Annotated in this window: 106 protein-coding genes, 3 pseudogenes and 1 riboswitch (2 of these 110 cut by a window edge); of the genes and pseudogenes, 38 read left to right on the top strand and 71 right to left on the bottom strand. The window is 71.8% G+C overall.

Translation table 11 applies throughout. The features are described 5' to 3' along the window. Positions 1–1,104 carry the 5' portion of an IS110 family transposase gene (locus J3R08_RS01405; RefSeq protein WP_245254647.1) on the bottom strand. Its footprint begins 120 nt before the window's first position, so the window shows 1,104 of its 1,224 coding nt (coding positions 1–1,104); the start codon lies at positions 1,102–1,104; its stop codon lies off the left edge, out of view. A gap of 1,360 nt (positions 1,105–2,464) precedes the next feature. On the opposite strand from J3R08_RS01405, the gene J3R08_RS32805 reads away from it, so the two are divergent. Continuing rightward, entirely contained in the window at positions 2,465–3,346 is an 882-nt protein-coding gene (locus J3R08_RS32805; protein ID WP_209959698.1) for a hypothetical protein, read from the top strand. 731 nt (positions 3,347–4,077) lie between these two features. After that, positions 4,078–4,668 carry an HD domain-containing protein gene (locus J3R08_RS01395; protein WP_209959696.1) on the top strand — a complete coding sequence of 197 codons (591 nt, stop codon included), beginning with the start codon at positions 4,078–4,080 and terminating at the stop codon, positions 4,666–4,668. Between the two features lie 153 nt (positions 4,669–4,821). On the opposite strand, the gene J3R08_RS01390 is transcribed toward J3R08_RS01395, so the two are convergent. The 3 genes and pseudogenes from J3R08_RS01390 to J3R08_RS01380 form a co-directional block, all read right to left on the bottom strand. Further along, a complete protein-coding gene (locus J3R08_RS01390) occupies positions 4,822–5,178 on the bottom strand; it encodes a hypothetical protein (protein ID WP_209959694.1) in 357 nt (118 codons plus the stop codon). 58 nt (positions 5,179–5,236) lie between these two features. Continuing rightward, a pseudogene (locus tag J3R08_RS01385) lies at positions 5,237–6,440 on the bottom strand (IS3 family transposase). Positions 6,441–6,668: 228 nt separating this feature from the next. Continuing rightward, entirely contained in the window at positions 6,669–7,562 is an 894-nt protein-coding gene (locus J3R08_RS01380) for an IS5 family transposase (RefSeq protein ID WP_209959692.1), read from the bottom strand. Between the two features lie 119 nt (positions 7,563–7,681). Between J3R08_RS01380 and J3R08_RS01375 the strand changes: the two are divergent. From J3R08_RS01375 to J3R08_RS01360, 4 genes and pseudogenes are all read left to right on the top strand, one after another. Further along, positions 7,682–8,761 (top strand): annotated as a pseudogene (locus tag J3R08_RS01375) (replication initiator); the annotation flags it as partial. Positions 8,762–8,847: 86 nt separating this feature from the next. Further along, positions 8,848–8,988: a helix-turn-helix domain-containing protein gene (locus tag J3R08_RS32800; RefSeq protein ID WP_348531766.1), complete on the top strand. Its 141-nt coding sequence runs from the start codon at positions 8,848–8,850 to the stop codon at positions 8,986–8,988. 11 nt (positions 8,989–8,999) lie between these two features. Beyond that, positions 9,000–10,388 carry a tyrosine-type recombinase/integrase gene (locus J3R08_RS31745; RefSeq protein WP_280841764.1) on the top strand — a complete coding sequence of 463 codons (1,389 nt, stop codon included), beginning with the start codon at positions 9,000–9,002 and terminating at the stop codon, positions 10,386–10,388. A gap of 180 nt (positions 10,389–10,568) precedes the next feature. Further along, complete coding sequence (locus tag J3R08_RS01360; protein ID WP_043327262.1) at positions 10,569–11,375, top strand: HAD family phosphatase; 807 nt, start codon at positions 10,569–10,571, stop codon at positions 11,373–11,375. A gap of 11 nt (positions 11,376–11,386) precedes the next feature. Here the strand turns inward: J3R08_RS01360 and J3R08_RS01355 are convergent, their stop codons facing one another. Beyond that, complete coding sequence (locus tag J3R08_RS01355) at positions 11,387–12,133, bottom strand: oxidoreductase (protein ID WP_043327263.1); 747 nt, start codon at positions 12,131–12,133, stop codon at positions 11,387–11,389. A gap of 222 nt (positions 12,134–12,355) precedes the next feature. Between J3R08_RS01355 and acs the strand changes: the two genes are divergently transcribed. The 5 genes from acs (at position 12,356) to J3R08_RS01330 (ending at position 21,665) form a co-directional block, all read left to right on the top strand. Further along, complete coding sequence (gene acs / locus J3R08_RS01350) at positions 12,356–14,344, top strand: acetate--CoA ligase (RefSeq protein WP_043327265.1); 1,989 nt, start codon at positions 12,356–12,358, stop codon at positions 14,342–14,344. 231 nt (positions 14,345–14,575) lie between these two features. Next, on the top strand, positions 14,576–17,359 hold the full coding sequence (locus J3R08_RS01345) for an immune inhibitor A domain-containing protein (RefSeq protein WP_231915639.1): 2,784 nt from the start codon (positions 14,576–14,578) through the stop codon (positions 17,357–17,359). A 358-nt stretch (positions 17,360–17,717) separates the two neighbouring features. Continuing rightward, positions 17,718–20,120, top strand: a complete 2,403-nt coding sequence (locus J3R08_RS01340; protein ID WP_043327268.1) for an immune inhibitor A domain-containing protein — start codon at positions 17,718–17,720, stop codon at positions 20,118–20,120. Positions 20,121–20,289: 169 nt separating this feature from the next. Continuing rightward, on the top strand, positions 20,290–20,628 hold the full coding sequence (locus J3R08_RS01335; protein WP_043327271.1) for a hypothetical protein: 339 nt from the start codon (positions 20,290–20,292) through the stop codon (positions 20,626–20,628). 104 nt (positions 20,629–20,732) lie between these two features. Next, positions 20,733–21,665 carry an alpha/beta fold hydrolase gene (locus tag J3R08_RS01330; RefSeq protein ID WP_043327273.1) on the top strand — a complete coding sequence of 311 codons (933 nt, stop codon included), beginning with the start codon at positions 20,733–20,735 and terminating at the stop codon, positions 21,663–21,665. A 1-nt stretch (position 21,666) separates the two neighbouring features. Here the strand turns inward: J3R08_RS01330 and J3R08_RS01325 are convergent, their stop codons facing one another. Together J3R08_RS01325 and J3R08_RS01320 are read right to left on the bottom strand one after the other, a co-directional pair. Then, the gene (locus J3R08_RS01325; RefSeq protein WP_209959691.1) at positions 21,667–22,032 is read right to left on the bottom strand and encodes a hypothetical protein; all 366 of its coding nucleotides are present in this window, start codon (positions 22,030–22,032) and stop codon (positions 21,667–21,669) included. After that, positions 22,029–24,914, bottom strand: coding sequence for an SseB family protein (locus J3R08_RS01320; protein ID WP_209959689.1), 2,886 nt, complete (start codon positions 24,912–24,914; stop codon positions 22,029–22,031). Before J3R08_RS01320 ends, J3R08_RS01325 begins: the two co-directional genes overlap by 4 nt. A gap of 152 nt (positions 24,915–25,066) precedes the next feature. Between J3R08_RS01320 and mycP the strand changes: the two genes are divergently transcribed. After that, positions 25,067–26,272, top strand: coding sequence for a type VII secretion-associated serine protease mycosin (mycP, locus tag J3R08_RS01315; protein WP_209959686.1), 1,206 nt, complete (start codon positions 25,067–25,069; stop codon positions 26,270–26,272). Between the two features lie 46 nt (positions 26,273–26,318). Here the strand turns inward: mycP and J3R08_RS01310 are convergent, their stop codons facing one another. Together J3R08_RS01310 and J3R08_RS01305 are read right to left on the bottom strand one after the other, a co-directional pair. Beyond that, positions 26,319–26,612: a WXG100 family type VII secretion target gene (locus J3R08_RS01310; protein WP_043327280.1), complete on the bottom strand. Its 294-nt coding sequence runs from the start codon at positions 26,610–26,612 to the stop codon at positions 26,319–26,321. A 20-nt stretch (positions 26,613–26,632) separates the two neighbouring features. Continuing rightward, positions 26,633–26,950, bottom strand: coding sequence for a WXG100 family type VII secretion target (locus tag J3R08_RS01305; protein WP_030503719.1), 318 nt, complete (start codon positions 26,948–26,950; stop codon positions 26,633–26,635). Between the two features lie 246 nt (positions 26,951–27,196). Here J3R08_RS01305 and eccE point away from each other — a divergent pair, with 246 nt between their 5' ends. From eccE to rarD, 4 genes are all read left to right on the top strand, one after another. Beyond that, entirely contained in the window at positions 27,197–28,978 is a 1,782-nt protein-coding gene (gene eccE, locus J3R08_RS01300) for a type VII secretion protein EccE (protein ID WP_280841763.1), read from the top strand. Positions 28,979–29,037: 59 nt separating this feature from the next. After that, on the top strand, positions 29,038–29,424 hold the full coding sequence (locus J3R08_RS01295; protein WP_030503717.1) for a phage holin family protein: 387 nt from the start codon (positions 29,038–29,040) through the stop codon (positions 29,422–29,424). Positions 29,425–29,521: 97 nt separating this feature from the next. After that, positions 29,522–30,010, top strand: coding sequence for a GNAT family N-acetyltransferase (locus J3R08_RS01290; protein WP_113972192.1), 489 nt, complete (start codon positions 29,522–29,524; stop codon positions 30,008–30,010). Further along, positions 30,007–30,936 (top strand): EamA family transporter RarD, encoded by a 930-nt coding sequence (gene rarD, locus J3R08_RS01285; RefSeq protein ID WP_209959682.1) that lies wholly within the window; start codon positions 30,007–30,009, stop codon positions 30,934–30,936. Before J3R08_RS01290 ends, rarD begins: the two co-directional genes overlap by 4 nt. Positions 30,937–31,020: 84 nt before the next feature. On the opposite strand, the gene J3R08_RS01280 is transcribed toward rarD, so the two are convergent. Further along, entirely contained in the window at positions 31,021–31,710 is a 690-nt protein-coding gene (locus tag J3R08_RS01280) for an anti-sigma factor (protein WP_209959680.1), read from the bottom strand. Then, positions 31,707–32,276, bottom strand: coding sequence for a sigma-70 family RNA polymerase sigma factor (locus J3R08_RS01275; RefSeq protein ID WP_036343884.1), 570 nt, complete (start codon positions 32,274–32,276; stop codon positions 31,707–31,709). The genes J3R08_RS01280 and J3R08_RS01275 overlap by 4 nt, the downstream gene beginning before the upstream one ends. Positions 32,277–32,445: 169 nt before the next feature. Between J3R08_RS01275 and J3R08_RS01270 the strand changes: the two genes are divergently transcribed. After that, positions 32,446–34,569, top strand: a complete 2,124-nt coding sequence (locus J3R08_RS01270; protein ID WP_064448436.1) for a PhoX family phosphatase — start codon at positions 32,446–32,448, stop codon at positions 34,567–34,569. A gap of 72 nt (positions 34,570–34,641) precedes the next feature. Here the strand turns inward: J3R08_RS01270 and J3R08_RS01265 are convergent, their stop codons facing one another. After that, positions 34,642–35,424, bottom strand: a complete 783-nt coding sequence (locus J3R08_RS01265) for an IclR family transcriptional regulator (protein ID WP_030503712.1) — start codon at positions 35,422–35,424, stop codon at positions 34,642–34,644. A gap of 153 nt (positions 35,425–35,577) precedes the next feature. On the opposite strand from J3R08_RS01265, the gene J3R08_RS01260 reads away from it, so the two are divergent. Further along, positions 35,578–36,768, top strand: coding sequence for an MFS transporter (locus J3R08_RS01260; RefSeq protein ID WP_064448435.1), 1,191 nt, complete (start codon positions 35,578–35,580; stop codon positions 36,766–36,768). 24 nt (positions 36,769–36,792) lie between these two features. Here J3R08_RS01260 and J3R08_RS01255 read toward each other — a convergent pair whose 3' ends face one another. The 22 genes from J3R08_RS01255 to J3R08_RS01150 form a co-directional block, all read right to left on the bottom strand. Beyond that, the gene (locus tag J3R08_RS01255; protein WP_043327297.1) at positions 36,793–37,833 is read right to left on the bottom strand and encodes a polyprenyl synthetase family protein; all 1,041 of its coding nucleotides are present in this window, start codon (positions 37,831–37,833) and stop codon (positions 36,793–36,795) included. 89 nt (positions 37,834–37,922) lie between these two features. Beyond that, positions 37,923–39,476 carry an NADH-quinone oxidoreductase subunit NuoN gene (nuoN, locus tag J3R08_RS01250; protein ID WP_043327299.1) on the bottom strand — a complete coding sequence of 518 codons (1,554 nt, stop codon included), beginning with the start codon at positions 39,474–39,476 and terminating at the stop codon, positions 37,923–37,925. Further along, positions 39,473–41,005 carry an NADH-quinone oxidoreductase subunit M gene (locus J3R08_RS01245; RefSeq protein ID WP_064448434.1) on the bottom strand — a complete coding sequence of 511 codons (1,533 nt, stop codon included), beginning with the start codon at positions 41,003–41,005 and terminating at the stop codon, positions 39,473–39,475. The genes nuoN and J3R08_RS01245 overlap by 4 nt, the downstream gene beginning before the upstream one ends. A 64-nt stretch (positions 41,006–41,069) precedes the next feature. Continuing rightward, a complete protein-coding gene (gene nuoL / locus J3R08_RS01240; protein WP_064448433.1) occupies positions 41,070–43,031 on the bottom strand; it encodes an NADH-quinone oxidoreductase subunit L in 1,962 nt (653 codons plus the stop codon). A 7-nt stretch (positions 43,032–43,038) separates the two neighbouring features. After that, complete coding sequence (gene nuoK / locus J3R08_RS01235; protein ID WP_013283611.1) at positions 43,039–43,338, bottom strand: NADH-quinone oxidoreductase subunit NuoK; 300 nt, start codon at positions 43,336–43,338, stop codon at positions 43,039–43,041. Next, the gene (locus J3R08_RS01230) at positions 43,335–44,105 is read right to left on the bottom strand and encodes an NADH-quinone oxidoreductase subunit J (protein WP_043327303.1); all 771 of its coding nucleotides are present in this window, start codon (positions 44,103–44,105) and stop codon (positions 43,335–43,337) included. The genes nuoK and J3R08_RS01230 overlap by 4 nt, the downstream gene beginning before the upstream one ends. Further along, on the bottom strand, positions 44,102–44,749 hold the full coding sequence (nuoI, locus tag J3R08_RS01225; RefSeq protein ID WP_030500778.1) for an NADH-quinone oxidoreductase subunit NuoI: 648 nt from the start codon (positions 44,747–44,749) through the stop codon (positions 44,102–44,104). The genes J3R08_RS01230 and nuoI overlap by 4 nt, the downstream gene beginning before the upstream one ends. Position 44,750: 1 nt before the next feature. Beyond that, positions 44,751–46,103, bottom strand: coding sequence for an NADH-quinone oxidoreductase subunit NuoH (nuoH, locus tag J3R08_RS01220; RefSeq protein ID WP_030500777.1), 1,353 nt, complete (start codon positions 46,101–46,103; stop codon positions 44,751–44,753). A gap of 61 nt (positions 46,104–46,164) precedes the next feature. After that, positions 46,165–48,675 carry an NADH-quinone oxidoreductase subunit G gene (locus J3R08_RS01215; protein WP_043327307.1) on the bottom strand — a complete coding sequence of 837 codons (2,511 nt, stop codon included), beginning with the start codon at positions 48,673–48,675 and terminating at the stop codon, positions 46,165–46,167. Beyond that, positions 48,675–49,991, bottom strand: coding sequence for an NADH-quinone oxidoreductase subunit NuoF (nuoF, locus tag J3R08_RS01210; RefSeq protein WP_043327309.1), 1,317 nt, complete (start codon positions 49,989–49,991; stop codon positions 48,675–48,677). The genes J3R08_RS01215 and nuoF overlap by 1 nt, the downstream gene beginning before the upstream one ends. Then, positions 49,988–51,103: an NADH-quinone oxidoreductase subunit NuoE gene (nuoE, locus tag J3R08_RS01205; RefSeq protein WP_064448432.1), complete on the bottom strand. Its 1,116-nt coding sequence runs from the start codon at positions 51,101–51,103 to the stop codon at positions 49,988–49,990. Before nuoE ends, nuoF begins: the two co-directional genes overlap by 4 nt. Continuing rightward, entirely contained in the window at positions 51,100–52,425 is a 1,326-nt protein-coding gene (locus J3R08_RS01200) for an NADH-quinone oxidoreductase subunit D (protein WP_043327313.1), read from the bottom strand. The genes nuoE and J3R08_RS01200 overlap by 4 nt, the downstream gene beginning before the upstream one ends. Then, on the bottom strand, positions 52,422–53,150 hold the full coding sequence (locus J3R08_RS01195) for an NADH-quinone oxidoreductase subunit C (RefSeq protein WP_043327315.1): 729 nt from the start codon (positions 53,148–53,150) through the stop codon (positions 52,422–52,424). Before J3R08_RS01195 ends, J3R08_RS01200 begins: the two co-directional genes overlap by 4 nt. Beyond that, entirely contained in the window at positions 53,147–53,827 is a 681-nt protein-coding gene (locus J3R08_RS01190) for an NADH-quinone oxidoreductase subunit B family protein (protein ID WP_013283602.1), read from the bottom strand. Before J3R08_RS01190 ends, J3R08_RS01195 begins: the two co-directional genes overlap by 4 nt. 11 nt (positions 53,828–53,838) lie before the next feature. Beyond that, positions 53,839–54,204, bottom strand: coding sequence for an NADH-quinone oxidoreductase subunit A (locus J3R08_RS01185; protein ID WP_013283601.1), 366 nt, complete (start codon positions 54,202–54,204; stop codon positions 53,839–53,841). Positions 54,205–54,323: 119 nt separating this feature from the next. Next, the gene (locus J3R08_RS01180; RefSeq protein WP_043330724.1) at positions 54,324–55,598 is read right to left on the bottom strand and encodes a geranylgeranyl reductase family protein; all 1,275 of its coding nucleotides are present in this window, start codon (positions 55,596–55,598) and stop codon (positions 54,324–54,326) included. A 134-nt stretch (positions 55,599–55,732) separates the two neighbouring features. Next, entirely contained in the window at positions 55,733–55,951 is a 219-nt protein-coding gene (locus tag J3R08_RS01175; RefSeq protein WP_030500769.1) for a hypothetical protein, read from the bottom strand. A gap of 76 nt (positions 55,952–56,027) precedes the next feature. Further along, positions 56,028–56,738, bottom strand: coding sequence for a demethylmenaquinone methyltransferase (locus J3R08_RS01170; RefSeq protein ID WP_064448431.1), 711 nt, complete (start codon positions 56,736–56,738; stop codon positions 56,028–56,030). A 100-nt stretch (positions 56,739–56,838) separates the two neighbouring features. Beyond that, positions 56,839–58,098 carry a cell wall anchor protein gene (locus J3R08_RS01165; protein ID WP_209959677.1) on the bottom strand — a complete coding sequence of 420 codons (1,260 nt, stop codon included), beginning with the start codon at positions 58,096–58,098 and terminating at the stop codon, positions 56,839–56,841. Positions 58,099–58,525: 427 nt separating this feature from the next. Beyond that, positions 58,526–59,716 carry a cyclic dehypoxanthinyl futalosine synthase gene (mqnC, locus tag J3R08_RS01160; RefSeq protein WP_030500766.1) on the bottom strand — a complete coding sequence of 397 codons (1,191 nt, stop codon included), beginning with the start codon at positions 59,714–59,716 and terminating at the stop codon, positions 58,526–58,528. 73 nt (positions 59,717–59,789) lie between these two features. After that, entirely contained in the window at positions 59,790–60,200 is a 411-nt protein-coding gene (locus J3R08_RS01155) for a type II toxin-antitoxin system VapC family toxin (protein ID WP_043327321.1), read from the bottom strand. Beyond that, a complete protein-coding gene (locus tag J3R08_RS01150; RefSeq protein ID WP_013283593.1) occupies positions 60,197–60,475 on the bottom strand; it encodes a type II toxin-antitoxin system Phd/YefM family antitoxin in 279 nt (92 codons plus the stop codon). The genes J3R08_RS01155 and J3R08_RS01150 overlap by 4 nt, the downstream gene beginning before the upstream one ends. Positions 60,476–60,579: 104 nt before the next feature. Here J3R08_RS01150 and J3R08_RS01145 point away from each other — a divergent pair, with 104 nt between their 5' ends. After that, positions 60,580–61,230, top strand: coding sequence for a hypothetical protein (locus tag J3R08_RS01145; protein WP_233514599.1), 651 nt, complete (start codon positions 60,580–60,582; stop codon positions 61,228–61,230). A gap of 12 nt (positions 61,231–61,242) precedes the next feature. Here the strand turns inward: J3R08_RS01145 and paaE are convergent, their stop codons facing one another. The 5 genes from paaE to paaA are packed head-to-tail and all read right to left on the bottom strand — an operon-like array spanning position 61,243 to position 64,952. Then, a complete protein-coding gene (gene paaE, locus J3R08_RS01140; RefSeq protein ID WP_209959675.1) occupies positions 61,243–62,355 on the bottom strand; it encodes a 1,2-phenylacetyl-CoA epoxidase subunit PaaE in 1,113 nt (370 codons plus the stop codon). Beyond that, positions 62,352–62,828 carry a 1,2-phenylacetyl-CoA epoxidase subunit PaaD gene (paaD, locus tag J3R08_RS01135; RefSeq protein ID WP_043327327.1) on the bottom strand — a complete coding sequence of 159 codons (477 nt, stop codon included), beginning with the start codon at positions 62,826–62,828 and terminating at the stop codon, positions 62,352–62,354. Before paaD ends, paaE begins: the two co-directional genes overlap by 4 nt. Further along, positions 62,825–63,547: a 1,2-phenylacetyl-CoA epoxidase subunit PaaC gene (gene paaC / locus J3R08_RS01130; protein ID WP_209959673.1), complete on the bottom strand. Its 723-nt coding sequence runs from the start codon at positions 63,545–63,547 to the stop codon at positions 62,825–62,827. The genes paaD and paaC overlap by 4 nt, the downstream gene beginning before the upstream one ends. Continuing rightward, the gene (gene paaB, locus J3R08_RS01125) at positions 63,544–63,888 is read right to left on the bottom strand and encodes a 1,2-phenylacetyl-CoA epoxidase subunit PaaB (RefSeq protein WP_370446776.1); all 345 of its coding nucleotides are present in this window, start codon (positions 63,886–63,888) and stop codon (positions 63,544–63,546) included. Before paaB ends, paaC begins: the two co-directional genes overlap by 4 nt. Continuing rightward, the gene (gene paaA / locus J3R08_RS01120; RefSeq protein WP_209959671.1) at positions 63,885–64,952 is read right to left on the bottom strand and encodes a 1,2-phenylacetyl-CoA epoxidase subunit PaaA; all 1,068 of its coding nucleotides are present in this window, start codon (positions 64,950–64,952) and stop codon (positions 63,885–63,887) included. The genes paaB and paaA overlap by 4 nt, the downstream gene beginning before the upstream one ends. A gap of 366 nt (positions 64,953–65,318) precedes the next feature. On the opposite strand from paaA, the gene J3R08_RS01115 reads away from it, so the two are divergent. Beyond that, positions 65,319–66,299 (top strand): hypothetical protein, encoded by a 981-nt coding sequence (locus tag J3R08_RS01115; RefSeq protein WP_064448424.1) that lies wholly within the window; start codon positions 65,319–65,321, stop codon positions 66,297–66,299. Next, a complete protein-coding gene (locus tag J3R08_RS01110) occupies positions 66,299–67,234 on the top strand; it encodes a hypothetical protein (protein WP_043327337.1) in 936 nt (311 codons plus the stop codon). The genes J3R08_RS01115 and J3R08_RS01110 overlap by 1 nt, the downstream gene beginning before the upstream one ends. A gap of 44 nt (positions 67,235–67,278) precedes the next feature. On the opposite strand, the gene J3R08_RS01105 is transcribed toward J3R08_RS01110, so the two are convergent. The 5 genes from J3R08_RS01105 to J3R08_RS01085 form a co-directional block, all read right to left on the bottom strand. Beyond that, a complete protein-coding gene (locus J3R08_RS01105; RefSeq protein ID WP_209959669.1) occupies positions 67,279–68,130 on the bottom strand; it encodes a menaquinone biosynthetic enzyme MqnA/MqnD family protein in 852 nt (283 codons plus the stop codon). A 134-nt stretch (positions 68,131–68,264) separates the two neighbouring features. Beyond that, positions 68,265–69,506 (bottom strand): MFS transporter, encoded by a 1,242-nt coding sequence (locus J3R08_RS01100; RefSeq protein WP_209959667.1) that lies wholly within the window; start codon positions 69,504–69,506, stop codon positions 68,265–68,267. 40 nt (positions 69,507–69,546) lie between these two features. Beyond that, positions 69,547–70,128, bottom strand: a complete 582-nt coding sequence (locus tag J3R08_RS01095; RefSeq protein WP_043327342.1) for a helix-turn-helix transcriptional regulator — start codon at positions 70,126–70,128, stop codon at positions 69,547–69,549. A gap of 55 nt (positions 70,129–70,183) precedes the next feature. Continuing rightward, positions 70,184–70,504, bottom strand: coding sequence for a helix-turn-helix transcriptional regulator (locus tag J3R08_RS01090; protein ID WP_043327344.1), 321 nt, complete (start codon positions 70,502–70,504; stop codon positions 70,184–70,186). After that, positions 70,501–70,854 carry a type II toxin-antitoxin system RelE/ParE family toxin gene (locus J3R08_RS01085; protein WP_043330725.1) on the bottom strand — a complete coding sequence of 118 codons (354 nt, stop codon included), beginning with the start codon at positions 70,852–70,854 and terminating at the stop codon, positions 70,501–70,503. The genes J3R08_RS01090 and J3R08_RS01085 overlap by 4 nt, the downstream gene beginning before the upstream one ends. A gap of 236 nt (positions 70,855–71,090) precedes the next feature. Between J3R08_RS01085 and J3R08_RS01080 the strand changes: the two genes are divergently transcribed. Beyond that, entirely contained in the window at positions 71,091–73,154 is a 2,064-nt protein-coding gene (locus tag J3R08_RS01080) for an AAA family ATPase (RefSeq protein WP_209959665.1), read from the top strand. A 48-nt stretch (positions 73,155–73,202) separates the two neighbouring features. Here J3R08_RS01080 and J3R08_RS01075 read toward each other — a convergent pair whose 3' ends face one another. The 4 genes from J3R08_RS01075 to J3R08_RS01060 are packed head-to-tail and all read right to left on the bottom strand — an operon-like array spanning position 73,203 to position 75,426. Continuing rightward, positions 73,203–73,802, bottom strand: a complete 600-nt coding sequence (locus J3R08_RS01075; RefSeq protein ID WP_209959662.1) for a hypothetical protein — start codon at positions 73,800–73,802, stop codon at positions 73,203–73,205. Positions 73,803–73,806: 4 nt separating this feature from the next. After that, on the bottom strand, positions 73,807–74,160 hold the full coding sequence (locus J3R08_RS01070) for a YbaB/EbfC family nucleoid-associated protein (RefSeq protein ID WP_043327350.1): 354 nt from the start codon (positions 74,158–74,160) through the stop codon (positions 73,807–73,809). Between the two features lie 9 nt (positions 74,161–74,169). Continuing rightward, positions 74,170–75,096, bottom strand: coding sequence for a WXG100 family type VII secretion target (locus J3R08_RS01065; protein ID WP_043327351.1), 927 nt, complete (start codon positions 75,094–75,096; stop codon positions 74,170–74,172). A 9-nt stretch (positions 75,097–75,105) separates the two neighbouring features. Then, entirely contained in the window at positions 75,106–75,426 is a 321-nt protein-coding gene (locus J3R08_RS01060) for a type VII secretion target (protein ID WP_043327353.1), read from the bottom strand. A 154-nt stretch (positions 75,427–75,580) separates the two neighbouring features. Between J3R08_RS01060 and J3R08_RS01055 the strand changes: the two genes are divergently transcribed. From J3R08_RS01055 to J3R08_RS01045, 3 genes are all read left to right on the top strand, one after another. Then, positions 75,581–76,468, top strand: coding sequence for an ABC transporter ATP-binding protein (locus tag J3R08_RS01055; protein ID WP_064448419.1), 888 nt, complete (start codon positions 75,581–75,583; stop codon positions 76,466–76,468). Between the two features lie 9 nt (positions 76,469–76,477). Then, positions 76,478–77,215, top strand: coding sequence for an ABC transporter permease (locus J3R08_RS01050; protein WP_209959660.1), 738 nt, complete (start codon positions 76,478–76,480; stop codon positions 77,213–77,215). Between the two features lie 94 nt (positions 77,216–77,309). Beyond that, on the top strand, positions 77,310–78,068 hold the full coding sequence (locus tag J3R08_RS01045) for a VOC family protein (protein WP_043327360.1): 759 nt from the start codon (positions 77,310–77,312) through the stop codon (positions 78,066–78,068). A 289-nt stretch (positions 78,069–78,357) separates the two neighbouring features. Here the strand turns inward: J3R08_RS01045 and J3R08_RS01040 are convergent, their stop codons facing one another. From J3R08_RS01040 to J3R08_RS01025, 4 genes and pseudogenes are all read right to left on the bottom strand, one after another. Beyond that, on the bottom strand, positions 78,358–79,137 hold the full coding sequence (locus J3R08_RS01040) for an ABC transporter ATP-binding protein (RefSeq protein ID WP_209959658.1): 780 nt from the start codon (positions 79,135–79,137) through the stop codon (positions 78,358–78,360). Next, entirely contained in the window at positions 79,134–80,303 is a 1,170-nt protein-coding gene (locus J3R08_RS01035; protein WP_043327364.1) for an iron ABC transporter permease, read from the bottom strand. The genes J3R08_RS01040 and J3R08_RS01035 overlap by 4 nt, the downstream gene beginning before the upstream one ends. 2 nt (positions 80,304–80,305) lie before the next feature. Further along, positions 80,306–81,238 (bottom strand): ABC transporter substrate-binding protein, encoded by a 933-nt coding sequence (locus tag J3R08_RS01030; RefSeq protein ID WP_043327365.1) that lies wholly within the window; start codon positions 81,236–81,238, stop codon positions 80,306–80,308. Between the two features lie 107 nt (positions 81,239–81,345). Then, positions 81,346–81,439: riboswitch (cobalamin riboswitch) on the bottom strand. 120 nt (positions 81,440–81,559) lie between these two features. Next, a pseudogene (locus J3R08_RS01025) lies at positions 81,560–82,879 on the bottom strand (M14 family metallopeptidase); the annotation flags it as partial. Between the two features lie 207 nt (positions 82,880–83,086). Here J3R08_RS01025 and J3R08_RS01020 point away from each other — a divergent pair. Further along, a complete protein-coding gene (locus tag J3R08_RS01020) occupies positions 83,087–84,427 on the top strand; it encodes a C39 family peptidase (protein ID WP_069088698.1) in 1,341 nt (446 codons plus the stop codon). Positions 84,428–84,516: 89 nt separating this feature from the next. Here J3R08_RS01020 and J3R08_RS01015 read toward each other — a convergent pair whose 3' ends face one another. The 3 genes from J3R08_RS01015 to mqnE are packed head-to-tail and all read right to left on the bottom strand — an operon-like array spanning position 84,517 to position 86,427. Next, positions 84,517–84,795 carry a DUF4229 domain-containing protein gene (locus tag J3R08_RS01015; protein ID WP_113972208.1) on the bottom strand — a complete coding sequence of 93 codons (279 nt, stop codon included), beginning with the start codon at positions 84,793–84,795 and terminating at the stop codon, positions 84,517–84,519. 26 nt (positions 84,796–84,821) lie between these two features. Further along, positions 84,822–85,250 (bottom strand): hypothetical protein, encoded by a 429-nt coding sequence (locus J3R08_RS01010; RefSeq protein WP_209959656.1) that lies wholly within the window; start codon positions 85,248–85,250, stop codon positions 84,822–84,824. Between the two features lie 7 nt (positions 85,251–85,257). Continuing rightward, entirely contained in the window at positions 85,258–86,427 is a 1,170-nt protein-coding gene (gene mqnE, locus J3R08_RS01005) for an aminofutalosine synthase MqnE (RefSeq protein WP_043327375.1), read from the bottom strand. A gap of 221 nt (positions 86,428–86,648) precedes the next feature. Here mqnE and J3R08_RS01000 point away from each other — a divergent pair, with 221 nt between their 5' ends. The 3 genes from J3R08_RS01000 (at position 86,649) to J3R08_RS00990 (ending at position 92,349) form a co-directional block, all read left to right on the top strand. After that, the gene (locus tag J3R08_RS01000; protein WP_209959654.1) at positions 86,649–88,250 is read left to right on the top strand and encodes a C40 family peptidase; all 1,602 of its coding nucleotides are present in this window, start codon (positions 86,649–86,651) and stop codon (positions 88,248–88,250) included. Between the two features lie 109 nt (positions 88,251–88,359). Further along, positions 88,360–90,318, top strand: coding sequence for a hypothetical protein (locus tag J3R08_RS00995; RefSeq protein WP_209959652.1), 1,959 nt, complete (start codon positions 88,360–88,362; stop codon positions 90,316–90,318). Between the two features lie 189 nt (positions 90,319–90,507). Beyond that, positions 90,508–92,349, top strand: coding sequence for a DEAD/DEAH box helicase (locus J3R08_RS00990; protein WP_209959649.1), 1,842 nt, complete (start codon positions 90,508–90,510; stop codon positions 92,347–92,349). A 293-nt stretch (positions 92,350–92,642) separates the two neighbouring features. Here J3R08_RS00990 and J3R08_RS00985 read toward each other — a convergent pair whose 3' ends face one another. Then, on the bottom strand, positions 92,643–92,894 hold the full coding sequence (locus tag J3R08_RS00985) for a flavin reductase (RefSeq protein WP_174536643.1): 252 nt from the start codon (positions 92,892–92,894) through the stop codon (positions 92,643–92,645). A 187-nt stretch (positions 92,895–93,081) separates the two neighbouring features. Here J3R08_RS00985 and J3R08_RS00980 point away from each other — a divergent pair, with 187 nt between their 5' ends. From J3R08_RS00980 to J3R08_RS00970, 3 genes are all read left to right on the top strand, one after another. Further along, on the top strand, positions 93,082–93,297 hold the full coding sequence (locus J3R08_RS00980) for an AlpA family transcriptional regulator (protein WP_036311366.1): 216 nt from the start codon (positions 93,082–93,084) through the stop codon (positions 93,295–93,297). A 34-nt stretch (positions 93,298–93,331) separates the two neighbouring features. Further along, the gene (locus tag J3R08_RS00975; protein ID WP_041798756.1) at positions 93,332–93,541 is read left to right on the top strand and encodes an AlpA family transcriptional regulator; all 210 of its coding nucleotides are present in this window, start codon (positions 93,332–93,334) and stop codon (positions 93,539–93,541) included. Between the two features lie 75 nt (positions 93,542–93,616). Next, the gene (locus J3R08_RS00970; protein ID WP_209959648.1) at positions 93,617–94,237 is read left to right on the top strand and encodes a putative glycolipid-binding domain-containing protein; all 621 of its coding nucleotides are present in this window, start codon (positions 93,617–93,619) and stop codon (positions 94,235–94,237) included. 16 nt (positions 94,238–94,253) lie between these two features. Here J3R08_RS00970 and J3R08_RS00965 read toward each other — a convergent pair whose 3' ends face one another. The 3 genes from J3R08_RS00965 to J3R08_RS00955 are packed head-to-tail and all read right to left on the bottom strand — an operon-like array spanning position 94,254 to position 96,702. Beyond that, entirely contained in the window at positions 94,254–95,348 is a 1,095-nt protein-coding gene (locus J3R08_RS00965) for a PLP-dependent cysteine synthase family protein (RefSeq protein ID WP_209959646.1), read from the bottom strand. Positions 95,349–95,358: 10 nt separating this feature from the next. Next, positions 95,359–96,201 carry an SDR family oxidoreductase gene (locus J3R08_RS00960; protein ID WP_166455688.1) on the bottom strand — a complete coding sequence of 281 codons (843 nt, stop codon included), beginning with the start codon at positions 96,199–96,201 and terminating at the stop codon, positions 95,359–95,361. 42 nt (positions 96,202–96,243) lie between these two features. Further along, a complete protein-coding gene (locus tag J3R08_RS00955; protein ID WP_018787850.1) occupies positions 96,244–96,702 on the bottom strand; it encodes an Lrp/AsnC family transcriptional regulator in 459 nt (152 codons plus the stop codon). A gap of 267 nt (positions 96,703–96,969) precedes the next feature. Between J3R08_RS00955 and J3R08_RS00950 the strand changes: the two genes are divergently transcribed. After that, positions 96,970–97,236 carry a BldC family transcriptional regulator gene (locus J3R08_RS00950; RefSeq protein WP_013473529.1) on the top strand — a complete coding sequence of 89 codons (267 nt, stop codon included), beginning with the start codon at positions 96,970–96,972 and terminating at the stop codon, positions 97,234–97,236. Positions 97,237–97,293: 57 nt separating this feature from the next. On the opposite strand, the gene J3R08_RS00945 is transcribed toward J3R08_RS00950, so the two are convergent. Further along, positions 97,294–97,938, bottom strand: a complete 645-nt coding sequence (locus J3R08_RS00945; protein WP_030500727.1) for a UbiX family flavin prenyltransferase — start codon at positions 97,936–97,938, stop codon at positions 97,294–97,296. Positions 97,939–98,083: 145 nt separating this feature from the next. Here J3R08_RS00945 and J3R08_RS00940 point away from each other — a divergent pair, with 145 nt between their 5' ends. Next, the gene (locus J3R08_RS00940; RefSeq protein WP_064448406.1) at positions 98,084–99,049 is read left to right on the top strand and encodes a hypothetical protein; all 966 of its coding nucleotides are present in this window, start codon (positions 98,084–98,086) and stop codon (positions 99,047–99,049) included. A 19-nt stretch (positions 99,050–99,068) separates the two neighbouring features. Here J3R08_RS00940 and mqnP read toward each other — a convergent pair whose 3' ends face one another. From mqnP to J3R08_RS00925, 3 genes are all read right to left on the bottom strand, one after another. Continuing rightward, positions 99,069–99,974: a menaquinone biosynthesis prenyltransferase MqnP gene (mqnP, locus tag J3R08_RS00935; RefSeq protein WP_069088707.1), complete on the bottom strand. Its 906-nt coding sequence runs from the start codon at positions 99,972–99,974 to the stop codon at positions 99,069–99,071. Then, positions 99,974–101,434 (bottom strand): menaquinone biosynthesis decarboxylase, encoded by a 1,461-nt coding sequence (locus J3R08_RS00930; protein ID WP_043327390.1) that lies wholly within the window; start codon positions 101,432–101,434, stop codon positions 99,974–99,976. The genes mqnP and J3R08_RS00930 overlap by 1 nt, the downstream gene beginning before the upstream one ends. 114 nt (positions 101,435–101,548) lie before the next feature. Then, positions 101,549–102,082, bottom strand: a complete 534-nt coding sequence (locus J3R08_RS00925; RefSeq protein WP_209959644.1) for a carboxymuconolactone decarboxylase family protein — start codon at positions 102,080–102,082, stop codon at positions 101,549–101,551. A gap of 63 nt (positions 102,083–102,145) precedes the next feature. Between J3R08_RS00925 and J3R08_RS00920 the strand changes: the two genes are divergently transcribed. Next, the gene (locus J3R08_RS00920; protein ID WP_043327395.1) at positions 102,146–102,616 is read left to right on the top strand and encodes a MarR family winged helix-turn-helix transcriptional regulator; all 471 of its coding nucleotides are present in this window, start codon (positions 102,146–102,148) and stop codon (positions 102,614–102,616) included. A gap of 44 nt (positions 102,617–102,660) precedes the next feature. Further along, positions 102,661–102,885 carry a hypothetical protein gene (locus tag J3R08_RS00915; RefSeq protein ID WP_043327397.1) on the top strand — a complete coding sequence of 75 codons (225 nt, stop codon included), beginning with the start codon at positions 102,661–102,663 and terminating at the stop codon, positions 102,883–102,885. Here J3R08_RS00915 and ccsB read toward each other — a convergent pair. From ccsB to hemL, 6 genes are read right to left on the bottom strand one after another with little or no spacing between them, the layout of a single operon-like run. Further along, a complete protein-coding gene (gene ccsB, locus J3R08_RS00910; protein ID WP_064448403.1) occupies positions 102,854–103,819 on the bottom strand; it encodes a c-type cytochrome biogenesis protein CcsB in 966 nt (321 codons plus the stop codon). The two genes, J3R08_RS00915 and ccsB, sit on opposite strands and share 32 nt — an antisense overlap. Further along, positions 103,819–105,438: a cytochrome c biogenesis protein ResB gene (locus J3R08_RS00905; protein ID WP_209959642.1), complete on the bottom strand. Its 1,620-nt coding sequence runs from the start codon at positions 105,436–105,438 to the stop codon at positions 103,819–103,821. The genes ccsB and J3R08_RS00905 overlap by 1 nt, the downstream gene beginning before the upstream one ends. Beyond that, a complete protein-coding gene (locus J3R08_RS00900; RefSeq protein ID WP_064448401.1) occupies positions 105,438–106,304 on the bottom strand; it encodes a cytochrome c biogenesis CcdA family protein in 867 nt (288 codons plus the stop codon). Before J3R08_RS00900 ends, J3R08_RS00905 begins: the two co-directional genes overlap by 1 nt. Further along, positions 106,304–106,879 carry a TlpA disulfide reductase family protein gene (locus J3R08_RS00895; protein WP_030500717.1) on the bottom strand — a complete coding sequence of 192 codons (576 nt, stop codon included), beginning with the start codon at positions 106,877–106,879 and terminating at the stop codon, positions 106,304–106,306. The genes J3R08_RS00900 and J3R08_RS00895 overlap by 1 nt, the downstream gene beginning before the upstream one ends. Further along, complete coding sequence (locus J3R08_RS00890; RefSeq protein WP_013283542.1) at positions 106,879–107,526, bottom strand: histidine phosphatase family protein; 648 nt, start codon at positions 107,524–107,526, stop codon at positions 106,879–106,881. The genes J3R08_RS00895 and J3R08_RS00890 overlap by 1 nt, the downstream gene beginning before the upstream one ends. A 2-nt stretch (positions 107,527–107,528) precedes the next feature. Beyond that, positions 107,529–108,866 (bottom strand): glutamate-1-semialdehyde 2,1-aminomutase, encoded by a 1,338-nt coding sequence (gene hemL / locus J3R08_RS00885; RefSeq protein WP_209959640.1) that lies wholly within the window; start codon positions 108,864–108,866, stop codon positions 107,529–107,531. A gap of 144 nt (positions 108,867–109,010) precedes the next feature. Between hemL and J3R08_RS00880 the strand changes: the two genes are divergently transcribed. Then, positions 109,011–109,343 (top strand): STAS domain-containing protein, encoded by a 333-nt coding sequence (locus tag J3R08_RS00880; protein ID WP_043327409.1) that lies wholly within the window; start codon positions 109,011–109,013, stop codon positions 109,341–109,343. A gap of 94 nt (positions 109,344–109,437) precedes the next feature. On the opposite strand, the gene J3R08_RS00875 is transcribed toward J3R08_RS00880, so the two are convergent. Together J3R08_RS00875 and J3R08_RS00870 are read right to left on the bottom strand one after the other, a co-directional pair. Beyond that, complete coding sequence (locus tag J3R08_RS00875) at positions 109,438–111,030, bottom strand: ABC transporter permease (protein ID WP_209959638.1); 1,593 nt, start codon at positions 111,028–111,030, stop codon at positions 109,438–109,440. After that, positions 111,027–111,920 (bottom strand): ABC transporter ATP-binding protein, encoded by an 894-nt coding sequence (locus J3R08_RS00870; RefSeq protein ID WP_043327413.1) that lies wholly within the window; start codon positions 111,918–111,920, stop codon positions 111,027–111,029. The genes J3R08_RS00875 and J3R08_RS00870 overlap by 4 nt, the downstream gene beginning before the upstream one ends. Before the next feature lie 53 nt (positions 111,921–111,973). Between J3R08_RS00870 and J3R08_RS00865 the strand changes: the two genes are divergently transcribed. Then, positions 111,974–112,355: the 5' portion of a GbsR/MarR family transcriptional regulator gene (locus J3R08_RS00865; protein WP_280841761.1), read on the top strand. The gene runs 131 nt beyond the window's last position; 382 of the gene's 513 nt are visible here — the first part of the coding sequence; the start codon lies at positions 111,974–111,976; its stop codon lies beyond the right edge, outside the window.

The raw sequence follows: 112,355 nt of genomic DNA, 5'->3' as shown, positions 1-112,355 counted from the left end.
CTCGGCGCGTTTGCGGTCGTAGTAGGCCCTGCTCACGGGGTCGGCTAGGGCGGCGAACGCGGCGAGGAAAAGGGCGCGTTTGAGATTCTTGTTCCCGCCTCGGGGCGGATGCTCGCCGCGGATGCTGCTGCCGGATCGTCGGGTGACGGGGGCCAGGCCGGCGTAGGCGGCCAGGTGGCCGGGGGTGGGGAACGCGGTGCCGTCACCGACTTCGAGCAGGATCCGGGCGGCGGTCCTGACACCGATGCCTGGCATCGAGGTCAGGACCGGGGCGAGAGGGTGAGCATCGAGGATCCTCTCGACCTCGCCGGCGACTTGGCCGCGCTGGCGCAGGACATCGCGGAGGCTGTCGGCAAGGCGGGGCAGGATCGTCTCCGCCGCCTGGGTGCCGGGGACGGTGACGGTCTGCTCGTCGAGGGCGGTCATGATCTGCTCGACCAGTCGTTCGCCCATGCGTGGTGCGTGGACGGCGACGATCGAGAGCAGCTTGCGGCGGCCGGCCTTGCGCAGTCCGACGGGGCCGCCGCAGCGGGACAGCAGTTCAAGGACCGCCTTGTGGTGGACCTTGGGGCCGAGGACTCGTTCCAGAGCGGGATGGATCTGCGTCAGCAAGCCACGGATCCGCTTGGACACGCGGGTGGCTTCGCCAGCGAGGTCGTCATCGAAGCCGACCAGAACTTCCAGCTCGGCCAGGGCCTCGTCGCCGACGTCGACCCGTCGCAACGTGTGGGGCAGGGTGCGAGCGGCATCAGCGATGACGTAGGCATCGCGGGCGTCGGTCTTCGCCGCACCCGGATGCAGATCAGCGATGCGCCGCATCGCCAGGCCGGGCAGGTAAGCAACCTGATGACCACACGCCCGAGCCACCGCTACCGGCAAGGCGCCGATCGAGGCCGGCTGGTCGACCACCACCAAGACCGTGCCGTGGCGGGCCAGCTTGTCGAACAGCTGCCGCAGGCGGGCCTCGGTGTTCGGCAGCGCCGCGTCGTGCAGCCGCTTTCCGCCAGGAGCTAACCCGACCGCGTGGTGACCCTCTTTGCCGACGTCCAAGCCGAGGTAGACGCCGTATCCGTCGTGCACCGCACCTGCCTCCACGTATCTCATCGTGGCCTCGGCCGCTGGTCTGAGCGTCGGACTGCCGGCAGCCACGTTACGAAGAGACCTACCCCAACACGGGTGGCCGTGTCCCTATCAGCGGTCCGCCAACGCCACCCGACCCGGCGACAACACCCACCGGATCATCGAAACGACAGGGGCAGGAAGTCATACCGGGCCGGGCAACCGAGGGTCCCCGGCTGGGGACGATCAAAAAGGTAACGGGGGGAAAGTGACCTGACCCAGCAGCGAGTGTGATCGAGTGCCGTTCCGCGTGGTCAGACGCACCGGTCGTGCCGTCGAGCATGATCGAGTCGAGCTGCGCGGTACGGCGTTCGCTGACGATCGGCTGACGCGCCGCGTCCGGCACTGCGGCCGATGCGGTGCTATCCAGGGTTACATCCTTCACCTCAACCGGCCGTCCGCCTGCGGCGCGCTCCGGCTGCACAGGTCCCGGCTCGTTGCTGTCGACAGCCCTCTGTGATCGAATCCGTGCGGCCAGCGCGACTGCGCGAAGGAGACCACGGTGGCTCAGGCACCCAGCCGTCAGAAGCTACTTGCCGGTCGCCACCTTCTTGCAGCTCTGGTCCTGGCCGTGCTCGCCTCCTGCGCGGGAAGCTCCGTGGTGGCTGGCGCATATGCCTCTTGTGATGTCGGGGTCAATGCAACAGCCAACGCCTTCGGGCTCGTAGTAGTTCTTCCGGTGCTGGTCATCGCTCATGGTGCGGCCCTCATCGGCGCATACGCGGTAACTGGACGGTGGGTGGCGACCCCGGCCCTGCGGGCTGGAATCTCAGCCCTGACCACCGTTGTCGTCGTCGTGGCTCTCTCCTGGGCGTACCTCGCGCTTGCCGGGCTGCCACTGCAAAATGCTCTGTGCCCAGCCGGAGAGCCGCCGTGGTGGCCGCACTGGCTACCGCCCACCCGCGACGTCTACCCGTAGTCGCCGGATCGCCGTGACCTGGCCGCGCTGCTGCCTCCGCGGCTGACGTCTCGCTTACAAGCTCTGTGCGCCGCGCCCGCAGGCGTTCAGCAACGGCCGTACACTCGGGGTGATTCGTCCGTCCCAGCGCTCGCCAGTGTGTGGCTATCCCGTGGCGTTGCTGTCAGCGCCGCTGTCGACCGCCGGTCAGCGGGCGGCCCTGGCCGGCCCCCGCTGAGCCTGCCGACTGGTGTCAGCTCGTGGTGATCGGCTTCGACGAGCAGCTACCGGAGGCCGTCCTCCCATATGCCGGGCAATCCGCATCGAGGCTTCCGGTGCATTCTGCCGCCTCCTAGTACTCCAGCAGGAGATCCGTTTCAGGGCTCGGTGAGGGCTCGTCGGGCGTAGTGGCTGATCTTGGCTTCGGCTTGGTGTTGGCGTCGGTAGATGGACCAGGCGATGACGTCGCCGACGCGTCGGGTGGGTTCGATGACCAGCGCGTGGAACAGCCGTCGGGTTTCGTTGACGGTGATCGGGATTAAAGCCGTTCGGGCTGGTGGTGCTGGCCGCTGCTACGGCGGCGAGGAACGCGTGTGCGGCGATGACGAGGGTGGTCCAGCGGTGCCAGGCTCGCCAGCGGCCGGTTGGCAAACTTGTCGAGCGCCCGAGATTTTCAGAGACGGTCGTAACCTTGCATCTATGGACGTCAACGGCATGCTGACCGAGTTCGTAGTACCTGGAGCGATATTGACGGGCTCCGTGGCTTTGCTGGTGAATGATACCGGCCTGGGCCATGAGGCCTTGCAAGGCGGCGCCGCCGTTCTAGGGGGCGCTGGCACCGTGGTAGGCCTTGCCTGTACAAGCTATGTCGCTGGAGTTTTATGCTCCGAACTCGGGACCGCCCTGGTAAAGAGACAAGGTGAGAGGGTCTCGGCCAAGTGCATACGGACCATGGAATTTGAGCTATCGGATACCGAATGGGCCAAGCTGAGAAACCCTCGACGCCGGGTCGGCTGGTCCGACTTTTCCTATATGCGTGCTGCCTGCCGTCGGGCTGATGGTGCCGCAAAAAGGATCGGCAGTCATGAGAACGTGCTGCGCATCCTTCGACCCTCCCTGGCGGCTTTACCGATTTCGACGCTGTCGATTGCTATCTTCATTTGGCGAAACTCGCACATTCCACTGTGGATAGGACTCCTCTTCGCAGTGGTTGGCCCCGTCTTGGCTTACATCTCCACAGTTCTTGCATTCCGTCAGAGGCTGCGCACGACTGTACGCTCGGCGATCGATCATTACGTGGCCCTACAGAAGGAGGTCGCCAATGAGTAAGATAGGCCCACCTGCCACCTGGTTGCCGGAAACGCACCGTGAGCAGCGATTCGGGATGCTCCGCGAGGAATTCGCGGAATTAACGCCGACAAAAATCGCGCACGGCCTTAAAAGACTGGCCTCAGGAATAGCGGCGGGTCAACTGCCTGCAAGCAGAACGCCCTATCGGCACATAAATGGCTTCACCAAGGTATTGCTAGCTGAGTTTCCTAAGTCGAAGGCCCGTCTAACCCTACACTATTGGCCAGCGGCGGGGGATGAACTGCACATCTCTAGGCCACACAACCATCGCTTCGGCTTCTGTTCCGTCTTACTCACAGGCCGCCAGAGGTTTATCGAGTTAGAGCAGGAGTCGACGCAAGCAGCGATCCCTAGATGGCACCTCTACGAATACCAACCCTATTTTTCAGGGCGTTTTGCGCGACTTCGACTTCGAAGATCGGTATCGCTTACACCCTTTCGGACTATTGAGCGAGCTCCTCTGAAGGGCGTTTATGCGACGCCCGCCGATGTTGTTCATCAGGCCTTGACACTCCGCGATTCCCCGTGCGCCACGCTTGTTCTTAGGGGACCACGGGAGCGGCGGACAGCAAACGTGTTCTACCGAGATTCAGACGAAATGCCACGTGCTGGCATACAGCTAGGAGGTAGAGTTGCTTTGAGGGAGCTACACCTCCCGCTGTCTCGGCTCGCGCAAGAGATATCTAACACGCAATGAGAGGAGCTCAGCGATGATATCCACGACGGAGCTGCTGTTGACTGACCGCTTTGCGAGCGCTTTTTCGTGGGCACTCCAGAAGCACAGCCATCAAGTCCGCCATAACACGAACACGCCATACATCTCCCACTTGATGACTACGGCAGCGATCGTTCTCGAGGAGGGCGGCGGCGAGGACGTCGCCGTTGCCGCCCTGCTCCATGATGTACTCGAAGACCAGCCGGTGTCTCGCGACGAACTGCGGGAAGAGTTCGGTGCAAGGATCTATAGGATTGTCGCAGATTGCACTGACGCCGACTTTTTTCAGAGAAGGGAAATGTCTTGGGCTGAACGCAAGGAACTGCAGCTGCGGCGGATGTGCGAGTACGGGGAAGATTCTCTCCTAGTCATTGCAGCCGACAAGGCCGCAAGCTTGCAGTCATTGTTGGATGACACTATTCGATTCGGCATGAACATGTTCGATGATAGCTCTGAGAGCCCGGAGGAGCTTCTCTCTAGCTACCAACAGTCACTGGCCGTGCTCCGATCCAGGATGCCAGACAGACCGGTTGTTCTCCGACTATCTCGGCTTGTCGCTGAACTTTCGTTGAAACTGCGGCGATGAGGGGCTTGTCGGCCCGGCTGATCCTGGTTGTGTCGTCAAGCATGATCGAGAGCTGCGATGCGGCATGGCATCAGCTGACGGTCCAGTGACTTGCGAGATAATGGCTCGACGTCCCAAGCCGCGGCCATCGTGCACCATTACCACTTCCAGCAGCTAGGCTCCCGCCAGACGACCGGCAGGACCAGCAAGCGGCCCCGTCCGGGATGGACGGGGCCAACATCGCACGTCGTCAGCCGCGCAGGTTCGGCGAAGGGGTCCGATCGACGCCAAGGGATGTCGGTTGCCAGACCGCTTATAGAGGGCGATACGCGTGGCGAGATCCGGGATCTTGTTGATCTGGAACGCTACGTGACCGATGACGTTAAGACCAGCGGCGGTCATGTTGATCCACTCGTTGCGCAGTCCGGGGATATTGCCGTTCTGCCCGCCGCTCTTGGGCAGCTTCGCAACCTCGGTCCAAGGTTCCATGTTTGCAGTGAGAATTTCGAGCAGCGTCAGGATCTCGTCCACGAAGACACCTCGCTGCTGACGGTTCCGGGTCCGCTGCACCGATAGGTGACAGTTTCAGTCACGCGGCCTGACTGGCCGGTGGGGTCATGGTGGGCTCGTACTCGACGGGGGTCAACCGGGACAGGGATCGTTGGCGTCGACGGCGGTGGTAGGTCCGTTCGATCTAGGTCACGATCGCGGTCCTCAACTGTTGCCGGGTCGTCCAGGTGTGGCGGTCGAGGACGTTGTTCTGCAGCAGGCCGAAGAACGACTCCATGGCAGCGTTGTCGCCAGCGGCGCCGACGCGGCCCATCGACCCGGTTACGTGGTGCTGGTTAAGGCGTGGACGAATTTCCGGCTTCGGAATTGCGACCCGCGGTCGGTGTGCAGCACGCAGCCGGCCACGTCACCACGGCGGGCTACGGCGTTGTGCAGGGCGTTGACGGCCAGCCTCGACTTCATCCGCGAGTCGATGGATTAGCCGACGATCCGGTTGGACCACACGTCCTTGATCGCGCACAGGTAGAGCTTGCCCTCACCGGTGCAGTGTTCGGTGATGTCGGCCAGCCACAACCGGTTCGGGCCGTCGGCGTGAAGTCGCGGCGCACCAGATCGTCGTGCACCGGCGGACCGACCTTGCCGCCCTTGCCCCGACGCTTGCGCTTGCTGAACGCGCTCCACCAGCCCATACCGGAGCAAGTCTTCCAGGCGGTGCGCTCGACCATCGGCTGGCCGGCAGCGCGGGGCCTCATCGGCCAGGAACCGGTAGCCGAACTCCGGGTCGTCGCGATGGGCGTCGAACAACGCGTCCGCCCGATACGCCTGCGCCAGCTCAGCGTCGGTGACACGGTGGGCAAGCCACCGGTAGTAGGGCTGACGAGCGATCTGTAGTACCCGGCACGTCCCCGCCACGGGGATCCCGTCGGCGGCCAGCTCGCTCACGAGCGGGTAGAGCCTTTTCCCGGCAGATGCGCCTGCGACAAGTAGGCCGCAGCCCGACGCAGGACCTCGTTCTCCTGCTCCAACAACCTGATCCGCTTACGCGCCTCCCGCAGCTCGGCCGACTCGGAGCTGGACGTCCCGGGCGAGACGCCGGCGTCGACGTCGGCCTGGCGCAACCACTTGAACAACGTCATCGGGTGCCTTCCGAAGTTCTTCGCGACCTGCTCAACCGTCACGCCTGGCTCGCGGTCACGAGCGACACGCACAACGTCGACACGGAACTCTCGGGGTAGGGCTTGGGCACAGCAACATCCTTCCAGCCCGCCCACAGGGCAAGCCATCTCAGACGTCACCTATCGGTGCAGCAGACCCGGGCAGCAGACCCGTTCGCTGAGTTGTAATAGCTTAGCCCTGCTTGCTACTCCACTTCGTCCAGACCCGGCTAGCCCTGGCCATCTCCCGGAGCAAGCACGGACTCCCTACCATCTACCGAGTAGGGACGATCAGAGGCAAGGAACACGGATGGATCTTGGTGACGCTGGTGGCCTAAGGCGTGTTTCATAAGCCGGTCAGAGCCACTCGCAGATGATGGTGATGGTCAGGATGGCTTGGAACCGGACGGCCAACTTGTCGTAGCGGGTGGCCACGCCGCGGTGGCGCTTGAGTCGGGCGATGCCGTTCTCGACGGCATGTCGCATCCGGTAGAGGTCTCGGTCGAACTTCGGCGGCCGCCCGCCGCGGCTGCCCTTGGCTTTGCGGTGGGCGTCCTGGTCTTTCTTGCTCGGGATGCACGCCTTGATCCCGCGCTTGCGCAGGTAGGCGCGGTTTCCGCGGCTGGTGTAGGCCTTGTCGGACAGGACGAGGTCGGGGCAGGTGCGGGGCCGGCCCACTCCGAGGCGGGTCACCTTGATACGGCGCAGGACTGGGATGAACTGAGGGCTGTCACCACGGTGCCCGGCGGTCACGACCATCGATAGGACCTTCTGTCCCTGCTCACAGGCCAGATGCGTCTTTGTGGTCAGACCGCCGCGAGATCGTCCGAGGGCGTGATCGGCGGGTTCGTCGTGCACGCCACCGGGTGGCTCTTTCTGCAGGTGGCCGTCTCTGCGTGCGCCGGCGGCGTGTTGGTGGGCGCGGCTGGTCATCGAGTCCACGCTGACCGTCCAGGTGATCCGGCCTTGCGCATCGCCGGTGGCCTGTGACGCGGCCAGGATCTTGTCCCAGGTGCCGTCGCGCTGCCAGCGACGGAACAGGCCGTAGAGCGTCTGCCAGGGTCCGTACTCGGTCGGGACGTCACGCCAGGGCGACCCGATCCGGATCCGCCACCTGATCCCATCGATGAGCTGCCGTTTCTCCCACTTCGGCGGCCGGCCCTTCGCCGACGCGGCAGGCAGCAGCGCGGCGAGCCGCTGCCACTGAGCGTCGGTGAGGTCGTGCCGCCTCGTCACCGCTAAGGTGGCCACGAGGTCTCCGGTATGACGTTCTTGCTTGGTCGCAGAACCAGATACCGGAGACCTCTTCAGTTGTCGATCACCGCCACGCCGCGACCTTCACCGGCCACCACGACTTCTGAAACACGCCTTACGTCGCGCCGTGTGAGTGCGGTACACGGCACGGCCCGCACGATGACCTCCTCGGCACCCCGGTTGACCCCGCCGGGTACGACTACCGGCGCGCAGCGTTGGATGCGATCCACTTCGCCCGGGTCCTCGACCGGTGGTGGCAGAACGTCCGCCGCGCCGCCGGCTGGAACGTCCAATACGCCGGCGCCGTCGAGCTGCAACGCCGGCTCGCCCCACACGCGCACTTCGCGATCCGGGGCACCCTGCCGCGTCGGCTGCTCAAGCAGATCGCCGCCGCCACCTACCACCAGGTCTGGTGGCCACTGTTCGACGAACCGGTCTACCGGGTCGACAAGCCGCCGGTCTGGGATGTCGACCGACAGGCATACGTCGACCCCAAAACCCGTGAGCCGCTGCCCACCTGGGGTGAAGCCCTCGACGCCCTGGAGGAGCCCGACAGCCGACCCGCCTACGTCGCCCGCCTCGGCCGCATCGACGCCCGCGGCATCGACCAGGGCACCCGCGACGCCGAACGGTCCATCCGCTATGTGACCAAGTACGTCACCAAAGACCTCACCGACCAGGCCAAGCCCCGCTCCGACCCGCAGAAGGCACACTTCGACCGCCTCCACGCCGAACTCTCGGTGCTGCCGTGCTCGCCGACGTGCGCCAACTGGCTGCTCTACGGCGTCCAGCCCGACGGCGTCAAGGCCGGCTTGACCCCGGGCCGCTGCACCGGGAAGGTGCACCAACGCTCCACCCTCGGCTTCACCGGCCGCCGCGTCCTCGTCTCCCGCCAATGGTCCGGCAAGACCCTCGCCGACCACCGCGCCGACAACCGCGCATGGGTACGCGCCATCCTCGCCGGCGGCATGGCCGACACCGACCAGCACGACCAGGCGGCCGACGACACGGACGGATCCAAGCGGTACCGGTTCGAACTCGCCCGACCCGAAGACCCCGACGTGCCACCCCTGGAACACCGACTCCTGCGCGCCATATCCGCACGCATCCGCTGGCGCACAGACCTCGACACCGCACGCCTACGAACAGCCGCGGGCACGCCGTCATCCGATCAACCTGCCGCGCTCGCGGCCTGAACCATGGGGGAAATCTTGTCCAACATCGTTCCATTCGAGCTGCGGCAGGCCTGCCCTCGGGTCGGTGAGGCCGCCTCTCCTACGCCCTGGTCCGGGCCGGGCAGATCCCCGCTGAGCGCCTGGGGCGCCGCTGGGTGGTGCCGCGCAGCCGCTTCCACGCCTGGCTGGACGGGGCGGCCGGCGGGCTCTCGGCGACCGGGACCGATTCGCCGCGCAGGGGTTGGTGACCGTGGGCTTCGTGAACAAGACGCCGGCCGGGACCTACCGGGCCAATTGGCGGGACTCGGCGAACCGACAGAAGGCCAAGACGTTCCGCACGAAGAAGGAGGCGAACGCGTACCTGGCCGAGGTGGAGGGCTCGATCAACCGGGGCACGTACGTCGACCCGCACGCGGGGCGGCTGCGGTTCGGTGAGTTCGTGACGCGGTGGCTGGCCGGGCGGTCGGTGGAGGTTCGGACGGTCGAGCGGACGGAATCGATGTTGCGGGCGCATCTGCTGCCACAGTGGGCGGACTGGCCGTTGGCGCGGATCGACTACCTGGCGGTGCAGGAGTGGGTGACCAACCTGGGCCGAACCTTGGCGCCCTCGACGACGGCGAAGCATCTCGGGATGCTGTCGATGATCATGCAGACGGCGATCCGGGCGCGGTTGATCGCGGTGAACCCGTGCGAGGGGGTGCGGATACCGCGAAATCGGGCCGGTGAGGCTCGTGCCGGCACGATCAGCCGGGAGATGTTCCTCGGCCGGCTGCTGCCGGCCGTGCCGGCCGAACACCGGGGGATCGTCTGCGCTGCCGCCGGGGCGGGACTGCGCTGGGGTGAGTGCGCGGGTCTGCCCTGGGAAGCGGTCGACCTCGACCGAGGGCTCGTGCACGTCGCCCAGGTGGCGGTGGAGACCCACGGCGGGATCGTGCTGCGGGCGTACCCGAAGACTCGGGCCGGCGTGCGCGCGGTGCCGATGCCGCGGTTCCTCGTCGACGAGCTGCGCCGGCGGCGCGGGGCCGGCTCGCCGGACGGCCGGGCGCTGGTCTTCGCCGACCGGGACGGCGGGCCGCAGCGGCGGTCGAACTTCCGGCGGCGGGTGTGGCTGCCGTCGCTGGTGCGGGCCGGTCTGCTCGGGCGCGTGACCGAGGTGGCGCCGGGCCGGTGGTTGGCGGTTTGGCCGGATCGGGACGGGCGGGAGCAGCGGTCGGAGTTCGCCACCGAGGCGGCGGCGGTGGCGCACGCGGCGGCCTCGGCGGTTGGCGGGCTGCGGTTCCACGACCTGCGGCACTCGTACATCACGTGGCTGGTGACGGAGGGGGTGCCGGTCAACGTGGTGCGGCGGGTGGTGGGCCATGAGAAGGCGTCAACGACGCTGGACCGGTACACGCACACGCCCGACGACTACGCCGATCGGGTCCGGCTGACGTTCGCTGACGATTCGCTGACTTTCCGCCCGGAGCCGCACCCGGCCGGCCCGGAGAATGCACCTTCACCTGCGCCGGAAGGGGGAGCCGCAAAGGGACGACCCCCGTCGGGGGGAGACGGGGGTCGTCTTGTGGTTCGGCTCCGGGGGGGTCGAGCCGAACCGACTCAGCGGTTACGGGGGGTGCAACCGCCGAGGCCTGCGGCGTCGGGAATGTGAACTCCCGTCGCGAGGACAAGCATGCCGCAGCCGACCCTTATACGTCGAGTGGTGTTCAGTCCACGCAAAGCTAATTTCTTGCACATCAGATGTGACCGCCGTCACTCCTGCGGGTGCTCATCCACTTCCATGACCCTGGGCGGACGCCTCCGCGCCGCTGTCGGGCTAGACTTTCGCGCCGTGGGCCGCAGCGCCGCTTTCTTCGATCTCGACAAGACCGTCATCGCCAAGTCAAGCGCACTGGCATTCGGTCGGCCGTTCTACCGGGACGGGCTGATCACTCGGCGTGACGTGGTCAAGTCGGCGTACGCGCAGTTGATGTTCCGGCTGGGCGGCACCGACGAGCAGACCATGGCCCGCACGCGGGACTACCTGGCCACGCTCTGCAAGGGCTGGCCGGTGGAACAGGTCCGCCAGATCGTCGCGGAGACGCTGCACGAACTGATCAACCCCTATGTGTACGCCGAGGCGGCCGCCCTCATCGAGGAGCACCAGGCCGCCGGCCGGGACGTGGTGCTGGTTTCCGCGTCGGGTGACGAGATGGTCCGGCCGATCGGTGAGCTGCTCGGGATCACCGACGTGATCGCCACCCGGATGGGTGTGGTGGACGGCCGCTACAGCGGTGAGGTCGAGTTCTACGCCGCCGGTCCGAGCAAGGTCGAGGCGGTCAGCGAGCTGGCTCTGGAACGCGACTACGACCTCAGCGACTCGTACGCGTACTCCGACTCGTACTCGGATCGGCCGCTGCTGGAGTGCGTGGGGCACCCGACGGTGGTCAACCCGGACCGGGCGCTGCGCAAGCTGGCGGTGGAGAACTCGTGGCCGGTGCTGGAGTTCCGGCACCCGATTCCGCTGGGCCGCCGCCTGCGTGAGCGGCCGGCCGTGCCGGTCGCGGCCGCGGCGCTCGGTGTCGGAGTCGGCGTGGCCATCGGCATCGCCTGGTACGGCCGGCACCGCCGCACCCGCGCCGCCGCGCCGACCGCCTGACACCCGCGACCTCAGGACGCGGCGAGGATCTCGTCGCCGATGAGCGTGATCTGGTCGGCGCCGACCTCGACAGCCGTCATGTAGTGCCGCAGCCAGGAGCGCAGGCCGTCGGGCGTGCCGGTGGCGAACGCGCCGGCCGCGCCCACGTACTCCGGTTCGCGCTCGCGGTGACCGACGTCGACAGCGACCAGCCCGCGGGGGTCGAACCCGGTGGAGATCAGCACCAGCCGGGCGGCGGCGCGGGCCACCACCCCGGACGGGCCGGGGAACGGGCGCAGGTTCAGCAGCTCGCCGTGTACGACGGCGGCCAGCACCAGCGGTGGCACCTTGGTGCCGCCGGCGACCAGGGCGGCCAGGCCGTCGAGGCGGGCCGCGACCACCGGGTCGGCGACCGGCCGGCCCAGCTCCTCCTCGGTCACCACGTCGCGGGCGGCGAGCACGTGCAGCCGGGCCAGCACCTGCCGGGGCGCCTTGGGCCAGAGATCGCTGAGCCCGGGCAGCGCTCCGGCCACCCGCAGCGCGCCCTGCATCACCGGGTCGGTGACGGTGCCGGCGCGTACCTCCTCGCGGTCGTGGACGCGGCCCTCCAGCGCGGCGCTGGCCACGGCGGAGCGGAGGCTGACCTCGGCGGCGACCTGGCCGCCCTGGCGGCGCAGCGCGCGGTGCCGGTGGGCCAGGTCGACCCGCTCGCGGGCCTGCTCGACGGCGGGGGCGACGTCTGCGAGCGCGAGCAGCGGGGCGAGCGGATCGGTGGTCACCCCGTCACGCTAGCGACCGCCGGGCTCCCCCCATGCCCGGGGCTGTTAATAAGGGTCCCTTCCTCTACCGGAGGCGTTAACAAGGGGCCCTTCCTTACACCTCGGCGCGAGGGGAGGGCCGCTGGGCGCGCGGTGCGGGGCCGGGCGGTCGCGACCGGGGTACGGCGGGACTAACCTTCCCCGGAGTAGGAGACGCAGGTCACGCGACGAAGGAGTCACCGCATGAGCGAGGCATTGGCCAACTTGCTGAACGAGACGCGCCAGTTCCCGCCGCCGGCTGAACTCGCCGCGAACGCCAACGTGACCGCCGAGGCGTACGAGGAGGCGGCCGGTGACCGGCTGGCCTTCTGGGCGCGTCAGGCCGGCCGGCTGGCCTGGGCCCAGCCGTGGGAGCAGGTGCTCGACTGGTCGAACGCCCCGTTCGCGAAGTGGTTCACCGGGGGCACGCTGAACGTGGCGTACAACTGCCTGGACCGGCACGTCGAGGCGGGCCTCGGCGACAAGGTGGCGATCCACTGGGAGGGCGAGCCCGGCGACACCCGCACCGTCACCTACGCCGACCTGCACCGGCTCACCTGCCAGGCGGCGAACGCGCTGACCGAGCTGGGCGTGACCGCCGGTGACCGGGTGGCGATCTACATGCCGATGATCCCGGAGGCGGCGGTGGCGATGCTCGCCTGCGCCCGGATCGGCGCCACGCACAGCGTGGTGTTCGGCGGCTTCTCCGCCGACGCGCTCACCAACCGGATCCAGGACGCCAGCGCCAAGGTGGTGATCACCGCGGACGGCGGGTACCGGCGGGGCAAGCCGTCGGCGCTCAAGCCGACCGTGGACGAGGCGGTGGCGAAGTGCCCGTCGGTGGAGCACGTGCTGGTGGTGCGGCGTACCGGTGAGGAGGTCGCCTGGTCGGGCAGGGACCACTGGTGGCACGAGACGGTGGAGACGGCGGCGCCGGAGCACGAGGCGCAGCCGTTCGACGCCGAGCACCCGCTGTTCATCCTCTACACCAGCGGCACGACCGCCCGGCCGAAGGGCATCCTGCACACCACCGGCGGCTACCTGACCCAGGCGTCGTACACCACGCACGCGGTGTTCGACCTGAAGCCGGAGTCGGACGTCTACTGGTGCACCGCGGACATCGGCTGGGTGACCGGGCACTCCTACATCGTGTACGGCCCGCTCTCCAACGGCGCCACCCAGGTCATGTACGAGGGCACGCCGGACACCCCGCACAAGGGCCGGTTCTGGGAGATCGTCGACAAGTACAAGGTGACCATCCTGTACACGGCGCCGACGCTGATCCGCACCATGATGAAGTGGGGCGAGGACATCCCGGCCGGGTACGACCTGTCGTCGCTGCGTCTGCTCGGCAGCGTCGGTGAGCCGATCAACCCGGAGGCGTGGATCTGGTACCGGCAGCACGTCGGCCGCGGTGAGCTGCCGGTGGTGGACACCTGGTGGCAGACCGAGACCGGCGCCATCATGATCTCGCCGCTGCCCGGTGTGACCGAGGCGAAGCCCGGCTCGGCGATGGGCCCGCTGCCCGGCATCGTCGCCGACGTGGTGGACGACCAGGGTGAGTCGGTGCCGAACGGCGGCGGCGGTTACCTGGTGCTGAAGGAGCCGTGGCCGTCGATGCTGCGGACGGTGTGGGGTGACGACAACCGCTTCCTGGAGACGTACTGGTCGCGGTTCGGCGCGGGCGCCAACATCGGCGACGAGTGGGTCTACTTCGCCGGTGACGGCGCGAAGAAGGACGACGACGGGCACATCTGGCTGCTCGGCCGGGTGGACGACGTGATGCTGGTGTCCGGCCACAACATCTCCACCACAGAGGTGGAGTCGGCGCTGGTCAGCCACCCGTCGGTGGCGGAGGCGGCGGTGGTCGGCGCGACCGACCCGACCACCGGGCAGGCGATCGTCGCGTTCGCCATCCCGCGCGGCACCGCGGAGACCGCCGGCGACGCGGGCGAGCAGCTCATCGCCGAGCTGCGCAACCACGTGGCGAAGACGCTCGGCCCGATCGCGAAGCCGCGGCAGATCATGCTGGTGCCGGAGCTGCCGAAGACCCGCTCCGGCAAGATCATGCGCCGGTTGCTGCGGGACGTGGCGGAGAACCGGTCGCTCGGCGACGTGACCACGCTCCAGGACTCCTCGGTGATGGAGTTGATCTCGTCGGGGATGAGCGGCGGCAAGTCCGACGAGGACTGACGACAGCCGACCAGGGGGCGGACCGCGGCGCGGTCCGCCCCCTTCGTCGTATCCGGGATCCGCGCCGGTCGATCGGGGGACCCGATCTGACCTGATCGGCCAGAGCACTTTTCCACCACTGTCGATGTCGCTTGTTGTCGGTTACGTTCAGCCGCACCGGCGGATTTCGACGAGCGTCAGTGAGACGGCCGGTTCCCCACCATTCCCTACGAACGGAGTGGCATGCTCCCCATGTCGCAGCACAGGGCACGGCGACGCTTACTCGTCGCGCTGCCCGTCATCGCGCTCGCGGCCACGTCGCTGACCGTGACGGGCAGCGCGGCGGCCCAGCCGTCCCGGTCCGCACCGGTCACGATCGGGGCGGACGAGCACTACATCAACTACGCCGAGCCCGAGGTGCAGCCGGACACCGGCGGCAAGGAGATCAAGGGCCGTGACGGCGTCTTCACCTCGCCCGCGGACGAGGCCCGCGCCTACGACCGCAAGTACGCCGGGGGCAACCCGATCGCGGCCCGTGAGCTGGCCAAGCTGGAGGCCAAGTCCATCCGGACCGGCAAGAGCCCTCGCAAGATCAAGCAGGCAAAGAGTACGCAGACCGCCAAGCTGCTGACGCTGCTCGTCGAGTTCAACGACAACGCCAACGACGACTTCACAGGCGTGATGGTCCCGAAGACGGTGTTCGAGGACCGCACCTGCGTTCCCGGCACGGTGCAGAACGGGCCGCGGCACAACACCATCCCGAACCCGGCCACGCTGCCGCACAAGGACAACAACTCGATGTGGGTGCCGGACTTCTCGCCGGCCCACTACGACAAGATGCTCTACAGCAAGAAGGGCATCACCGAGCGGGTCCGCAAGGACCTCAAGGGGCCGGACGGCAAGCCGGGCATCAGCCTCGCCGGGCGGACCATGCACAACATGTACCTGGAGATGTCCAAGGGCGCGTACACGGTGGACGGGCAGGCCACCCCGTGGATCACGGTGCCGCACTCGGAGGGCTGGTACGCCGCGTCGCGCTGTTTCCAGGACGAGAACGGCAACTGGGTCGCCGGGCGTGAGCAGTCGATGAACGGCCACCCGGACAACCCGCAGGGCGCCGGCCGCCTCGCCACCGACGCGATCGACGCGCTGGCCGCGGCCGACCCGAACTTCCCCTGGGCCGACTACGACATCGAGGACCAGAGCGACCGCGACGGCGACGGCAACTACCACGAGCCGGACGGCGTGATCGACCACCTGGTGCTGGTGCACGCCAACCAGGGCAAGTCCCGTGGCGGCGGCGACATCGGCATCTACTCGGTCTGGGCGCACTCCTCGACGGTGGCCGGCGGCTACACGATCCCCGGCACCAACCTGAAGGTGTCGAACTACATCGTGCAGCCGGAGGACGCCGGCGTCGGCGTCTTCGCCCACGAGTTCGGCCACGACCTGGGCCTGCCGGACCTCTACGACACCTCCGGCAACGCCGACTCGGACGTGGACTTCTGGGACCTGATGGCGTCCGGCTCGCACTCCGGCGAGATCTTCCAGGCGCTGCCCACCCACATGGGCCTGTGGGACAAGTGGGTGCTGGGCTGGGCCGAGCCGAAGACGTTCGGGCCGGGTGACCGGTCCAAACTGGTCAAGCTCGGGCAGACGTCGCGTACTCCGGTCGGCACCGAGGACGGCATCAAGATCGACCTGCCGGACAAGGTGATCTCACTGGCGACGCCGCACAGCGGCGGCAACATGTGGTACTCCGGCGCGGACCAGAACTGGGCCGACGTCAAGCTCAGCCGCACGGTGACCGTCCCGAACGCCGCCGACGCGAAGTTCTGGATGTGGAACAACTACGTCATCGAGGCGGACTGGGACTTCGGCTTCGTCGAGGTCTCCACCGACGGCGGCGCCACCTGGAACGAGCAGAAGGTGTACGCCGAGGGCGGCGCGCTGGTCTCCACAAACGACGGCTACGCCGACCCGAACGGCCGGATGGTCGACTTCGGCAACAAGAAGTACGGCCTGAGCGGCAGCACCGGCGGCTGGCGGCACGACTACGTCGACCTGTCGTCGTTCGCCGGGCAGACCGTGCAGGTGCGGCTGCGGTACGCCACCGACGAGGCGTTCGTCGAGCGCGGCTGGTTCGCCGACGACTTCTCGGTGACCGGCGGCGGCGCCACCACCTGGAGCGACGACGTGGAGAGCGGCGCGGCGGGCTGGACCCAGACCGGCGGCACCTTCACCGACACCAGCGGCGCGGGTTGGTACATCGACTCGGGCACGCAGGTCAAGTCGCACTACTACCTGGCCGAGTGGCGTAACTTCGACGGCTTCGACAACGGCCTGAAGTACACCTACGACACCGTCTACTCGCACGAGGCGTGGAAGGTCGACCGGATCGCGTACAACGCGCCGGGCATGCTGGTCTGGTACCGGGACACCCAGCTCGGCGACGTCAACCACGTCACCGCGCAGATGACCGCGCTGCCCAGCTACGGCGCCAAGGGCGGTCTGCTGATCGTCGACTCGCACAACGACCCGCTGCGCCGCAAGGGCACCGCGGCCGAGAAGGACCCGTCGGTGCTGAAGAACCTGCCCAGCCGGCCGCAGTCCTCCAACGCCGCGTTCGGCCTCAAGCCCACGTACCCGTTCAAGGAGTGCCTGGAGGCGGCGGACGAGCCGTACAGCGAGTACTGCACGAAGTTCGGCCCGCAGGCGCCGGTGAAGGGCTTCACCGACGCCAAGGGCTGGTACCCGGGCATCGAGATCCGTGACGGCGCCGCGTACGCGCGGGACAACGACGCATCGGTGGTCGTCCCGTCGCGGGGCAACCAGCAGTACACGACCCGGGTGGTGAACCCGGACGGCACTCCGGCGACCGACTACTACGGTTCGACGCTGGGTGGCGGGGCGATCGTGCTCGGCACCGGCAACCCGGGTGACGCGGGCGTCCAGTACGGCGTCTCGATCATCATCAAGCGGGCCGCCAAGGACAACTCGTACGCCCAGGTGTACGTGGTCCCGCCGCGTCCCTGAAACGGGCGCGGTCAAAGCGGAACCGGAATGACCGAAAAATGATCTGATCTAGCTCGATGGGGGAAGGGCCGGGAGCGTGAGCGCTCCCGGCCCTTCCGCGTAACCCATTAATCCATGCATGTCTCTGCAATCGCCGCTCCGCGCATCGTCGCTGGTCAACGGCTCGGTGACGGGCAGGTGTGTGACGGTGAAAAGCGTTCTCAACAAAAAGTTGCAACAAATCGACGCACGCGTCTTCCCACCAGTCGCAGCAGTGTCTATGTTCACCCTTGGTCCCACCAGTGGACCGTTCCACCGGCCCGTACCCCCAGTTGGGCCGGTTCCCTCACACCGGAGGTACCACGTGCGCAAAGTCGCAGTGGGTCTGCTCGGGCTTTCGCTGACCGCGACGGGGCTGGTGGCAGGCACGGCCGCCAGCGCCGCGCCGACGCCGAAGCTGCCGGCCGCCGCTCCGTCGGTGGCCGAGCCTGCGCAGGCTGAGCACGACCTGCCCAACCCGCTCGAGGAGAAGCGGCGCGCGCTGCGCCAGGAAGGCCTCAGCGAGGTCCTGTCCGGCAGGGCGAAGGCCCAGAAGATCAACGGCAGCACGGTCGTCAAGGTCGGCGAGCGGGCCGCCGCCGGTCCCGCGGCGGGCAAGGCAGCCAAGAGCACCAAGGCCGGCAAGGGTCCGACCAAGGACCAGTACGTCGAACTCTCCCGCGAGCGGACCGACAGGATCTTCGTCATCCTCGCGGAGTTCGGCGACGAGCGGCACCCGAACTACCCGGACCAGGACACCGACCCGGACACCCCGGGCCCGACCCGGTTCGACGGTCCGCTCCGCAACCAGATCCCCCAGCCCAACCGCGCGGTGGACAACTCCACGGTCTGGCAGGCGGACTACAGCGCCGACTACTACCGGCAGCTGTACTTCGGCACCAACCCGGGCGACGAGTCGCTGAAGCAGTACTACGAGGCCCAGTCCTCGGGTCGGTACAGCGTCGACGGCGAGGTCACCAACTGGGTGAAGGTGCGGTACAACGAGGCTCGCTACGGCCGCTCCGGCGGCTACCCGTGTGCCTCGAACGTCTGCACCAACACCTGGGCCCTGGTCCGCGACGCCGCCAACCAGTGGGTCGCCGACCAGAAGGCGCAGGGCCGCTCCGACGCGGAGATCGCCGCGGACGTCAAGGCGATGGACCAGTGGGACCGGTACGACTTCGACGGCGACGGCGACTTCAACGAGCCGGACGGCTACATCGACCACTTCCAGATCGTCCACGCCGGCGGCGACGAGGCCGACGGTGACCCGTACCAGGGTGAGGACGCCATCTGGAGCCACCGGTGGTACGCCTTCGCCAGCGACCAGGGCAACACCGGCCCGGAGAACTTCCCGGCCGGCGGCACCCAGATCGGCAACACCGGCGTCTGGATCGGTGACTACACGATCCAGCCGGAGAACGGTGGCCGGAGCGTCTTCTACCACGAGTACGGCCACGACCTCGGTCTGCCGGACGACTACAACGTGGTCAGCGGTGGGGACAACAACAACGAGCACTGGACCCTGATGGCCCAGAGCCGGCTCGGCGCCAAGAACGACGGCGGCATCGGCGAGCGCGGTGGCGACCTCGGCGCCTGGAACAAGCTCCAGCTCGGCTGGCTCGACTACGAGGTGATCGTGGCCGGCCAGAAGCGCACCCTGGAACTCGGGCCGCAGGAGTACAACTCCAACAAGGCCCAGGGCGCCGTGGTGGTGCTGCCGCAGCGGGAGTACACGTTCCAGAACGGCAAGCCGTTCGAGGGTACGAAGCAGTTCTTCTCGGGCAACGACGACGACCTGAACAACACGATGACGCGCACTGTCGACCTCACCGGGAAGACCAGCGCCGCGCTGTCGATGAAGGGTCGCTACAGCATCGAGGCGGACTACGACTACCTGTTCTTCGAGGCGTCCACCGACGGTGGCCAGACCTGGACCTCGCTGCCCGGTACGGCCAACGGCACCCCGCTGAAGGAGATCTCCCCCGGGCGCTACGCCCTGGACGGCTCCAGCAACGACCAGTGGGTCGACGTCAACATCCCGATGGACGCGGTCGCCGGCAAGGTCGTGCAGTTCCGGCTCCGCTACCAGACGGACGGCGGCGTGTCCGAGGGCGGCTTCTACGGTGACGCGATCACCGTGACCGCCGACGGTCAGACCCTCCTCACCGACGGCGCCGAGGCCGGTGCCAACGGCTGGACCCTCAGCGGCTTCAGCATCGTCGAGGAGACCTACACCCGTAAGTTCGACAACTACTACATCGCCGGTCACCGGTCGTACGTCTCGTACGACAAGTACCTCAAGACCGGCCCGTACTTCTTCGGCTACGCGAACACCCGCCCGGACTACGTGGACCACTACGCGTACCAGGAGGGTCTGCTGATCTCCTACTGGAACCTGCGGTTCGCGGACAACGACACGTTCGCGCACCCGGGTGAGGGTCGGAACATGATCATCGACGCGCACCCGCGGCCGATCTACAACCTGACCGGCCAGCCCTGGCGGGCCCGTGTCCAGGTCTACGACGCGCCGTTCAGCCTGAAGAAGGCCGACTCGTTCACGCTGCACATCAACAGCCAGCCGCAGTACATCCGCGGTCAGGACGCGCAGCCGCTGTTCGACGACACCAAGCAGTACTGGTACCCGGAGCTGCCGAACCACGGCGTCAAGCTCCCGGCCACCGGCACCAAGATCAAGGTCCTGGAGCAGAATGGCACCTCGCTGAAGGTCCGCTTCTCCTGATCCACTGATCGACGCGCCACGCGATGCCCGGGCGGGCTCACCGCCCGGGCATCGCCCTTTCCGGGAACCCGGCGTACCCCGCCCGCGTCCCATCCGTTCGACACCCGCCCCACGCTGCCGGCCGCCCCACGATGGCGCTGATCGACGGCGCGGCCGAGACGGAGGATCCGTGTCCGACGACCACCAGCCGGCCGCGAGCGGCGCGGGCACGCCCGCCGACCGGCCCGCGCCGCTGTCCGCCACCGAACTGCCGACGCTGCGGCGTCCCGCCGGCCCGCCGAGGAAGCCGACCGACAACCGCCCGGCCGGCGTCGTCGCCGGATGGATCACCCGGGGCGGCTCCGGACCCTGCTACGGCCTGATGGACGAGAACGGCACGGAGTACGCCGTGTACGGCCCGAACGCCGGGGAGTTGCGCAAGGGCGACTTCGTCTCACTGCGGCTCACCGCACGGGACCGCTCGGTGGACTGCGGGCCCGGCATCCCCATGCGCGTCGCCGAATCCTGACCCCGCAAGCGGTCGCCGGGCCGCATGGGTCACCTCCCGGAGAAATCCCTGATCCTGGTCACCTGCGAGCCCGATGCGCGATCGGCGGCCCTAGGCTGTGCCCCATGACCGACCAGCGCGGCGGACCCGTCGACGAGTCCTGCGTCCTGCCCGAGGGGCCGTGGACGCACCGGTTCGTCGGCGCCAACGGCAGCCGGTTCCACGTCGTCGAGGCGGGCGCCGGTCCGATGGTGCTCTTCCTCCACGGCTTCCCCGAGTACTGGTACGCCTGGCACGAGATGCTGCCGGCGGTCGCGGACGCGGGCTTCCGGGCGGTCGCCGTCGACCTGCGCGGCTACGGCGCGAGCGACAAACCACCCCGGGGGTACGACGGCTACACGCTCGCCGCCGACGTCGCCGGCCTGATCCGCGCACTGGGCGAGCGATCGGCCACGGTGGTCGGCACCGGCGCGGGCGGGCTCATCGCCTGGACCGCCGCCTCCTTCCACCCGACCCTGGTCCGGCGGCTCGTGGTGCTCGGCGCGCCGCACCCGCTGCGGCTGCGGGCCGCCATCTTCGCCGACCCGCGCGGCCAGTTCGCCTCGGCCACCGCGACGCTCAAGTTCCAGCTCCCCCGCTACGAGCACGTCCTGACCCGGGACGACGCCGCCGAGGTGGAGGAGATCCTGCGCCGGTGGGGCGGCCCACGCTGGGCGGACAGCCCCGACTTCGCCGCCTACGCCCACTGCTGCCGGGTCGCGATGCAGATCCCGCAGGCCGCGTTCTGCGCGATGGAGGGCTACCGCTGGGCGTTCCGCTCGGTGCTGCGGCTGCACGGCTACCGCTTCGTGAAGCTGATGCAGAAGCCGCTCGTCACGCCGACCCTGCAACTGCACGGCGCGCTGGACCGCGCGTCGCTGCCCCGTACCGCCCAGGGCTCCGGCCGCTACGTCAGCGCGCCGTACGAGTGGCGGCTGCTCGACGACGTGGGGCACTTCCCCCACGTGGAGGCCCGTGACCTGGTGCTCGGCGAGGTCCTGCGCTGGGCGAAGTCCTGACTCAGACCCGCTGCTCGCCCAGGTCGGCCACCTCGGTCGCGGGCGCCCAGCCCTGGTAGACACCGAAGTCGAACGCCTCCAGCCCCATCGCCTCGGCCACCGGCCAGCGCCCACCCGTGTACTCCAGCCGCAGCCAGCCCTCGTGCTCGGCCAGCACGATGAACGGCTGTCCCTGCCAGGTGCAGGTGGTCCGCACGTACGCGAGATCGTCGACCTCGGCCGCCGGCACCACCCGGACGTACCGGCCGGGGCGTACCTCGGTGAACCCCTCCTCCGGTCCGGGCTGGTAGAGGCGGATGTCGTCGCCGTCGGGGCTGGCCTGGTACTCCCGCCCCCGCCAGCGGGCCACGTAGCCGTCGCGGGTCACGCCTCGTCCGCCTTCCGCCAGACCAGCGCGTCGGTGTCCAGGACCGCGACCAGCCGCGTGGCGCCGTCCGCGCCGAGCCGCCACAGCTCGGCGCCGTGCGGCAGGCGGGCGCTGTCCACCTTGAACTCGGCGATCACGTCGCTGCTCTCCCCGGGAGCGAAGCCGTTGCCGCGGAACGGCGGCCGCTCGATCACCCAGCCCTCCATCGCCCGCATCGCGGCCTCGTTCGGCCCGCCGTAGGGGATCCGGTAGAGGCTCGGCCGGTAGGCCGGCCAGCGCAGCAGGTAGATCTCCTCGTCGTCCGGGGAGAACGGCGAACCCGGGTGGCCGAGCCCGAGCGCCCGGTACAGCTCCGCCGGGCTGTTCAGGTGCGCCAGTTCCCCGGCCCGGTGCACGAAGCCGGAGACCCGGTCGTAGCCACGCTCCAGGTAGTACGCGAGCTGGCTCGCCGCGATCGCCTTCTGCATGGTCACCGGCTGGTTCGCGGCGATGGTCGGCGCCTCCGGGCGCTGTCGTTCCGCCGGCTGCGGCGCGGCGGCCGGCTCCGGGTCGTCGCCGAGGCCCACCTCGGCCGCCCAGTTCGCGAGCGCGAGAACCTGCTCCCCCGGGTACGTCGCGCCGACCGGGCTGCCCGGGTTCACCCGGAACGACCAGGACACGTCCGGCCACTTGCGAATGAGCTGGACGAACTTGACCCGTACCGTCTCGACCGCTTCTCCGGCGTGCTCGGCGAGGCGTTCCGGGGAGGTGTAGACCGAGACGGACGTCTCGCCGTCCACCGGCTCGGTGTGCCAGACGAACCCCGGCTCACCCGGCCGGCTGCCCGCGGCCGAGTCGGGCGCGGCCGGCAGCAGCACCCGGGCCAGCAGCAGGGTGGTGAGGAAGCCGTCGGTGCTCCCGCTGCCCGCGGCGGCCAGCAACTCCTCCTCCACGTTGTTCGCCGGCACGAAGTCGGCCGGAGCGGCGGCGCTCACCGGGTCGCCGTCGATCGGCGCCGGCTCCGCCAGGGGCGCGGGCGGCGCCGAGGTGTCCGGCGTCTCGTGCGGGGTGGACAGCGCGACGGTCGGCTCACCCGGCGCGAACAGCGACGTGGTGACGGAGTCGTCGAAGGCCGCCGGTTCGGCCTCGGTGGCCGGCTGCGTGGCCGGCTCGGCGTCGGCGGCCGGCTCGAAGAGCGACACGGTGGCCTGTTCCCCGGCGGTGGCCGGCGCGAACAGGGCCGCCGTCTGCTCGGGCGGCGTCGGCGCGAACAGCGAGGTGGTCGGCTCGGCAGCCGGCGTGTGCGCCTCGAACAGGGAAACCGTGGGTTCGGCCGTCGAGGTGAACGACACCGTCGGATCGTCGAGCCGCCCGGCCCGGTCGAACGGCGCCGTCTCGGCCGGCGCAACGGTGTGGGCGGCCTCGGTGAGGTTCATCGTCTCGTCGCCGGTCGTCAGCAGCGGGTCGGCCGGGAGCGGCGCGGTCGGGTCACCGGCCCAGGGTGCCGCCGCGTGATCGGCCGGCGCGGCACGCACGGGGTCGGCGTACTGCGCGGACCAGGGCTGATCGGGCTCGGTCAGGTCGCGGGCCTCGATGACCGTGCCCTCGATGACGATGGGGGTGAAGTCCCGGCGCGGCGCGGGCGGGCTCGACACCGGCTCGGCGATCGAGGGCGACAGCGCCTCCGTCGGGTCCTCGGCAGCGTTCCAGGGCGGGGCCTCCCGGTCGGGGCCGACCGGGTCGGCCCACGTGTCCGTCGCGGGGGTGGCAGGGCCGGAGTGACGCCGGGGCAGCGTCCCGATGGCGTCCTCGGGTGGGCGGCTCGGCCGGAACGCCTGGGTCGCCTCGTCGGTCCGGAGCGCCGGAGGTGGCTCGTCCGCCTGCGCCGCGAACGCCTGGGTGGGGTCCTCCCGTACCGGCTCGTTCAGCGGACGGCGACGCGGAAACGGCTGGCCACCGGCGAACCGGGTCGGCGGGGTGGCCCGGTCGGCGGCCCGCCGTGGCGCGTCCAGCGGTGACGGGCGCCGGGCCGAGCGACCGGAGGCGGGCTCGAAGAAGGACCGCGACGGTGGCGGCGGCTCGTCGGTCGACGCGGGCTCGGCGGCGAAGGGGTCCGGCTCGTCGGGGCGGCGGCGCAGGTCGGTGAGCCAGCCGTCCAGGGCGTCCGTACCCGGTTCGTCGCCCGGGTCGGCGCGGCCCGGGCTGTCCCGGTCCGGCTCCCGGCGGCGGGGCGGCACGGTCGGCAGCCGCCGCCCCAGCACCGAACCGCCGCGTACCGGCACCGTCGGCGGCTCGTCGTCCGCAGTCCGCCGTCCGCCCCGGTCGCCCGGCACCGCCGGAGGCGGCACCGCGGGAGGCGGAACGGCTGCGGGCGGAACCGCGGGAGCCGGAACGACAGGGGGCGGGACGGCGGCCGGCGGGACGGGTACGGCGGACGGGCGGGGCGCGGAATCGGGTACGCCGTTGCGAGCGCTCCGGGCCGCGCCCTCCACCCGCTCCAGCCGGGCCCGAGCGCCCATGGTCCGCCCGGGCAGCCGGACGTCGCCCCGGGAGAGCTGAGCCACGTACCAGGCGGGCAGGTAGCCCTCGATCGGCAGCCCGGGGTTGACCGCCAGCCACCACTCCGGGTTGGGCCAGCCGTCCGCCAGTTCCGGGTAGGGCACACGGCGGGCCGTGCCGGCGTTCTCCCCCAGGCTGGCCCGCAACGCGGCGGCGGAGGTGAAGGCGAGCACGTGCGTGCGGCCGCCGGAGGTCCAGGTGCCCCATCCGCCGGCCGGGCCGCCCGCGACCGGCAGGAACAGATCGACGCGCGTCAGCACCCGAAAGTACTGCTGCTGGTCCTGGGCGCGCAGCGCGTCCCGCATCGCCACCTCGGCCTCGGTGGCCGGCTCCCATCCGGTCACGGCCACCTCTCCTTCCGCGAACAGGCCACAGGCATCGCCTACAACCTACAAGGTGGCAGCAAGATCAGGACTTCTGGCCATCGACGGTCCGCCCCGATGTCCACGAGGCGATAACATCCCGTCCCGGAGCCGACACGTTACGGAGGTCGTCGATGTATCGGCCTGTCGCGCACCCGGCCGTGGCCGCCCTGGCGACGCTCCTCGCCGTCGGGTCTCCGGTCGCCCCCGCGGCGGCTCGCGCGCCGGCCGGCTGCGCCTCGCCACCCGCCCCGGCGCGGCCGGTCGCGCAACAGCCGTGGCCGCAGCAACGGTACGCCCCGGACCGGCTCGCCCCGCTCGCCACCGGCGCCGGAGTCGTGGTCGCGGTGATCGACTCGGGCGTGGACCGGTCCCATCCGCAGCTCGCCGGGCGCGTCCTGTCCGGCGCCGACTTCCTCGACCCGGGCGGGGACGGCACCCGGGACTGCGCCGGGCACGGCACCGGTGTCGCGAGCATCGTCGCCGCCGCCCCGCAGCCCGGCGTCGCGTTCCGCGGCCTCGCGCCGGACGCGCGCATCCTCCCGGTACGGGTGAGCGAGCAGCAGGTGGTCGAGGGGCGGGAGTCGGGGCGTACCGTCGACGCGGCCGGGTTCGCCCGGGCAATCCGGTGGGCGGTGGACCACGACGCCGACGTGCTCAACCTGTCGGTCGTGCTGTACGCGGACGACCCCGACGTGCGCGCCGCCGTCGCGTACGCGCTGCGACAGGACGTGGTGGTGGTGGCCGCCGCCGGGAACCTGCACGACAACGGCGATCCCCGGCCCTACCCGGCCGCGTACGACGGCGTGCTGGGGGTGGGCGCGATCGGCCCGGACGGCACCCGCTCGGCGTTCTCCCAGACCGGCCCGTACGTCGACGTGGTCGCCCCGGGCAGCGAGGTGCTGATGGCGGCGCCCCGCCAGGGACACCACCGGGCGGAGGGCACCAGCTACGCCACTCCGTTCGTGGCCGGCACCGCGGCGCTGCTGCGTCAGTACCGGCCCCGGCTGAGCGCGGACGAGGTGGCCGCCCGGATCGTGGCCGCCGCCGACCCGGCCCCGGGACGGGAGACCGGCTACGGAGCGGGGGTGCTCAACCCGTACCGGGCGGTGACCGAGTCGGCGGGCGTGGTGGACTCCCGGCCCCGGCCGGGCGCCGCGCTGCCCGCCGACCGGCCGGATCCGGCCGCGCTGGCCCGCGAGGCTCGCCGCGGGACGGCCCGGGACCGGGCGCTGCTGACCGCCGCCGTCGTGGGCGGGACCGTGACACTCGTGGCGGCGCTCGCCCTGGTGCTGCCGCGCGGAGCACGGCGCCGCTGGCGGGCGGCCGACCCGGCCTGAACCGCCGTGCGGCCCGGATCGGCAGACCCGGGCCGCACGGGACGCTTCACTGGAACAGGTTGGTGTTGCGCTTCTCGGTGTCGAGGTAGTCGGCCGCGGAATCCTCCACCGCGAGCTTGATGTCGCGCAGCATCGCCTGCAGGTCCTGCGAGGCGGCCCGCCACCGGGACTGCCGCACCTCGTACGCCTCGCGGGCGGCGCCGTTCCAGCTCGCCACCAGCGGGGCGGCGTCGCGTTCCAACTGGCCGAGCTGGCTCTCCAGGGTGGACAGCGCCCGTTGGATGTCGGCGCCGGCCTGTTGCAGGGCGGCGAAGTTGACGACCAGCACACCGTGCTCCATGAGTTCGATCCTTCCGGTTGTCAGAGCGGCAGCTGGATGCCGCGGTTGGTGCCCGCCACCCGGCCGGCGGCCTCGGTGTCGGACAGGTCGTACTGCCGGCCGGCGGTGCGGATCGCGGTGGCGGTCTCCCGCAGCGCCCGCTGCAGGGCCGCCTGGTCCTGCGCCCACTGCTGCTTGACCTGCGCGAACGAGCGCCCTCCGGCGCCCCGCCAGGCCTGCTGCAGCACCTCCAGCTCGGCCATCAGGCCGCTGAGCATGGTCTGCAGCGACTGGTCGACCTGCTCGAACTTCGCGGCGGTCTGCTGCATCACCGCGGCTTCTGCCTGGGTCTGGGACATCCCGGACGTCACCTCGTCTCCTCGGTCGTGGCTGGTCACCCCGGTGACCACCGTGGACTCGCCGGGGGCGCCCGGGGCCGGTGGAGGGGAAGACCAGGCGGCGGCGGACACGCGACTCGACGATTTCGTCGCTGACGGTAGCCGCCCCACTCCGGTTCTGCTACCCCCTCGGGCTCCCCTGTGGACAACTCGGCCATTACGATGTGCCACGGTGACGTCACAGCGGGACCCGGGCGAGGAGGTGCGGTGGCCGCGACGACAACGACCCGGCCGGCCGCGTCCGCCCCACTGTGGACACGGCGGCCGGGCGCGCGGCAGCGGGCCGGTCAGGTCGTGGCGACACAGGTCGCGGCGGCCGTGCTGGTGGCCGCCGCCGGGCGGGGTTTCGTGGCGACCGCCGCCGCGCTGCTCACCGCCGCGCTGATGCTGCCGGCCGCGTGGATCCGGGTACGCGGCCGCTGGCTGCACGAATGGCTCGTCACCGCCGTCGCGTACCTGACCCGGCGCCGCGCCCTGCCGTCGGCCGCCGATTCGGCGGCGCTGCTGGAACTGGTCCGGCCGGGGGCGGTGGCCGGCTCCACCGAGCTGGCCGGCGGTCCGGCCGCCGTGCTGCACGACGCCGCCGGCCTGACCGCGCTGCTGGAACTCGGCGACCCGGACGACCTGCTCGGTGACCACGCGCGCCGGCTGCCCGTGCCGTCCGACCTGCTCCCGCCGAGCGGCCCGGACGCCCCAGCGGTCCGGTTGCAGCTCGTCTTCTCGTCCTCCCCCGCGCCCGTGCCGGCCGTCGCGGGCGGTCCCGCCGGGACGTCCTACCGGCAGCTCACCGACGGCCGGGTGCCGGGGCGGACGCGCGCGGTCCTGGCCGTCCAGGTGTTGCGGGCGGACGGCTGGCCGGACGAGGAGTTGCTGCGGGCGCTCTCCGGCACGCTGCGGCGGATCGTCCGCCGGCTCGGGCCGCTCACCGCCCGGCCGCTCGGCGGGGACGCGGCGCTGCGGGTGATCGCCGAGCTGGCCCATCACGAGCCCGGCGCCCCGGTCCGGGAGACGTGGCCGCTGCTCACCGTGGGCGGGCTGGCGCAGGCCACCTGGCGACTGCGCCGGTGGCCCGATCCGCGGGGCGAGGCCTCCCCGGGGCTGGTCACCCGGCTGCTCGCGGTGCCCGCCACCGCCACCACCGTCGCGCTGACGGTCGGACCCCGCACCGGGACGAATCCGGCCCCGGCCGAGCTGGCGGTGCGGGTCGCCGCCGGCAGCGCGGACGAGTTGTCGGCGGTGGATCGGACGCTTCGGCGCGTCGCCGGTGACGTCGGCGGGGAGCTGCGCCGGCTCGACGGGGAGCACCTGGCCGGGCTCGCCGCCACGCTGCCGCTCGGGGTGACCGGTGGGTCCGGGTCGCCGCCGCCCGCACTGGAACTGCCCCCGGCCACCGCCGGCCTGATGGTGGGCGCCAACCGCCACGGCGCCGCGCTCACCGTGCGCCTGTTCCGGCCCGCCCCGACACGGGTGCTGCTGATCGGCGGTGTGCCGGCCGCTCAACTGCTCGTGCTGCGGGCGCTGGCGCTGGGCGCCCGGGTGGCGGTGCAGACCGGCCGTCCCCGGGCCTGGGAGCCGTTCGTCCGCGGCGTCGGGACGCTCGGTGGCGGCGTACCGCTGCTTCCGCCGGGGCGTCCGCCCGGCGGCGCGCCCGCCTCACCGCTGTGCCCGCTGCTGGTGGTGGTCGACGTCGGCCCGGTGCCGCCGGAGGCCGGGCCGGACGCGGCCTGGCAGTCCGTGCTCGTGGTCCGCGACGAGCTGACCGCGGCCGACACGGCGACGCTGGCCCGCGCCGACCTGGCGATCCTTCAGCCACTCGACCCGGACGAGGCGGCGCTGGCCGGAGCGGCACTCGGGCTCGGCGGATCCGCCGACTGGTTGACCCGCATCCGCGACGACATGGTGGCGGTGGTCAACCGGCGGGCCCTGCGGTGGGCGCTGCTCTCACCGACGCCTGTGGAGTCGCAACTGGTCGGTCACCCGCGACGCTGAGGCGCGCGGGGGCGTCACGCTGCTTTCCCTGGTGGTACGTCCGTGGCACGATCCCGGCCATGGATTTCCTGAAGGGTCTTCTGATTCGTGTGGGCTCGACGGCAGTGGCGTTCTGGCTCGCCACGCTGCTCATCCCCGGCATCTCGCTGGACTCCGGGTCGGCCACCGAGACGGTGATCACGCTGGTTCTCGTCGCGGTGATCTTCGGAGTGGTCAACGCGGTGCTCCAGCCGATCATCAAGACCGTGGGTTGCGGCTTCTACCTGCTCACCCTCGGTTTGATCGCGCTCGTGGTGAACGGCCTGCTCTTCCTGCTCACCAGTTGGATCGCCGGTGAGGCCGGGTTGCCCTTCCACGTGGACGGGTTCTGGCCGGAGGCGGTGCTGGGCGCGCTGTTCGTCGGCATCGTCACCTGGATCCTGGGCGCCGTCCTCGACCGCGACTGACACCCCCGGTCCCGGCCGGGCGCGACGGCGACCGGCCGGGGCCACCAGGAGGGAATTGGCTGGCGAGCGGCCCCTGTGTCGGCGCTAGCGTCGGCGGGTGTTCACTGTGACCCGCGCGGACGGCTACCAGATCAGTACCGACCCGGACCGGATCGACCTGGACCGGGTGCACGCCTGGCTCGCCGGCGACGCCTACTGGGCGCGGGGGCGGGAGCGGGAGACGGTCGCGCGCTCGTTCGCCGGCTCGATCGGCTTCGGCGTCTACCGCGCCAGTGACGGGCGGCAGGTCGCTGTCGCCCGGGTGGTCACCGACCGGGCCACGTTCGCCTGGCTCTGCGACGTCTACGTCGACCCGGCCGAGCGTGGTCGCGGACTGGGCACCTGGCTGGCCGGCGCGGTCCGCGACCACCTGGCCGAGCTGGGCGTACGCCGGATCCTGCTGGCGACGCTCGACGCGCACGGGGTCTACGCGAAGCTCGGCTTCCGCCCGGTCGCGCCGGATCGGTGGATGGAGCTGGATCAGCGGGTGACGCCGGTCACCGATAAGGATCAGCAGACAGATCCACCACTTACGGTGGAGCGGTGAACCAGCTCCGGCTCGGCTACCTGTACGGCGTCGGCGCGTACCTGATCTGGGGTTTCTTCCCGATCTACCTGAAGCTGCTGCGCCCGGCCGGGCCGATGGAGATCCTCGCGCACCGGATCCTCTGGTCGGTGGCGTTCGTGGCGTTGCTGCTGGCCGCCACGCGGCACGCCGGTTTCCTGCGCAGGCTGGCCGGGCGGCCGCGGGCGCTCGCCGGCATCGGGCTCGCCGCCGCGCTGATCGCCGTCAACTGGGGCACGTACATCTACGGCGTGAACTCCGACCGGGTGGTGGAGACGGCGCTCGGGTACTTCATCAACCCGCTGGTGTCGGTGCTGTTCGGCGTCTTCCTGCTGCGCGAACGGCTGCGACCGGCGCAGTGGGCGGCGCTCGGCGTCGGCGGGCTCGCGGTGGCGGTGCTCGCCGTCGACTACGGCCGGCTGCCCTGGCTGGCGCTCACCCTGGCGTTCAGCTTCGCCGGGTACGGCCTGGTCAAGAAGCGCCTCGCGCTGCCCGCCACGGAAGGGCTGTTCGTGGAGTCGGCGGTGCTGGCGCTGCCCGCGCTGGCGTACCTGGGCTGGCTGTCGGCGCGCGGCGACTCGACGTTCGGGCACGTCTCGGCCGGGCACACCGCGCTGCTGGTGCTGGCCGGCGCCGCCACCGCGATCCCGCTGCTGCTGTTCGCCGGGGCGGCGAACCGGCTGCCGCTGTCCACTGTCGGCATGCTGCAATATCTGGCCCCGATCCTCCAGCTCGGCTGCGGCGTGCTGATCTTCCACGAGCCGATGCCCCCGGTCCGGCTGGCCGGCTTCGCGCTGGTGTGGCTGGCCCTGATGGTCTTCACCGCCGACGCCCTGCGCCACTCCCACCGCACCCGCCAGGCCACCCGCACCCCCACCCCGGCCGCCGCACCCACCCCGTCCCGTTGATCTTGCACTTACCGCCCCCGCGAAAGGGACCAATCACCCGCGCCGAGGGCCGCAACTGCAAGATCAACGGGGAGGGGACGGCGGTCAGCGGAAGTCGTAGGCCAGGACGGGGGAATTGGCGCCTCGGAGGAGTTCCAGGCGGACCAGTTCACCCTTGGTGAACCGGGTTACCCCGGAGAACCGCAGGTCGTCGCCGGGGGCGGCGAGCCAGGAGCCGATCTGCTCCGTCGCGCCGTCCGGGCCGTGCGCCACCAGCCGGAACGTGTACGCCTCCCGGTGCCCGGCCCGCCTGTCGTAGCCGCAGTGCATGGTGACCTCGGTGCCCCACGGCGTCTCGGTCAGCCCCACCTCGGCGTGCACCGGCACCGTCCCGGCCACCGGCCGCATGGAGGTCAACGCCACCTGCGGCGTGGACGGCTCGGCCGGCGGCTGGACCAGCGCCACCCCGACGCCGGCCAGCACCGCGAGCGCGGCGGCGGCGAGCGCGGTCAGCGCGTACCGGCGGCGGGAGCGGGACCGCTCGCGGCGCTTGCGCTCCCGCGCGGCGTCGAGCAGCGCGGGCACCCGCGACGCCTCCGGTCCGACCTCCAGGAACTGCTCCAGGCCGGCCGGGTCGAGCCGGCCCAGCAGGCCGGGCAGCACGGCGATCTCGGCCACCGCCTCCCGGCACTGGGCGCAGCCGGCCAGGTGCCGCTCGTAGGCGACCCGGTCCGCCGGGGCGAGGGCACCAAGCACGTACGCCCCGTCGTCGTGCGCGAACTCGCAGCGTGTCATCCGGTCACCCCCATCTCGGCCAGCGCCAACCGTAGTGAGCGCAGCGCGTAGTGGGTACGCGACTTCACCGTGCCGGGCGGTACGCCCAGCCGCGCCGCCGCCTCCGCCACCGAACGCCCCTGGTAGAAGCACTCGACGAGCACTTCCCGATGGGTCGGGCTGAGCCGGTTGAGCGCCTCAGCCACGGTCCACGCCTCCACCGCGCGCTCCGTCTCGTCGACCGTCTCGGCGGTCTCCGGCAGTTCGTCCGTGTACACCTCGCCGACCCGGGCCGAGCGCCGCCGCCAGGCGTCGATGGCCAGGTTCCGCGCCGTGGTGAACAGCCAGGCGCGTACCGAACCGCGTCGCGGGTCCAGCGACTCGGGGTGCCGCCAGGCGCGCAGCAGCGTCTCCTGCACCAGGTCCTCGGCGCGGGGCCGATCGCCGTTGACCAGCCGCAGGGCGTGCGCGTACAGCGCGTCGGCATGCTCGTCGTGCAGCGCGCGCAGCAGTTGGGCGTCGTGGTCGCTGATGGCGGTACCTCGCTTCCGGCGGCGGGGAGACCGGCGATGTGTACGCCCTTCCATACGTGCCGTGTCGCCGAACGGTTCAGCCGCAGGTCACGACGGAGCTGTTCACGTCCGGTTCAGCTGCGGGCCGACCGCCGCTCACGGCGCCCTGGCAGCGTCCGGCGGGTGAGCGCGGGCTCCCTCGCCCGTGCGCCTTCCCCCTCGTCCGATCTGGAGGCTCCACCTCATGAGCGACCGGCCTCGCCTGCTTCCGCTGCTCGGTGGCACCCGCCACGGCAGCCGCGACGCGATGACCTGTCTGTACCGGTGCGGCAACGCCTGCGACCACCCGGTGCCCAACCCGACCGACAACCCGTACTTCGGGGACGTGGTCGACACCGAGATCTCCCGGCGCGGCGTGGTCCGGGCCGGCGCGGTCGGCGCGCTGGTGCTCGGCTTCGGCGGCGCCGCGGCGGGCGCGCTGGCCGGGTCCCCGGCGGCCGCCGCCCCCGCCGCTCCGCCGGTGCCCGGCGAGGGCGGGGTGGCCGCCACCGGCGCGGGGCGTCCCGGCAGCGGCGCGCTGACGTTCAAGCCGATCCCGCCGAACAAGCTCGACACGCTCGTGGTGCCGAACGGGTACGACCACTCGGTGGTGATCCGCTGGGGTGACGAGGTCGTGCCCGGCGCGCCCGCGTTCAACCTGGGCCGGCAGACCGCCGCCGCCCAGTCCAAGCAGTTCGGCTACAACAACGACTTCGTCGGCGTGCTGCCGATCGACCGTCGGCGCGCGCTGCTCGTGGTGAACCACGAGTACACAAACGAGGACCTCATGTTCCCCGGCTTCACCAGCCAGGACGCGCTGACCGTGGAGCAGGTGCGGGTGGCGATGGCCGCGCACGGCATGTCAGTGGTCGAGCTGGAGCGGGTGGAGAACACCGGGCAGTGGCAGCCGGTCCGGCGCGGTCGGCGCGAGTACAACCGCCGGGTCACGGCGCTGGCGACGAAGTTCGAGATGACCGGCCCGGCGGCCGGGTCGGCGTGGCTGCGTACCGCCGCCGACCCGAAGGGCCGGACCGTCGTCGGCACGCTCAACAACTGTGCCGGCGGCGTCACCCCGTGGGGCACTGTGCTCTCCGGCGAGGAGAACTTCAACCAGTACTTCGTCGGCGGCGACGCGGTGGCCGAGGAGCAGAAGGCGAAGCTGACCCGCTACGGCATCCCGACCGACGTGCGCTACCCGAGCGGCAGCCGCAAGTGGGACCGGGCGGACGAGCGCTTCGACCTGGCCCGGCACCCCAACGAGGCGAACCGGTTCGGCTGGGTCGTCGAGATCGACCCGTTCGACCCGCAGTCCAAGCCGCGCAAGCACACCGCGCTGGGCCGGTTCAAGCACGAGGGCGCGAACGTCATCGTGGCGCGCGACGGCCGCGTGGTCGCGTACATGGGCGACGACGAGCGCTTCGACTACCTCTACAAGTTCGTGTCGGACAAGAAGTTCATGCCGGGCAAGTCCTCGGTGGCCCGGCGGCACAACCTGACGCTGCTGGAGTCGGGCACGCTCTACGTCGCCAGGATCGAGGGGGACAGCCCGGCCGCCGAGATCGACGGTTCCGGCAAGCTCCCGGCCGACGGCGGCTTCGGCGGCCGGGGGCGCTGGATCAAGCTGGTCAGCGGCAACCGCTCGTACGTCGACGGCATGACCGCCGCCGACGTGCTCACGTTCACCCGGCTGGCCGGGGACAAGGTCGGCGCGACGAAGATGGACCGCCCCGAGGACGTCGAGCCGAGCCTGCTCACCGGCAAGGTGTACGTGGCGCTGACGAACAACAGCGACCGCGGCAAGGCGGGCAAGGCCCCGGCTGACGAGGCGAACCCGCGCAACAGCAACCGGCACGGGCAGATCCTGGAGCTGGTCGAGGACCGCGGCGACAACACGGCCGAGACCTTCGCCTGGTCGCTGCCGATCGTCTGCGGCGACCCGGCCGACGCCTCGACGTACTTCGCCGGGTACGACAAGACCAGGGTCTCGCCGATCTCCTGCCCGGACAACGTCGCCTTCGACGCCACCGGCAACCTGTGGATCTCGACCGACGGCAACGCGCTGGGCAGCAACGACGGCCTGTTCGCCACCGCCGTGGAGGGCCCGGAGCGAGGTCACCTGAAGCAGTTCCTCACCGTGCCGCTCGGCGCGGAGACCTGCGGCCCGTTCATCACCGGTGACAACCGCTCGGTCTTCGTGGCGGTGCAGCACCCGGGCGAGGTGACCGGCGCGTCGGTGGAGAACCCGGCCTCCACCTGGCCGGACGGCGACTTCGCCAAGCCCGGCGTGGTGGTCACCTGGCGCCTCGACGGCGGCCCGGTCGGCAGCTGACCACCCCGGGAGCGGTCCGGCGCTGGTCCGCTCCGCGAGGGGCCGTCGACCCACCAGGTCGGCGGCCCTTCGTCAGTTCTCGGAGGCGATGCCGTCGGCGATCGACCTGGCGGCGGTGAGCAGCTTCGCGCGGACCACCCGGGCCGACGTCATCATCTCGCCGGCCGGCAGCGCGCACGCCAGCACCACCCGGCGCTCGATGTCCTTGTCCGGGGCGACGAGCACCGCCGCGCACGCCACGCCCTGCCGGAACTGCCCGAGTTCCAGTTGCATGCCGCGCCGGTCACCGGCGGCCAGGTCGGCCTCGAACGCCTCCACGGTGGTGAGGGTGGCGGTGGTGAACGGGCGCATGCCGTACTCGCGCAGGTAGCGGAAGCGCTGTTCGGTGGTGAGCGTGGCGAGCAGGCTCTTGCCGAGCGCGGTGGCGTGGGCGCCCTCGTCGAAGCCCGGCACCAGGTCCTCCAGGAAGGGCGAGCGCGGCCCCTCGGCGGAGGCGGTCACCGCCACCTGCCCGCCGATGAAACGGCCGAGGTAGTGGCTCCAGCCGGTGTCCGACGCCGCGCGGCGCAGCGCCTCGCCGACCGCGGGCGGCCCGCGGAACGCGGTGACCAGCTCACGGTAGCGGTCGGCCACCTCCAACCCCACGATGTACGTCCCGTCCTCGCGCCGGATCACGTAGCCCTCGTACGCGAGCGTGCGCACAAGGTGGTAGGTCGTGGCGACTGTCAACTCGCAACGCCGGGCGATCTGCTTCACGGTGAGCCCTCTCGGCGCACGGCCGACCGACTCGAGCACTCGAAGCGCGCGGGACACGCTGCGGATCAGGTCCGAGGGTTCCGCCAAGGGGTCGCGCACAACCACCTCCGCCGCCGGGGACTTACACCATATGAAAAACCGGCCGAGTGCGAAATGCCTGTTCGGATGGAGGATGCCAGATCACCGGACACAGACGGTAGGTCGACGGACACGATGAGCAGCCAAAACGTGCGGGCGTAGGGTGTGCTCGCAATGACTGAAACAGTTTCGCAAGACGCGCCCGCGTCGGCCCGGCGGGCGGTCCGGGCGGGCGCCGGCGCCACCGTCACCACGATCGTGTGCGTCCTGCCCGTCTTCCTCGTCGGCGGGCTCGCCGTGCAGCTCGGCGACGAACTCCGGTTCAGCCCGGCCGGCCTGGGCCTGGCCGTCTCGATCTACTTCGGCGTGAGCGCGCTCGCCTCGGTGCCCTCCGGGGCCCTGGTCGAGCGGTACGGCCCGGCCACCGTCGCCCGCGCCGGCATCCTGCTCTCCGCCGCCTCCCTGCTGGCCGTGGCCGGGCTGGCCCGGTCGTACCCGATGCTGGTGACGCTGCTGGCGCTCAGCGCCGCCGCCAACGCCCTCGGACAGCTCGCCAGCAACGCCGCGCTCGCCGAGCACGTGCCCGCCCACCGGCAGGGGCTCTCGTTCGGCGTGAAGCAGGCCGCCATCCCGGTCGCGACGCTGCTGGCCGGCGTGGCGGTCCCCACCGTCGCGCTCACCGCCGGCTGGCGCTGGGCCTTCGTGGTCGCCGCCGGGGCGGCGCTGGCCGCGCTGCCGGCCGTACCCCGGACCGGACGGGACCGGCACGCCCGGGCCGCCTCCGGGGGCCGCTACGGCGGCACCGCCCCGCTCGTGGTGATCGGGCTGGCCGCGACGCTGGCGGCAGCCGCGGCGAACGCGCTGGGCACGTTCCTGGTCGACTCGGCGGCGACGCGGGGTCTCTCCCCCGGCCTGGCCGGCCTGACGCTCACGCTCGGCAGCGCGGTGTGCGTGCTGGCCCGGGTGGGCGTCGGCTGGCTCGCCGACCGGCGGGCCGACGGGCACGTCGGGCTGATCGCCGGGATGCTGCTGACCGGGTCGGTCGGCCTGATCCTGCTCGCGGTGGCCGGCTCCGCGCCGCTGGTCGCGGGCGTGGTGCTCGGCTTCGGGCTCGGCTGGGCCTGGCCCGGGCTGATGAACTTCGCGGTGGTCCGGCTGCACCCGCAGGCCCCGGCCGCCGCCACCTCGATCACCCAGACCGGCGTGTACGCGGGCGGCTGCCTGGGCCCGCTCGGCCTGGGCGCGCTGGCCGGCGCGGCCGGCTACCCGGCGATGTGGCTGACGGCGGCGGCAGCGATGCTCGTGGCCGCCGTGCTGATGCTGCTCGGCGCCCGCCTGCTCCGCCGAGCCCCCGCGCTCGGCTGACCGCCCTCGCCCTGGGTGCGGGGGTCAGCTGGTGCGGTCGGCGATGTAGTCGCAGAGGGACTCCAGCGCGCGGCGCGCCGGGCTCTCGGGCAGCGGGGCCAGCCGGGCCCGCGCGTCCTCGGCGTAGCTGCGTACCGTCTCCCGGGCCCGCTTGAGCGCCGGGGACTCCCGCAGCAGGCCGAGCGCCTCGGCGTGCAGCGCGTCGTCCACCAGCGGGCCGGTGGCCAGGATCTCCCGCAGCCGTACGCTCGCCGCGTCCGCGTCGTCCGAGGCCAGCGCGTAGAGCACCGGCAGGGTGGGCACGCCCTCGCGCAGGTCGGTGCCGGGCGTCTTGCCGGACTGGATCGACTCGCTGGAGATGTCCAGCAGGTCGTCGGAGAGCTGGAACGCGACGCCGATGATCTCGCCGTACCCGGCGAGCGCCTCGATGTGCTCGGGCGACGCGCCGCCGAACATGCCGCCGAAGCGGGCCGACGTGGCGATCAGCGAACCGGTCTTCTCGGCGATCACGTGCAGGTAGTGCGCGACCGGGTCGTCGTCGCGCGGGCCGACCGTCTCGGCGATCTGGCCGTGCACCAGCCGAGCGAACGTGCGCGCCTGCAGGCGTACCGCCTCCGTGCCCAGTTCGGCGGCGATGTCCGCGGCCCGGGCGAAGAGGTAGTCGCCGACCAGGATGGCCACCGAGTTGGTCCAGCGGGAGTTGGCGCTCGGCGCGCCCCGCCGCACGGCGGCCTCGTCCATCACGTCGTCGTGGTAGAGCGTCGCCAGGTGGGTGAGTTCCATCACCACGGCGGCCGGGACGACCTGCGCGGCCTCCGGGTCGCCGAACTGGGCGCTCAGCGCCACCAGCAGCGGGCGGAACCGCTTGCCGCCGGCCTCGACCAGGTGCCGGGACGCCTCGGTCACCAGCGGGTCAGCGCTCGCCACGCTCGCCCGCAGGCTCGTCTCGACCCGGTCGAGCACGCCCAGCACCGAGGCTTCGACGCGCGGGTCCGCGAGGTGCAGGCCGAGCGCGCCGAACTGACCTGAACGCTCGCCAGCCGGATTCGCCACGTCCTCAACCATGCCACACCCGTTCGACCTGCTCGTCGAGGGGGATACGGGCCGGGGGCCGGCACGCCACGGCGTACCGGCCCCCGGTGGGATCACGTCGGTCATCTGACGAATTCGGCAGCACCGGTGGTCAGGTCGAGCAGCGGACCGGGGACCACACCCAGCGCCAGCGTGGCCACCACGCCGATGACCAGCGCCGCCGAGGTGAGCGCGCCCGGCACGGTCACCGTCGGGGTGGACTCGCCCGGCTCGGACAGCCACATCATCACCACGACCCGCAGGTACGGGAAGGCCAGCACCATGCTGGTCAGCACACCGGCGATCACCAGCCACGCCTGGTTCGCCTCCAGGGCCGGGCCGAAGACCGCGAACTTGCTGGTGAAGCCGCTGGTCAGCGGGATGCCGGCGAAGGCCAGCAGGATGAACGTGAAGATCGCCGCGAAGAAGGGCGAGCGGCGGCCCAGCCCGGCCCAGCGGGACAGGTGGGTGGCCTCCCCGTCGGCGTCGCGCACCAGCGTCACCACGGCGAACGCGGCGAGCACCGAGAAGCCGTACGCGGCCAGGTAGAACATCGTGCCGGAGAGCCCTTCGCGGCTCGGCGCCAGCACACCGACCAGCAGGTAGCCGGCGTTCGCGATGGACGAGTACGCCAGCAGCCGCTTGATGTCCGTCTGGGTGACCGCGAGCACCGCGCCGACCAGCATGGTCAGCACCGCGATCGCGCCGAGCACCGGGGTGAAGTCCCAGGACGCCCCGGCGAACGCCACGTGGAAGACGCGCAGCAGCGCGCCGAACGCGGCGACCTTGGTGCAGGCGGCCATGAAGCCGGTGACCGGGGTCGGCGCGCCCTGGTAGACGTCCGGTGTCCAGACGTGGAACGGCGCGGCGGCGGCCTTGAACAGCAGGCCGATGGCGAGCAGCGCCATGCCGGCGAAGAGCAGCACCGGGCTGGACGAGGAGTCGGTGACCGCCGCGTGCACGGTGGCGAAGTCGACGCCGGCCCCACGGCCCGGGATGCCGGAGGTGAAGCCGTAGATCAGGGCGACACCGAACAGGAAGAACGCCGAGGCGTACGCGCCGAGCATGAAGTACTTCAGCGCCGCCTCCTGGCTCAGCAGACGCCGGCGGCGGGCCAGCGCGCAGAGCAGGTAGAGCGGCAGCGAGAAGACCTCGAGCGCGATGAACATGGTCAGCAGGTCGTTCGCCGCCACGAAGATCAGCATGCCGGCGATCGCGAACGACATCAGCGGGTAGACCTCGGTGGCGCCACCGACGCCCTCGGCCTGCCGGCGGTCCTCGGCCGACTCGGCGGTGACCGCGGCGTGCGCCACGAACGCGCCGCCCCGCTCCACCGTGCGCTCGCCGACGAGCAGCAGCGCCATGACGGCCAGGACCAGGATCGCGCCCTGGAGGAACAGCGTGGGCCCGTCGACCGCGATGGCCCCGCCGATGGTGATCAGCCGGGCGTCCGCGTTCAGGATCACCATCACGATCGCCGCGAGCATCGCCACCAGGGCGAGCCCGAGCTGCACCGCGTTGCGCAGCCGACGCGGCACGAACGCCTCGACCAGGATCCCGACCAGGGCCGCGCCCAGCATGATCAGGATCGGAGCGAGCGCCGCGTAGTCGATCGACGGCAGCTTCAGTTCACTCACTTCGCGGCCTCCTGGACGCTGCCGACCTCAGGGGCGGGATCGGACTTGCCGACGTCCTGCATGGTCGCCTGGACGGCGGGGTTGATGACATCGGTGACCGGCTTCGGGTAGAAGCCGAGCAGCACGATCAGCGCGATCAGCGGCGCGACGACGACCTTCTCGCGCAGCGTGAGGTCCCGGCGCATGCCCTCGACCTCGGTCAGCGCCGGGTTCAGCGTGCCCTGCGTGGTGCGCTGCACCATCCACAGCACGTACGCCGCCGCCAGGATGATGCCGAGCGTGGCGATCACCGCGACCGGCTTGTTGACGGTGAACGTGCCGATCAGCACCAGGAACTCGGAGACGAACGGCGCCGTGCCGGGCAGCGCCAGCGAGGCCAGACCGGCGAAGAACAGCACGCCGGCCAGCACCGGCACGAGCTTGCCCGCGCCGCCGAAGTCGCTGATCAGGGCCGAGCCGCGCCGGGCGATCAGCATGCCGACCACCAGGAACAGCAGGCCGGTGGCCAGGCCGTGGTTGAGCATGTAGAGCACCGCGCCGGTGCCGGCCTGGGTGGTGAAGGCGAAGATGCCGATGCCGATGAACCCGAAGTGCGCGATCGAGGTGTACGACACCAGCCGCTTCAGGTCGTTCTGGCCGACCGCCAGCAGCGCGGCGTAGATGATGCCGATGACACCCAGCGCCAGCGCCCACGGCGCGAACCACCGCGACGCCTCCGGGAACAGCGGGAGGCAGTAGCGCAGGATGCCGAACGTTCCGACCTTGTCCAGCACGCCGACCAGCAGCGCGGCGGCACCGGCCGGGGCCGCGCCACCGGCGTCCGGCAGCCAGGTGTGGAACGGGAAGAACGGCGCCTTGATCGCGAAGGCGACGAAGAAGCCGAGGAACAGCCAGCGGGCCGTGTCGGTGGCGAACTCCGCCTGGCTCAGCGCCTGCCAGTCGAAGGTCTTCCCGCCGACCACCCAGAGGCCGATCACCGCGGCCAGCATGAACAGACCGCCGACCAGCGAGTAGAGGAAGAACTTCACCGCCGCGTACTGCCGCTGGTGGCCGCCGTAGCTGCCGATCAGGAAGTACATCGGCACCAGCATGACCTCGAAGAACACGTAGAACAGGAAGACGTCGGCGGCGGCGAAGACGCCGATCATCGTGCACTCGAGGACGAGCAGCAGCGCGAAGTAGGCGGGCACCGAGCGCTTCGACGCCTCGGCGTCGTGCCAGGACGCCAGGATCACCAGCGGCACCAGGATCGCGATCAGCATCAGCATGACCAGCGCGATGCCGTCCACCTCGAAGGTGAAGCTCACGCCCCAGTTCGGGATCCACGGGTACGACTCGCGGAACTGGAACCGGTCACCGCCGGCGGAGAAGGCGAACCACATCACCACCGAGAGCACCAGCACCAGCAGCGACCAGCCGAACGCCACCAGCTTGGCCAGGTCCGGACGGCTGCGTGGCAGCAGCGCCACCACCAGGGCGCCGACCAGCGGCGCCACGGTCAGCACCGAGAGGAACGGGAAGTTGGACATTATTCGGCCTTACCTCCGTCGTGACTGCGTGGCCCGCCGGCGGGGGCGGCCGCGTTGAGGTCGATCACGCCAGCCACCCCGCCTGCACCGCCAGGAACGCCGCGACCACGAGGAGCGCGCCGGTCAGGATCGAGGTCGCGTACGACCGCACGAAGCCGGTCTGCAGCCGCCGGAGCCGGCCCGAGCCCCCGCCCACGGCGGCGGCCAGGCCGTTGACCAGCCCGTCCACGCCCCGGTTGTCGAGGAACACCAGCGCCCGGGTGAGGAAGATGCCCGGCTTCTCGAAGACCGCCTCGTTGAAGGCGTCCGTGTAGAGGTTCCGGCGCGCGGCGGTGACCACCACGCCGGCCGGCTGCGGCTCGGTGGCCGTACCGCCCCGGAACAGGAACCAGGCCAGCCCGGCGCCCAGCACGGTGACCAGCAGCGACAGCGCGGTGAGCAGCCAGTGCGCCAGCACCGGCGCGTGCTCCCCGCTCTCGCCGCCGAGCCCGTTGGTGGCGGTGAGCCAGTCCGGCACGGAGGTGGCGAGCAGGAAGCCCGCGCCGACCGAGCCGATCGCCAGCAGGATCAGCGGGATCGTCATCAGCTTCGGCGACTCGTGCGGGTGCTCGATGTCCTCGGTCCAGCGCTTCGGGCCGTGGAACGTGAGCACGAACAGCCGCGTCATGTAGAACGCGGTGAGCCCGGCGCCGAGCAGCGCGGCCATGCCGAACAGCCAGGCCGTCCAGCCCTCCCGCTCGAACGCGGCCACGATGATCGGCTCCTTGGAGAAGTAGCCGGAGAACGGGAACATGCCGATGATGGCGAGCCAGCCCATCATGAACGTCAGCCAGGTGACCTTCATGTACTTCGACAGCCCGCCGAAGCGGCGGATGTCCACCTGGTCGTTCATGCCGTGCATGACCGAGCCGGCGCCGAGGAACATGTTGGCCTTGAAGAAGCCGTGCGCCAGCAGGTGCACGATGGCCAGCGCGTACGCGCCGCCGCCGAGCCCGACGCCGAGGAACATGTAGCCGATCTGGCTGACCGTCGACCAGGCCAGCACCCGCTTGATGTCGTCCTTGGCCGCGCCGATGATGCAGCCCATCAGCAGCGTGAGCGCGCCGACGCTGACCACCACGAGCTGGAGCGTCTCGTTGGCCGAGAAGATCGCGTTGGAGCGGGCGATCAGGTAGACGCCCGCGGTGACCATGGTGGCCGCGTGGATGAGCGCGGACACCGGGGTCGGGCCCTCCATCGCGTCCGGCAACCACGCCTGAAGCGGGAACTGGCCGGACTTGCCGGCCGCGCCGAGCAGCAGGAGCAGGCCGAGCACCAGCACGGTGGTCGAGGTCATCGAGCCGACCCCGTTGAACACCTCGTCGTACTGGGTGGTGCCGAGCATGGCGAACATGATGAAGATGCCGATGGCCAGGCCGGCGTCGCCCACCCGGTTCATCAGGAACGCCTTCTTGCCGGCGGTGGCCGCGCTCGGCCGGCCGTACCAGAAGGAGATCAGCAGGTACGACGCCAGACCGACGCCCTCCCAGCCGAAGTAGAGCATCACGTAGTTGTTGCCGAGCACCAGCAGCAACATCGCGGCGACGAACAGGTTGAAGTACGCGAAGAACAGTCGCCGGCCCGCGTCGTGCGCCATGTACTCCACGGCGTAGAGGTGGATCAGGAAACCCACCCCGGTGATCAGCAGGACGAAGACCGCGGCCAGCGGGTCGAAGAGCAGACCGAAGTCCACCCTCAGGTTGCCGACCGCCATGAAGTCCCAGAGGCTCAGCTCGACCTGCTTGTTCTCCAGGCCGCGAAGCTGGAAGAAGTAGGTGAGACCGAGCAGGAAGGCGGCGCCGATGGCGCCCACGCCGAGCCAGTGGCCCCAGCGGTCGGCCCGCTTGCCGAGCAGCAGCAGGATCGCCGCGCTGACCAGCGGGATCGCCACCAGCAGCCAGACCGAGCCCAGCATCCCGTCCGCCGTGGCGAAGGTGACGGCCTCGGCTGGCTCAGACTGGGCGATCGTCAGAATCTGTTCCACCACGAGCCCCTCAGTACTTCAGCAGGTTGGCGTCGTCGACGCTCGCCGAGCGCCGGGTACGGAAGATCGCCATGATGATCGCGAGACCGACCACGACCTCGGCCGCCGCGACCACCATCACGAAGAACGCCATGATCTGGCCGTTCAGGTCGCCGTTGATCCGGCTGAACGTGACCAGGGTCAGGTTGGCCGCGTTGAGCATCAGCTCGATGCACATGAACAGCACGATCGCGTTGCGCCGGACCAGCACGCCGACGGCGCCGATGGTGAACAGCACCGCCGCGAGGATCAGGTAGTAGTCCGGGGTCATTTGTCCGTCCCCTTCGGTGCGGTCTCCTCGGCCGTCAGCTCGCGCACCGGCAGGATCTCCGGGATGCTGCGGTCGGTCAGCCGGCCGTCGGGCAGGCGGGCCGGGGTGGCCACCGAGGAGGAGGTGGCGTAGACACCCGGGCCGGGCTTCGGGCCGGGGTAGTTGCCGGGGCGGAACCGCGCCTTCATGGTGGCGATCTGGTCCATCCGGTCCGCCTTGCGCCGCTCGACGTGCGCCAGCACCATCGCGCCCACCGCGGCGGTGATCAGCAGCGCCGAGGTCAGCTCGAAGGCGAAGACGTACTTGGTGAACAGCAGCCGGGCGATGCCCTGCACGTTGCCCTCGGCGTTCGCCTCGTCGAGCCCGGCCGCCGGCACGCCGTCGAGCGCGCGGTACAGGCCGCTGCCCACCAGGCCGGCGAAGCCGAGCCCGAGGACGACGGCGGCGACCCGCTGGCCGCGCAGCGTCTCGATGAGCGAGTCGGAGGCGTCCCGGCCGACGAGCATCAGCACGAACAGGAACAGCATCATGATCGCGCCGGTGTAGACGATGATCTGCACCATGCCGATGAACGGCCCCGCCTGGAGCACGTAGAACACGCCCAGGCAGAGCATGGTCAGCACGAGCCAGAGCGCGGAGTGCACCGCGTTGCGGGCCCACACCATGCCGACCGCCCCGAGCAGGGCCAGCGGGGCGAGGATCCAGAAGGTGACCTCCTCACCCCCGGACACCTGGCCCGCAGCGGCGAGCACCGTTGCCGAGGTCATGCCTTGCCTCCCTTGCCCGCCGCGGCGGCGGACCGCTGCTCGGCCTGCTCGGCGCCGGGGAAGGTCACGCCGGGGTGCTCCTCCACCTGGTACCGGCCGGGGCCCATCGGCGAGCGCTCGGCACCGGCCGAGGTGCCCGGGTTGGTCAGCGCGCCGACGTAGTAGTCCTTCTCGCTGTCGCCCAGCCGCATCGGGTGCGGCGGCTGCTCCATGCCTTCGAGCAGCGGCGCGAGCAGCTGCTCCTTGGTGAAGATCAGGTCCTGCCGGTTGTCCCGGGCCAGCTCGTACTCGTTGCTCATGGTGAGCGAACGGGTCGGGCAGGCCTCGATGCAGAGCCCGCAGAAGATGCACCGGGCGTAGTTGATCTGGTAGATGCTGGCGTACCGCTCACCCGGGGAGAAGCGCTGCTCCTCGGTGTTGTCGCCACCCTCCACGTAGATCGCGTCGGCCGGGCAGGCCCAGGCGCACAGCTCGCAGCCGATGCACTTCTCCAGCCCGTCCGGGTGCCGGTTGAGGATGTGCCGCCCGTGGTAGCGCGGCGCCGAGACCGGCGGCTTGAACGGGTAGTCGGTGGTGACGACCTTCTTGAACATGTGCGAGAAGGTGACACCGAAGCCCTTGAACGTTCCGGTGATCGCGCCCACGTCACACCTCCCTGGAGTCCGGGCCGGCGACGACGTTGGCCGGCTCCCGCTCGGCGAGCACGCGCTTGGTACGCGGGCTCGGCGGAACCTGAAGATCCATCGGCGGCAGCGGGAAGCTGCCGTACGGCCGGCTGTCCGCCTGCTCCTGGGGCGACGGCTTCAGCTCCTTCTTCCGGCTCGGCCAGAAGAGCGTGACCAGCAGCAGCACGCCCGCGCCGACGGCGGTGACGAGCAGCCGGTCCCGGGCCTGCCAGTCCTCGATCGAGCGCAGCCCGGCGAGCACCATGATCCAGACCAGGTTCAGCGGCAGCAGCACCTTCCAGCCGAAGCGCATGAACTGGTCGTAGCGGAGCCGGGGCAGCGTGCCGCGCAGCCAGACGAAGACGAACACCAGCAGGATGACCTTGCCGAAGAACCACAGCATCGGCCACCAGCCCTCGTTGGCGCCCGACCAGATCGTGATCGGCCACGGCGCGTGCCAGCCGCCGAGGAACAGCGTCACGGTGAACGCCGACATGGTCACCATCGCGACGTACTCGCTGAGCATGAACAGCGCGAACTTCAGCGAGCTGTACTCGGTCTGGAAGCCGGCCACCAGCTCCGACTCCGCCTCGGGCAGGTCGAACGGCGCCCGGTTGGTCTCACCGACGATGGCGATGAAGAACATGATGAAGCTGGGCAGCAGCAGGATCGCGTACCAGCCGGGCGCGGCGAGGTCGAAGCCGCCGATGCTCAGCCGGGTGCCGTCGCCCTGCGCGGCGACGATCCCGCTGGTCGACATGGTGCCGGCGGTCATGAAGACCGCGACCACGCTCAGGCCCATGGTGACCTCGTAGGACACCAACTGGGCGGCGGAGCGCAGACCACCGAGCAGCGGGTAGGTGGAGCCGCTGGCCCAGCCGCCGAGCACGATGCCGTACACGGCCAGCGAGGAGAAGGCCAGCACCACCAGCACCGCCACCGACACGTCGGTGACCTGCAGCGGCGTGCGGTGCCCGAAGATGCTCACCATCGGCCCGAACGGGATCACCGACAGCGCGGTGACCGCGCAGACCACGGAGATCACCGGGGCGAAGAAGTAGACCACCTTGTCGGCCTTGCGCGGGAGGATGTCCTCCTTGAAGGCCAGCTTCACGCCGTCGGCGAGCGTCTGGAGCAGACCGAACGGTCCGGCCTGGTTGGGGCCGGGCCGCACCGCCATCCGGCCCACGACCCGGCGCTCGAACCAGACGCCCAGCAGCGTGGCCGCCACGGCGACGACGAACGCGAAGAGGATCTTGCCGAGGACCAGCCACCACGGGTCCTTGCCGAAGTCGGCAAGCGTCGGGTCCTGCGCCGCGAGGTAGAGATTCACTGCACCGACCTTTCGTTCGCGACCGCGAGGCGTACTCGCTCCGCTCGTTGCCTGCGCGCGCTCACTGTGCACTCCCGGTGTTCAGCAGCGGGCCCGGCCGGTCCGCGGCGTCCGCCGCGACCCGCCCCGCCGGGACGGCCGAACCGCCGGCGGCGCCGACGGAGACCTTCACCAGCGAACCGGACGTCGCGCCGAGGCTGCGCCGCACGGTGGAGCCGGGCGAGTTGGTCGGCAGCCAGACGACGCCGTCCGGCATCTCGGTGATCGCCGCCGGCAGCGTGACCGCGCCACGGTCGGTGCCGACGGTGACCGCGTCGCCGTCGGCCACGCCGAGGGACTCGGCGGTGCCCTTGCCCAGCCGGACCACCGGCGGGCGGGCGGTGCCGGCGAGGTGCTCGTCGCCGTCGGTGAGGCTGCCCAGGTCGATGAGCTGGTGCCAGGTGGACAGCACGGCCTCGCCCGCGCCCGGCTGCCGGACGGCGGCCGGCTCGACCGAGGGCGCCGACGGCCGCTCGACCCGGGTACGCGGCAGCGTGCCAAGCTCGCGGCGGATGCTCGGCACGTCGCCGGTGCCCAGCCGCACGTCGAGCTGCGCGGCGATCGCGTCCAGGATCCGGGCGTCGGTCATCGCGCCGGTGTCCAGCACCTTCTCGAACGTGCGCAGCCGGCCCTCCCAGTCCAGGAAGCTGCCGGCCTTCTCGACCACCGGCGCGACCGGCAGGACCACGTCGGCCCGGCGCGACACAGCGCTCATCCGCAGTTCCAGGCTGACCAGGAACGGCACCGCGTCCAGGGCCTTCTCGGCCAGGCGCGGGTCGGCCAGGTCGGCCGGGTCGACACCGGCCACCACCAGGGCACCGAGCTGACCGTTCGCGGCGGCGGTGAGGATGCCGTCGGTGTCGCGGCCGGCCTGGCTCGGGATCACCCCGGCCGGGATGTCCCACGCCTCGCCGAGCTCCGCGCGGGCGGCCGGCTCGGTGACCACACGGCCGCCGGGGAGCAGGTTGGGCAGGCAGCCCGCGTCGACAGCGCCGCGGTCACCCGCGCGCCGCGGCACCCAGACCAGCCGGGCACCGGTACGCCGGGCGACGTCCGCCGCCGCCGACAGCCCGCCCGGCACCTCGGCCAGCCGCTCGCCGACGATCAGGATCGCGCCGGGCTTACCCAGCGCCTCCGCCACGGTGGCGTGCTCGGCCAGCACGCCGGCCTCCTCGCCCGGCACCACCCGGGCGAGCTTCGCCCCGAGCTTCTCCAGGCCGCGCGTCGCGAACGGCGCGATCGCGTACACCGTGAGCTTCTTCTTCAGGTACGCCTTGCGCAGCCGCAGGAAGAGGATCGGGCACTCCTCCTCCGGCTCCAGGCCGACCAGCACCACGGCGGGCGCGTTCTCCACGTCCGTGTAGGTCACGTCGGTGACCCCGGCGACGCTGCTGGCCAGGAAGTCGGCCTCCTCGCGGGAGACCGGGCGGGCCCGGAAGTCGATGTCGTTCGTGTGCAGTGCGATCCGGGCGAACTTCGCGTACGCGTAGGCGTCCTCGACGGTGAGCCGGCCGCCGGTCAGCACCGCCGTGCCGGTCGCGCCGTCACGGGCCTCGCGCAGCCCCTCGGCGGCCCGGGTCAGCGCCTCGCTCCAGGACGCCTCGCGCAGCTCACCGGTCTTCTCGTCGCGCACCATCGGGGTGCTGATCCGGTCGAACGCGCGGGTGTACTGGAAGCCCCAGCGGCCCTTGTCGCAGTTCCACTCCTCGTTCACCGCCGGGTCGTCGCCGGCCAGCCGGCGCAGCACCTTGCCGCGCCGCCAGTCGGTGCGCTGGGCGCAACCGGCCGAGCAGTGCTCGCAGACGCTCGGCGTGGAGACCAGGTCGAACGGGCGGGCCCGGAACCGGTACTGCGCGCCGGTCAGCGCGCCCACCGGGCAGATCTGCACGGTGTTGCCGGAGAAGTACGAGTTGAACGGGACGTCCCCCTCGTCGCCCTCCTCGCCGTACTCCTCGTCCCGGTAGATGTTGATCTCCTCGTGCGAGGAGCGGCCCATCAGGTCGATGAACTTGTCCCCGGCGATCTCCTCGGAGAACCGGGTGCACCGCTGGCAGAGCACGCAGCGCTCGCGGTCGAGCAGCACCTGGGTGCTGATCGGCAGCGGCTTCGGGTACTCCCGCTTGTGCTCGTGGAACCGCGAGTCCGTCCGGCCGGTGGACATCGCCTGGTTCTGCAGCGGGCACTCGCCGCCCTTGTCACACATCGGGCAGTCCAGGGGGTGGTTGAGGAGCAGCAGCTCCATCACCCCCTCCTGGGCCTTCTTGGCGACCGGGGAGGTGAGCTGGGTCCGCACCACCATGCCGTCTGCGACGGTCTGGGTGCAGGAGGCGACCGGCTTGCGCTGGCCCTCCACCTCCACCAGGCACTGCCGGCAGGCGCCGGCCGGGGCCAGCAGCGGGTGGTCGCAGAAGCGGGGGATCTCGGTGCCCAGCTGCTCGGCGACCCGGATCAGCAGCGCCCCCTTGGGGGCGGTGACCTCGACGCCGTCGATGGTCAGCGTGACGGTCTCGGTCTGCTTGGCTACGTCGGTCATCAGTGCGCCCCTACCAGGGTCTTCTCCGACAGCTTCGGAGCGGTACGTCCCTCGATGTAGTCGAGGTAGTCCTGCTTGAAGTACTTCAGCGACGAGGTGACCGAGCTGGTCGCGCCGTCACCCAGACCGCAGAACGAGCGGCCGAGGATGTTGTCGCAGGTGTCGAGCAGGGTGTCCAGGTCCTCGTGGGTGCCCTGGCCGGACAGGATGCGCCGGTAGACCCGGACCATCCAGTAGTTGCCCTCCCGGCACGGGGTGCACTTGCCGCACGACTCGTGGTGGTAGAACTCCAGCCACCGGTAGGTCGCGTACACCGGGCAGTCCTGGTCGGAGAAGATCTGCGTGGCGGTGGTGCCCAGGATCGAGCCGGCCCCCGCCACCCCCTCGAAGTCCAGCGGCACGTCCAGGTGCTCGGCGGTCAGCAGCGGCGTCGACGAGCCACCCGGGGTCCAGAACTTCAGGTTGTGCCCCGGCTTCATCCCGCCGGCCAGCTCGATCAGCTCGCGCAGCGTGATGCCCATCGAGCACTCGTACTGGCCCGGGTTCGCGATCCGGCCGGACAGCGAGTAGATCATCGGGCCGGACGACTTCTCCGTGCCCATCGTCTTCCACCAGTCCGCGCCACCGAGCACGATGTACGGCACGCTGGCGATGGTGCCGACGTTGTTGACCACGGTCGGGCTGGCGTACAGGCCGTGGGTCGCCGGGAACGGCGGGCGCAGCCGGGGCTGGCCGCGGAAGCCCTCCAGCGAGTCCAGCAGCGCGGTCTCCTCACCGCAGATGTACGCCCCGGCGCCGGAGTGCACCACCAGGTCCAGGTCGAACCCGGAGCCGAGGATGTTCCGGCCGAGGTAGCCCTTGGCGTACGCCTCGGCGACCGCGCTGCGCAGCCGCCGCGCGGCGTGCACGGCCTCACCCCGGATGTAGATGTACGCCCGGTTGGCCCGGATCGCGTACGAGGCGATGATGACGCCCTCGACCAGCGAGTGCGGGTCGTAGGTCATCAGCGGCAGGTCCTTGCAGGTGCCCGGCTCGCCCTCGTCGGCGTTCACCACCAGGTAGTGCGGCTTGCCGTCGCCCTGCGGGATGAAGCCCCACTTCAGGCCGGTCGGGAAGCCCGCGCCGCCACGGCCGCGCAGCCCGGAGTCCTTGACCAGCTGGATCAGGTCGTCCGGGTGCGCCTTGAGCGCCTTGCGCAGGGCGGCGTAGCCGTCCAGGTTCTCGTAGGTGCCGATCCGCCAGGCGTCCGGCGACAGCCAGCGCTTGGTGAGCACCGGCGTGAGCTTGGCCAGCGTCTCCGGCCGAGGCGTGGTCACTTGCGGACCCCCGATCCGTTGGCGTCCGCCGGGTCGGCGCCGTCCGCGCCCGTACCGGCCTCCGCTTCCTTGAGGTTGCGCTCCTGCGCGCCGGCCGCGTCGCCGGCGGGCTTGCCGTCGCCGGCCGGCGGGTTCGCCGCCGTGCCGGCCGCCTCCGCCGCCTGCGCGTCGCGCGGCACCGGCGGCGGGCCGTCCACCGGGATCTTGGTGCCCGGCGCGTCCGGTACGGCGGTGGCCGCGTCCGGCTGCCGGGTCTCGGCGGTACGCACCTGCGGCGACTTGGCGTCCGGCGCCTTCACGTCCGGCGCGGTGCTGCCGGTGGCCGCCTCCGGCAAGGCCTGCTCGGCGGCCTTGGCCGGCTCGGGCGCGGGGGCCGGCTTCGCGGCCTCGGCCTTCGCCTTCGCCTCGGCGGCGGCCCGGTCGGCCTCGGCCTTGCTGCGGATCGGGGTCTTCGGGTCGAAGCCCGGCACCGAGACGCCGTGCTGCTCGGCCAGGCGCAGGCCGCGCAGGCTGGGCTCGCCCGGCCCGCCGTCGGCCACCGCGCCGTCGCGCTCGTCGGCGAAACCGGCGAGCTGGACCGCCATCTCCTTGAGCGTGCACAGGCGCGCGCCCCGGGTCGGCATCGGCCGGCCGCCGGCCCGCAGCTCCTCGACCACGTCGAGCGCGCCCTGCGGCTCCACGTTGTCGAAGAAGTCGTAGTTCACGGTCATGACCGGGCCGTAGTCGCACGCCGCCAGGCACTCGGCGTGCTCCAGGGTGATCTTCCCGTCGGCGGTGGTCTCCTCGTGCCCGACGCCGAGGTGCTCGGCCAGGGCGTCGTAGACCTTCTGCCCGCCGAGCACGTCGCACATGGTGTTGGTGCAGACGCTGACCAGGTATTCACCGGTGGGCTTGCGCTTGTACATGGTGTAGAAGGTGGCGACGGCGCCGACCTGGGCCTTGTTCAGCCCGAGCACCTCGGCGCAGAACTCGACACCGGCCGGGGAGACGTACCCCTCCTCGGACTGGACCAGGTGCAGCAGCGGCAGCAGCGCCGAGCGGGACCGGTCGGCCGGGTACCGGGCGATGATCTCCCGCGCCCGGAGCCGGGTCTCTTCAGTGAACGTGCTCATCGGTCACAACCACCCATCACGGGGTCCAGCGAGGCGCCGCCGGCGATCACGTCGGCGATCAGGCCGCCCTCGGCCATCGCCGGGAGGGCCTGGAGGTTGACGAAGCTCGGCTCCCGGTAGTGCACCCGGTAGGGCCGGGTGCCGCCGTCGGACACCGCGTGCACGCCGAGTTCGCCACGGGGCGACTCGACGGCGACGTACACCTGGCCCGGCGGGACCCGGAAGCCCTCGGTGACGAGCTTGAAGTGGTGGATCAGCGACTCCATCGACTGACCCATGATCTTCGCGACGTGCTCCAGGGAGTTGCCCATGCCGTCGACGCCGATGGCGAGCTGCGCCGGCCAGGCGATCTTCTTGTCGGAGACCATCACCGGGCCCGGCTTCAAGCGGTCCAGCGCCTGCTCGACGAGCTTCAGCGACTCCCGGATCTCCGCGACCCGGACCAGGTAGCGGCCCCACACGTCACCGTCGGTGTGGGTCGGCACGTCGAACTCGTACGTCTCGTAGCCGCAGTACGGCATGGTCTTGCGCAGGTCCCAGGCGAGGCCGGCGGAGCGCAGCACCGGGCCGGTGACGCCGAGCGCCATGCAGCCGGTCACGTCGAGGACCGCCACGTTCTGCGTCCGCTCCAGCCAGATCGGCTGACCGGAGAGCAGGTTCTCGTATTCCTTGAGCCGCTTCGGCATCAGCTGGAGGAAGTCGCGGATCTTGCGGATCGCGTCGTCCGGCACGTCCTGCGCCACGCCGCCCGGCCGCACGTACGCGTGGTTCATCCGCAGGCCGGTGATGGTCTCGAAGATGTCGAGGACGTACTCCCGCTCGCGGAAGCCGTACAGCATCATGTTGATCGCGCCCAGCTCCATGGCGGTGGTCGCCAGCCAGACCAGGTGCGACGAGATCCGGTTGAGCTCCATCATCAGCACGCGGATGGTGTTCGCGCGCTCGGTGATGTCGTCGGTGATCCCGAGCAGCTTCTCCACCGCGAGCGCGTACGCCGTCTCGTTGAACAGCGGGGAGAGGTAGTCCATCCGGGTCACGAACGTCGAGCCCTGGACCCAGTTGCGGTACTCCAGGTTCTTCTCGATGCCGGTGTGCAGGTAGCCGACGACCGAGCGGGCCTCGCGGACCGTCTCGCCCTCCAGCTCCAGGACCAGCCGGAGCACGCCGTGGGTGGACGGGTGCTGCGGGCCCATGTTGACGACGATCCGCTCGTCGTTGATCGGGTCCGTGCCGGAGACGACCTCGTCCCAGTCCCCGCCGGTGACGGTGAAGACCTTGCCCTCGGTGGTCTCGCGCTCGGTCGCGTAGTTAGACGTGGTCACTGGTACGACCTCCTACGGTCCGGCGGCGGGATTTCCGCACCCTTGTACTCGACCGGTACGCCGCCGAGCGGGTAGTCCTTGCGCTGCGGGTGACCCTCCCAGTCGTCCGGCATGAGGATCCGGGTCAGGGCGGGGTGGCCGTCGAAGACGACGCCGAACATGTCGTACGTCTCCCGCTCCTGCCAGTCGGCGGTCGGGTAGACGGCGGTGACGCTCGGTACGTGCGGCTGCTCGGCGGAGACCGCCACCTCCAGCCGGACGATGCGGCGGTAGGTCATCGAGGTCAGCTGGTAGACCACGTGCAGGCGCCGTTCCGCGCCCAGGTAGTCCACGCCGGACAGCGACGAGAGCAGCTCGAAGCGCAGCGACAGGTCGTCGCGCATCACCTGGCAGACCTCGGCGATGCGCTCCGGGCGTACGTGCAGCGTCAGTTCGCCCCGGTCGACCACGACCTTCTCGATCGCGTCGTTGAAGTCCGGGTACGCCTCCTCCAGCGCGTCCCGCACCTCGTCGAAGTAGCTCCCGTACGGGCGGGTCGCCTCCTCGATCGGCTTGCGCTGGCGGACCAGCCCGCCGTAGCCGGAGACGTCACCGGTGCCCTGGTTGCCGAACATCCCCCGGCCGGCCGGGCTGGCCGGCGGGTACTCGGCCGGAGCGGTGGAGCTGGCGCCGACCGGGGTGGTCGGCACCGGCACCCCGCCGTCGTTGGTCTTGTCGTTGCTCATTTCGGGCCCCTATGCGACGCCTGAAGGTGGTTCTGCGCCTTCATCCAGTTCTCGATCCGCAGCTGCTCCTCGCGCCCCTCGCGGACGGCCTTCGTCCACTCGGCACGGCGGGCCTTGTCGCTGCGGTACGACGAGGGCATCGAGCCGTACGGCACGACCGGCACGTCACCGCGCGCCTGGCGGGCCTCCAGCATCTTGCGGCCGTTCGGGCCCAGCGGCTCGTGCATGATCTTCTCGCGCAGCTTGAGCACGGCGTCGATGAGCATCTCCGGCCGGGGCGGGCAGCCGGGCAGGTACATGTCGACCGGGACGACGTGGTCGACGCCCTGCACGATGGCGTAGTTGTTGAACATGCCGCCGCTGCTGGCGCAGACGCCCATCGAGATGACCCAGCGGGGCTCGGCCATCTGGTCGTAGATCTGGCGCAGCACCGGGGCCATCTTCTGGCTCACCCGGCCGGCCACGATCATCAGGTCCGCCTGGCGGGGCGAGGCCCGGAAGACCTCCATGCCCCAGCGGCCCATGTCGTAGTGCGGGCCGCCCGCCGCCATCATCTCGATGGCGCAGCAGGCCAGACCGAACGTCGCGCCCCAGACCGAGGTCTTCCGCGTCCAGTTGACCAGCTTCTCGACGCTGGTGAGCAGGACGCCGGAGGGGAGTTTCTCCTCGATGCCCATCTGCTACCTCCTCAGTCCCAGTCCAGGCCGCCGCGACGCCAGACATAGGCGTAGGCGACGAAGACCGCGACGATGAACAGGACCATCTCCACGAAGCCGAAGATCGGCAGAGCGTCGAAGGAGACCGCCCAGGGGTAGAGGAAGATGATCTCGATGTCGAAGACGATGAAGAGCATCGCCGTCAGGTAGAACTTGATCGGGAACCGGCCGCCGCCGACCGGCTGCGGGCTCGGCTCGATGCCACACTCGTACGCCTCGAGCTTGGCCTTGTTCAGACGCCGCGGGCCGGCGAGTCGGGCAGCGGCCACGGAGAACAGCGCGAACGCCGCAGCGAGGGCGAACAGCCCGATGATGGGTGCGTAAGGAGAGAGCGTCATCGTTGTCCCCTGCTCGTCCTTCCCTGACCTCGGTGGTTGGCCAAAATCACACTATTCACGTCCCTGAGACCTCGGTCGTCGGGGGGTCGATCTCTGTCCGGCTCGTGGTCGGTCGTCTTCTACACGGCCGGGGCCACCTTCGTCATCGCGTTGATGACCCGGTCCATCGCGTCCCCGCCGCGCGGGTCGGTCAGGTTGGCCAGCAGCTTGAGCACGAAGCGCATGAGCATCGGGTGCGGCATGCCGTGCTTGGTCGCCATCCGCATGATCTCGGGGCGGCCGATGAGCTTCACGAACACGCCGCCGAGCCGGTAGTAGCCGCCGAAGCGGGCCTTCAGCTCCTGCGGGTACGCCATCAGGGCCCGCTCCCGTTCCGCGCCGGCCGGGCGGGCCAGCGCCTGCACCATGACCTCCGCGGCCATCTCGCCGGACTCCATCGCGTACGCGATGCCCTCGCCGTTGAACGGGTTGACCATGCCGCCGGAGTCGCCGACCAGCAGGACCCCGCGGGTGTAGTGCGGGACCCGGTTGAAGCCCATCGGCAGCGCGGCCCCGAGGGTGGGACCCTCCGCGTTGGACTCGTCGGTCATCCCCCACTCCTCGGGGGTGTTCGCGAGCCAGTCGGTGAGCAGCTTGCGGTAGTTCGTCTTGCCGAACGCCGAGGACGAGTTCAGCACGCCGAGGCCGACGTTCACCCGGCCGTCACCGAGGCCGAAGATCCAGCCGTAGCCGGGCAGCAGCGCGTCGCTACCCTTGGCCCGCAGCTCCAGCCACGACTCCAGGTAGTCGTCGTCGTGCTTGGCGGGCGAGCGGTAGTAGCGGCGCACCGCCACGCCGATCGGGCGGTCCTCCCGCTTGGCCAGCCCGAGGGCGAGCGGGAAGCGGCCGGAGACGCCGTCGGCGGCGACCACGAGCGGCGCGTGGAAGGTGGCGGGCTCCTTGTCCGGGCCGACCTCGGCCTGCACGCCGATCACCCGGTCGTCGGCACCGAGCACCGGGCCGAGGACGTTGACGCTGGTGCGCAGCTTCGCCCCGGCGGCGACGGCCCGCTGCGCGAGCAGGTCGTCGAAGTCGAGCCGGGTCCGCACGAGGCCGTAGTTGGGGAAGCTCGCCAGGTCGGGCCAGTCCAGCTCCAGGCGCACCCCGCCGCCGATCACCCGCAGGCCCTTGTTGTGCAGCCAGCCGGCCTCGGGCGAGGTGTCCACGCCCATCCGGATGAGCTGGCGCACGGCCCGGGGCGTGAGCCCGTCGCCGCAGACCTTCTCCCGGGGAAACTCCGTCTTCTCCAGCAGCAGCACGCGTACGCCGTGCCGCGCCAGGTGGTACGCCGTGGCCGATCCTCCGGGACCGGCGCCCACGACGATGACGTCGGCGTCGTTCTCCACCGCGGTCATCCGCGCCTCCTCCCGCATGCTCGTGAAATGCTTCACAAGCCCATCCGGATGGAGTCTATGACCGCTGTTACACCAGGACGCGTTGAGGGGGGCCTAACTTCGCGGAAACGGGCCGGTAGGCGGGCCGAAACCGGTCAGGGGCGAGCCGGCGCGGCCGGTCCGAGCCCGGCGTCGAGCCGGATCGCCTCGGGCAGGTGGTCACGCAACGCGCCACCTGCCGCACGGTCGAGCGCCGCCAGCACCTCGGCGACGACCTGCCGGACATCAGCGGGATCCGCGCCGGCCAACTCGCGGAGCTGGGCGATCAGCTCGGCGGCGTCGTCGTCGGTGGCGGCCTGGTCTGGTCCCGTCATGCAGGCGAGCCTACGGGGACAAAGTAGACCAGAACCGGATATTCACGAAATGACCGGCTAACGCCTGGTCGGCCGGTCAGTTTCGGACGGCCCGGTGCAGGGCCACCACGCCCCCGGTCAGGTTGCGCCACGCCACCCGGCCCCAGCCTGCCGCGCCGATCCGCGCGGCCAGCGCCGGCTGGTCCGGCCAGGCCCGGATCGACTCCGCCAGATAGACGTAGGCGTCGGGGTTGCTGGACACCGCGCGCGCCACGGCCGGCAACGACCGCATCAGGTACGACAGGTAGACGGTGCGGAACGCCGGGTTGACCGGGGTGCTGAACTCGCAGACCACCAGCCGCCCGCCCGGCCGGGTCACCCGGGCCAGCTCGCGCAACGCCGCGTCGGTGTCGTTGACGTTGCGCAACGCGAAGGAGATGGTCACCGCGTCGAAGCTGGCGTCGGCGAACGGCAGCCGGAGCGCGTCCCCGGCCAGCAGCGGCACCGACGGGCGGGTGCGCTTGCCCGCGTACAGCATGCCCAGCGACAGGTCGGCGCCGACCGCGTACGCCCCGGAATGGGCCAGCTCCTCGGTCGAGACGCCGGTGCCGGCGCCCACGTCGAGCACCCGCTCGCCCGGCGCCAACCCGAGCGCCGCCCGGGTGGCCCGCCGCCAGGACCGGTCCTGCCCGAAGGAGAGCACGGTGTTGGTCAGGTCGTAGCGGGCCGCGACACCGTCGAACATCGCGGCTACCTCGTGCGGCTGCTTGTCCAGGCTGGCGCGCTGGCCCTGCGGGGTACGGCTCACCCCTCCACTCTGCCAGCCGCGCCCCTTCCGCCCCGCCCCGGGTACGCGAGAGGGCGGGGTGGTCGCCCACCCCGCCCTCTCCGTGTCCACGGTGACGGTGTCAGTCCTCGGTGCGCTCCTCGCCCGGCGTGACGAGCACCACCTTGCGGCGCCGGGACAGCATCATCAGCGCCACACCGGCGGCGACCACCGCAGCGCCGATCCCGCCGATCAGGCCGACCTGCATACCGGTCACCGGCAGGCCACCGCCGCCGGTGCCGCCACCCGCGCCACCACCGGAGGTCGGCGTCGGCACCGCGGTCACGCTGCCGGTCGGGGTCGGCTGGGCGGTCGGCGTCGAGGTCGGCTCAGCGCTCGGCGTCGGGCTCGGGGTCGACTGCGGGCTCTGGTCGACGAAGACGTCGAACTGGGCGGTGTTGTCGCCGTCGTCGGCCTCGGAGAACGCGCGACGCTGCGCCGAGGTGGCGGCCTTCGGCTGCTCCTCCGGCGTGCCGGAGGCCGCCTCCAGCCCGGCGGCCCAGACGAAGCCCGGCCGGAGCAGCTTCTCGGTCACGTCCGCGCCGACCTTCACCTGCACGTCGGCGGTGTAGTACTGGCCGGGCTTGAGCACCGCGCCCAGGTCCTCGCAGTACGCGTTGGCGAAGCCGCCCAGGTTCTGCTCGACGCAGCCCTCGGGCAGCTCGGCGAAGGTGACACCGGCCGGCAGCGTGATGCCGTACGCGACGCCCGTGGCGTTCTCGCTTCCGTCGTTGAACACGGCCCAGTCCAGCGGCGCGGTCTGGCCCGGCCGGACCGGGCGCAGGTTCGCCTCACCGGCGTCGTCGCCGTCGACGACCACGTCGGCGTACACGTCCTGGACCCAGGTGGTGAGGTCGTAGCCGGGGTCGGTGACGGTGATGTCGTGCTCGACCGTGTCCAGCACGCCGGCGCCGTTGGCCGCGCTGATCGACACCGTCAGCGTGCCCGCCCCGCCCTTGCCGCCGGTGGAGAACAGCGGGATGCCGAAGTCCTCGGTGGTCCCGGCGGGCACGTCGCCCAGCAGGCAGGAGAAGGCGGTGCCGCGGATGTCGCAGCCCTTCGGCGCCAGCACGCCGACCTTGCCGGGCTTGAGGTCCTTCGTCTCGACGGTGACCCGGACGCCCTTCGCGTCGACGGTCCCGGCGGCGTTGTTCACCTGGAACTTGAACGGCTTGGCCTTGGCTTCGCTGACGCCCTTGGCGAGCTGGTAGCTGAGCGGGATGAGCTGGAGGTCGGCCTTGTCGGCGGCGTACGCCGGGCCGGCGACCGCGCCGAGGCCGGCGGTGGAGAGCAGGGCCACCACGCCGGCGCGCGCCAGCGTGGACCGGTAGCGGAAGGTCATGGTTCCCCCGGGGGTAGGGACGTGCCGATCAACGCACGGAACGAAGGGACGGTACCGGAGCGACGCATCGCCGCGCCAGCGTCGTACGGTGGGAATTCCCATCGATTCGACAGACGGCAGGGGCGGGATGGTCACCCATCCCGCCCCTGCCGCGGTGCGTTATGTGAACGGCCCTCATGGGCCGATGGAGGACGACGGTCCCGACGGACGCCGCCAGCGTAATGGCGTCGCCGGCTTGCCGGGCGGTGCTCACCCGGGTCGCCGCCGACCTGTTACCTGCCTGCTCGCGGCCCGGATCGGTGGTGTCGCGCGGGCAGGCTAGCCGCCGGTGATCACGCAGGTGAAGACCCCTGGCGGAAGCTTCACCGGAAACGGGCGGAGCTCCGGCCGCACGACGGGAGCCGACCGGCCGAACGGGGGAACGAGGTCAGTTGACCTCGACCAGCGGCAGCGACTTCCCGGCCCCGCCGCCGGGCAGAGCGATTGACGAGAAGTGCGAGACCACGCGGTCGTCGCTCGGGTCGTCGGCGGGCGTGTGGTGCACCGCGAGCCGGTTGTAGAGCGTGTCCCGCTGGGCGGGGATCCGGTCGGCCGACCGGATCATGCCGATCAGCTCGTGCAGGTTGGAGCGGTGCCGGGCCCCGGCGGAGGAGATGACGTTCTCCTCCAACATGATCGAGCCGAGGTCGTCCACGCCCATGTGCAGCGCGAGCTGCCCGACGTCCTTACCGGTGGTCAGCCAGGACGCCTGCAGGTGCGGCACCGTCTCGAAGAACAGCCGGGCCACCGCGACCAGCCGCAGGTATTCCAGCGTGGTCGCCTGGGTGCGGCCCTTCAGGTGGTTGTTCTCCGGCTGGTACGTCCACGGGATGAAGGCCCGGAAGCCGCCGGTGCGGTCCTGCACGTCGCGGATCATCCGCAGGTGCTCGATGCGCTCGGCGTTGGTCTCGCCGGTGCCCATCATCATGGTGGCGGTCGACTCCAGGCCCTGCCGGTGGGCCAGCTCCATGACCTCCAGCCAGCGGGCGCCGGACTCCTTCAGCGGCGCGATCGCCTTGCGCGGCCGGTCCGGCAGCATCTCGGCGCCGGCGCCGGCGATCGAGTCCAGGCCGGCGGCCTTGATCCGGGCGATGGCCTCGTCCAGGCTCACGCCGGAGACCTTCGCCATGTGCAGGATCTCGCTCGGGCCGATCGAGTGGATCGCGAGCTGCGGGTACGCCTTCTTGACCGAGGAGAACAGCTCCTCGTAGTACTCCACGCCGTAGTCCGGGTGGTGGCCGCCCTGGAGCATGACCTGGGTGGCGCCCAACTCGACCGCCTCGCCGCAGCGGCGCAGGATCTCCTCGGTCGGGTGGGTCCAGCCCTCCTTGTGCTTGGGGGCCCGGTAGAACGCGCAGAACTTGCACGCCGTCACGCAGACGTTCGTGTAGTTGATGTTGCGGTCGATCAGGTACGTGACGATGTTGTCCGGGTAGCGGCGCCGCCGTACCGCGTCGGCCGCCTCGCCCAGCGCGTGGAAGGGCGCGTCGGTGTAGAGCAGCAGCGCCTCCTCGGGCGTGATGCGCCCGCCGTCCGCGCCGCGTTGCAGGATGTCGTCGATCTCCCGGTTCGCCGTCACACTCCCGAGCGTACGTCGCGGGCCCGACGGCGGGAAACGCCACTCCTCACCCGGTGACGAGAGACCCACCCGGTCAGGGCATCCCCGGACTGGCCACCGGCAGCCCGATCGCCCTGGCCGCCTCCAGCAGCCGCTTGTCGTACGTGACGAACGCGACGAACTCGGCCGCCGCCTGCCGGGCCAGGACCTCGGCGGTGGCGAGGTGGACGGCGTCCAGGCTGCGCAGCATCGGCTCCGGATACGCGCCCGCCGTCGCACGGACCGTGGCGTCGATCTCGACCCGGTAGAGACGTCCCAGCACCGAGGGGACACCCACCAGCGCCTGTGGAGCGGCACGACGCAACGCCCGCGGCACCTCCACCTCGACGAGAGCCGACGACACCAGCGCGGTGCCGGCGCGCTCGTTCAGCCAGCCGAGCAGATCCGGCGTCTCCGCCTCCCGCCGCAGCATCTTGATGACCGCCGCCGAGTCGAGGTAGATCACCAACGCTCCTCGTCGCGTGCCTCGACCAGCGCGGCCGCGGCGTCCACCGTGGGATCCCCGAGCACCGGCGGCATCGGGACCGGGCCGGTCGTGGTCGGGGCCGTGGCCCGGCCCTCGGCCACCAACCGGCCGAGAAGCGCGTCGCCGGCCAGCACCGGGACCAGGCGGGCGATCGGCTCACCCCGATCGGTCACCTCGACCGTCTCACCGGCGCGCACCCGCGCCAGCACCCGGCTGGTGTGCTGGTTCAGCTCCCGGACGGCGATCTGCTCCATCAGGCAAGTGTAGAACGTAACGTTCTACCCGTCACGGATGGTGGTCGACCCGAAGCGCCACCGCGGGAAGCGGAGCGCTGGCGTCGCCCGTCTACGCTCTCGGCGTGTCAGTCGTATCGCCCCCGCCCACCCCCGTACGCGTGGCCGGCGCCCGCTCCGCCCTCTGGTCCCTCACGATGACCGCCGTGCTCGTCGGCTTCGGCCTCGCCGTGATCGTCGTGACCGCGGCGGTCGGCCACCTCACCGTGGGACTCCCGATCGCGGTGCCGATCTCCGTCGGCCTGGTCGGCTGCCTCGCCTTCGCGGTCGGCCTGCGCCTGCTGCACCGGGGCTGGTGGCTGACCCTCCTGTCGGTGCTGCCGGCCCTGTTCGTGCTGGTGGGCGCCGTCCAGCTCGCCCCCGAGTCGGTGCTCCGGGAGCGCGGCGTCGCCCAGCAGGTGACCATCACCGACGTGCAGACGGCCGGCAAGCGGCACGAGTTCGCCCTCCAGGGCGACGCCGGCCGGCTGGACGAGCCGCTGGTCTACCGGGGCAGTTCCCCCGGCTACCGGGTGGGCCAGCGGCTGACTGTGCTCGTCGACCCGCGTGGTGAGGTGGAACTGACCGACGCGCGGGACGTGGACCCGGACGGAAAGCGGGGCATGCTCGTGTTCGGCGCGGCGGGATGGACCCTGTTCGCGCTCGTCGGCGGGTGGCGCGGCCACGTCAGCCGGGCCCGTGGCCGCGCCGCCACGGCACCGCCCGTGGTGATCTGAGCGGCGGCGCCGCTAGGCGTCGTAGTCGACGGTCAGCTCGTCGGTTACCGGACTCGACTGACAGGTCAGTACGTAACCGGCGGCCACCTCGTCCGGCTCCAGCGCGTAGTTGCGCGCCATCGTCACCTCGCCGGACGTCACCTTGGCCCGGCAGGTCGAGCACACCCCGCCCTTGCAGGCGTACGGCAGCTCGCCGCGCACCCGCAGCGCCGCGTCCAGCACCCGCTCGTCCCGGCCCATCGTGAAACTGGACGAGCGCCCGTCCAGCACGATCGTCACGTCGGTGCCCGCGCCGGGCCGCTCGACCTCACGCCGGACCGGCTCCGGCGGGGCGTCGACGTGGAACAGCTCGGTGTGCACCGCCGCGTCCGGCACGCCGCGACCGGCCAGCACCGCCTTGGCGTCCACCACCATCCCGTACGGGCCGCAGAGGAACCACTCCTCGATCTCGTCCCCCGGCACGACGGTGTCGAGCAGCCGGGTCAGCCGGTCGGCGTCGATCCGCCCCGACAGCAGCGCCGACTCGCCCATCTCCCGGGACAGCACGTGCACCAGGTGCAGCCGGGTCGGATAGCGGTCCTTCAGGTCCGCCAGCTCCTCGGCGAACATCACCGAGTTCGCCGTGCGGTTGCCGTACACCAGCGTGAACGTGCTGCGCGGCTCGGTCGCCAGCGCGGTCGCGGCCAGCCCGAGGACCGGGGTGATGCCGGAACCGGCGACCACCGCGCCGTACCGGCGGACCCGGTCCGGAGTGAACGCGGAGGTGAAGTGGCCCAGCGGCGGCAGCACCTCGACGGTGTCGCCGCCACGCAGCGCGCCGCAGGCGTACGCGGAGAACGCCCCGCCCGGCACCTCACGCACCCCGACCCGCAACCGGCCGCGCCGGGCCAGCTCGTCGGGGGTGGAGCAGATCGAGTACGACCGCCGCACCTCCCCGCCGTCGGCGTCGGCCGGACGGCGGACCGTGAGGTGCTGCCCGGCGGAGAACGCGAACGTCTCGCGCAGCTCCTCCGGCACCGCGAACGTGATCGACACCGAGTCGTCGGTGAGCCGGTCCACGGCGGCCACGGGCAGCGGGTGGAAGACCGGCCGGCGGCGAACCGGCCGCGTGATGGTGACAGTCACAGCGCCTTCAGGTGGTCGAAGGGTTCGGAACAGGAGCGGCAGCGCCACAGCGCCTTGCACGCGGTCGAGCCGAAACGGCTGATCTGAGTGGTCTCCGGCGACCCGCAGCGCGGGCAGCGTACGGCCAGCGTCAGCGGCACCACCGTGTCGTCGCCGCGCGGCGCGGGCGGGGCGATGCCGGCGGCGGCGAGCTTGGCCCGCCCGGCGTCGGAGATCCAGTCGGTGCTCCACGCCGGGTGGTAGACCGTGCGGACCTCGGCGTCCGGATGCCCGGCAGCGGCCAACGCCCGGCGGATGTCCGCCCGGATCACGTCCATGGCCGGGCAGCCGGTGTAGGTGGGGGTGATCGTGACGACGACGCGGCCGGTGCCGGGCTCCTCGTCGACGGCGCGCAGGATGCCCAACTCGTCGATGGTGATGACCCGGATCTCCGGGTCCACCACCGCCGCCGCGGCGTCCCTCGCGCTTGTCACCAGCTCGCTCCGGGGTGGGCGCGGTGCAGCACCTGCATCTCGGCGAGCAGGTACGAGAGGTGCTCGGTGTGCAGGCCGTCCCGGCCACCACCGGGCGTCCAGCCCGTCTCCGGGCGGGTGAGCGTCGCCTCGTCCAGCACGGCGGACACGGTGGCGTCGAAGCCGGCCCGAAGGGTGGACGGGTCGACCGGCGCCGTCGGATCCGGGTTGAACAGCTCGTGGACGTACGGCCACACCTCGTCGACCGCGTCCTGCATGCGTCGGTGCGACTCCTCCGTGCCGTCGCCGAGCCGCTTCACCCACAGCGCCGCGTGGTCCAGGTGGTACGCCGACTCCTTGCGCGCCTTCGCGCCGACCGCCGCGAGCCGTTCGTCCGCGCAGCCGGCCAGCGCCGTGTAGAGCGGCACCTGGTACGCGGCCAGGAAGAACAGCTTCGCCATGGTCACGCCGAAGTCGCCGTTGGGCAGCTCGACCAGCAGGCAGTTGCGGAACTCGCGGTCGTCGCGCAGGTAGGCCAGGTCGTCCTCGTCGCGGCCGGCGCCCTCCAGCTCGCCCGCGTACGTGAGCAGCAGCCGCGCCGCGCCGAGCTGGTCGAGGGCGATGTTCGCGAGCGCGATGTCCTCTTCCATCTCCGGCGCGCGGGAGGTCCACTCACCGAGGCGCTGCGCCGCGATGAGCGCGTCGTCGCCGATGGCGAGCGTGAAGTCGAACCGGCTCATAGGTGCGCCGCCCCTTCGGGGACCTCGTAGAAGGTGGGGTGCCGGTAGACCTTGTCGGCGGCCGGGTCGAAGAACGAGTCCTTCTCGTCCGGGCTGGACGCGGTGATCGCGCTCGCCGGCACCACCCAGATGGATACGCCCTCCTGGCGGCGGGTGTAGAGGTCCCGGGCGTTGCGCAGGGCCAGCTCGGCGTCGGGGGCGTGCAGGCTGCCGACGTGGGTGTGCGACAGGCCACGGCGGGCCCGCACGAAGACCTCCCAGAGGGGAGAGGACGAGCTGCTCATGCCGTGCCCGCTGGGCATGCCCTCACGGCCCTCGCTGCGCTCGGTGCGTTCGCTCATGCCGCCACCGGCTCCTTTCGATCTGACCGCTTCGCGGCGTACGCCGCGGCGGCCTCCCGTACCCACGCGCCGTCGGCGTGCGCCTTGCGCCGGTGCGCCATGCGCTCCCTGTTGCACGGCCCGTTGCCCTTGATGACCCGCATCAGCTCGTCGTAGTCGGGCTGGGTGTAGTCGTACGCCTGGCGCTCGTCGTTCCAGCGCAGGTCCGGGTCGGGCAGGGTGAGGCCGAGCACCTCCGCCTGGCCGACGCACATGTCGACGAAACGCTGGCGCAGCTCGTCGTTGGAGAAGCGCTTGATCTTCCAGGCCATCGACTGGGCGCTGTGCGTCGAGTCGCCGTCCGGCGGGCCGAACATGGCAAGTGACGGGTACCACCAGCGGTCCACCGCGTCCTGAGCCATCGCCTTCTGCGCTTCGGTGCCGTGCGCCAGCGTGTGCAGGATCTCGTAGCCCTGCCGCTGGTGGAACGACTCCTCCTTGCAGACCCGGATCATCGCCCGGGCGTACGGGCCGTAGGAGCAGCGGCACAGCGGCACCTGGTTGACGATCGCCGCGCCGTCCACGAGCCAGCCGATCACGCCCACGTCGGCCCAGGTCAGCGTCGGGTAGTTGAAGATCGAGCTGTACTTCTGCCGCCCGTCGAGCAACAGGTCCACCAGCTCGTCGCGGCTGATCCCGAGCGTCTCGGCCGCCGCGTAGAGGTAGAGGCCGTGGCCGGCCTCGTCCTGCACCTTCGCCAGCAGGATCGCCTTGCGCTTGAGCGACGGCGCCCGGCTGATCCAGTTGCCCTCCGGCTGCATGCCGATGATCTCGGAGTGCGCGTGCTGCGCGATCTGCCGGATCAGCGTCCTGCGGTACGCCTCGGGCATCCAGTCGCGGGGCTCGATCTTCTGGTCCGCGTCGATGACGTCGGCGAAGTACGCCTCGACGTCCTCGTCCGGCGCCGGACCGCCGCGCCGCGCCCGCGCCGCCGCTTCGCGCAGCGCCGCCTCCGCGGCCTCCACTTCGCCGAGCAGGCCGCCGCCCGGAGCGTCCTCCGGCGGAGCGAAGTCATTGCCATACATGTAGCTAGTGTTACAGCTCGGCACGATTGACACCAGAGGGTGTAACAGCATTCGCGAGCCGCCTTCCACGACCGGACAAGCGCCTGCCGTCATCGCCAGCAATCGGAGAGTGACTGTGATGTCGATCACTCAATGAAGGTGAAACCTCCCAAGGCTGGCAAAGCACGTCAATAACCCGCCCTTCCCACCAAGTCGGCGGGTGTCGAGACCTGGCATATCGACAGTCCGGAAGTAGACTTCCCCCGGCAAGCCGTTCGGCTCCAAGATCGTCACCGTTCAGGCCAACGTCCCCCGGCCTTGTGGCGACCGGAGCGAAACCTGCGGAAGCGCCGGTCCCCCCGGCCATACATCTGGAGTTCACCACTCATGCGACCTCGCGTGACCATGGTGCTCGCCATCGTGGCGGTCCTCGTCGGTGGCGTCATGCTGGTGCCCGCCGCGTACGCCAAGTTCGCCGGCGGCAGCGGCGAGGGCGGCATCGGCGGCGGTGGACAGGTCCCGGCGCCGAGCCCGACCGCCCCCGCACCGCCGACGCTCGCCGACGCGCCGGTCTCGGTGAAGTTCGAGGGCGAGTTCTTCTCCTGGGCACTGATGGACCGCGAGACGGGCACCGTCACCGGCGCGAAGAACATGAACCAGACCAGCTCCACCGAGTCGATGCTCAAAGCCTGGATCGTCGCGGACTACCTGCGCCAGCTCGGCGAGAAGGAGCCGAGCGACGACCTGAAGAAGGCGGCGATCCTGGCGATCCGGGACAGCGACGACGACGGCGCCAACCGGGTCTACCGGGCGGCTGGCGGCTCCTACAAGCCGCAGCCGGGCGGCAAGCCGGACCCGGTCATCGCGCGCGCGATCCGGATCTGCGGCCTGACCGACACCAGGCCCGGCGACGTGCCCGACTACGAGGGCTGGTGGAGCTTCACCGAGATGTCCCCCCGGGACGCGGTCCGCCTCGGCGACTGCATCGCCGACGGCCGCGCGGCCGGGCCCAAGTGGACGAAGTGGCTGCTCAGCGAGATGACCAAGGTGGCCGGCAGCGTCAAGCAGCAGGAGGAGCGCTCCGGCGGCGGCCGGTGGGGCATCATCGACGGCCTGCCCGCGACGATCAAGGCGCAGGGCCCGGTGCACATGAAGAACGGCTGGACGCGGCTCGCCTACGACGGCAACTGGCACGTCAGCTGCTTGGCGTTCACCGACAAGTGGAGTCTCTCGGTCATGATGCGCTACCCGGCCAGGGCCGGCCTGTCGTACGGCGCGAAGATGTGCGCCAGCGTCGCCACCCAGCTCGTGACGCCGCAGCCCGGCGCCGCGCTCAAGGTGCCGCAACAGCCGGCCGGGAAGCTCTGATGGCCGGCGCCCGGCGTCGACCCGGCAGCCATCGCCGCCCGCTGGCGTTCAGCGCCCTGGCAGTGGTTCTCCTCGGACTGCTCGGCCTCTCCCTGCGGGTGATCCCCGGCTCGCCGCTGGAGGCCACCGCGAGCTCGCATCCCGAGCCGACCAACGAGCGGTCCGCCCGGCAACCGGTCGACCGCAACGCGCCGCGCGTCGCCCCCTCACCGGCGCTCACCCCGCTGCCGTTCCAGGAGAAGAACCTGGACAGCTTGAAGATCAAGGGCTGGTACGCCTGGTCCGTGCTGGACAAGCGCACCGGAAAGATCATCGGCTCGGCGAACATGGACGAGACCAGCACTACCGCTTCGCTGATCAAGTCCTGGGTGGTGGCCGACTACCTGCGCCTGCGCGCCGAGGACGGCAGGACGCCGAGCGAGGCGAAGCTGGCCGACGCCACGAAGATCATTCGCGACAGCGACAACACCCGCGCCCAGGAGTTCTACGAGAGCGTGGGCGGTTCCGACTCGATCGAGCGGCTCATCTCGATCTGCAAGCTCACCGACAGCGCGGTCGCCGACGACGGCGGCTGGAGCCGCACCGAGCTGTCCCCCCGGGACACCGCCCGGCTCGGCCTCTGCATCGACGACGGCCGCGCGGCGGGGCCGAAGTGGACCAAGTGGCTGCTCAACGAGATGCGCCAGGTACGCGCCCCCGGTGACTTCGGCATCCGCAAGGCGTTCCCGGCCGCCCAGCAGAAGAAGATCGCCATCAAGAACGGGTGGATCGACCGGGACAAGGAAAAGGAGTACCACGTCAACTGCCTCGCCATCGGCGACACGTGGACGATGGGCGTGATGGTCCGCAGCCCGTTCGGTGTCGAGGGCGGCTGGGAGTACGGCATGGACGCCTGCGAACGGATCACCAAGGCGCTGCTGCGACCGGCGACCTGATCCGCCCGGCCGCCGACCGCGGGGTCGGCAGCCGGGCCGCACGCTCAGCCCTGGAAGAACTCCGGACCGTCGGCCGGCAGCGCCGGCACCTCCCCGTACGCGGCCGCCCGGCGGGCGAACTCGCGCAGCCCGGCCACCTGCCGCTCACCGAGCGAGAAGTCCAGCGTCCGGAAGTACGTGGCGAGCGTGTCCGCGTCGAACGTCTCCCAGCGGGCCGCCGCCTCCGCCACCTGGTCCAGCTCGGCCAGGCACAGGTCACGCGAGCGCAGGAACGCCTCGTGCACCTCCTTGACCAGGCCGGGGTGGGCGGCGGCGAAGTCACGGCGTACCGCCCAGACGGCGAAGACCATCGGCAGCCCGGTCCAGTCGTGCCACGCCTGACCCAGGTCGGTCACCTCGAGGCCCTTGGCGGGCGCCTCGTACAGCGCGCGCAGCGCCACGTCGCCGATCAGCACCCCGGCGTCGGCCTCCAGCAGCATCTGGGTCAGGTCCGGCGGGCAGCGGAAGTACTCCGGCCGCACCCCGTGCCGCTCGGCGAGCAGCAGCTGGGCCAGCAGCACCCCGGTACGCGACGTCGAGCCGAGCGCGACCCGGGCGCCGTCCAGCTCGCCCAGCGGGCGGGTGGACACCATGTTCACCGAGAGCACCGGCCCGTCGCTGCCGACCGCCAGGTCGGGCAGGAGCAGCAGGTCGTCGGCGTGCTTGAGGAACTCCACGAGCGTGATCGGGCCGATGTCCAGGTCACCGGCGACCAGGTCGGCGCTGAGCCGGTCCGGCGAGTCCTTGTGCAGGTCGACGTCGATGAGCGCGCCGGACCGCATCAGCCCCCAGTAGATGGGCAGGCAGTTGAGGAACTGGATGTGCCCCACCCGAGGGCGGGCGATGCGATCGGCCATGACCCGACCGTATCGCCGCGACCTCTTCCCCGCCGCCGGGGGATCCGATGGAGTGGTGAACCCCGCACCCGGCGGTAAGGAAGGGCCCCTTGTTAACGCCTCCGGTAGCGGAAGGGGCCCTTCTTAACACCAGCTCACGCGGCCTCCGCCGCCACGGCTGCGGCGGGGACGACGGCGCGCTCGGCGCGTACCGCCCGGCGGACCGGCCCGGCCAGCGCCGCCACCACCAGCAGGCCGGCCACGCCGCAGCCGGCGATCAGCGTGCGCGGGCCGGCCACCTCCAGCAGCAGGCCCCCGACCAGGTAGCCGCCCATCGCGGCGCCCTGTGCCGCCGCGCCGAAGACCGCGAACGCCCGGCCCCGGGCCGCCTCCGGCACCCGCCGGGCCAGCAGGAGGTTGTTGAAGACGTTGTCGCCGCCGTTACCGACCCCGCCCAGCAACCAGATCGGCACGAGCAGCCACGCCGAGGGCACCGCCGCCGACACGAGCACCGCCAGGCAGCATCCGCCGAGCAGCACCAGCCCGGCGCCGAGCAGCGCGCCGTCGTCGGCGAGCCGGCGGGCGACCCGGGCGAACAGCCACGCGCCGAGCACGATGCCGAGCGTCCACGAGCCGGTGACCAGCCCGTACACGGTGGCGCTGCTGCCGAGCGTCTCCCGGATGAAGAAGACCTCGATCACGTTCACCGCCCCGACCGCGCCGATCACCGCGGCCACGCTGCCGACCATCACCGTCAGCAGCGGGTCGCGCCGGAACCGCCACGGGGGCGCGACCGCCGCGGCGGCGCCGACGGTCACCCGGCGGCCACCCCTTCGGGTACGGACGAGCAGCCCGGCCCCCACCAGGGAGAGATAGCTGAGCGCGCCGAGGAGCAGCGGTACCCGGGTGCCGAACTGGCCGACCAGGAGCCCGGCCAACGCCGGTCCGGCGAGCGCGCCGAGTGTGCCGGCGGTCTGGTTGAGCGCGCCGGCCCGGGGCAGGTCCTCCGGCCGCACCATCACCGGCACCAGCGCGGAGATCACCGGCTGGGAGACCGCGAGGCCGGTGGCCAGAAGTGCCACCAGCGCGATCACCAGCACCGGACCCGGTGCGTAGGCGAGCGCCAGGCAGGTCGCCCCCTGACCGAGCCCGGTCGCGATCAGCAGCACCCGGCTGTCCACCCGGTCGGCGAGACGACCGGTCAGCGGCGCGAGCGCGACCAGCGGCAGCGTCGCGGCGAGCAGCAGCCCGGAGACGGCGAGCCCACCGGCCCCGGCGGACTGGAGCGCGAGCGTGAGGGCGCTGGTGACCAGGAAGTTCCCGCAACTGGAGATGCCACGCGCGGTGGCCGCGAGCCAGACGTCCGGCCAGCACGAGGGGCCAGGTGTGAAGGACATACTTCGAAAATAATCCTTCACACCTGGTGCGCACAACCCCTCAGTCGATGGGCATCGCCCGGTACTGCGCCGCCACCGCACGGACCCCGGCGGGTGGATCGGCCCGATGCCGCCGCCGGTACGGCTCCATCAGCGCCTGGATCGCCTGGTTCAACTCGCTCAACTCCTCGGCGGTCACCAGCAGCACGCTGTCGCTGAACCAGGTCGCCGCGTACCACTCCGGCGACTCGTCCGGCGCGCGGCGCAACCAGTCCCGGACCCGCTGGGCGTCGCGGACCATGTGCGCCTCGACCAGGGCCGCCTCGGCGGCGCGTGCCTCCGGTTCGGCATCCGGCCCCACCTCGACGTGGAACGACGGATTCACCGCCTGCCACACCCGCTCCCGCGCGTCCCCCCGGCCGGGCGCCTGCCGGATCAGCCCGAACTTCGCCAGCTCACGCAGGTGGTAGCTGGTCGCGCTCGGCGACAGCCCGGCGATCTCGGCGCACTCGGTGGCCGTCGCACCGCCCTCCAGCGTGCCGAGATGTTCCATGATCGCCATACGGGCCGGGTGAGCCAGCGCCCGCATCACCTGCGGGTCGCTGATCGTCACCCGGCGCTGCTCGGGCCGTGCCTCGGTCATGCCCCAATGATCCCGCGCCGCCGACACCTGGACACGCAGGGTGGAGCCCGTCGACTCAGGCGACCTTGAGCTGCTCGTCGCCGAAATCGGCGATCAGCTTGAGCGTGCCGCCGAGAGCGGCGATGTACCGCGCGAGCACGTCCTGGGTCGCGACACTGCCCGCCTCGATCTGCGACACCCGCGCGACCGACACACCCATCCTCAACGCGACCTGCTCCTGAGTCATCTCGCGCCGCTTGCGCAGCTCCGCGAGACGCCACCCGCGGGCCTCGTCGAGCATGCCACCGATCGCGGCCTCGAATGCCTGCACACCACCGGCGGTCTCCACCGCCCGGCCCAGGTGCGAGGTGTCACGCCACCGCTTGACGCCGCTCATCGAATCTCCTCCTGCCGCTCCTTGAGGTAGGTGTCGTAGAGCTGCTCCGCCTCCGGAATGGCATCCCGGTACCAGCGCGTCCACTGCCCCGACTTGTCGCCGGCGACCAGCAGAACCGCGGAGCGCCACGGGTCGAAGACGAAGAGAATCCTGATCTCGGTGCGCCCGGCAGAGGGAGGCCGCAGCTCCTTGAGGTTACTGAGGCGAGATGCGGTGATGCTGTCGACCAGCGGGCGCCCCTCGATGGGACCGTTGCGTTCCAGCACCAGGATTGCCTGGTTCACCAGGCGGTGCGACTCACGGTCGGCAGCGTAGAGCTCATCGAGGAAGTCCTCGACCTGCCCGGTCATCAGAATCTCCCACTCCACTTCTCACCCCCGAACTTAAGAATATTATTAAGAGCCGGGTCGGTCGAGTGACACGCTCGGCAGGAAAAATCGGTGGTGCGGGCGGCTGGATGGCCGTAGCGTGGATGGCCGCCCGACGGCCGCGGTGAGCATGCACCGCAGCGGACGTCCCCGCGCCGGGAGCAGGCCAACCGCCCCGGACACGCGAGCGAGCCTCAGTTGAGCCATCGGAGTTCACAGTGCCCGCAACCGAACTTGACACCACGCCCGAACGTGACGCCACGCCCGACCTCGACGCCGAACTCGCCGCCGAGCGCGCCCACCTCGACGCCTCCCGAGCCGCGCTGAAACGGATGCGGGAACGCGCCGAGGCGCTCTTCGCCACCGGCGACAAGGTGGCCGGTGACTCGTACACCGCCGAGCAGCTCGGCCGGCACATGGCCCGGCGGGTCAAGGAGCTGGCCGACGACCCGACCACGCCGCTGTTCTTCGGCCGCCTCGACTTCGGGGAGACGGACCCGGACCACGCCGGGCGGGACTACCACGTCGGGCGGCGGCACGTCACCGACGAGCTGGGCGAGCCGCTGGTGCTGGACTGGCGGGCCCCGGTGTCCCGGTCGTTCTACCGGGCCAGCGCGCGTGACCCGCAGGGCGTCGCCGTACGCCGCCGGTTCGGGTTCAGCGCGGGCGTGCTGACCAGCTTCGAGGACGAGCGCCTGGACCGGGGCGAGGAACTCGGCACCGCCAGCCGCATCCTCACCGCCGAGATCGAGCGCCCCCGCGTCGGCCCGATGCGCGACATCGTCGCCACCATCCAGCCGGAGCAGGACGAACTGGTCCGGGCCGACCTGGCCGACTCGATCTGCGTGCAGGGCGCGCCCGGCACCGGGAAGACGGCGGTCGGGCTGCACCGCGCCGCGTACCTGCTCTACCTGCACCGGGAACGACTGCGCCGCTCGGGAGTGCTGATCGTCGGGCCGAACCGGGCGTTCCTGTCGTACATCGCGGCGGTGCTCCCCGCGCTCGGTGAGGTCGAGGTCGAGCAGGCCACCGTGGAGGACCTGGTCGCGCGGGTCCCGGTCCGCGCTGTCGACGACCCGGCCGCCGCCGCGCTCAAGCACGACGTCCGGATGGCCGAGGTGCTGCGCCGGGCCGTCGAGGCCCACATCGGTACGCCCACCGAGCCGATCATGGTGTCGGACGGCTCGTACCGGTGGCGGATCGGGCTCGACCCGCTGCACCGGCTGGTCACCGAGACGCGCCAGGAAGGGCTGCCCTACGCCACCGGCCGGGAACGGGTCCGGGCGCGGGTGGTGGGGCTGCTGCAACGCCAGGCGGAGGCGCGCCGGGCGGAGTCGCCGAGCGACGCCTGGTTGCGGCGGATGAGCCGGATCAAGCCGGTCACCGACCTGCTCGACGCGGTCTGGCCGGCGCTCACCCCGGACGGGCTGCTGCACCGGCTGCGTACCGATGCCGACGCGCTCGCCGCCGCCGCGGACGGCCTGCTCACGCCCGAGGAGCAGGAGCTGTTCCGGTCCGGCAAGCCCGCGCGCACCGCGAAGGCGACCCGGTGGACCGCCGCCGACGCGGTGCTCATCGACGAGGTGGCCGGGCTGCTGGAACGGCCCGCCGGCTTCGGGCACGTGGTGGTGGACGAGGCGCAGGACCTCTCCCCGATGCAGTGCCGCGCCATCGCCCGGCGCAGCGAGCACGGCTCGATCACGCTTCTCGGCGACCTCGCCCAGGGCACCGCGCCGTGGGCCGCGACCGACTGGCGGGAGTCCCTGGCCCACCTGGGCAAGCCGGACGCCGCTGTGGTGCCGCTGAGCGTGGGCTTCCGGGTGCCGGCGGCAGTGGTGGCGTTCGCGAACCGGCTGCTGCCGGCGCTCGCCGTCGACGTACCCCCGGCCCGCTCGCTTCGCCACGACGGCGCGCTGGATGTGCGTACCGCCGAGGACCTGACGACCGCGACGGTGGCCGAGGTGCGGGCGGCGCTCGCGCACGACGGCTCGGTCGGTGTGATCGCCGCGGACGACGCGGTGGACCGGCTGCGCGCGGCGCTCGCCGACGCGGGCGTCGCAACCGCGACGGCCGACGACGTCGAGGCCGCGGCGCGGGTAACCGTGGTCCCGGCGACGCTGGTCAAGGGCCTGGAGTACGACCACGTGGTGGTCGTCGAGCCGGCCGCGATCGTGGCCGCCGAGCCGCGTGGGCTGCACCGCCTCTACGTGGTGCTGACCCGGGCGGTCTCCCGCCTGGCCGTGCTGCACCGCGAGCCGCTGCCCGCGCCGCTGACGGCCTGACGCGGGCGGGCGGCTGCGGCCCGGCCGCGGCCCGGGCGGGCGGATCCGTCAGGCGGACAACGCGGCGGCGACCTCGCGCAGCGGACGGCCGGACTCGGCGATCGGCACGGTGAACGACAGCCAGGAGCCGTCGCTGAAGTCGATCCGCAGCCGCTTCGGGTTCAGCCGGTGCCACCCGACCCGGGCCGAGGCGACCTCCGCACGCGCGGCCGACCACGCCACCGACGTCTCGGCCAGCGCGCGTTCCTCGGCCTCGCGCCCGGCCAGCAGCTTGACCCCGCCGGTACGGCAGACCAGCAGCCGCCGGTCGGTGACCGCGAGCAGCGTCTCCCGGACCTGGAGGTCGGGCCGGGCCGGGCGGAGCGCGCGGTGCAGGCGGGAGGCGGCCGAGCCGGGTTGGCCACGGCCGGCGATCCCCCAGCCGATCGCGTCGACCAGCCGGTCACCGCGGTCCCAGGTGGCCAGCGGCAGGAGGACGTTCAGCAGCACCGAGCCGAGCGTCCGCCGACCCGGCTCGGTAGTGGACTCCGGTTCGGGCGGCGGCGCCGGGGCGAGGCCCTGGCCGACGTCGGCCTTGGCGTGGGCCAGCACGCGCTCGCCGGGCTCGACGAGCCGGGCGATCGGGTCGCGGTATCTGGTCTCGTCCATCGGCTCAGTATCGGCCGTCGCCGTAGCCGTCGTCGGTACGGCGCTCCGCCGCCGGGGCGTTGCCCATCACCTCGCCGACGATCTCGCGTACCCGGGCGGCGGCGGCCTCCTGCGCCCGGTTCGCCGCGGCGGTGATCTCCTCGGCCAGCGTGTACGAGTCGAACCGCATGGCCCGCGCGTTGATGTCGGTGGAGAGGATCTTGCCGTCGGCGGCGGCCACCACGGTGACCAGGCCGGAGTCGCTGACCCCCTGGGCGCTGCTCTGCTCCAGCTCGGCCATCCGCGCGCCGAGTTCGCGCTGCCACCCGTCCAGGTTGCGGGCCAGCGCCTCGATCCGGTCCAGGGCCGGGAACGTCATGGGTGCCTCTCAGTTCACGATCGAGTCGAACACGTTCTGCACGCCCTTTGTGTACGGGCCGAGATCCTCGCGGTACGTGCCGTCCACCAGGTAGTTGCGGTCCTTGCGCCCGTCGGAGATGTCGTGCAGCCCCATGCCGGTGTCGAGCAGGGCGCCGCCGATACCGGGGATGTTCACCGGTGACGCCTGGTTGATGGCGAACTTGCCCGGGAACAGGATGGCGGCGCGTTTGGCCTTGAACAGCACCGCCTCCCTGGTGTAGCCGGCCTTACTGAACGCGCCGTACGCCTTCTTGGCCTTGCGGAGCTCCAGCACCACCTGGCGGTAGCGCATGAGCAGCTCGGCGACCTTCTGGAGCTTGGTGGCGAGCTTCGTGAGGATCTCCGCGAACCGCGCCACGATCTTGACCATGCGGCCGACGGTGGTGGCGAGCCGGGCCAGCACCCGCACCACTGTGGCGGCAAGGCTCACCCCGGCGCTCAGCACTGCCGCCACCGCGGCGATGATGACCTCGGTCAGGAACCAGAGCAGGAACTCCAGGATCAGCTCGACCAGCAGGTTGAACGCGTCGACAGCGGCATTGGCGGCGTCGACCAGCACCTCCTTGGTGCCGTCCAGCCCCTTGGCCAGTTCCTCCATCGCCTCCTCGATCGACTCCATCGAGGCGTGGAACTTGTCCGCCGCGTCGCCGTCCCAGGCGCCGCGCAGCCGGGCCCGGTCGGCGACCTGGTCGCCGGCGATCCGCCGGACCGCGTCGCCGGTGGTCAGCGCGAGCTGGGCCGCCCGCATCAGATCGTCCGGCTCGCCGGCGACCAGTTCCAGCAGCTGCTCGAACGGCCACAGCACGGCGTTCGAGAGCGGCTTGAACGGGTCGGGCGTGCCCGACACGATCTGCTCGAAGTAGGTCTTGTTGCGCTGCAGCGCCTCGGTGCTCATCCCGCCCCCTCAGGCGCCCGGCTGGAACATGTCGGTGTTGGCCACGTCCGTGCCGGTGTACGCCTCGGCGGTGTCGCGGAGCCCTTCGGCGATCGTCGCCATCACCTCGGCGCCGTCCTCCAGCCCTGCCAGGCACGCCTCGAACTGCTGCTCGTACGCGGCGGCGAGACTGAACGACGCGGGCATCACGCCGAACGCGTGCCGGGCCACGTGGCCGTCGCGGAACAGTCGGTGCAGCTCACGGAACTGGCCGGCCCGGTCCCGGGAGGCGGCGGCGAACGCCGTCAACGCCTCCGGCTGCACCTCGAGATTCCTGCTCGGACTGGTCACGGACCCTCCCCAGTGTCCGGTCGGAACTTCCACCGTCCTCGACGGCGCCACCAGCCTAGGGGATGTGCGCAGTTCCACAGGGGGCGGCGACGGTTGCCCCGGCACGGTAGACAGGGAGTGCACGAGCACCCTTCCGCCGCCCGAGGAGCCCCGGATGATCCTGGCCCGCGCCGAACAGGTCAGTCGCCGCTACGGCGACGTGCTGGCCCTGGACCGGGTCGACCTGACCGTCCGGGCCGGGGAGCTGGTCGGCCTGCTCGGCCCGAACGGCGCCGGCAAGAGCACCCTGATCAACCTGCTGGTCGGGCTGCGCCGCCCGAGCGGCGGCCGGGTCGAGCTGTGCGGCGGCGACCCGCGTGACCCGGCGAGCCGGCGGCAGCTCGGCGTCACGCCGCAGGAGACCGGCCTGCCCGGCACGCTGCGGGTCGGCGAGGTGGTCGACTTCGTCTCCGCGCACTTCCCCGACCCGGTGCCCCGGGGCGAACTGCTCGACCGGTTCGGCCTCGCCGACCAGGTACGCCGGCAGACCGGCGGCCTCTCCGGCGGCCAGCGTCGCCGGCTGGCGGTGGCGCTGGCGTTCGTCGGCCGTCCCCGGCTGGTGGTGCTGGACGAGCCGACCACCGGCCTCGACGTGGAGGCGCGGCACGCGCTCTGGGACGCGATCCGCGGCTTCCACGCCGACGGCGGCGCCGTGCTGCTGAGCAGCCACTACCTGGAGGAGGTGGAGGCGCTCGCGCAGCGCGTCGTGGTGATCGGCCACGGGCGGGTGCTGGCCGACGACTCGGTGACGGCGATCCGCGGGATGGTCGGCGTACGCCGGGTCAGCCTGGTCGCCGACGACCTGCCGACGCTGCCCGGGGTGGTCGCCACCGAACGCGCCGACGGGCGGGTGCACCTGCTCACCACCGACGCCGACCAGCTCGTCCGCGACCTGGTCACCGCCGGGGTGGCGTTCCGCGACCTGGAGGTCCGGCCCACCTCGCTGGAGGAGGCGTTCCTCGCCATCACGGCCGGCGACCGGCCCGCGCCCACCCCCGCCTAGGAGACAGTCGTGCCGCTCGCCCTCGTCCACGCCCGCTACCACCTCCTGGAGATCATCCGGATTCCGGTGGCGGTGGTGGGCAGCGCCTTCTTCCCCGCGGCCGCGATGCTCTTCTTCGTGGTGCCGTTCGCCGGCGACGACCCCACCGGCGCCACCTACGCCACCGCCGCCATGGTGACGTTCGCAGTGATGAGCGCCAACATCTTCCAGTACGGCGTGGGTGTCGCCGAGGACCGCGACCAGCCCTGGAACCCGTACACCCGGACCCTGCCGACCGGACCGGCCCCACGACTCACCGGGCGGATCCTGGCCGGGCTGGTGCTGACGTACGTGTCGATGATCCCGGTGGTGGTGATCGCCGCGGCGGCCACCGAGGCCCGGGTCAGCGCGCTGCAGTTCCTGCTCGGGCTCGGCGCGGTAGCGGTGATCTCGGTGCCGTTCACGCTGCTCGGCCTGGCGATCGGCTACGCGCTGCCGAGCAAGGCGGCGATCGTGGTGGCGCAGGTGATCTTCTTCCCGCTGGCGTTCGGCGGCGGCCTGCTCTCCGGGCCGGACGACGCGCCCGGCTTCATCAAGGCGATCGCCCCCTACCTGCCGACCCGGGGCGCGGTGGAACTGATCTGGGCGGCGGTGACCGACTTCCGGCCCGGCACCCTGTCGCTGGTGATGCTGGGAGTCTGGGTGCTGGTGCTCGCCGCGGCCGCCGGCTGGGCGTACCGGCGGGACGAGGGACGCCGCTTCACCTGACCTTTTGTCCGGTTCCGGCCCGGTGGCCGACCCGGCGGTGCCACGATGCCGACAGGGCGGGTCAGCGGGACCGTCCCCGGCGAGAGGGGTCACCGTGAACGGCGTCGAGCCCGGCACACCCTGCTGGACCGACCTGGCCACGCCGGGGCTGGAGGACGCGCGACGGTTCTACCCCGAGCTGTTCGGCTGGACCGGGCAGATCTCCCCCGAGCCGGAAGCGGGCGGCTACACCGTCTTCCAGAAGGACGGCAAAGCCGTCGCCGGGGCCGGCCCGCCGGCCACGCCGGACCAGGTGCCGGTCTGGTCGATGTACGTGGCCACCGACGACGCCGACCTGGTCGCGACCCGGGTGGAGGCGGCCGGTGGGCAGGTGGTGGTCTCCCCGTTCGACGTCGCCACGCAGGGCCGGATGGCGGTGCTCGCCGACCCGGCGGGCGCGGTGTTCAGCGTCTGGCAGCCGATGGCGATGCGCGGGGCCGAACTGTTCAACGCACCCGGCGCGATGTGCTGGAACGAGCTTGTCACCCCCGATCCGGAGAACGCCAAGGAGTTCTACGCGCTGGTCTTCGGCTGGCACCCGGAGGAACGTCCCGCCGGGCCGGTGCCGTACACCGGGTGGCGCTGCGGCGCCCGGATCGTCGCCGGCATGCTGCCCCGGGCCGAGCCGATGCCGGAGGACCTGCCCGCGTACTGGGCCGTCTACTTCGCGGTGGAGGACGCCGACGTCACCGCCGCGCGGGCCGCCGAGCTGGGCGGCACCGTCCTGGTCCCGCCGCGCGACAACCCGGCCGGCCGCAGCGCCGCCCTGCGCGACCCGTCCGGCGCCCTCTTCTCCATCTCCACCCTCCGCTGACCCCCTCCGCCGCGCGCGAGGCGGGTCCGGTCGAGATCTTGGTACGGGTTGGCCCCCAGGAGGGCCTGTTCGTACCAAGATCTATCTGCCCTCCCGGCAATCGGAACACCTGCTCAGGATTCGGGACGGCGCTCCCTGAGGGTGGGCTGTTCAGCGGCAAAGCCGCCACCCCGTCCGCCGATCTTGCAGTTGCGGCCCTCGTGGCGTTACATTCGCACCTTTTGTCGGGGCCGGAAGTGCAAGATCGACGGCGCGAGAGGGCGGGCGCGCGAAGGCGGGGCGGGTGGGGTCAGGTTGGGCGGACGGGGACCACCAAGGGGCCGTGGTCGCCGGGGATCACCCGGATGTGGGCTCGGTAGTGGCGGGCCAGCAGCTCCTCGGTGAGCACGTCCTCGGGCGGCCCGGCGGCGGCCACCCGGCCGTCGGCCAGCAGCACCAGACGGTCGGCGTACTCGCCGGCGATGGAGAGGTCGTGCATGGTGGCCAGCACGGTCAGGCCGTGCTCGCGGCGGAGCTGGTCGACCAGTTCCAGCACCTCCTGCTGGTGCCCGATGTCCAGCGCGCTCGTCGGCTCGTCCAGCAGCAGCAGGGTGGCTCCCTGGGCCAGCGCCCGGGCCAGGAAGACGCGCTGCCGCTCGCCGCCGGAGAGCGTGGCCAGCTCACGGTGCGCGAACGGGCCGAGGTCGAGCCGGTCCAGCACCTCGTGCACGGCGGCCAGGTCGGCGGCGGACTCGCGGCCCAGCGCCGGGATGTACGGGGTACGCCCGAGCAGCGTGTAGTCGAAGACCGACATGCCGGCCGGCACCACCGGGGACTGGGCCACCGTGGCCACCACCCGGGCCCGTTCGCGGCGGCGGAGCGCGCCGATCGGCGTACCGAAGAGTGCGACCTCGCCCGGGCCGGTCAGCAGGCCGCCGACGGCGCGCAACAGGGTCGACTTGCCGGCGCCGTTGGGTCCGATGACGGTGACCCACTCGCCGGCGGAGACCGTGAGGTCGACGCCGGCCAGGATCGGGTTGCCGCCGAGGGCGACCCGCAGGTCGTGCACGCGCACGGCGGGGGCGTTCACATCGCCACCCGGCGGGCGGTACGCAGGACGAGGACGAAGAACGGGCCGCCGAGCAGCGCGGTGACCACGCCGATCGGGATCTCGGCGGGGGCGGCGGCGGTACGGGCGACCACGTCGGTGAGCGCGAGGAACGCGCCGCCGAACAGCATGGACAGCGGCAGGATGATCCGGTGGCTGGAGCCGAAGAGCAGCCGCATGGTGTGCGGCACGATGATGCCGACGAAGCCGATCAGCCCGGACGCGGAGACCGCTGCGGCGGTACCGAGCGACGCGGCGGCGATCAGCAGGTAGCGGGAGCGCTGCGGGTGCAGGCCGAGACCGGTGGCCTCGTCGTCGCCGACGGAGAGCACGTCCAGCTCACGCCGGTGCAGCAGCACCACCACGGCGGTGAGCACGAAGTACGGCAGGACCAGCCACACGTCGTGCCAGCCGGCGGTGGCGAGCCGCCCGAGCAGCCAGGAGTAGACCTGCTGGATGTTGTCGGAGTGCTGTTGCAGCAGGTACGTCTGCCCGGCGCCGAAGAACGCCGAGACCGCCACCCCGGCCAGGATCAGCGTGGCCGGTGACCGGTCCCGTCCGCCGGCCGCGCCGAGCAGGTACGTCAGCACGACCGCGCCGAGCGAGCCGACGAACGCGGCGAGCGGGATGGTGATCGGCAGCCCGGTCAGCGCCCCGCCGGCTCCGGCGCCGAGCACGATCGCCGTGGTGACCGCGAAGCCGGCGCCGGCCGCCACGCCGAGCAGGTACGGGTCGGCCAGCGGGTTGCGGAAGACGCCCTGGTAGCAGCCGCCGGCCAGGGCGAGGAGCGCGCCGACGAGCAGGCCGAGCACGACCCGGGGCAGCCGCAGCTCGGTGATGATCGCGATTTCCCGCTCGGTGAGCCCGCTGTCGAGGCGTACCCCGGGTAGCAGGTTGAGCAGTTCGGCGGCGACGCTGCCGGGCGGCAGGCTGACCGGGCCGAGTGAGACGCCGGCCACCAGCGCGACGAGCACGGCCACGACTCCGGCGAGCAGCCAGCGCTTGCGTAGCCCGGCGGGCCGGACCGGGGCGCCGCCCGCGCCGGGCGCCCCGCGCCGCCCGGGGCGGGACAGCGGCCGGATGCCCGGCCGGGACGCCCGAGGCGTTCCGGCCGGGTTCGGGGCGGAGTCCGCCTGTCGTAGGGCCATTGTCAGGCCGGGACCTTGGCGGTGGCGTCGACGATGACCTTGAGAAGGTCGACCACGCGCGGCCCCCAGCGCGAGGCGATGTCGTCGTCCAGCTCCACGATCTGGTTGTTCTTCACCGCGTTGATGCCGGCCCACCCGCTGCGCGCCTTCACCGTGTCGGCGTTCTGCTTGCAGCACTTGGTGTCGGACAGGAAGACGAAGTCGGGGTTCGCCTTGACGATGACCTCCTGGGAGAGCTGCGGGTAGCCGCCGTTCTTCCCGTCGGCGTCGGACGGGTCGGCGATGTTCTCCAGCCCGGCGAGCGCGTAGATGGTGCCGATGAACGTCTTGCTGGTCGCGGTGTACAGCTCCGGACCCAGCTCGTGGAAGTAGGTCAGCTTCTCGGTGCGCTTGGGCAGGTCCTTGGTCAGCGCGGTGATGTCGTCCTTCATCTTCTGCACCACGGCCTCGGCCTCGGACCGGTGGCCGGTGAGCGTGCCCAGGTCGGTGAGCTGCCGGTACGTGTCGTCGAGCGTGGCCGCGGCGGGGATCTGCAGCACCGGGATCTTCAGCGCGACGAGCTGGTCGGCGATCTTGTTGAGGTTGTCCGAGATCACCACCAGGTCGGGGTTGCGGGAGGCGACCGCCTCCGCGTTCGGCTGGTAGCCGGACAGGTCGGTGCGGGGCGCGTCGGCCGGGTAGTTCGACTGGTCGTCGACGGCGGTGACCTGCTTGCCGGCGCCGATGGCGAAGAGCATCTCGGTGGAGGTCGGCGAGAGCGAGACGATCTTCTCGGGCCGCTTCTCCAGCGTCAGCTTGCCGACGGTGGCCGGGAACGCGCCGCCGGAGGCGCCGGCGGCGGGGGTGTCGGTCGAGGTCTTCTCGGCGCAACCGCCGAGAAGCAGCACGCCGGCCGCGAGCGCGGTGGCGAAGAGCCGGGGGGTACGTCGGGACATGAAGCCTCCTGTCGGTCGAGGAGTGTGGTGCTTCGCCGACAGGAAGAGAGGCCCGTCCGCGAGGCGCCCTTCCTCGAGAGCGCGTGTCGCGACCGGGCCGCAGGCGACCTGGCTCGTCCCACGTCCGTCGGCGCCGGCGGGAGGCCGACGCCGCGCGTACGGGGCATCACAGTTGCGGGACAGCGCCGGTTTCGCACCGGCTTCGCTGTGGCACGGTCGGTGCCACGGTAGCGCACGACCAGCGGAGATCGTCCGGACGGTGGGGGTGGGTGGGAACCCCGGCGGGGGTGGAACCGGGGTTCCCACCCGGTGGTGAGGTCAGCAGTACTGGCTCTGCTTGCCGATCGCCCGGTACGGGCAGTCGGCGTACTCGGACAGGATCAGCACGGCCTCCCGGTTGCGTGAGGTCTGCGCCGGGATCACCTCGTCCGGCGGGTAGAAGCCGCCGCCCGAGGCCGAGCCGGGGTACATCTCGAAGGTGTACGCCCAGATCTTGTGGGCGCCCCACATCCAGTCGATGCTGGTGCCGTCGGCGATGTAGAGGTCGCTCGACTGTTCCGGGGTGTAGTTGTTGGTCGCCGCCATCTGCCGTCCGATGGTGGCGAAGGTGTTGTACTGGTCGGTGTTCATCCCGGTGGCGGTGTTGTTGTACGTGTACCCGTACGGCCAGAGCACCAGCTGCGAGTAGGTGTGGAAGTCGATGTTCGCCTTGATCTGCTGCACCCCGCCGACGACCCGGCTGTTGACGAAGTTGCGCAGCGCCGCGGTCTCCGGCGCGGAGAAGGCGGACGGGCCCCGGTAGGTGTCCGACGACTTCGAGCTGGACGAGCCGCCGCAGCAGCCCCACTGGTAGCCCCAGTTGCGGTTCAGGTCGGTGCCGACGGCGGTGGAGCCGCTGTTGGGCTGCCGGTTCTTGCGCCAGGAGCGGTAGGAGCCGGTGGCGATGTCGTATTCGCTGCCGTCGGGGTTGACGGTGGGGACGATCCAGATCTCCCGGGTGTTGACGATGTTTGTGATCCGGGAGTCGCTGCCGTAGTTGTCGGTGAAGAGGTTGAGCAGGTAGATCGCCATTTCGACGGTCAGGTGCTCACGCGCGTGCTGCTGGGCGTTGAACAGGATCTCCGGCTCCGCCTCGTCGGTGGCGACGTTGTCGGAGATCTTCACGGCCATCAGGTCCCGGCCCTGGTAGGACGTGCCGATGCTCAGCTTCCGCGCGATGGTCGGGTGGTCGGCGACCACCTTGTTCACCACCGCTGTCAGCTCGGCGTAGTCGTGGTAGTTCGAGTCGGCGGGCGGGAACGCGTTGGCGGTCATGCCCCCGTCGGCGTGGTCGTGCTCCGGCACGACGTCCTTCTCGAGCCGGAACCCGAGCCGGGTGATCGCGTTCGCCTCGGCCTTGGTGGCCGTGACGTGCAACACACCGTGTTCGGAGTAGTCGATGGCGGCGCCGGTGCCGGCGACCGCGGTGCGGTCCGCGGCGGTGCGGGGGCCGAGCACCCGGTACGCGACGGTGGCCGGCTCGCCGGAGCCCTCCGGCGCGGGCCGGGCGACGGCGGGCGCGGCGGCCGCGCTGACGATGGTCAGGCCGACGGCGGCGGCGAGCGCCAGCCGGCGGCGGAACGGAGAGGTGCGGAAGGCCATGGACAACCTCCTGGGGGTACGGGAGAGCTCCCGTTGTCCGCACACTCCACCAGGAGACACATGGTCATATCAATATCTGTCTCTCCCTTTAGTCATCCCGACCTGATCGTCACTTCGGCAATGATTTTCCATGCCTGAACATCTGGCGAAACTTCCCGCCAGGCGCGACAGTGAACGGCAACGATGCCGTCTCCCCGTGGAGCTGCCATGTTCGGACGACCCATGCGCGCGGCCGCCCTCGCCGGCCTCACCGCGCTCACCCTCCTCGGCACCACCGCACCGGCCCAGGCACAAGCCCCGCGGCCGGGCGTCACACACGACGAACAGATCACGTTCCAGGAGTTCTCCCGCTTCCCCGACTGGCGCAGCGGCTCCCACCAGGGCACCCGCGCCGTACCGGGCCGTCACCCCGCGCTGACCATCGACCGCCCGGTGGGCACCACCGAGTTCACCGACGAGCACACCGGCACGACCCGCACCTGGGAGTACGCCACCTGGACCTCGCCCGAGCGGCGGATCGGCTTCGACGCCAGCGAGATGGTCGCGTCCTGGAACGCCGCCACCCCGGCCGGCACCTGGATCCAGGTCGAGCTGCACGGCACGTACAACACCGGGGCGCAGACCCCGTGGTTCGTCATGGGCCGCTGGGCCTCCGGCGACCAGGACATCAAGCGGTCCACGCTGGACGGCCAGGGCGACCCCTGGTCGAGCATCTGGACCGACACGTTCTCGATCGACGACGCCGACGCCGGAGTGCTGCTGCGCTCGTACCAGTTGCGGCTGACGCTCTACCGCGCGCCCGGCCAGGCCGCCGCGCCGCAGGTGCGGATGGTCGGCGCGATGGCGTCGAACGTGCCCGACCGGTTCACCGTCACCCCGAGCCGGGGCGGCATCGCCTGGGGCACCGAGCTGGCCGTGCCGCGCTACTCGCAGAACGTCCACATCGGCGAGTACCCCGAGTACAACGGCGGCGGCGAGGCGTGGTGCTCACCCACCTCGACGGAGATGGTGGTCGAGTACTGGGGCCGCAAGCCCTCGGCCGAGGACACCTCCTGGGTCGACCCCGCCTACCCCGACCCGACCGTCGACCACGCCGCCCGGATGACCTACGACTACGAGTACGACGGCGCGGGCAACTGGCCGTTCAACACCGCGTACGCGGCGAGCTTCCCCGGCCTGGAGGGCCGGGTCACCCGGCTGCACTCGCTGGACGAGGCGGAACGCTTCATCAAGGCCGGCATCCCGGTGGTCACCTCGCAGTCGTTCCTCGCCAGCGAACTCGACGGGGCCAACTACGGCACCGCCGGGCACCTGTTCGTGATCGTCGGCTTCACCGCCGAGGGCGACGTGATCGTCAACGACCCCGCGTCCTCCTCGAACGAGGCGGTGCGCAACGTCTACAAGCGGGAGCAGTTCGAGCAGATCTGGCTGCGCACCAAGCGCTACCGGGCCAACGGCACAGTGGCCTCCGGCTCGGGCGGCATCGCGTACCTGATCAAGCCGGTCGACCGGCCGTGGCCGGTCGTCCCGGGCTCGACCAACTGGTGAGCGGCTCGACCATCCGGTGAACCGCTCGACCGGCTGGTGAACGGCGAAGGGCCCGGCGCGACGTCGCGCGCCGGGCCCCGCCGGTCCGCTCAGCTGTCGCGGCGTTCGCCCTCCGGCTCGGCCTGGTCCTCACCGGCCAGCGCGGAGCGCAGCCGGTCCTTCTCCAGGCGACGCCGCTCCGCCGCCTCCGCCATCTCCCCGGCCATCTGGTCCCGCAGGCCCTTGAGCAGGAAGAACGACAGGGTGGCGGAGAAGATCAGCGCCAGCATCAGCCGCAGGAACATGTTCATGTCGACGAACCAGAGGGCCGCCAGCACGACGACGAACAGCCCGATCCGGCCCAGCGTGTACTTGAGCGCCGCGCTCATTCCCGCATTCCCACTCTCTTCGTGCCTCAGCCCGTACGCCGGGCCAGCCAGTGCACGCCATGAAACCAGACGACCGCGTAGACCACGGTGAACACCGCCGCGGCCAACGCTCCCGTGAACAGCGCGGGCAGCCCCGAGGCCAGTCCGGCGGCCAGCAGACCGGCGAGCACGCCGAGCGCGATGCCGGTCAGCGCCGCCACCACCCGGGCGGCGCCGAACTCCCAGGCCCGGAACTCGTCCCAGAACAACCAGAGCGGCAGGATCACCGCCAGCCAGCCGTTCGTGCCCCCGAAGCCGCTGTCGCCGATGGTGGCGAACGCCCATTCGAAGACCAGCAGCGCCAGCACCCCGATGACCAGGCCGGCGAGGCTCACGCCGAGCAGGTCACCGAGGGTCAGGATGCGCCCCTCGGCGTCACGCCGGGGGAAGGCGCGCTGCTGTTCCTCGCCGCTCATCGCCCGCTCAGGCCCAGACCTGCTGCGGCTCGGACCGGCGCTCGGCCAGCGACGGCGGCCCGTCGTACTCGCGCACGATCTCGTAGCGGGTGTTCCGCTCGACCGGGCGGAACCCGGCGTCCCAGATCATGTGCAGCAGGTCGTCGCGGTGCATGGTGTTCGGCGTGCCGTACGAGTCGGCGTCGTGGGTGATCTTGTATTCCACGACCGAGCCGTCCAGGTCGTCGACGCCGAAGTTCAGCGAGAGCTGCGCCACCGACAGGCCGTGCATGACCCAGAAGCACTTGACGTGCGGCACGTTGTCGAACAGCAGCCGGGAGACCGCGAACGTCTTCAGCGACTCGGCCGGCGAGGCCATCGTGGTGCGGGCCTGGATCCGGTTACGGATCTTGCCGTCCGCCGAGTCGACGAAGTCGTGCTGGTAGCGCAGCGGAATGAAGACCTGGAAGCCACCGGTCTCGTCCTGCAGCTCGCGAAGCCGCAGCACGTGGTCGACCCGGTGCCGGGGCTCCTCGATGTGGCCGTAGAGCATGGTCGACGGCGTCTTCATGCCCTTGGAGTGGGCCAGCCGGTGGATGCGCGACCAGTCCTCCCAGTGGCAGTTGTGGTCGACGATGTGCTGGCGGATCTCCCAGTCGAAGATCTCCGCGCCGCCGCCGGTCAGCGACTCCAGGCCGGCGTCCATCAGCTCGTCGAGGATCGCGTCGGCGGTGAGCCCGCTGATCTTCTCGAACCACTGCACCTCGGTCGCGGTGAACGCCTTGAGGTTGACGTTCGGCAGCGCGGCCTTCAGCTCCCGCAGCACCTTCGGGTAGTAGCGCCAGGGCAGCGTCGGGTGCAGGCCGTTGACGATGTGCAGCTCGGTGAGCTGCTCGTCCTCCATCTCCTTGGCCTTACGGACCGCCTCGTCGATCCGCATCGTGTAGGCGTCCTTCTCGCCCGGCTTGCGCTGGAACGAGCAGTACGCGCACGACGCCGAGCAGACGTTCGTCAGGTTCAGGTGCCGGTTGACGTTGAACATCACCCGGTCGCCGTTGAGCTCCGTACGCCTGTGGTGGGCCAGCCGGCCCAGCCAGGTCAGGTCGTCGCTGTCGTAGAGGGCGATGCCGTCCTCGCGGGTCAACCGCTCCCCGGCGTACACCTTCGCTTCGAGTTCGCGCTTGAGTCCGGCGTCCATCCGAAAGCCACGTCCTTCCCCCTGGGTTCCCGATCGAGCGTACGTCGCGGGTCCGACCAGCCGCCGACGTGGTCGAGCCAGTTCACCCGCCGTCACTCTCCGCACATCGACATCGCTGCGACGGTGAGGTAAGACAGGGTGGGGCGGAACACACACCAGTGCCGCCCTGTCCTGACACGCCCCACCTCGCGTGGCGGGCACCAGACCGGACGGGGAGCGGAATGTCCGACAGCACCAAGGCCCGGCGGCGACGAGGCCGGCAGCCGGTGATCTCACCGGTCCTGCGTCCGGCCCTCTGGTCCGCCCTCCTCGGTGCGGTCGCGGCGGCGGCGCTCGCCACCCCGGCCTGGGCCGACCCGCTGCCCGACACCGTGCCCAGCACCGGCTCCCGCCCCCAGGTCACCGGCCCCCTGCAACTGCCCGGCAGCGTCCCCGGCCTGCCCGGCAGCGTCCCCGGCCTGCCCGGCAGCGTTCCGGGCGTGCCCGGAGTAACCGTCCCGGGCCTGCCGGGCGGCACCACCGGCGTCACCAACCCGGCCGACGGCCCGCTGATCGCGCAGATCAACCAGCTCGACGCCCAGGTCGGGCTGCTGGGCGAGGAAATGCTGCGGATCAAGGGCGAGCGGGACGCCGCACAGGCCGAGCTGACCCAGTCCGCCGCCCGGCTCAAGGAGGCCCAGGACGCGCTCACCCGGGCCCAGGAGAACGCGAAGAGCGCCGCCGCCGACGCGGTCAAGGCCGACGCGGCGCTGCCGCCGGGCGAGTTCGGCGCCAGCCTGCGTGACTTCGCCAACCTCCAGCGCATCACCCGGGGCGACAAGGCCGAGGGCGCCACCACGTCCGTGACCGGCGAACTCCTCCGGGCCACGAACGCCGAGCGGATCGCCCGGGAGGCGCACGACTCGGCCCAGCGCCGGGCGACCGAGAAGGCCGCCGAGTTCACCCGCGCCGAGACCGACCTGCGCAAGCAGGAGACGACGCTCGTCGCGCTGCGCAAGGAGAACGCCGCCAAGCTGCTCGAGATCGAGCGCCTGGCCGACGCCGCCGAGCAGCAGCTCGGCAGCTCGTACGTCGTCAACCAGAGCATCGACGGTCTGGCGGCGGACCCCAAGGCGCTCGCCGCGGTCCGCTACGCCCTCGCCCAGCTCGGCGACCCCTACCTCTGGGCCGCCGAGGGCCCGGACCGGTTCGACTGCTCCGGCCTGGTGCTCGCTTCCTACCGGTCGGCCGGCTACAAGGGCCTGCCGCGGGTCGCGAAGGACCAGTACTACGCCACCCGCTCCCGCACCGTCTCACCGAACGCGCTGCTCCCCGGCGACCTGCTCTTCTTCGCCTCCAGCAGCAGCTGGACGAGCATCCACCACGTCGCCATGTACATCGGCAACGGCAAGATGGTGGAGGCGCCCCGGACCGGCGACGTCGTCAAGATCTCGGTGGTCCGCTGGTCCCGGCTCTACGCCGCGACCCGGGTGATCGGAGCCGTCGCCGCCCCGGCCACCCCGGCTCCCCCGCCGCCCGTGCCGACCACCCCGCCGCCGTCGTCCCCGACGCCGAAGCCGACGCCCACCACGCCGAAGCCGACGCCGACGACCCCCAGGCCGACGCCGACCACCCCGAGGCCGACCACGCCCACGCCGGACCCGACGACCTCCAGCCCGACGCCCAGCACGCCGTCCAGCCCGCCCGAGGAGCCGACGCCGACGCCGAGCGAGAGCAAGAGCGCCGCGCCGAGCACCAGCGCCGCCCCGAGCAGCAGCAGCGTCGCCCCGTCGCGCAGCACGTCCGCCAGCGCCTCTGCCAGCGCGAGCGGCAGCGCCGACTGACCCAACCCGCACTCCGGCTGTGCGCCCGGGCCGGAATATGGCACGGTGAGATCCAGGCACTTTCGGCCGGCGCCACGGTCGGGGGCGAGCGTAGGTGCGGAGGGGCGAGATGGGCGAGCACGAGGTTCCGGCGGAGAAGGTCCACCCCGGACCGACGCCCGACGCCGCCGACCCTGCCGACGACAGCCCGGCAGCGGCCCGCCCCGGGCCGGTGGCCGTCGCGCGGGCACGGGTGACCGTCGCCGGGGCGGCCGTACCGCCTCCCGCAGGCGACGAGCCGCCGGCGGCGCCGTCGAGCCCAACCACGTACCGCGCGGGCACCCCGGCGGACGCCCCGCCGCTGGACCGGCGTCAGCCCGGCGCGACAGTTCCCCCGTCGACCTGGTCCGCCTTCGCCGTGGCCGAACGCCCGGCGACACCCGAGGCCCCCATCAGCACACCCGCTGCGGGTACGCCCTCCCCGGCCACGCCGGACGGCCCGGCTGCCGGTATCCCGGCTCCCCGTGTCTCCGGTTCCGCCCGGGTGCCCGTGCCCACTCCGACGGCCCTCGCCGACTCGGCTGCCCCGGCCGTTCCGCCTGCCGTGTCCGCTCCCGCCGTTTCCGCTCCCGCCGACTCGTCCACACCGGCCGCTCCGGCTGGCGTGTCCACTCCGGCGGGCGGCGAGACGCCGGGTGAGGACGCCGCCGGCGCGGATGCGGTCGCGACCGACGATCGACCGGACCGCGACGCCGCGCCGGGCGGGCCGGAGAACGCGGCCGGAAGCACCGCCACCGATCCCCGGGACGGCGCCCCGGCAGCCGGGTCCGCCGACTCCGGCACCGCGTCCCCCGCCCTCGCCGAGCAACCGGCCGGGCCGGGTGCGGTGCCCTCCGCGAAGCCCGCCGACCTCGATGCGGCGCCGTCCGCGAAGCCCGCCGGGCTCAATGCGGCGCTGTCCACGAAGCCGGCCGGGCAAGGCGGGACGGCGCACGCCCGGGCCAGCGCCGCGGTACCCGGCCTGAGCCGGGTGTCCGCCGACGAGATCGCCGCCTCGGTGGTGACCGCTCCCGCCGCCGCGACCGTCTACCGGGCGGGTCCGGTGAACCCGGAGCCGCCCGAGCCCGCCCAGCCGCCGGAGCCCGCGCAGCCCCCGGCCCCGCACGGTCCGGAGCCCGAGCCGGCGCCGACCCCGGTACCGGGTCCGACCCCGCCGTCGCCCGCGCCGCCGGTGCCGGAGCCGGAGCCGCCGTTCCGGCCCACGCCGCCCGCGCCCGCGCCGCCCGCGCCGGCGCCCACCCCACCGGGGCCGGTTCCGCCCGTACCGGGGCCGCCGGTGCCGCCGCCCGGACCCGCGGTGCCCCCGCCGCCGCCCCCACCGGGTCCGATGCCCGCGCCTCCGTTCCCGCCACCACCGGCGATGACGGCCGCGGCGAACCCGCTGCCCGCGCCGCTGTTCCCCGCGCCACCGGCCACCGCAGGCCCGTCGTTCGGCACGCCGTCGGCCACCCCAGGCGCGCCGTCGTTCGTCACGCCACCGGTCACCGCGGGCCCGCCATCGTTCGCCACGCCGTCGGCCGGCTCGGCGGTGCCGCCCGCGCCGGCCACCACGCCCTTCCCGTCCGCGCCGCCGGCCACGACCGGCACTCCGGCGTCCTCCGCCGAGTCGCCTCCGGCGTGGGCCGCCGCGCCCGTCTCCGCCCCGCCGCCCGCGGTCCCGGCACCGGCGCTGCCGACCTGGCCGCCGCCGGCCACGCCGGCCCGCGACGCCGACGCGACCCGTCCGGTACGTCAGCAGTCCGGCAGCACGGACCTCGCCGGCGCCGTCTACGGCGGCGGGACGGACGGACCCGGTTTCGCCACCGTGTCGTTCCCGCAGGGCAATCCGCTGGAGAACTCCGGCTCGCTGACCGGGCACATCCTGGCTCAGGGCTGGTCCGAGGAGAGCCCGGCGGCCCGGGGCGGCAACACCAAGGTGATCATCGTGCTGGCGGTCGCGCTGACCATGCTCATCGCGATCAGTCTGCTCGTGGTCTTCCTGGCCAACGACGCGCTCAGCGGCCTGACCGGAGCCATGCCGGTCGAGTGACGGGGGTGAGCCCGCCCACTACCGCCTCGCGCTGCCGTGGCGGAGTGGGCGAAGCGCCGTACACTTGTCTCCGATTACTGACCTGGCGCGCCCCGATTGCGCGCTCATGGGCGATCTTGCGGGCGATTCGGCGGCGTGACAGGCCGCGGCGGGCCATCGCGAAGATGCGCCCCGCTCGAGAGGCATTTCTTGACCACGTTCGCTGAATCCAGCACGTCCCCGTCCGTCGACCCGAACTCCGACGCCGTCGACTTCGCGTCGCTCGGCCTGCCCCGGCAGCTCGTCGAGGCGCTCGCCCGGCAGGGCATCACCACCCCGTTCGAGATCCAGCGGGCCACCCTGCCCGACTCGCTCGCGGGCCGCGACGTACTCGGTCGGGGCCAGACCGGCTCGGGCAAGACGCTCGCCTTCGGCCTGCCGGTGATCGCCCGGGTCGCCGACCGCAACCGGGCCCGGCCGCTGCACCCCCGCGCGCTCGTCCTGGTCCCCACCCGCGAGCTCGCCATGCAGGTCAACGACGCCCTCGTGCCGCTCGGCAAGTCGGTGGGCGTCTTCCTGAAGACCGCTGTCGGCGGGGTGCCGTACGACCGGCAGATCGACGCGCTGCGCCGCGGCGTGGAGATCGTCGTGGCCACCCCGGGCCGGCTCGGCGACCTGATCGAGCGCGGCGTCTGCCGGCTCGACGACGTCGAGATCACCGTGTTGGACGAGGCCGACCAGATGGCCGACATGGGCTTCCTGCCCGAGGTCACCCAGCTTCTGTCGAAGACTCCGGCGGACGCGCAGCGGCTGCTGTTCTCGGCCACTCTGGACAACGACGTCGACACGCTCGTCAAGCGGTTCATGACCGACCCGGTCACCCACTCGACCGCACCGGCCACCGCTGCCGTGTCCACCATGGACCACCACCTGCTGCTGATCCCGCCGCACGACAAGTTCGCGGTCGCCGCGTCCATCGCCGCCCGCGAGGGCCGCACCATGCTGTTCGCCCGTACGCAGCTCGGCGTGGACCGGCTGGTCGAGCAGCTCGCGGCCGTCGGCGTGCGGGCCGGTGGGCTGCACGGCGGCAAGACCCAGCGAATGCGTACCAAGACGCTCGCCGAGTTCCGCGAGGGCCGCACGCCCGTGCTGGTCGCTACCGACGTGGCGGCCCGCGGCATCCACGTCGACGGCGTGTCGCTGGTGCTGCACGTGGACCCGCCGAAGGACCCGAAGGACTACCTGCACCGGGCCGGCCGTACGGCCCGGGCCGGCGAGTCGGGCGCGGTGGCGACGCTCGTGCTGCCCAAGCAGCGCCGCACCACGCTGGCCATGATGGAGAAGGCGGGCGTCGAGCCGGCCGAGACCCGGGTCCGGGCGGGCGACGAGGCGCTGGCCGAGCTGACCGGCGCGCGCGAGCCCAGCGGCGTACCCGTCCGGGACGAGCCGGAGCCGCGACGCGGCGGCCCGCGCCGCTTCGGCGACCGGGACGGCCGGGGCTTCGACCGGGGCGGCCGGGGCGGCTTCTCCGACCGTGGCGAGCGCCGGTTCGGCGACCGCGACGGCCGGGGCGAGCGCCGCTACGGCGACCGGCCCGCGGGCGAGCGGTCCGGCGACCGGTTCGCGGACCGTGGCGGTGACCGCCGGTTCGGCGACCGTCCGGCGGGCGAGCGCTACTCGGGCGAGCGGGCCGGTGGCGGCGAGCGCCGCTTCGGGCGGCCGGAGCGTCGCGACGACCGTGGCCAGCGCAGCGACCGCTTCGGCGGCCAGCGCGACGACAGGCGTTTCGGCGAGCGCGCCGACCGCCCGTTCGGGGACCGGCACCGGCCGGCGGCCGGGCGCGGGTACGACCGCGACGAGCGGCGGTACGACGACCGGCCGGGTGGCTTCGGTGACCGTCGCCAGGAGGACCGCCCGCACGCCGAGCGGCGTTTCGGTGACCGGGGCGACGCGCGCCCGGCCGAGCGCCGGAGTGGCGGTTTCCGGGCCGAGGGGCGGGGCCGGGACGACCGGCGCGGCTTCGGCGGGCGACCGCCGGCGCGTACCCACTGATCTGAGCGCAGCCACAGCCGCCGCCGAGCACCCGCTCGGCGGCGGCTGTGCGTCTGCGGGTCAACGGGCCGGTGGCGTTCTAGCTGCGCGGTGCGAGGACGGGATACCGCCGGGTCGGCTCGTTCAACATCGACAGGCGATGCCGAGGCTGCCAGTCGGGCGGCGGTGTCGGGATGGTCTGATCGATGGTCTGCCGGAGACTTCGCCGAGCGGACCGGCCCCACGACCAGGCCACCCAGCAGCCGAACGCCTGGGCGATGACGGCGGACAACAGCAGACCGGTGCCGATCGGGTCAGACATCGCGCACCGACCGCAGCCAGCCCATGAATCGAATGTGCATCTCGGCGGGATCCGGCGGCTCGGAGTAGAGCCCGGCCAGGTCATCGGTCGCCTGCCGCATGAGGGCGGCCAGATCGACGGCGAGGTTACGCCGGTCGTGCCTGTAGTCAGCGACCAACTCGACCTTTGCGTTTTCGCACGGCCAGTTGAGCAGGTCTGCCGTGCAGACCCAAAGGGGTTTCAGCGGAGCGTGGCGCTGGGTCACTCGGGGCCTCCTGCCGTGGGTCGGCTTCCAGGTGGCACCCCCGTCCGCCGCGAACTCGCCACCGGGCGGGGGGCCTGATCCATCAGATCGCTCCCTTGCCCCCCTGTCAATGTTGACGGGCCCACGTAGGTGCGATTTCTTGTTCGCGTCAAGATAGTCGGGTCAGCCCGCTCCTACCTTCGAAGTCGTGACCAAGGAGACGGGACCGGGCGAACTCGTCGCGGCCGGTGAGATCTTGAAAATGCTCGGCGTGGGCAGATCGAGATTCCGCGAGATCCGGCGGCATCCCGCATTCCCCGCGCCGTATCAAGAGCTGTCGGTCGGCGCCGTCTGGCTGAAGCGGGACGTGGAGCGGTACATCCGGGAGCACCGGCCGCCCCGGCCGGCGGACGACGACGAGTAGCCCGAAGAGGCACGACCATGACTACCTTCGTCGGGTGAGACGACCACGCCTGTACGGGCCCGGCGAGTTGGCCGCCCTGTTCGGCGTATCGCGTCAGCGGGTCCTGCAGATCACCCGCCGCCCCGGGTTCCCCGAGCCGCTCGCCCGGCTGATCGGCATGAACGTCTGGGACGCGGACGAGGTCGACGAGTGGGCCCGCCACAACCGGCCGCCGCGCCCTACTGAGGGCGACGAGCAGGGGTAGTCAGTGGCCATCCGGCCGGCGGCGGCGTTCGCGCATCCGCTGCCGCCGACGGCCGGGTCGCGTAACGTCCGGACCATGCCGAAGTCGCTCTTCTGGGCCCGGACCGACACCGCCGGCTGCGAGCACGTCGTGCTCGACGGCGGACAGGGGCTGACCGCGCAGGGCGTGGCACTCGCCGTGGACCCGATCCCGTACACCTGCCGTTACCGCCTGGCGCTCGCGCCCGACTGGTCGACCAACCAGCTGGAGGTCGAGGCAGAGGGCGCGGGCTGGTCGCGGAGCGTACGCCTGGAACGGGGCCGGGACGGGTGGCGCGTGCGTACCGGCGAGGAGGGTGACCTGGACGCGGCGCTGAGCGCGGCGGGCCACCCACCGGCGGGGTTGCCGGGCACCGACGACCCGGGTCGGCTGGACGACGCGCTCGACGTCGACCTGGGCGGGTCCCCGCTGACGAACACGCTGCCGATCCGCCGGATCGGGTTGGGGCGGCTGCCCGCCGACATGGCGACGGCGGTGACCGTGGCCTGGGTGCTGCTGCCCGGCCTGGCCGTGGTCCCCGCCGAGCAGGTCTACACCTCGCTCGGCCCGGGCCGGGTCCGGTACGCCAGCGGCACGTTCACGGCCGACCTGGAGGTCGACCCGGAGGGTTTCGTGGTGCGCTATCCGGGGCTGGCCGAGCGGGTCGACCCGCGCTGACAGTCCGGGGGCCGGCTCAGGCCGCCGGCCACGCGCCGTCGGTGAGGAACCGGTCGATGGTGGCCAGGTGCGGGGCGAGGTCGAGGCCCTGCCCGGCCACCCACTCGTCGGAGTAGTAGGTGTCGCCGTACCGGTCGCCCGGGTCGCAGATGAGCGTGACCACCGAGCCGGTACGTCCGTCCGCCAGCATCTGGGCGATCAGCCCGAACGCGCCCCACAGGTTGGTGCCGGTGGAGCCGCCCACGCGGCGGCCGAGCACCGCCGAGCCGGCCCGCATGGCGGCGAGCGACGCGGCGTCCGGCACCTGCACCATCCGTTCCACCACGCTGGGCAGGAAGGACGCCTCGACGGTGGGCCGCCCGATGCCTTCGATCCGGGAACCTCGGTCGGTGCGTACCGACCAGTCGCCGGCCTGCCAGGCGGGGTAGAACGCGGAGTTCTCCGGGTCCACCACGCAGAGCTTGGTGGGCAGCCGCCGGTAGCGGGCGTAGCGGCCGATGGTGGCGCTGGTGCCGCCGGTGCCGGCGCCGACGACGATCCAGGCGGGCACCGGGTGCCGTTCCAGCGCGAGCTGGGCGTAGATCGACTCGGCGATGTTGTTGTTGCCCCGCCAGTCGGTGGCCCGCTCGGCGTACGTGAACTGGTCCATGAACCGGCCGCCGCTGTCCTCGGCGAGCCAGCGCGCCTCCACCACCACCTTCGCCGGGTCCTGGACGAGGTGGCAGCGCCCGCCCTGGAACTCGATCTGGGCGATCTTCTCCGGTGACGTGGAGGCGGGCATGACCGCGATGAACGGCAGCCCGAGCATCCGCGCGAAGTACGCCTCGGAGACCGCCGTCGAGCCGGACGACGCCTCGACGATCGTGGTGTCCGGGCCGATCCAGCCGTTGCAGAGCCCGTAGAGGAACAGCGAGCGGGCGAGCCGGTGCTTGAGCGAGCCGGTGGGGTGCACCGACTCGTCCTTGAGGTAGAGGTCGATCCCCCACTCGCGGGGCAGCGGGAACGGAAGCAGGTGGGTGTCGGCGGAGCGGTTGGCGTCCGCCTCGACAGCGGCGATCGCCTCGGTCACCCAGCGCCGGCTGGCCTCGTCGCACCGGTCGAGATGAGTCACGTCGGCAACGTTACAAGCGAGGTGGGCTCGGGTTTTCCCGGACCCGGCGGGCCTGCCGCCGTTGACCGGCCCGGCCGGTGGCCCGGATCACCGGCGTGAGCGCCAGGGCGAGCCGGGGGAAGGCGTCCAGGAGCCGTACCTGGGCGCCGCGCCAGCGCGGCAGGCTGACCACCGGCCGGGGCCGCCGGGCCAGCCGGACGGCCCGCGCGGCCACCCGCTCCGGCGTGAGCAGCGAACCGGTGAAGGATGCCAGCGCGCCCGGGTCGTCCAGCTTGTCGTGCAGCATCGGCGTCCAGATCCCGTCCGGGCACAGGCACGACACGTGTACGCCCCGGACGCCGGCCATCCGCAGGTCGCTCAGCGTGCCGAGGCTGAACGCGAGCAGGGCGTGCTTGCTGGCCGCGTACACCGTCTCGCCGGGCGCGGCGATCAGCCCGGCCAGCGAGACGACGTTCAGTACGTGGCCGCGGCCCTGCTCGCGCATCACCGCGACGGCGGCGAGCGTGCCGTTCATCGCGCCGAGCGCGTTCACCTCGACCACCGCGCGCCGGGTCGGGGCGTCGTGCGCCCAGGAGGGCCCGGTGACCAGGATGCCCGCGTTGTTCACCCAGAGCCCGAGGCCGCCGGGTGCGGCCGCCGCCTCGGCGGCCACGTCCGCGCAGGCGGATTCGTCGCGTACGTCGAGCGGGCGCGACCAGCCACCCAGCGGCGCGGCGGCGGTCGCCACGGCATCGGCGTCGACGTCGGTGAGCAGCACGTTCCAGCCGTCGGCGTGCAGCGCGACGGCGATGGCCCGGCCCAGCCCGCCGGCCGCGCCGGTGACCACTGCGGCGCCGCGTCCCGAGATCGTCATCGGCGCACGGTAACCGCAATCCCCGCGCCGGGGCCAGAGTGATCAGGCGGTGGGCGGTTCCAGCGGCTGCGGGCGGTTCTCCCACTTGGTCGACAGGGCGATGCTGGTACGGGTGGATGCCACGCCGGCCGTCCGGTTCAGCCGGACGATCAGCTGCTCCAGCTCGGCGATCGTGCCGACCCGCGCCTTGAGCAGGAAGGACTCGACGCCGGCCATGAAGTAGCAGGACTCGATCTCGGGGATGCGCCGGAACGACTCCAGCACGTCGTCGGTGTCCGCGTCGGAGTCCTCGATGATGCCGATGAGCGCGGTGACGCCGAGCCCGATCGACTCCGGCTCGACCTCGGCCCGGTACGCCCGGATCACGCCGCTGGACTCCAGCTTGCCGACCCGCTCGTGCACGGCCGGGGCGGAGAGGCCGACCTGACGGGCCAGCTCGGCGTACGACAGACGGGCGTTGCCTCGCAACAGCTCCACAAGGCTCAGGTCGATCGTGTCCACGGAGAGTGACCCTATCTCGATCGGGGCCCGGCACTGCGGCCACCGGGCGACGATGAGGTCGGGCCGCGCCTATCACAAACGTGCGCTCACGGGGGTTCTCCGCCGGTACCATTTCCTAACTTCCCAGTGTGTGCGTTTTTCGCGTTTGGCGGACACGTCCGGTAGCCGGTGCTGTAATTGCCATACGTCCCTCATGACGGCTCTGGGCTCGCACCGGCCGGGGGCAGTGTGTTCAGCCGGGGGCTTCGTCGACGCGAGGAGGGGGCTGTGGACACTGGAGATCGCCTGCTGACACCGGGTGAGGTCGCTGCGCTGTTTCGGGTTGACCCGAAAACCGTGACCAGATGGGCAGCGGCCGGCCGGATCGGCAGTATCCGGACTCCAGGAGGGCACCGCCGGTTTCGGGAATCCGAGGTGCGGGCCCTGCTCGAGGGGGAGGGCATGCTGGACGAGGCGGAGGACATGGGCAAGGCCCGCAACATGGGCCCGACCGCTTCCACCGGCCCCGGCCCGGCGAACGCCGGCATGTACTGAACGTGCGGGGCGCGGTCCGATCGAGGCCGCGCCCCGCTCGTCGTACGCCGGGTCCGGTCAGGCCGGACCGGGTTCCCGGCGACCGGCGGCCAGCTCGCCGGCCCACCGCCGGAACAGCGTGTGCGGGACGCCCAGCGCGTCCAGCACCTTGCCGGCCACGAAGTCCACGAGCTGCCCGGCGGAGGCCGCCGCCCCGGCGCCGTAGAAGCCCGGGCTGGCCGGCAGCACCACGGCTCCGGCGTCGTGCAGCGCGATGAGGTGCTCCAGGTGGCTGCGGGTCACCGGGGTCTCCCGGGGCACCACCACTACCGGGCGGCGCTCCTTGAGGTTCACCTCGGCGGCACGCTGGAGCAGGTCCTTGGAGAGCCCGATGGCGATGCCGGCGCAGGCGGCGGTGCTGGCCGGCACCACCGCCATGCCGCGTACCCGATAGGAGCCGCTGCTCGGGCCGGCGGCCAGGTCACCGGCGGGCCAGTGCCGGATGTCCGCGCCGGTGAGGTCGCGGTCGAGCCAGGCGGCCAGGTCCTCGGCCCAGTGCCCGTCCCGGAAGGGCCGGCCGGTCTCGTCCAGCACCGTCAGCCGGGCCGCCCGGGACACGATCAGGTCCACCGCCTGGCCCGCGTCGAGCAGTGCCCGGACGACCGCCGCCGCGTACGGCGTGCCCGAGGCGCCGGAGACACCCACCACCCATGGTTCGCGCATGCCCTCAAGCGTGCCTGGTCGCCGCGGGCGGCGGACCACGACCCCCGTTCGGGCGGCCCGCCCGGGATGTCCAGAGGGTTCACGGGAGTTCCCTCGGCGTGAAATTCTTCGATCGGCAAATCCACTTCCGTGGGAAGGGCCGGTGATGACTGCGGCGGTGCTGCGGGCGCTGCGCTCCGACTGCCCCATCACGCCCCGCCTCTCCCCGTACGCGGACGACGTGCAGGGCTGGCTGGTGGAACTGGTCGACCGGCTCGGTCTGCCGCCCGACCCGGCCACCCGGCGGCGGCTGGCGCGGGCCGGGTTCGCCCGGTACGCCGGCCGCCTCTACCCGGACGCCACCGAGGCGGACCTGCGGGTGCTGACCGCGCTGTTCACCTGGTTCTTCCTGGTCGACGACGCCTGCGACGGGCGGGACGGGCTGACGCCGGGGCAGATCCGCGCGTTGCGCGACGGCGCGCTCGCGTTGCTGCGCGAGGGTCCGCGAGCCCGCCATCCGGGCTTCTCCGGCCCGCTGCGGCGCCTGCTGGTGCAGGCGTGGCGGGAGCCCCGCCGCCGGATGCCGGCCCGCTGGCGGCTACGTTTCGCCGACGCGGTCGCCGACCACCTCGACGGCGTCCACCGGGAGGCCACCGCCACCGGGTCGGGCCGTCCGCCGGGCGTCGCCGAGTACGTGCGGCTGCGCCGGGCCACCTCGGCGGCGTACGTGTCGTACCCGCTCATCGAGTTCGCGTCCGGACGCCCGCTGCCCGACGCGGTCTACCACCACCCGGCACTGCGGCGGCTCGCGGACCTCGCGAACGACCTGCTGTCCTGGTTCAACGACATCGCCTCGCTGGAGCGCGACCACGCCACCGGCGGCGGGCACAACCTGGTGCTGGCGGTGGCCGCCGAGCGGGGCGTGCCGCTGCCGGCGGCGGTCGACCTGGTGGCCGGGCACTGGCGGGCCGAGATGGCCCGGTTCGCGGCGCTCCGCGCGGCGGCGCCGTCGTTCGGCCCGACGCTCGACGACGCCGTCGCCGTCCACCTCGACGGCCTGGCCGCCGCCGTGCGCGGCACCGTGGACTGGACGCTGGAGAGCGCCCGCTATCCGGTCACCCCGGCGTCCTGACCGCGTTCCGGCGTTGCCGTTACGGCCGCAGGCCGAGCCGGATCACCAGGTCGAGCAGCGCGAGGACGAACAACGCGATGCCGACGAAGCCGTTCGCGGTGAAGAACGCCCGGTTGACCTTGCTCAGGTCGGTCGGGCTGACCACCAGGTGCTGGTACGCGAAGGCGGCAGCGGTCAGCGCCAGCCCGATCCACCACAGCCAGCCGAAGCCGACCCACGCGCCGAACCAGATGAACAGCGCGAACGTCACCACGTGCGCGACGGTGGAGGCGTGCAGCGCGAAGCGCCGGCCGTACCGGGCGGGGACGCTGTGCACGCCGATCTCCCGGTCGATCTCCGAGTCCTGGCAGGCGTAGATCAGGTCGAAGCCGCCGATCCAGAGGCCGACCGCCGCGCCGAGCAGCCAGGCCGGGCCGGAGCCGTCGAGCGTGCCGGTGACCGCCAGCCAGGCGCCGACCGGGCCGACCGCCTGCGCCACCGCGAGGATGGCGTGCGGCCAGTTGGTGAACCGCTTGCCGTACGGGTAGACGACCAGCGGCACCACGGCCAGCGGCGCGAGCACCAGGCAGAGCGGGTTGAGCAGGGCGGCGGCGGCCAGGAACACCACGAGCGCGACGGCCGCGCCGGTCCAGGCCGTCCGCACGCTCACCGCGCCGGTGACCAGTTCCCGGTTCGCCGTACGCGGGTTCCGCGCGTCGATCCGCCGGTCGAGGATGCGGTTCGCGGCCATGGCGAACGTCCGCGCGCCGACCATCGCCACGGTGATCAGCAGCAGGTCGCCCCAGCGCACCCGGCCGCCGTTGAGCTGCATGGCGGTCAGCGCCGACAGGTACGCGAACGGCAGCGCGAAGACCGAGTGCTCGATGGCGACGAGCTTGAGGAAGGACGCGACCCGGCCGGGCCGTTCCTGTACCGCCGCCGTCATCAGATCCCGTATTCCTTCCAGCGCTTGTCCACCAGTGAGACCACCTCGGGCGACATCCGCATCTCCTCCGGCCAGCCCCGGGTGTAGCCCTCCTCGGGCAGCTTGCGGGTCGCGTCGATGCCCGCCTTGCCGCCCCAGAACTGCTGGTACGAGGCGTGGTCGAGGTGGTCCACCGGGCCCTCGGTGAGCAGCAGGTCACGGGCGTAGTCGACGTTGCCGAAGGCGCGGAACGCGACCTCGTTGTAGTCGTGGACGTCGCAGTCCTCGTCCACGATCACGATCAGCTTGGTCAGCGACATCATGTGCGCGCCCCAGATCGCGTTCATCACCTTCTGCGCGTGCTTCGGGTAGCGCTTGCGGATCGACACGATCGCGCAGTTGTGGAAGACACCGGCGGCGGGCAGGTCGTAGTCGACGATGTCCGGGATCAGGAAGCGCAGCAGCGGCGCGAAGATCCGCTCGGTGGCCTTGCCGAGACCGTGGTCCTCCTGCGGCGGCTGGGACGTGACGATCGAGTGGTAGACCGGGTCGCGCTGCATGGTCATGCACTCGATGTGCATCACCGGGAACGGCTCGACCGGCGTGTAGAAGCCGGTGTGGTCGCCGAACGGGCCCTCGGGCAGCCGCTCGCCCGGCTCGATGTAGCCCTCCAGCACGATCTGCGCGTGCGCCGGCACCTGGAGCGGGACGGTCAGGCAGTCGACCATCTCGACCCGCTCACCGGCGAGGAACCCGGCGAACAGGTACTCGTCGATGTCGGCGGGCAGCGGCGCGCTGGCCGAGTACGCCACCACCGGGTCCGCGCCGATGGCGATCGCCACCGGCAGCCGCTCGCCGAGGCGCTCGGCGACCGCGTGGTGCGCGGTGGAGTTCTTGTGGATCTGCCAGTGCATGCCGATCGTGTTGTGGCTGTGCTGCTGGAGCCGGTAGAGCCCGAGGTTGCGCTTGCCGGTCTCCGGATGCTTGGTGTGGGTCAGCCCGAAGTTGTGGAAGATCCCGCCGTCACCGGGCCACACCTGCAACCCGGGCAGCCGGTTCAGGTCGACGTCGTCGCCCCGGTAGACGACCTGCTGGCAGGGGGCGGTCTTGACCTTCTTCGGCGGCATCGACTTGAGCTGCATGACCTTGCCGAGGCCACCCATCATCCCGGAGAAGCCCTGCGGCAGCTCCGGCTTGAGCATGTCGCCGATCCGCGCGCCGATCTCGTCGAGGTCTTCCACCCCGAGCGCCATCGCCATCCGCTTCTCGGTGCCGAACAGATTGATCGCCACCGGCATCTCGCCCCGGGTGGGGCGCTCGAACAGCAGCGCCGGCCCGCCGGCCCGGACGGTGCGGGTGACGATCTCGCTGATCTCCAGCGTGGGGTCGACCGGCGCGCTCACCCGCCGCAGCTCGCCCGCGCGCTCCAGCGCCGCGAGGAAGTCCTTGAGATCGGTGTACGGGAAGCCACGAGCCGCCATGCCGCCATCCTCCCGCACGTTCCTGGGAGGTAAGGAAGGGCCCCCTGTTAACGCCTCCGGTAGAGGAGGGGCCCCTTCTTAACACCCCGCAGCTCAGGCCGCGGGCGTCCAGGCCTACGCGGCCAGCGGCGCGTCGAGCGGCGCCTCGGTGAGCCGGTTGGCGAACGTGGAGATGGTGTACGTGCCGACGCCGAGCACCACGTCCAGCGCGTGCCGGCGCTGCCACCCGGCGGCGAGCAGCGCGTCGAGGTCGGCGTCGGGGACCGCGCCCCGGTGGTCGAGGACGGCGACGGTGAACCGGCGCAGCGCCTCCAGCCGGGGGTCGGGCAGCGTCGCGCCGGTCCGCAGCGCCTCGATCAGCTCCGGCGCGGCGGCGTGCCGGACGAGCGTAGCGGTGTGCATGGCCACGCAGAGGTGGCAGCCGTTGCGGGTGGCGACGGTGAGCACGACCACCTCCCGGGCGACCGCGTCGAGGTCGGTCGCCTCGAACGCGGCGTTGGCGGCGAGGAAGCCCTTCAATAGTTCGGGTGAGCCCGCCATCAGGCCGACGGCAGCGGGCAGGTGGCCCAGCGAGCGGCGTACCCCGGCCATGACCGGGCGGGCGGCGGCGGGTGCGGTGTCCGGCTCGTACGTGGTGAAGCGGGACATGACTGTGCCCCTCTCGTAAGATGGTCAACGTGGTTGACGAAATAGTAAACGTGGTTGTCGAACGTGGCAACGCCTGACCGCCCCGGCTTCGCGCTGCCGCTGCTCCTGCTCGCCGGCTTCCGTACGCTCGTCGACGACCTGCACGCCGAGCTGGCCCGCCAGGGGCACCCCGAGCTGCGCCCGGCCCACGGGTTCGTCCTCCAGGCCGTAGGCCCGGACGGCACCACCGCCTCCGACCTCGGGCAGCGCCTCGGCGTCTCCAAGCAGGCCGCCGGCAAGACGGTGGACCGGCTGGTCGCGCTCGGCTACCTGGAACGCGTGGACGACCCGACCGACGCCCGACGCAAGCTGGTCCGGACGACCGCGAAGGGCCGCGACGGGCTGCACCGCTCGGCGGCGGTCTTCGACGAGCTACGCGACCGCTGGGCGGCCACGCTCGGCGCGGACCGGGTCGCCGCCATCGAGGACGACCTGCGCCGGATGGTTCCCGCCGACGTGTTCCGCCTCGACGTCCCCGGCTGGTTCGGCGGATGAATTCGTCACTGACAGGATCGCCGACGGCGGTTCATCATCGGCGGATGGATGACGCATACGTGGTGGGTGACCCGGACGGCCTCAGCCCACTCCAGGCAGAGATCCGCGACGCGGTGGCCCGCGAACTGCACGCCCAGTTCGCGCTCCGGGCCGACCGCCTCGAACTGGCCGACCTGCCGGAGGTGGCCTACCAGGTCACGCGCCGGGTGGACGAGGTGCTGAGCGCGCGCCCGGCCACTACACCCCGGCGTACGAGTGCAGACCGGTGAAGAAGAAGTTCACGCCGAACAGGTTCATCATCACGGTCAGGAAGCCCACGATGGAGATCCAGGTCGCCACGTTGCGCTTCACGCTCGGCGTGGCCCGGGCGTGCAGGTAGCCCGCGTACACCACCCAGGAGATGAACGCCCAGGTCTCCTTGGGGTCCCAGCCCCAGGCGCGGCCCCACGCCGCCTCGGCCCAGATCGCGCCCGCGATCACCGCGAACGTGAAGATCGGGAACGAGAAGGCGTGCAGCGTGAAGGTCAACCGCTCCAGCCCGGCCGCCGCCGGAAGGCGGCGGGCCAGGGTGTACGGGAAGCTGCGGCGACCCTGCTCCCAGCCGGCCCGCATCAGGTACGCGGCGGCGGGCACCACGCCCAGCAGGAAGAGGCCCGAGGCAAAGATGATCGTCGAGACGTGGATGATGAACCACCACGACTGCAGCGCCGGCATCAGCGGCTCGATCGGCACGTAGAGCTTCAGCTCGGCGAACGCCAGCAGCAGCACCATCACCAGCGTCAGGAACAGCCCGAGCCGGCGCAGCCACGGCTGCTTCCAGAGCACCACGAGCCAGGCCGCCACACCGATCCAGGTGCCGGTCAGCACGAACTCGTACATGTTGCCCCAGGGCATCCGGTCGGCGGCGACGCCCCGCGTGATCACCGCGCCCAGGTGCACGGCGGCGGCGACCGCGGTGAGCCAGCCGGCGATCCGGCCGGCCAGCACGGCCCGGGCGGCGGAGTGGTCCGGGCGCGGCGGCGCGGCCGGCTCGTCGACGGTGCCGCCGGCGCCGCCGACGCCCGCGCCGACCAGTTCCCGCGCGGGCGCGGCCGCGGGGACCTTCCGCGCGTTGCCCAGCGCGAACTCCACGGCGTGGCTGATCATCGCGATCAGGTACACCAGGATCGCGTACGCGACCAGCTGGTCGGAGAGTGCGGACATCACTCGTCTCCTTCTCGCGCCCGCCGCGCGTCCGGCTCGTCGCCGCTCACCGCGGCGACGAGCTGCGCGAACTCGTCGGCGAACCCTGGGTGCTCGGTGCGCGGCAGCCCACCGGCCTCCACCAAACTACTACCGCCCGTCGGAGATCCACCCTCCGGGGGCGAAACCCGGAACCACACCCGTCGCCGCCGGGCGAACAGCGAGCCCATCAGGCCCAGCAGCAGCGTGCCGCTGGCCACCAGCAGCAGCGTCTGCCCGGGCGCGTGCCGGACCGCGAGCGTGATGTACGGCTTGGTGCCGACGAACTCCAGCGTGCTGCCGTCGTCGAGGGTCCACTTCTCCCCCGGCCGCAGCAGCTTGGTGCCGATCTCCTTGAGCTTGCCGTCGTCGATCTGCCGCCGGTCCAGCGCGTAGACCGAGCCGGGGATGCCGGCGTCCATCCCGAGGTTCCCCCGGTACGCGGTCAGGTTCACCATCGGGTTGCGCTCGGCCGGATACTGCGACGCCACGTACGGCGCGCTCTCCGGCCCGGTGGGCAGGTAGAGCCCGTCGAAGGCGATCTGCTGGTCCGGGGACCGCGCGCCGGTCTTCGGGTCGACGTTGGCGTCCGGGAAGATCGCCACGCCCTCCTCGGTCGCGTTGGAGTCGCCGGTACGCAGGAACGGCGCCTCGCTGGTCTGGCTGCGGCCGTACTTGTCGGTGTACTTCAGCAGCGGCGCGTAGCCGTTGCCGAGCAGGTAGACGTTCGCCGAGCCGAGCCGCAGCGGCGAGTTGACCGAGAAGCCGGCGGTCCGCGCCGTGCCGCCCGGCTCGTCCACGGTCACCGTGGCCCAGTAGCGGGACGCCAGCCCGGACGGCAGGTAGTCGGCCTCGAACTTCTCCAGCGTCAGGCAGAACGGCGGCAGGTCGGCGCTGTCCACACGCGGGCCGAGCGACGCCTCGGCGTACTGCTGACGGGTGTTGCAGAAGGCGTTGTCCTCGCCCGCGACCAGGATGCGGTTGCCGTGCCATCCGTACCAGGAACCGAGCGCGACCCCGAGCAGGACGGCGACCAGCGACACGTGGAAGAGCAGGTTGCCGGTCTCCTTGAGGTAGCCCTTCTCGGCGGAGACCTCGTTGCCGCGCACGGTGACCCGCCACCGGCGACCGCGCAGCACCGCCGCGATCGCCTCGGGGTCGGCGGCGGCCGGGGCCTCCAGCACCGTGTGCTGGGGCAGCCGTTCGAGCCGCTTCGGCGCGGCCGGCGGCTTCATCCGCAGCGCGCGGACGTGGTCCCGGGCGCGGGGCAGGATGCAGCCGATCAGCGAGGTGAACAGCAGCAGGTAGATCGCGGAGAACCAGACCGAGCCGAAGACCTCGAACGCGCCGATCTGGTCCAGCCGGGGCGCGAGGTCGGGGTGGTCCACGAACCACTGGTTGACCCGCTCCGGGTTGACGCCGCGCTGCGGCAGCACCGAGCCGGGGATGGCCGCGACGGCGAGCAGGAACAGCAGGATCAGCGCGGTACGCATGCTGGTGAGCTGCCGCCACGAGTTGCGCAGCAGGGCCAGCACCGGGTTGACCCGCCGTCGGGGTGCCTGCGCCGGAGGGGTCGACGGCCGGTCGTCGACGGTCGTCATCAGATGCTCACCTCGCCCACGCCCACGTTCGTCTGCAGCCAGATCACCACGTTCACCCAGCCGCCGCTGATCAGCGCCAGGCCGATCGCGATCAGCAGGGCCCCGCCGATGCGGGTGACCCAGCGGCTGTTGCGCCGGACGGCGCGGAACACCCCGAGCAGGCGCTGGAAGCCCAGCCCGAAGACGACGAACGGTATCCCCAGCCCGAGGCAGTACGCCACGGCGAGCACCACGGCCCGGTCGGTGCCCCCCTCGGTGGCCGCCATGCCGAGCACCGCGCCGAGCGTCGGGCCGGTGCAGGGCAGCCAGCTGAGCGCGAAGACCGCGCCGAGCACCGGCGCGCCGAGCAGCCCGGCGGAGGGCAGCCAGCGGATGCGGAACTCCCGCTGCATGCCGGGGATCACCCCGAGGTAGCCGAGCCCGAGCACCACCACGAGCGCGCCGATGACGATCTCCAGCGTGCGCTCGTACCGGAAGAAGAGCTTGCCGACGCCGGAGAAGAGGATCGCGGTGGCGACGAACACGACTGTGAAGCCGGCGATGAACAGCAGCGTGCCGGCGAGCACCCGGCCCTTGACGGCCGCGGTGGTCCGGGCCGGCGCCGCCCGCTCGGCGACGCCCACACCGCCCCCGCTCGCGCCGCCGCTGTTAACAAGGGGCCCTTCCTCTACCGGAGGCGTTAACAGGGGGCCCTTCCTTGCACCCTCCAGGTCGGCGCCGGCCAGGCCGGTCACGTACGACAGGTAGCCGGGCATCAGCGGGAGCACGCACGGGGACAGGAAACTCACCAGCCCGGCCAGTGCGGCCGCGCCCACCGCGAACAGCAGCGGGCCGGACTCGGCGAGCTGGCGGAACGTCTCGCCCATCAGCGGGCGCCGTTCGGCGCCGGTGACTCGGCGGCGATCTTCTCGACGATCGGCCGCAGCTCGTCGCGGGTGACGGCCCGGCGGATCACCACGGCGATCCGGCCCTCGCGGTCGAGCACGACGGTGGCCGGGGTGGTGTTCGGCGGGATGTCGAAGTTGAGCGCCTGCCGGCTGGCCGGGTCGAAGATGCTCGGGTACGTGACCCGGCCCTCCTCGAAGGCGAGCGCCTTGTCCTTGCTGTCCTGCACGTTGATGCCGAGGAACGTCACGCCGGAGCCCTTTGTGGCCTGGTAGGTGTCCTCCAGGTCGTCGGCCTCGGCACGGCAGGGCGCGCACCAGGAGCCCCAGAAGTTGACCACGACGACCTGGCCGCGGTCGCGGGAGATGTCGTAGCCGCCGCCGGTGAGCAGCTCACCGCTGACCTTCGGCGTCTTCGAGCGCTGGTCGGGTGCGCAGGTGACGACGGAGCCGTCGGCCGCGCACCGGCTCTCCTGGCTGCCGGAGGAGCAGCCGACCAGCGCCGTACCGGCGGTGACGGCGGCGAGCAGGGCGGCGGCGAGCCTCCGGGTGAGCATCAGGCCCCCTTGGCCGTCCGGGCGGTCGGCGAGATCGACACCAGGTGGGCGGCCGGCTCGGAGTACCCGATGCCGACGATCTTGGCGCCGTCGAAGTGGAACGAGGTGAGGCTGGCCAGGCCGCACTGGCGGCGGCGCGGGTCGTGCCAGAGGCGCTTGCGCTCGACGTGCCGGCGCAGCGTCCAGATCGGGAGCTGGTGCGACACGAGCACCGCCTCGCGGCCCTCGGCGGCGACGCGGGCGGCGTGCAGCGCGGCGAACATGCGCTCGGCGATGGCCCGGTACGCCTCGCCCCAGGACGGGGTCACCGGGTCGCGCAGCACCCACCAGTTGCGCGGGTCGCGGAACGAGCCGTCACCGGGCGAGACCTTCTTGCCCTCGAACCAGTTCGCGCTCTCGATCAGCCGCTCGTCGACGCCGACGGAGAGGCCGAACTGCGCCGCGATCGGCTCGGCGGTCTGCTGGGCGCGCTCCAGCGGGCTGGCCACCACGTGCACCACGGTCCGGTCGGCGAGCGCCTGCGCGGCCGCCTTCGCCATCTGCACGCCCAGCTCGGAGAGGCGGAACCCGGGCAGGCGGCCGTAGAGGATGCCGTCCGGGTTGTGCACCTCACCGTGCCGCAGCACGTGCACCACGGTCTCCGCCATAGTTACCCCCCGCTTCCCGCCGCTGCCGCCGCCCGCGCCGCCACCGGCAGGGCGGCGGCGATCTGCTCCCACGCCGCGTCGTCGATCGCGGTCGAGACGAACCACGACTCGAACGCGCTCGGCGGCAGGTAGACGCCACCGGCGAGCATCGCGTGGAAGAACGCCTTGAACGCCGGCACCACCTGGGTACGGGCGCTGTCGTAGTCGCGCACGTCCGCGTCGGTGAAGAAGACCGAGAACATGTTGCCGGCGGTGGAGAGGCGGTGCGGCACGCCGGCCGCGGACAGCGCCTCGGTGGTGAGCTTGCCGAGCGCGGCGGAGGTCTCGTCGAGCCGCCGGTAGAGCGCGTCGTCGGCCAGCCGCAGCGTGGCCAGTCCGGCGGCGCAGGCCAGCGGGTTACCGGAGAGCGTCCCGGCCTGGTAGACCGGGCCGGCCGGGGCGAGCTTCGCCATGATCTCCGCGCGCCCGCCGAACGCCGCGGCGGGCAGGCCGCCACCCATGACCTTCCCGTACGTCCACAGGTCCGCGTCCGACGGGTCGAGGCCGTGCCATCCGGCGCGGGACACCCGGAACCCGGTCATCACCTCGTCGACGATGAGCAGCGCGCCGTGCGCGTGCGCGATCCGGGCCAGTTCGGCGTTGAAGCCGTCACGCGGGGCGATCACGCCCATGTTGCCGGCGGCGGCCTCGGTGATGATCGCGGCGATGTGCTGGCCCTGGGCGGCGAACGCCTCCTCGACCGCGCGCAGGTCGTTGTACGGCAGCACCATCGTGTCGCCCGCTGCCGCGCCGGTCACGCCGGGCGAGTCGGGCAGGCCGAACGTGGCCACGCCGGAGCCGGCGGCGGCGAGCAGCGCGTCCGAGTGGCCGTGGTAGCAGCCGGCGAACTTGATGATTTTGGAGCGGCCGGTGAAGCCGCGGGCCAGCCGGATCGCCGACATGGTCGCCTCGGTGCCGGAGTTGACCAGGCGCACCTGCTCGACCGGCGTCCGCGCGATGATCTCCTCGGCGAGGTCCACCTCACCCGGGGTGGGCGTGCCGAAGCTCGTGCCCAGCGTGGCGGCCTCGCGCAGCGCCTCCACCACTGCCGGGTGCGCGTGGCCGAGAATGAGCGGGCCCCAGGAGCAGACCAGGTCGACGTACCGACGACCGTCGGCGTCGAAGAGCCACGGACCCTCCCCCCGGACCATGAAGCGCGGGGTGCCGCCGACGGCACGGAACGCGCGCACGGGAGAGTTCACCCCGCCGGGCACGACGGCCTTGGCGCGGTCGAACAGGGCCTCGGAGGCCGGGGCGTCGGCCGGGTAGCGGCCGGATCCGGCGGAAAGCGTCTCGGTCACGATGGGCCCATTGTGTCAGCGTCGGAGCACTGCCTGGCACGCACCCCGCGACGGGGGTTACCAGGCTCACCCCGGTGAGCGGCGGCAGGCCGCCAGCGATCCGCTCGACAGGCCCGTCGGTCGAGATCGCGATAGGCTGACCGGGTGGATCGTGCCGAACTGTCCATCGCCGTACAGCGGACCGGTGACGAAGCAGTGCTTCGTCTGGCCGGTGAGATCGACATGCTCACGGCCGCCCAGCTCTCGACGGTGGTCAACGAGGTGCTGGCGGATCCGCCCCCGCGCATCGTGCTCGACCTGGCCGGGGTCACGTTCTGCGACTCGCAGGGCCTCGGCACGCTCGTGGTGCTCAGCCGCAAGGCCAGTCATGCCCAGTGCCTGCTGATACTCACCAACGTCGGGGACTTCCTGATCCGCGTCCTGGACATCACCGGTCTCCGCAGCGCCCTGATGATCCGCAACGAAGCCACCCCGTAGCCCCGCCCTCCTTCCTCCGCGATCTTGCACTTGCGGCCCTCCACGAGGGTGATTCACCCCTTTCGCCGGGGCCGCAAGTGCAAGATCAACGCTGCTAGAGGACGGGGAGGTCTCGGCGGCGGAAGGTGAGCAGGCCAGCCGTGGCCAGGGTCACCGCCAGGGCCGTGAGCAGGTAGAGCGGGGTGGGGGTCCAGGCGTCGCGGAGCACCTGCGGGGTGTGCGTGAACGGGGACAGGTCCAGCAGCCACTGGTCCAGCTCCAGCACCGCGCCGAGCTGCCCGAGCAGCACGCAGACCGCCAGCACCGCCCAGGTGACCGGCGCGAGCCGGGGCAGCAGGCCGTAGAGCAGCACGGCGAGCCCGGCCAGCACCCACGCCGCCGGCACCTGAGCCAGGCCCGCGGCGAGCATCCGGCCGAGTTGCCGGGGCACGTCACCGGTGCTCACGCCGTACGTCAGGCCGGTCGCGAGCCCGGTCACCGCGAGCACCACCACCGGGCCGAGCAGCGCGAACGTCACGTGCGAGAGCAGCCAGGTCGAGCGGCGGGTGCCGGTGGCGAGCACCGGCTCGGCGTGCCCGGCGGACTCCTCGGCGCGCATCCGCAGCGCGGCCTGGATGCCGTACCCGGCGGCGGCCAGCCCGGCCAGGCTCAGCGTCACGCCCAGGTACGCGTCGGCCATGCCGGACGCCCCGCCGAGCCGGGCCACGATCTCCTCCATCCGCGGGCTGCCCTCGACGGACCGGCCGGCCGCCTCGGCCGCGCCACCGAGGATCAGGCCGAGCAGGCCGAACCCGACCGACCACCAGAGGATCTGCCCCCGGTGCAGCCGCCAGGCCAGGCCGAACGGACCGGACAGGCCACCACCGGCGGCGGCCGGGCCGAGCCGGGGCGGCAGCACGCCCGCGCCCAGGTCGCGGCGGACCGAGACCGGGTACGCGAACGCGGCGAGCAGTGCCGTGGCGGCAAGCGGCAGCAGCAGCACCCACCACCGCTCCCCCTCGTAGGGGCGGACCCGGGCGGCCCAGCCCAGCGGGGACAGCCAGCTCGGCCAGTCGTTGCCCGCCGTGTCCCCGGCCAGGCGCAGCCCGAACGCGGCGCCGAGACCGGCGAGGCCGATGCCCCGCGCCCCACCCGCGGTCTCGGTCAACTGGGCCGCCAGCCCGCCGAGCGTGGCGAACACGACGCCGGTCAGCACGGTGACCAGGCCGTACGCCAGCGAGCCGCCGACCGGCAGCCCGGTCGCGACCAGCCCGGCGGCGGTGAGCAGGCCGAGCAGCAGATCCGCCGCGTACGTGACGAGCAGCGCGGCGGTCAGCCCGGCGTGCCGCCCGAGCACGTTGCCGCCGAGCAGTTCCCGCCGGCCGGCCTCCTCCTCGGTGCGGGTGTGCCGGATGACGGTGAGCAGGCTGGCCAGCGCGACGATGAGCAGCAGGAAGCCGCTGCGCTGGGCGGTCAGCCCGCCGATGCTGTCGCCGTAGGCGGGGCCGAGCAGCGCGACGATGGACGGGTTGCGGGCGGTGCCCTCCAGGTACGCGGCCCGCTCGGCGGCGGTCGGGAACAGCCCGGCGAAGCTGGCCGCGTACGTCATCGGCAGCACCGCGAGGATCAGCACCCACAGCGGCAGCAGGAGGCGGTCCCGGCGCAGGATCAGCCGGACCAGGTGGCGGGTGCCGGTGAGCGTGCTCATGCCCGGTCCGCCGTCTCGTAGTGCCGCAGGAACAGTTCCTCCAGCGTGGGCGGCGTGCTGACCAGGCTGCGTACGCCCAGTTCGGTGAGCCGGCGCAGCGCGGCGTCGAGCGCGGCGGTGTCGACGTCGAAGCGCACCCGCCGCCCGTCGACCCGCAGGTCGTGTACGCCGGGCAGGTCGGCCAGGCCGTCGAGCGGCGCGGCGACCTCGGCGTCGATGGCGGTGCGGTGCAGGTGGCGCAGGTCGCCGAGCGTGCCGGACTCCACCGTCCGGCCGGCCCGGATGATCGTCACCCGGTCGCAGAGCGCCTCCACCTCGGCGAGGATGTGGCTGGACAGCAGCACTGTGCGTCCGTCGTGGACGGCGCGGCGGACCCAGTGCTGGAAGACCTCCTCCATCAGCGGGTCGAGCCCGGAGGTCGGCTCGTCGAGGATGAGCAGTTCGACGTCGGAGGCGAGCGCGGCGACCAGGCCGACCTTCTGCCGGTTGCCCTTGGAGTAGGTGCGGCCCTTCTTGCGCGGGTCCAGCTCGAAGGAGTCCAGCAGTTCGGCGCGGCGTTTCGGGTCGAGCCCGCCGCGCATCCGGCCGAGCAGGTCGATCACCTCGCCGCCGCTGAGGTTGGGCCAGAGCGTGACGTCGCCGGGCACGTACGCGAGGCGGCGGTGCAGCGCGACCGCGTCCCGCCAGGGGTCGCCGCCCAGCAGCCGGGCGGCCCCCGCGTCCGCCCGCAGCAGGCCGAGCAGCACCCGGATGGTGGTCGACTTGCCGGAGCCGTTCGGGCCGAGGAAGCCGTGCACCTCCCCGGTGCGGACGGTCAGGTCGAGCCCGTCGAGGGCCCGGGTGCGGCCGAAGGTCTTCACCAGGCCGGACACATCGATTGCCGTTTCCATAATTCAGAAGCTACGCTCGTTTCACAAACTTGTGAAGACTGTAGGGTCACGGGGTGAGTGTCGAGGAGCCGACCATGAACGAGCCGTTCCGCCACGACGAGGAGGAGGTCCACCTCTTCGTGGAGCGGATGGCGATGGCCTTCGCCGACGTGGGCTTCCCCCGGATGGCCGCCCGGGTCCTGTTCACGGTGATGAGCGCCGACGACCCGCTCACCGCGGGCGAGATCGCCGAACGGCTCGGCGTCAGCGCGGCGGCGGTCAGCGGCGCGGTCCGCTACCTGACCCAGTTCGCCATGCTGGTCCGCGAGCCGGTCAAGGGGTCCCGGCGCGACCGCTACCGGATGCCGGACAACCCCTGGTACGAGGCGACGATCACCAAGACCACGCTCTACAAGAACTTCATCGACATCGCCGCCGGCGGGGTCGACGCGCTGC

This window comes from Micromonospora sp. HB375, from assembly GCF_017872985.1.
Taxonomy (GTDB): Bacteria; Actinomycetota; Actinomycetes; order Mycobacteriales; family Micromonosporaceae; genus Micromonospora; species Micromonospora chalcea.
Note: the sequence above shows the minus strand (reverse complement) of the source record. Positions and strands in the feature narration are given on the sequence as shown.

What these genes read in the sequence shown, in the direction of transcription:
- J3R08_RS00915 (WP_043327397.1), top strand. Translation starts at nt 102,661, where the DNA reads ATGGATGACGCATACGTGGTGGGTGACCCGGACGGCCTCAGCCCACTC.
- J3R08_RS01260 (WP_064448435.1), top strand. Translation starts at nt 35,578, where the DNA reads ATGACTGAAACAGTTTCGCAAGACGCGCCCGCGTCGGCCCGGCGGGCG.
- J3R08_RS00875 (WP_209959638.1), bottom strand. Translation starts at nt 111,030, where the DNA reads ATGAGCACGCTCACCGGCACCCGCCACCTGGTCCGGCTGATCCTGCGC.
- J3R08_RS00905 (WP_209959642.1), bottom strand. Translation starts at nt 105,438, where the DNA reads ATGACGACCGTCGACGACCGGCCGTCGACCCCTCCGGCGCAGGCACCC.
- J3R08_RS01100 (WP_209959667.1), bottom strand. Translation starts at nt 69,506, where the DNA reads ATGTCCTTCACACCTGGCCCCTCGTGCTGGCCGGACGTCTGGCTCGCG.
- J3R08_RS01330 (WP_043327273.1), top strand. Translation starts at nt 20,733, where the DNA reads ATGACCGACCAGCGCGGCGGACCCGTCGACGAGTCCTGCGTCCTGCCC.
- mycP (WP_209959686.1), top strand. Translation starts at nt 25,067, where the DNA reads ATGTATCGGCCTGTCGCGCACCCGGCCGTGGCCGCCCTGGCGACGCTC.
- J3R08_RS01065 (WP_043327351.1), bottom strand. Translation starts at nt 75,096, where the DNA reads ATGAGCACCGAGGCGCTGCAGCGCAACAAGACCTACTTCGAGCAGATC.
- J3R08_RS01185 (WP_013283601.1), bottom strand. Translation starts at nt 54,204, where the DNA reads ATGACGCTCTCTCCTTACGCACCCATCATCGGGCTGTTCGCCCTCGCT.
- J3R08_RS01230 (WP_043327303.1), bottom strand. Translation starts at nt 44,105, where the DNA reads ATGACCTCGGCAACGGTGCTCGCCGCTGCGGGCCAGGTGTCCGGGGGT.
- J3R08_RS01165 (WP_209959677.1), bottom strand. Translation starts at nt 58,098, where the DNA reads ATGACCTTCCGCTACCGGTCCACGCTGGCGCGCGCCGGCGTGGTGGCC.
- J3R08_RS01280 (WP_209959680.1), bottom strand. Translation starts at nt 31,710, where the DNA reads ATGACACGCTGCGAGTTCGCGCACGACGACGGGGCGTACGTGCTTGGT.
- J3R08_RS01030 (WP_043327365.1), bottom strand. Translation starts at nt 81,238, where the DNA reads ATGTCCCGACGTACCCCCCGGCTCTTCGCCACCGCGCTCGCGGCCGGC.
- acs (WP_043327265.1), top strand. Translation starts at nt 12,356, where the DNA reads ATGAGCGAGGCATTGGCCAACTTGCTGAACGAGACGCGCCAGTTCCCG.
- J3R08_RS01295 (WP_030503717.1), top strand. Translation starts at nt 29,038, where the DNA reads ATGGATTTCCTGAAGGGTCTTCTGATTCGTGTGGGCTCGACGGCAGTG.
- J3R08_RS01105 (WP_209959669.1), bottom strand. Translation starts at nt 68,130, where the DNA reads ATGGCCGATCGCATCGCCCGCCCTCGGGTGGGGCACATCCAGTTCCTC.
- J3R08_RS01055 (WP_064448419.1), top strand. Translation starts at nt 75,581, where the DNA reads ATGATCCTGGCCCGCGCCGAACAGGTCAGTCGCCGCTACGGCGACGTG.
- J3R08_RS00930 (WP_043327390.1), bottom strand. Translation starts at nt 101,434, where the DNA reads ATGGCGGCTCGTGGCTTCCCGTACACCGATCTCAAGGACTTCCTCGCG.
- J3R08_RS01010 (WP_209959656.1), bottom strand. Translation starts at nt 85,250, where the DNA reads ATGAGCGGCGAGGAACAGCAGCGCGCCTTCCCCCGGCGTGACGCCGAG.
- J3R08_RS00925 (WP_209959644.1), bottom strand. Translation starts at nt 102,082, where the DNA reads ATGTCCCGCTTCACCACGTACGAGCCGGACACCGCACCCGCCGCCGCC.
- J3R08_RS01175 (WP_030500769.1), bottom strand. Translation starts at nt 55,951, where the DNA reads ATGACGGGACCAGACCAGGCCGCCACCGACGACGACGCCGCCGAGCTG.
- J3R08_RS01255 (WP_043327297.1), bottom strand. Translation starts at nt 37,833, where the DNA reads ATGGTTGAGGACGTGGCGAATCCGGCTGGCGAGCGTTCAGGTCAGTTC.
- nuoE (WP_064448432.1), bottom strand. Translation starts at nt 51,103, where the DNA reads ATGAGCACGTTCACTGAAGAGACCCGGCTCCGGGCGCGGGAGATCATC.
- nuoK (WP_013283611.1), bottom strand. Translation starts at nt 43,338, where the DNA reads ATGACCCCGGACTACTACCTGATCCTCGCGGCGGTGCTGTTCACCATC.
- ccsB (WP_064448403.1), bottom strand. Translation starts at nt 103,819, where the DNA reads ATGTCCGCACTCTCCGACCAGCTGGTCGCGTACGCGATCCTGGTGTAC.
- J3R08_RS01115 (WP_064448424.1), top strand. Translation starts at nt 65,319, where the DNA reads ATGCGACCTCGCGTGACCATGGTGCTCGCCATCGTGGCGGTCCTCGTC.
- paaC (WP_209959673.1), bottom strand. Translation starts at nt 63,547, where the DNA reads ATGAGCCGGTTCGACTTCACGCTCGCCATCGGCGACGACGCGCTCATC.
- J3R08_RS00960 (WP_166455688.1), bottom strand. Translation starts at nt 96,201, where the DNA reads ATGACGATCTCGGGACGCGGCGCCGCAGTGGTCACCGGCGCGGCCGGC.
- J3R08_RS00870 (WP_043327413.1), bottom strand. Translation starts at nt 111,920, where the DNA reads ATGGAAACGGCAATCGATGTGTCCGGCCTGGTGAAGACCTTCGGCCGC.
- J3R08_RS00945 (WP_030500727.1), bottom strand. Translation starts at nt 97,938, where the DNA reads ATGCGCGAACCATGGGTGGTGGGTGTCTCCGGCGCCTCGGGCACGCCG.
- J3R08_RS01310 (WP_043327280.1), bottom strand. Translation starts at nt 26,612, where the DNA reads ATGGAGCACGGTGTGCTGGTCGTCAACTTCGCCGCCCTGCAACAGGCC.
- paaB (WP_370446776.1), bottom strand. Translation starts at nt 63,888, where the DNA reads ATGAGCGAACGCACCGAGCGCAGCGAGGGCCGTGAGGGCATGCCCAGC.
- J3R08_RS00995 (WP_209959652.1), top strand. Translation starts at nt 88,360, where the DNA reads ATGGGCGAGCACGAGGTTCCGGCGGAGAAGGTCCACCCCGGACCGACG.
- mqnE (WP_043327375.1), bottom strand. Translation starts at nt 86,427, where the DNA reads ATGGACGCCGGACTCAAGCGCGAACTCGAAGCGAAGGTGTACGCCGGG.
- J3R08_RS01190 (WP_013283602.1), bottom strand. Translation starts at nt 53,827, where the DNA reads ATGGGCATCGAGGAGAAACTCCCCTCCGGCGTCCTGCTCACCAGCGTC.
- J3R08_RS01035 (WP_043327364.1), bottom strand. Translation starts at nt 80,303, where the DNA reads ATGGCCCTACGACAGGCGGACTCCGCCCCGAACCCGGCCGGAACGCCT.
- J3R08_RS00895 (WP_030500717.1), bottom strand. Translation starts at nt 106,879, where the DNA reads ATGCTCACCCGGAGGCTCGCCGCCGCCCTGCTCGCCGCCGTCACCGCC.
- J3R08_RS01245 (WP_064448434.1), bottom strand. Translation starts at nt 41,005, where the DNA reads ATGTCCAACTTCCCGTTCCTCTCGGTGCTGACCGTGGCGCCGCTGGTC.
- J3R08_RS00900 (WP_064448401.1), bottom strand. Translation starts at nt 106,304, where the DNA reads ATGGGCGAGACGTTCCGCCAGCTCGCCGAGTCCGGCCCGCTGCTGTTC.
- J3R08_RS01150 (WP_013283593.1), bottom strand. Translation starts at nt 60,475, where the DNA reads ATGGAGCAGATCGCCGTCCGGGAGCTGAACCAGCACACCAGCCGGGTG.
- J3R08_RS01195 (WP_043327315.1), bottom strand. Translation starts at nt 53,150, where the DNA reads ATGAGCAACGACAAGACCAACGACGGCGGGGTGCCGGTGCCGACCACC.
- J3R08_RS01275 (WP_036343884.1), bottom strand. Translation starts at nt 32,276, where the DNA reads ATGGAAGGGCGTACACATCGCCGGTCTCCCCGCCGCCGGAAGCGAGGT.
- J3R08_RS01110 (WP_043327337.1), top strand. Translation starts at nt 66,299, where the DNA reads ATGGCCGGCGCCCGGCGTCGACCCGGCAGCCATCGCCGCCCGCTGGCG.
- J3R08_RS01095 (WP_043327342.1), bottom strand. Translation starts at nt 70,128, where the DNA reads ATGACCGAGGCACGGCCCGAGCAGCGCCGGGTGACGATCAGCGACCCG.
- J3R08_RS01395 (WP_209959696.1), top strand. Translation starts at nt 4,078, where the DNA reads ATGATATCCACGACGGAGCTGCTGTTGACTGACCGCTTTGCGAGCGCT.
- J3R08_RS01215 (WP_043327307.1), bottom strand. Translation starts at nt 48,675, where the DNA reads ATGACCGACGTAGCCAAGCAGACCGAGACCGTCACGCTGACCATCGAC.
- J3R08_RS01070 (WP_043327350.1), bottom strand. Translation starts at nt 74,160, where the DNA reads ATGACGTTCCCGGCCCTGGACCGGATCGAGGCGCTGGCCCGCAACCTG.
- J3R08_RS01000 (WP_209959654.1), top strand. Translation starts at nt 86,649, where the DNA reads ATGTCCGACAGCACCAAGGCCCGGCGGCGACGAGGCCGGCAGCCGGTG.
- J3R08_RS01075 (WP_209959662.1), bottom strand. Translation starts at nt 73,802, where the DNA reads ATGGACGAGACCAGATACCGCGACCCGATCGCCCGGCTCGTCGAGCCC.
- J3R08_RS01015 (WP_113972208.1), bottom strand. Translation starts at nt 84,795, where the DNA reads ATGAGCGCGGCGCTCAAGTACACGCTGGGCCGGATCGGGCTGTTCGTC.
- J3R08_RS01020 (WP_069088698.1), top strand. Translation starts at nt 83,087, where the DNA reads ATGTTCGGACGACCCATGCGCGCGGCCGCCCTCGCCGGCCTCACCGCG.
- mqnP (WP_069088707.1), bottom strand. Translation starts at nt 99,974, where the DNA reads ATGACGGCGGCGGTACAGGAACGGCCCGGCCGGGTCGCGTCCTTCCTC.
- J3R08_RS32805 (WP_209959698.1), top strand. Translation starts at nt 2,465, where the DNA reads ATGGACCAGGCGATGACGTCGCCGACGCGTCGGGTGGGTTCGATGACC.
- J3R08_RS01090 (WP_043327344.1), bottom strand. Translation starts at nt 70,504, where the DNA reads ATGAGCGGCGTCAAGCGGTGGCGTGACACCTCGCACCTGGGCCGGGCG.
- J3R08_RS01085 (WP_043330725.1), bottom strand. Translation starts at nt 70,854, where the DNA reads ATGACCGGGCAGGTCGAGGACTTCCTCGATGAGCTCTACGCTGCCGAC.
- paaA (WP_209959671.1), bottom strand. Translation starts at nt 64,952, where the DNA reads ATGTATGGCAATGACTTCGCTCCGCCGGAGGACGCTCCGGGCGGCGGC.
- J3R08_RS00890 (WP_013283542.1), bottom strand. Translation starts at nt 107,526, where the DNA reads ATGGCGGAGACCGTGGTGCACGTGCTGCGGCACGGTGAGGTGCACAAC.
- J3R08_RS00970 (WP_209959648.1), top strand. Translation starts at nt 93,617, where the DNA reads ATGCCGAAGTCGCTCTTCTGGGCCCGGACCGACACCGCCGGCTGCGAG.
- J3R08_RS01180 (WP_043330724.1), bottom strand. Translation starts at nt 55,598, where the DNA reads ATGACCGCGGTGGAGAACGACGCCGACGTCATCGTCGTGGGCGCCGGT.
- J3R08_RS01345 (WP_231915639.1), top strand. Translation starts at nt 14,576, where the DNA reads ATGTCGCAGCACAGGGCACGGCGACGCTTACTCGTCGCGCTGCCCGTC.
- J3R08_RS01305 (WP_030503719.1), bottom strand. Translation starts at nt 26,950, where the DNA reads ATGTCCCAGACCCAGGCAGAAGCCGCGGTGATGCAGCAGACCGCCGCG.
- J3R08_RS00940 (WP_064448406.1), top strand. Translation starts at nt 98,084, where the DNA reads ATGACTGCGGCGGTGCTGCGGGCGCTGCGCTCCGACTGCCCCATCACG.
- J3R08_RS01270 (WP_064448436.1), top strand. Translation starts at nt 32,446, where the DNA reads ATGAGCGACCGGCCTCGCCTGCTTCCGCTGCTCGGTGGCACCCGCCAC.